General features: G+C 45.0%; 99 protein-coding genes (2 of these 99 cut by a window edge). 42 read left to right on the top strand and 57 right to left on the bottom strand.

The features are described 5' to 3' along the window. The 5 genes from Q0307_RS11050 to Q0307_RS11030 all read right to left on the bottom strand — a co-directional run. Positions 1–2,148: the 5' portion of a DUF1156 domain-containing protein gene (locus Q0307_RS11050; protein ID WP_298660496.1), read on the bottom strand. Its footprint begins 1,041 nt before the window's first position; the window shows 2,148 of its 3,189 coding nt (coding positions 1–2,148); its start codon is at positions 2,146–2,148; the stop codon falls past the left edge of the window. Positions 2,149–2,282: 134 nt separating this feature from the next. Beyond that, the gene (locus Q0307_RS11045) at positions 2,283–2,438 is read right to left on the bottom strand and encodes a hypothetical protein (protein ID WP_298660494.1); all 156 of its coding nucleotides are present in this window, start codon (positions 2,436–2,438) and stop codon (positions 2,283–2,285) included. Further along, positions 2,414–2,713: a hypothetical protein gene (locus tag Q0307_RS11040; protein ID WP_298660492.1), complete on the bottom strand. Its 300-nt coding sequence runs from the start codon at positions 2,711–2,713 to the stop codon at positions 2,414–2,416. The genes Q0307_RS11045 and Q0307_RS11040 overlap by 25 nt, the downstream gene beginning before the upstream one ends. A gap of 221 nt (positions 2,714–2,934) precedes the next feature. Next, positions 2,935–3,540 carry a hypothetical protein gene (locus Q0307_RS11035; RefSeq protein WP_298660490.1) on the bottom strand — a complete coding sequence of 202 codons (606 nt, stop codon included), beginning with the start codon at positions 3,538–3,540 and terminating at the stop codon, positions 2,935–2,937. Beyond that, positions 3,537–6,770 (bottom strand): DUF499 domain-containing protein, encoded by a 3,234-nt coding sequence (locus Q0307_RS11030; protein ID WP_298660488.1) that lies wholly within the window; start codon positions 6,768–6,770, stop codon positions 3,537–3,539. The genes Q0307_RS11035 and Q0307_RS11030 overlap by 4 nt, the downstream gene beginning before the upstream one ends. Positions 6,771–6,879: 109 nt before the next feature. Between Q0307_RS11030 and Q0307_RS11025 the strand changes: the two genes are divergently transcribed. Both Q0307_RS11025 and Q0307_RS11020 read left to right on the top strand, forming a co-directional pair. Then, positions 6,880–7,074 (top strand): LUD domain-containing protein, encoded by a 195-nt coding sequence (locus tag Q0307_RS11025; RefSeq protein ID WP_366936777.1) that lies wholly within the window; start codon positions 6,880–6,882, stop codon positions 7,072–7,074. A 10-nt stretch (positions 7,075–7,084) separates the two neighbouring features. Continuing rightward, complete coding sequence (locus Q0307_RS11020; RefSeq protein ID WP_298660486.1) at positions 7,085–7,402, top strand: hypothetical protein; 318 nt, start codon at positions 7,085–7,087, stop codon at positions 7,400–7,402. Here Q0307_RS11020 and Q0307_RS11015 read toward each other — a convergent pair. The 3 genes from Q0307_RS11015 to Q0307_RS11005 all read right to left on the bottom strand — a co-directional run bounded on the left by Q0307_RS11015 (position 7,399) and on the right by Q0307_RS11005 (position 12,359). Beyond that, the gene (locus Q0307_RS11015) at positions 7,399–10,548 is read right to left on the bottom strand and encodes a DUF3427 domain-containing protein (protein WP_298660484.1); all 3,150 of its coding nucleotides are present in this window, start codon (positions 10,546–10,548) and stop codon (positions 7,399–7,401) included. The genes Q0307_RS11020 and Q0307_RS11015 overlap by 4 nt on opposite strands. A gap of 216 nt (positions 10,549–10,764) precedes the next feature. Beyond that, a complete protein-coding gene (locus Q0307_RS11010; protein ID WP_298660482.1) occupies positions 10,765–11,469 on the bottom strand; it encodes a DUF6174 domain-containing protein in 705 nt (234 codons plus the stop codon). A gap of 71 nt (positions 11,470–11,540) precedes the next feature. Further along, complete coding sequence (locus Q0307_RS11005; protein WP_298660480.1) at positions 11,541–12,359, bottom strand: DUF6174 domain-containing protein; 819 nt, start codon at positions 12,357–12,359, stop codon at positions 11,541–11,543. A 240-nt stretch (positions 12,360–12,599) separates the two neighbouring features. Here Q0307_RS11005 and Q0307_RS11000 point away from each other — a divergent pair, with 240 nt between their 5' ends. Beyond that, on the top strand, positions 12,600–18,536 hold the full coding sequence (locus Q0307_RS11000; RefSeq protein WP_298660478.1) for a CHAT domain-containing protein: 5,937 nt from the start codon (positions 12,600–12,602) through the stop codon (positions 18,534–18,536). Here Q0307_RS11000 and Q0307_RS10995 read toward each other — a convergent pair. Beyond that, a complete protein-coding gene (locus Q0307_RS10995; RefSeq protein ID WP_298660475.1) occupies positions 18,533–19,309 on the bottom strand; it encodes a methyltransferase in 777 nt (258 codons plus the stop codon). The two genes, Q0307_RS11000 and Q0307_RS10995, sit on opposite strands and share 4 nt — an antisense overlap. 61 nt (positions 19,310–19,370) lie before the next feature. On the opposite strand from Q0307_RS10995, the gene Q0307_RS10990 reads away from it, so the two are divergent. Then, a complete protein-coding gene (locus Q0307_RS10990; RefSeq protein WP_298660474.1) occupies positions 19,371–21,131 on the top strand; it encodes a hypothetical protein in 1,761 nt (586 codons plus the stop codon). Here the strand turns inward: Q0307_RS10990 and Q0307_RS10985 are convergent. Continuing rightward, a complete protein-coding gene (locus Q0307_RS10985) occupies positions 21,079–22,401 on the bottom strand; it encodes an AI-2E family transporter (protein WP_298660472.1) in 1,323 nt (440 codons plus the stop codon). The two genes, Q0307_RS10990 and Q0307_RS10985, sit on opposite strands and share 53 nt — an antisense overlap. Positions 22,402–22,691: 290 nt before the next feature. Between Q0307_RS10985 and Q0307_RS10980 the strand changes: the two genes are divergently transcribed. The 5 genes from Q0307_RS10980 to Q0307_RS10960 all read left to right on the top strand — a co-directional run bounded on the left by Q0307_RS10980 (position 22,692) and on the right by Q0307_RS10960 (position 28,653). Then, positions 22,692–23,360 (top strand): hypothetical protein, encoded by a 669-nt coding sequence (locus tag Q0307_RS10980; protein ID WP_298660470.1) that lies wholly within the window; start codon positions 22,692–22,694, stop codon positions 23,358–23,360. A 13-nt stretch (positions 23,361–23,373) separates the two neighbouring features. Beyond that, entirely contained in the window at positions 23,374–24,534 is a 1,161-nt protein-coding gene (locus Q0307_RS10975; RefSeq protein WP_298660468.1) for a hypothetical protein, read from the top strand. Between the two features lie 42 nt (positions 24,535–24,576). Next, positions 24,577–26,919, top strand: coding sequence for a hypothetical protein (locus tag Q0307_RS10970; protein WP_298660466.1), 2,343 nt, complete (start codon positions 24,577–24,579; stop codon positions 26,917–26,919). A gap of 67 nt (positions 26,920–26,986) precedes the next feature. Beyond that, the gene (locus Q0307_RS10965; protein ID WP_298660464.1) at positions 26,987–27,463 is read left to right on the top strand and encodes a FixH family protein; all 477 of its coding nucleotides are present in this window, start codon (positions 26,987–26,989) and stop codon (positions 27,461–27,463) included. Further along, entirely contained in the window at positions 27,430–28,653 is a 1,224-nt protein-coding gene (locus tag Q0307_RS10960; RefSeq protein WP_298660462.1) for a cytochrome c peroxidase, read from the top strand. Before Q0307_RS10965 ends, Q0307_RS10960 begins: the two co-directional genes overlap by 34 nt. Positions 28,654–28,749: 96 nt before the next feature. On the opposite strand, the gene Q0307_RS10955 is transcribed toward Q0307_RS10960, so the two are convergent. Further along, the gene (locus tag Q0307_RS10955) at positions 28,750–29,505 is read right to left on the bottom strand and encodes a tyrosinase family protein (RefSeq protein WP_298660460.1); all 756 of its coding nucleotides are present in this window, start codon (positions 29,503–29,505) and stop codon (positions 28,750–28,752) included. 333 nt (positions 29,506–29,838) lie between these two features. On the opposite strand from Q0307_RS10955, the gene rssA reads away from it, so the two are divergent. Together rssA and Q0307_RS10945 are read left to right on the top strand one after the other, a co-directional pair. Further along, complete coding sequence (gene rssA / locus Q0307_RS10950) at positions 29,839–30,792, top strand: patatin-like phospholipase RssA (protein WP_298660458.1); 954 nt, start codon at positions 29,839–29,841, stop codon at positions 30,790–30,792. 51 nt (positions 30,793–30,843) lie between these two features. Further along, the gene (locus Q0307_RS10945; protein ID WP_298660456.1) at positions 30,844–31,167 is read left to right on the top strand and encodes a VanZ family protein; all 324 of its coding nucleotides are present in this window, start codon (positions 30,844–30,846) and stop codon (positions 31,165–31,167) included. A 1-nt stretch (position 31,168) separates the two neighbouring features. Here the strand turns inward: Q0307_RS10945 and Q0307_RS10940 are convergent, their stop codons facing one another. The 3 genes from Q0307_RS10940 to Q0307_RS10930 form a co-directional block, all read right to left on the bottom strand. Next, entirely contained in the window at positions 31,169–31,801 is a 633-nt protein-coding gene (locus Q0307_RS10940; RefSeq protein WP_298660453.1) for a DUF3299 domain-containing protein, read from the bottom strand. A gap of 189 nt (positions 31,802–31,990) precedes the next feature. After that, a complete protein-coding gene (locus tag Q0307_RS10935; protein ID WP_298660450.1) occupies positions 31,991–32,950 on the bottom strand; it encodes an aldose epimerase family protein in 960 nt (319 codons plus the stop codon). Between the two features lie 25 nt (positions 32,951–32,975). Next, complete coding sequence (locus tag Q0307_RS10930) at positions 32,976–34,418, bottom strand: cobyric acid synthase (RefSeq protein ID WP_298660448.1); 1,443 nt, start codon at positions 34,416–34,418, stop codon at positions 32,976–32,978. Between the two features lie 135 nt (positions 34,419–34,553). Between Q0307_RS10930 and cobT the strand changes: the two genes are divergently transcribed. The 3 genes from cobT to Q0307_RS10915 are packed head-to-tail and all read left to right on the top strand — an operon-like array spanning position 34,554 to position 36,930. Next, positions 34,554–35,600, top strand: coding sequence for a nicotinate-nucleotide--dimethylbenzimidazole phosphoribosyltransferase (gene cobT, locus Q0307_RS10925; RefSeq protein ID WP_298660446.1), 1,047 nt, complete (start codon positions 34,554–34,556; stop codon positions 35,598–35,600). Beyond that, positions 35,600–36,199 (top strand): histidine phosphatase family protein, encoded by a 600-nt coding sequence (locus Q0307_RS10920; protein ID WP_298660445.1) that lies wholly within the window; start codon positions 35,600–35,602, stop codon positions 36,197–36,199. Before cobT ends, Q0307_RS10920 begins: the two co-directional genes overlap by 1 nt. Next, positions 36,196–36,930: an adenosylcobinamide-GDP ribazoletransferase gene (locus Q0307_RS10915; RefSeq protein ID WP_298660444.1), complete on the top strand. Its 735-nt coding sequence runs from the start codon at positions 36,196–36,198 to the stop codon at positions 36,928–36,930. The genes Q0307_RS10920 and Q0307_RS10915 overlap by 4 nt, the downstream gene beginning before the upstream one ends. Here Q0307_RS10915 and cobO read toward each other — a convergent pair. Next, positions 36,925–37,530: a cob(I)yrinic acid a,c-diamide adenosyltransferase gene (gene cobO / locus Q0307_RS10910; RefSeq protein WP_298660442.1), complete on the bottom strand. Its 606-nt coding sequence runs from the start codon at positions 37,528–37,530 to the stop codon at positions 36,925–36,927. The genes Q0307_RS10915 and cobO overlap by 6 nt on opposite strands. A gap of 320 nt (positions 37,531–37,850) precedes the next feature. Here cobO and Q0307_RS10905 point away from each other — a divergent pair, with 320 nt between their 5' ends. From Q0307_RS10905 to Q0307_RS10895, 3 genes are read left to right on the top strand one after another with little or no spacing between them, the layout of a single operon-like run. After that, positions 37,851–38,624 (top strand): DUF815 domain-containing protein, encoded by a 774-nt coding sequence (locus tag Q0307_RS10905; protein ID WP_298660440.1) that lies wholly within the window; start codon positions 37,851–37,853, stop codon positions 38,622–38,624. Between the two features lie 7 nt (positions 38,625–38,631). After that, positions 38,632–39,369 (top strand): ankyrin repeat domain-containing protein, encoded by a 738-nt coding sequence (locus tag Q0307_RS10900; protein ID WP_298660438.1) that lies wholly within the window; start codon positions 38,632–38,634, stop codon positions 39,367–39,369. Between the two features lie 44 nt (positions 39,370–39,413). After that, on the top strand, positions 39,414–39,779 hold the full coding sequence (locus tag Q0307_RS10895; RefSeq protein ID WP_298660436.1) for a hypothetical protein: 366 nt from the start codon (positions 39,414–39,416) through the stop codon (positions 39,777–39,779). A gap of 11 nt (positions 39,780–39,790) precedes the next feature. Here the strand turns inward: Q0307_RS10895 and xerC are convergent, their stop codons facing one another. Genes xerC through dapF form a run of 3 tightly spaced genes read right to left on the bottom strand, consistent with a single transcriptional unit; the run spans position 39,791 to position 42,249 of the window. Continuing rightward, a complete protein-coding gene (gene xerC / locus Q0307_RS10890) occupies positions 39,791–40,687 on the bottom strand; it encodes a tyrosine recombinase XerC (RefSeq protein ID WP_298660434.1) in 897 nt (298 codons plus the stop codon). A 3-nt stretch (positions 40,688–40,690) separates the two neighbouring features. Then, positions 40,691–41,413, bottom strand: coding sequence for a DUF484 family protein (locus Q0307_RS10885; protein ID WP_298660432.1), 723 nt, complete (start codon positions 41,411–41,413; stop codon positions 40,691–40,693). Further along, positions 41,410–42,249, bottom strand: coding sequence for a diaminopimelate epimerase (dapF, locus tag Q0307_RS10880; RefSeq protein WP_366936776.1), 840 nt, complete (start codon positions 42,247–42,249; stop codon positions 41,410–41,412). The genes Q0307_RS10885 and dapF overlap by 4 nt, the downstream gene beginning before the upstream one ends. Before the next feature lie 127 nt (positions 42,250–42,376). Here dapF and Q0307_RS10875 point away from each other — a divergent pair, with 127 nt between their 5' ends. From Q0307_RS10875 to Q0307_RS10865, 3 genes are all read left to right on the top strand, one after another. Further along, on the top strand, positions 42,377–42,607 hold the full coding sequence (locus Q0307_RS10875) for a sulfurtransferase TusA family protein (RefSeq protein ID WP_298613515.1): 231 nt from the start codon (positions 42,377–42,379) through the stop codon (positions 42,605–42,607). A gap of 72 nt (positions 42,608–42,679) precedes the next feature. Next, positions 42,680–43,837 (top strand): 8-amino-7-oxononanoate synthase, encoded by a 1,158-nt coding sequence (gene bioF, locus Q0307_RS10870; protein WP_298660430.1) that lies wholly within the window; start codon positions 42,680–42,682, stop codon positions 43,835–43,837. Positions 43,838–43,959: 122 nt separating this feature from the next. After that, positions 43,960–44,562 carry a DUF1269 domain-containing protein gene (locus tag Q0307_RS10865; RefSeq protein ID WP_298660428.1) on the top strand — a complete coding sequence of 201 codons (603 nt, stop codon included), beginning with the start codon at positions 43,960–43,962 and terminating at the stop codon, positions 44,560–44,562. 125 nt (positions 44,563–44,687) lie between these two features. On the opposite strand, the gene truD is transcribed toward Q0307_RS10865, so the two are convergent. Together truD and Q0307_RS10855 are read right to left on the bottom strand one after the other, a co-directional pair. After that, positions 44,688–45,731, bottom strand: a complete 1,044-nt coding sequence (gene truD / locus Q0307_RS10860) for a tRNA pseudouridine(13) synthase TruD (RefSeq protein ID WP_298660426.1) — start codon at positions 45,729–45,731, stop codon at positions 44,688–44,690. Positions 45,732–45,738: 7 nt separating this feature from the next. After that, positions 45,739–46,677 carry a prenyltransferase gene (locus tag Q0307_RS10855; RefSeq protein ID WP_298660424.1) on the bottom strand — a complete coding sequence of 313 codons (939 nt, stop codon included), beginning with the start codon at positions 46,675–46,677 and terminating at the stop codon, positions 45,739–45,741. 62 nt (positions 46,678–46,739) lie between these two features. On the opposite strand from Q0307_RS10855, the gene ubiD reads away from it, so the two are divergent. Then, positions 46,740–48,203: a 4-hydroxy-3-polyprenylbenzoate decarboxylase gene (ubiD, locus tag Q0307_RS10850; protein WP_298660423.1), complete on the top strand. Its 1,464-nt coding sequence runs from the start codon at positions 46,740–46,742 to the stop codon at positions 48,201–48,203. A gap of 13 nt (positions 48,204–48,216) precedes the next feature. On the opposite strand, the gene Q0307_RS10845 is transcribed toward ubiD, so the two are convergent. Together Q0307_RS10845 and Q0307_RS10840 are read right to left on the bottom strand one after the other, a co-directional pair. Then, positions 48,217–49,008 carry a hypothetical protein gene (locus Q0307_RS10845; RefSeq protein ID WP_298660421.1) on the bottom strand — a complete coding sequence of 264 codons (792 nt, stop codon included), beginning with the start codon at positions 49,006–49,008 and terminating at the stop codon, positions 48,217–48,219. A gap of 21 nt (positions 49,009–49,029) precedes the next feature. After that, complete coding sequence (locus tag Q0307_RS10840) at positions 49,030–49,494, bottom strand: hypothetical protein (protein WP_298660419.1); 465 nt, start codon at positions 49,492–49,494, stop codon at positions 49,030–49,032. Between the two features lie 187 nt (positions 49,495–49,681). Between Q0307_RS10840 and Q0307_RS10835 the strand changes: the two genes are divergently transcribed. After that, on the top strand, positions 49,682–50,308 hold the full coding sequence (locus tag Q0307_RS10835) for a hypothetical protein (protein WP_298660417.1): 627 nt from the start codon (positions 49,682–49,684) through the stop codon (positions 50,306–50,308). Between the two features lie 3 nt (positions 50,309–50,311). Here Q0307_RS10835 and recQ read toward each other — a convergent pair whose 3' ends face one another. Then, positions 50,312–52,123, bottom strand: coding sequence for a DNA helicase RecQ (gene recQ / locus Q0307_RS10830; protein ID WP_298660415.1), 1,812 nt, complete (start codon positions 52,121–52,123; stop codon positions 50,312–50,314). A gap of 174 nt (positions 52,124–52,297) precedes the next feature. Here recQ and Q0307_RS10825 point away from each other — a divergent pair, with 174 nt between their 5' ends. From Q0307_RS10825 to glyS, 3 genes are all read left to right on the top strand, one after another. Further along, complete coding sequence (locus Q0307_RS10825) at positions 52,298–53,245, top strand: TerC family protein (RefSeq protein WP_298660413.1); 948 nt, start codon at positions 52,298–52,300, stop codon at positions 53,243–53,245. A 140-nt stretch (positions 53,246–53,385) separates the two neighbouring features. Then, positions 53,386–54,300 carry a glycine--tRNA ligase subunit alpha gene (gene glyQ / locus Q0307_RS10820; RefSeq protein ID WP_298660411.1) on the top strand — a complete coding sequence of 305 codons (915 nt, stop codon included), beginning with the start codon at positions 53,386–53,388 and terminating at the stop codon, positions 54,298–54,300. A gap of 1 nt (position 54,301) precedes the next feature. Beyond that, positions 54,302–56,368 (top strand): glycine--tRNA ligase subunit beta, encoded by a 2,067-nt coding sequence (gene glyS, locus Q0307_RS10815; RefSeq protein WP_298660410.1) that lies wholly within the window; start codon positions 54,302–54,304, stop codon positions 56,366–56,368. 47 nt (positions 56,369–56,415) lie between these two features. On the opposite strand, the gene Q0307_RS10810 is transcribed toward glyS, so the two are convergent. The 8 genes from Q0307_RS10810 to Q0307_RS10775 form a co-directional block, all read right to left on the bottom strand. Continuing rightward, the gene (locus Q0307_RS10810) at positions 56,416–57,327 is read right to left on the bottom strand and encodes a type II secretion system protein N (protein WP_298660408.1); all 912 of its coding nucleotides are present in this window, start codon (positions 57,325–57,327) and stop codon (positions 56,416–56,418) included. Further along, positions 57,324–57,812 carry a type II secretion system protein GspM gene (gene gspM / locus Q0307_RS10805; RefSeq protein ID WP_298660406.1) on the bottom strand — a complete coding sequence of 163 codons (489 nt, stop codon included), beginning with the start codon at positions 57,810–57,812 and terminating at the stop codon, positions 57,324–57,326. Before gspM ends, Q0307_RS10810 begins: the two co-directional genes overlap by 4 nt. After that, positions 57,809–59,011 (bottom strand): type II secretion system protein GspL, encoded by a 1,203-nt coding sequence (gene gspL / locus Q0307_RS10800; RefSeq protein ID WP_298660404.1) that lies wholly within the window; start codon positions 59,009–59,011, stop codon positions 57,809–57,811. Before gspL ends, gspM begins: the two co-directional genes overlap by 4 nt. Positions 59,012–59,053: 42 nt before the next feature. Then, on the bottom strand, positions 59,054–60,058 hold the full coding sequence (gspK, locus tag Q0307_RS10795) for a type II secretion system minor pseudopilin GspK (RefSeq protein WP_298660402.1): 1,005 nt from the start codon (positions 60,056–60,058) through the stop codon (positions 59,054–59,056). Positions 60,059–60,091: 33 nt separating this feature from the next. After that, positions 60,092–61,918 (bottom strand): lytic transglycosylase domain-containing protein, encoded by a 1,827-nt coding sequence (locus tag Q0307_RS10790; RefSeq protein ID WP_298660400.1) that lies wholly within the window; start codon positions 61,916–61,918, stop codon positions 60,092–60,094. Positions 61,919–62,074: 156 nt separating this feature from the next. Then, positions 62,075–62,971 (bottom strand): ribosome small subunit-dependent GTPase A, encoded by an 897-nt coding sequence (gene rsgA / locus Q0307_RS10785; RefSeq protein WP_298660397.1) that lies wholly within the window; start codon positions 62,969–62,971, stop codon positions 62,075–62,077. Between the two features lie 45 nt (positions 62,972–63,016). Then, on the bottom strand, positions 63,017–63,322 hold the full coding sequence (locus tag Q0307_RS10780; protein WP_298660395.1) for a hypothetical protein: 306 nt from the start codon (positions 63,320–63,322) through the stop codon (positions 63,017–63,019). A 12-nt stretch (positions 63,323–63,334) separates the two neighbouring features. Then, positions 63,335–64,576, bottom strand: a complete 1,242-nt coding sequence (locus Q0307_RS10775; RefSeq protein ID WP_298660393.1) for a M48 family metallopeptidase — start codon at positions 64,574–64,576, stop codon at positions 63,335–63,337. A gap of 96 nt (positions 64,577–64,672) precedes the next feature. Here Q0307_RS10775 and orn point away from each other — a divergent pair, with 96 nt between their 5' ends. Beyond that, positions 64,673–65,218 (top strand): oligoribonuclease, encoded by a 546-nt coding sequence (orn, locus tag Q0307_RS10770; RefSeq protein ID WP_298660391.1) that lies wholly within the window; start codon positions 64,673–64,675, stop codon positions 65,216–65,218. A gap of 20 nt (positions 65,219–65,238) precedes the next feature. Here orn and gloB read toward each other — a convergent pair whose 3' ends face one another. After that, positions 65,239–66,024 carry a hydroxyacylglutathione hydrolase gene (gene gloB / locus Q0307_RS10765; RefSeq protein ID WP_298660388.1) on the bottom strand — a complete coding sequence of 262 codons (786 nt, stop codon included), beginning with the start codon at positions 66,022–66,024 and terminating at the stop codon, positions 65,239–65,241. Between the two features lie 160 nt (positions 66,025–66,184). On the opposite strand from gloB, the gene gmk reads away from it, so the two are divergent. Next, positions 66,185–66,799 carry a guanylate kinase gene (gene gmk, locus Q0307_RS10760; protein ID WP_298660385.1) on the top strand — a complete coding sequence of 205 codons (615 nt, stop codon included), beginning with the start codon at positions 66,185–66,187 and terminating at the stop codon, positions 66,797–66,799. On the opposite strand, the gene Q0307_RS10755 is transcribed toward gmk, so the two are convergent. Together Q0307_RS10755 and rluB are read right to left on the bottom strand one after the other, a co-directional pair. Continuing rightward, on the bottom strand, positions 66,800–67,174 hold the full coding sequence (locus tag Q0307_RS10755; RefSeq protein ID WP_298660383.1) for a hypothetical protein: 375 nt from the start codon (positions 67,172–67,174) through the stop codon (positions 66,800–66,802). A gap of 104 nt (positions 67,175–67,278) precedes the next feature. Next, positions 67,279–68,193 (bottom strand): 23S rRNA pseudouridine(2605) synthase RluB, encoded by a 915-nt coding sequence (gene rluB, locus Q0307_RS10750; RefSeq protein ID WP_298660381.1) that lies wholly within the window; start codon positions 68,191–68,193, stop codon positions 67,279–67,281. Positions 68,194–68,496: 303 nt separating this feature from the next. On the opposite strand from rluB, the gene Q0307_RS10745 reads away from it, so the two are divergent. Continuing rightward, positions 68,497–70,323 carry an ABC transporter ATP-binding protein/permease gene (locus Q0307_RS10745; RefSeq protein WP_298660379.1) on the top strand — a complete coding sequence of 609 codons (1,827 nt, stop codon included), beginning with the start codon at positions 68,497–68,499 and terminating at the stop codon, positions 70,321–70,323. 168 nt (positions 70,324–70,491) lie between these two features. Here Q0307_RS10745 and Q0307_RS10740 read toward each other — a convergent pair whose 3' ends face one another. Continuing rightward, positions 70,492–71,577, bottom strand: a complete 1,086-nt coding sequence (locus tag Q0307_RS10740) for a hypothetical protein (RefSeq protein ID WP_298660377.1) — start codon at positions 71,575–71,577, stop codon at positions 70,492–70,494. Between the two features lie 93 nt (positions 71,578–71,670). Continuing rightward, positions 71,671–72,945: an MltA domain-containing protein gene (locus Q0307_RS10735; RefSeq protein ID WP_298660375.1), complete on the bottom strand. Its 1,275-nt coding sequence runs from the start codon at positions 72,943–72,945 to the stop codon at positions 71,671–71,673. A 241-nt stretch (positions 72,946–73,186) separates the two neighbouring features. Here Q0307_RS10735 and Q0307_RS10730 point away from each other — a divergent pair, with 241 nt between their 5' ends. The 4 genes from Q0307_RS10730 (at position 73,187) to gatC (ending at position 80,503) form a co-directional block, all read left to right on the top strand. Continuing rightward, on the top strand, positions 73,187–77,158 hold the full coding sequence (locus Q0307_RS10730) for a choice-of-anchor L domain-containing protein (protein ID WP_298660373.1): 3,972 nt from the start codon (positions 73,187–73,189) through the stop codon (positions 77,156–77,158). Between the two features lie 150 nt (positions 77,159–77,308). Next, the gene (gene gatA, locus Q0307_RS10725; protein ID WP_298660522.1) at positions 77,309–78,769 is read left to right on the top strand and encodes an Asp-tRNA(Asn)/Glu-tRNA(Gln) amidotransferase subunit GatA; all 1,461 of its coding nucleotides are present in this window, start codon (positions 77,309–77,311) and stop codon (positions 78,767–78,769) included. Positions 78,770–78,779: 10 nt separating this feature from the next. Then, positions 78,780–80,210 (top strand): Asp-tRNA(Asn)/Glu-tRNA(Gln) amidotransferase subunit GatB, encoded by a 1,431-nt coding sequence (gatB, locus tag Q0307_RS10720; RefSeq protein ID WP_298660372.1) that lies wholly within the window; start codon positions 78,780–78,782, stop codon positions 80,208–80,210. A gap of 2 nt (positions 80,211–80,212) precedes the next feature. After that, positions 80,213–80,503 (top strand): Asp-tRNA(Asn)/Glu-tRNA(Gln) amidotransferase subunit GatC, encoded by a 291-nt coding sequence (gene gatC / locus Q0307_RS10715; RefSeq protein WP_298660371.1) that lies wholly within the window; start codon positions 80,213–80,215, stop codon positions 80,501–80,503. A gap of 75 nt (positions 80,504–80,578) precedes the next feature. Here the strand turns inward: gatC and Q0307_RS10710 are convergent, their stop codons facing one another. The 4 genes from Q0307_RS10710 to Q0307_RS10695 form a co-directional block, all read right to left on the bottom strand. Further along, entirely contained in the window at positions 80,579–81,148 is a 570-nt protein-coding gene (locus Q0307_RS10710) for a hypothetical protein (RefSeq protein WP_298660369.1), read from the bottom strand. 353 nt (positions 81,149–81,501) lie between these two features. Then, complete coding sequence (locus Q0307_RS10705; protein WP_298660369.1) at positions 81,502–82,071, bottom strand: hypothetical protein; 570 nt, start codon at positions 82,069–82,071, stop codon at positions 81,502–81,504. 10 nt (positions 82,072–82,081) lie between these two features. Beyond that, positions 82,082–82,780 carry a hypothetical protein gene (locus tag Q0307_RS10700; RefSeq protein WP_298660368.1) on the bottom strand — a complete coding sequence of 233 codons (699 nt, stop codon included), beginning with the start codon at positions 82,778–82,780 and terminating at the stop codon, positions 82,082–82,084. Positions 82,781–82,888: 108 nt separating this feature from the next. Further along, positions 82,889–83,827, bottom strand: a complete 939-nt coding sequence (locus tag Q0307_RS10695) for a LysR substrate-binding domain-containing protein (protein WP_298660367.1) — start codon at positions 83,825–83,827, stop codon at positions 82,889–82,891. A gap of 83 nt (positions 83,828–83,910) precedes the next feature. Here Q0307_RS10695 and Q0307_RS10690 point away from each other — a divergent pair, with 83 nt between their 5' ends. The 4 genes from Q0307_RS10690 to Q0307_RS10675 all read left to right on the top strand — a co-directional run bounded on the left by Q0307_RS10690 (position 83,911) and on the right by Q0307_RS10675 (position 90,505). After that, positions 83,911–85,452, top strand: a complete 1,542-nt coding sequence (locus Q0307_RS10690) for a trimethylamine methyltransferase family protein (RefSeq protein WP_298660366.1) — start codon at positions 83,911–83,913, stop codon at positions 85,450–85,452. Positions 85,453–85,470: 18 nt separating this feature from the next. Next, positions 85,471–87,507 (top strand): NADH:flavin oxidoreductase, encoded by a 2,037-nt coding sequence (locus Q0307_RS10685; RefSeq protein WP_298660365.1) that lies wholly within the window; start codon positions 85,471–85,473, stop codon positions 87,505–87,507. 104 nt (positions 87,508–87,611) lie between these two features. After that, positions 87,612–88,679, top strand: a complete 1,068-nt coding sequence (locus Q0307_RS10680; RefSeq protein WP_298660364.1) for an EndoU domain-containing protein — start codon at positions 87,612–87,614, stop codon at positions 88,677–88,679. A gap of 152 nt (positions 88,680–88,831) precedes the next feature. After that, positions 88,832–90,505, top strand: coding sequence for a sulfatase-like hydrolase/transferase (locus Q0307_RS10675; protein ID WP_298660362.1), 1,674 nt, complete (start codon positions 88,832–88,834; stop codon positions 90,503–90,505). Between the two features lie 24 nt (positions 90,506–90,529). Here the strand turns inward: Q0307_RS10675 and Q0307_RS10670 are convergent, their stop codons facing one another. From Q0307_RS10670 to Q0307_RS10640, 7 genes are all read right to left on the bottom strand, one after another. Further along, complete coding sequence (locus Q0307_RS10670; protein ID WP_298660360.1) at positions 90,530–91,654, bottom strand: trypsin-like peptidase domain-containing protein; 1,125 nt, start codon at positions 91,652–91,654, stop codon at positions 90,530–90,532. Positions 91,655–91,677: 23 nt separating this feature from the next. Next, positions 91,678–92,583 carry an esterase-like activity of phytase family protein gene (locus tag Q0307_RS10665; RefSeq protein WP_298660358.1) on the bottom strand — a complete coding sequence of 302 codons (906 nt, stop codon included), beginning with the start codon at positions 92,581–92,583 and terminating at the stop codon, positions 91,678–91,680. 43 nt (positions 92,584–92,626) lie between these two features. Further along, positions 92,627–93,397, bottom strand: a complete 771-nt coding sequence (locus Q0307_RS10660; RefSeq protein ID WP_298660355.1) for a TerC family protein — start codon at positions 93,395–93,397, stop codon at positions 92,627–92,629. A gap of 108 nt (positions 93,398–93,505) precedes the next feature. Further along, entirely contained in the window at positions 93,506–95,002 is a 1,497-nt protein-coding gene (locus Q0307_RS10655; RefSeq protein WP_298660353.1) for a NuoM family protein, read from the bottom strand. After that, positions 94,995–96,524: a NuoM family protein gene (locus Q0307_RS10650; RefSeq protein WP_298660350.1), complete on the bottom strand. Its 1,530-nt coding sequence runs from the start codon at positions 96,522–96,524 to the stop codon at positions 94,995–94,997. The genes Q0307_RS10655 and Q0307_RS10650 overlap by 8 nt, the downstream gene beginning before the upstream one ends. A gap of 10 nt (positions 96,525–96,534) precedes the next feature. Next, entirely contained in the window at positions 96,535–98,097 is a 1,563-nt protein-coding gene (locus Q0307_RS10645; RefSeq protein WP_298660348.1) for a proton-conducting transporter membrane subunit, read from the bottom strand. A 3-nt stretch (positions 98,098–98,100) separates the two neighbouring features. After that, the gene (locus tag Q0307_RS10640) at positions 98,101–99,564 is read right to left on the bottom strand and encodes a NuoM family protein (RefSeq protein ID WP_298660346.1); all 1,464 of its coding nucleotides are present in this window, start codon (positions 99,562–99,564) and stop codon (positions 98,101–98,103) included. A gap of 182 nt (positions 99,565–99,746) precedes the next feature. On the opposite strand from Q0307_RS10640, the gene Q0307_RS10635 reads away from it, so the two are divergent. Both Q0307_RS10635 and Q0307_RS10630 read left to right on the top strand, forming a co-directional pair. Then, the gene (locus tag Q0307_RS10635) at positions 99,747–99,947 is read left to right on the top strand and encodes a dodecin family protein (RefSeq protein WP_298660344.1); all 201 of its coding nucleotides are present in this window, start codon (positions 99,747–99,749) and stop codon (positions 99,945–99,947) included. 63 nt (positions 99,948–100,010) lie between these two features. Continuing rightward, complete coding sequence (locus tag Q0307_RS10630; protein ID WP_298660342.1) at positions 100,011–100,997, top strand: acryloyl-CoA reductase; 987 nt, start codon at positions 100,011–100,013, stop codon at positions 100,995–100,997. Here Q0307_RS10630 and Q0307_RS10625 read toward each other — a convergent pair whose 3' ends face one another. Beyond that, entirely contained in the window at positions 100,998–103,016 is a 2,019-nt protein-coding gene (locus Q0307_RS10625; RefSeq protein ID WP_298660339.1) for a M1 family aminopeptidase, read from the bottom strand. It lies immediately after the preceding gene. Positions 103,017–103,158: 142 nt separating this feature from the next. On the opposite strand from Q0307_RS10625, the gene Q0307_RS10620 reads away from it, so the two are divergent. Further along, on the top strand, positions 103,159–104,334 hold the full coding sequence (locus Q0307_RS10620; RefSeq protein ID WP_298660337.1) for a ChaN family lipoprotein: 1,176 nt from the start codon (positions 103,159–103,161) through the stop codon (positions 104,332–104,334). Here Q0307_RS10620 and Q0307_RS10615 read toward each other — a convergent pair. Further along, positions 104,328–104,882, bottom strand: a complete 555-nt coding sequence (locus Q0307_RS10615; protein WP_298660335.1) for a CAP domain-containing protein — start codon at positions 104,880–104,882, stop codon at positions 104,328–104,330. The genes Q0307_RS10620 and Q0307_RS10615 overlap by 7 nt on opposite strands. A 3-nt stretch (positions 104,883–104,885) precedes the next feature. Then, complete coding sequence (locus Q0307_RS10610; RefSeq protein WP_298660332.1) at positions 104,886–105,515, bottom strand: MBL fold metallo-hydrolase; 630 nt, start codon at positions 105,513–105,515, stop codon at positions 104,886–104,888. Positions 105,516–105,612: 97 nt separating this feature from the next. Between Q0307_RS10610 and Q0307_RS10605 the strand changes: the two genes are divergently transcribed. After that, positions 105,613–105,819 (top strand): type II toxin-antitoxin system VapB family antitoxin, encoded by a 207-nt coding sequence (locus Q0307_RS10605; RefSeq protein ID WP_298660329.1) that lies wholly within the window; start codon positions 105,613–105,615, stop codon positions 105,817–105,819. Further along, complete coding sequence (locus tag Q0307_RS10600; RefSeq protein ID WP_298660327.1) at positions 105,816–106,196, top strand: PIN domain-containing protein; 381 nt, start codon at positions 105,816–105,818, stop codon at positions 106,194–106,196. Before Q0307_RS10605 ends, Q0307_RS10600 begins: the two co-directional genes overlap by 4 nt. 133 nt (positions 106,197–106,329) lie before the next feature. Here the strand turns inward: Q0307_RS10600 and Q0307_RS10595 are convergent, their stop codons facing one another. Next, on the bottom strand, positions 106,330–107,337 hold the full coding sequence (locus Q0307_RS10595) for a toll/interleukin-1 receptor domain-containing protein (RefSeq protein WP_298660325.1): 1,008 nt from the start codon (positions 107,335–107,337) through the stop codon (positions 106,330–106,332). A gap of 117 nt (positions 107,338–107,454) precedes the next feature. Here Q0307_RS10595 and Q0307_RS10590 point away from each other — a divergent pair, with 117 nt between their 5' ends. Then, positions 107,455–108,690, top strand: coding sequence for a DUF1615 family protein (locus Q0307_RS10590; protein WP_298660323.1), 1,236 nt, complete (start codon positions 107,455–107,457; stop codon positions 108,688–108,690). A 51-nt stretch (positions 108,691–108,741) separates the two neighbouring features. On the opposite strand, the gene Q0307_RS10585 is transcribed toward Q0307_RS10590, so the two are convergent. The 6 genes from Q0307_RS10585 to Q0307_RS10560 all read right to left on the bottom strand — a co-directional run. Then, positions 108,742–110,916 (bottom strand): malate synthase G, encoded by a 2,175-nt coding sequence (locus Q0307_RS10585; protein ID WP_298660321.1) that lies wholly within the window; start codon positions 110,914–110,916, stop codon positions 108,742–108,744. A 144-nt stretch (positions 110,917–111,060) separates the two neighbouring features. Beyond that, complete coding sequence (locus Q0307_RS10580) at positions 111,061–111,315, bottom strand: YkgJ family cysteine cluster protein (RefSeq protein ID WP_298660319.1); 255 nt, start codon at positions 111,313–111,315, stop codon at positions 111,061–111,063. Then, entirely contained in the window at positions 111,315–112,679 is a 1,365-nt protein-coding gene (locus Q0307_RS10575) for a cytochrome P450 (RefSeq protein ID WP_298660317.1), read from the bottom strand. The genes Q0307_RS10580 and Q0307_RS10575 overlap by 1 nt, the downstream gene beginning before the upstream one ends. 166 nt (positions 112,680–112,845) lie before the next feature. Then, positions 112,846–113,679, bottom strand: a complete 834-nt coding sequence (locus Q0307_RS10570) for a DUF2189 domain-containing protein (RefSeq protein WP_298660315.1) — start codon at positions 113,677–113,679, stop codon at positions 112,846–112,848. 171 nt (positions 113,680–113,850) lie between these two features. Next, positions 113,851–114,555 (bottom strand): pseudouridine synthase, encoded by a 705-nt coding sequence (locus Q0307_RS10565; protein WP_298660313.1) that lies wholly within the window; start codon positions 114,553–114,555, stop codon positions 113,851–113,853. 3 nt (positions 114,556–114,558) lie between these two features. Then, positions 114,559–115,343, bottom strand: the end of a protein-coding gene (locus tag Q0307_RS10560; RefSeq protein ID WP_298660311.1) for a patatin-like phospholipase family protein. The gene runs 1,447 nt beyond the window's last position; 785 of the gene's 2,232 nt are visible here — the last part of the coding sequence; the start codon falls outside the window, past its right edge; its stop codon occupies positions 114,559–114,561.

Here is a 115,343-nt window from a genome sequence, read left to right as displayed (position 1 = left end):
TTTGGCAGCTTTGGCAGAACCATCGCGGGTGGGGTTGGCAACCGCCTCTTCACGCTTGTTGGTCAGGCGCGGCCATTGAATTTCAGGGTATAAATCACTGAGGGAACGTTTTTGCCAAACGTAGTAATAGTCTGATAGTTCGGCGTATTGCACATTGTCGTAATAAGGCGGGTCCATGCACACCAGATCAACGCTTTGTGCGCTCACTTCGCCCATGTAAGCGGCCGTACCATTGATGATTTTGACGGGGGGCTTACCTTGGTAAAGGCTGTGTACGGGTTCAAGCAGCCCAGTGAGTTCCTTGTAGGCTTTGCTGGCTTGCTCCATGCCCCAACGTGCGCCGGAATTGATGCCGCTGTAAACCAGTTCGCCGTATGTCCATTTTAGCGAAAAATCATGACGACCAAATGTGCCAATAATGACACCGCGCCCAAAATGCCAACGAGTTTGCTTACTGTTGTAGTCGATAATTTTATCCATACCAAACTGCAAGTAAGTGATGACCGCCCGCCCTTTTTCCGCGCCTAACGCCGCTAGAATCTGCGGTTTGAGGGTTTGCAAGGCTTCCATCATGTGCAGATGCCCCAATAGCTGGCGGTCATTGAACATTTGGTAGAAGTGGGTCATGCCGTAATGAATCGGGCGCATGTCATTGCCCTCCGGGAATTTTTCGGTGGGAATCAATCCCAACTGGTCAAAATGATCCCATTGGGCTTTGAGCGCGGCGGATGCGTGTTCCAGTGCCGTCAAATCGGCTGGATTCGGTGGGCGGAAGAAGCGGATTTTTTCGGTTTTCAGGTTGCCCTTGCTGTCGTATTGCGGCTTGCCGTGTTTATCGAGCTTGGGTTGGAAGCGCACGGCGACGACGGCGTAGAGTTCATCTTGCCATGTGCCGTGCTGCGATTCGCCCCGCGCTTGCGCCTTGATTTCATCGCCATCCACGGCTTGCTTGCAATGCACACATTGCCCAATGCCCCGGCTGACAGTGGCATGTTCGGGGTCTTCACCGTTGGGGCCTTTGCCTTTTTTCGCCTGATAGGTTTCAAAGTGATAGCGAGCATCCGCGCCTTTGCCTTGGGTGACGATCCGCACGCCCCACGGGTCGCCCGCTTCTTTGGAAAGCCAACTGGTGTTCAATAGCGGTGTCTTCGCTCCGCAACTGGGGCAGGTGACTTGGCGGCAGTAGAGGTAAGTCATAACACTTTCCTGATTGAAATCAGTTATCAAGTGTTGATCATGCTCAAGACACCGTTGTAATTTATTCAACTCTGCATCGTTCAATGTGCCGTGATCATTGAAAAATTGGGCTAAATTCGGCTCTGTATCCTCAAGCAGTTTTGTGCTCCATTTTCTGATTTCAGGCAACAAAGCTTCGCCATAACGAGCAGGATAATCGAGCGTGGCATATAGAATCGTAGTTGCAACAGGATTTAGTTCATTAGCAATCACTTTGTGACCAAGACGCAGAGCCTCAAACGGAATTGAGCCACCACCAGAGGTTGGGTCTAAAACGACAAACTCACTAGGAACGGGTCTATGATCATTTTGATAGGCACGATCATAACCATATAAGTTCGGAACACGAACGCCCAGTTCTTTACCTAACACCATGAGTTGACTGAACCATGCAGGATTCGCCATGCGCCGTAAAACGGATAGCCTTGACCCAATAGCTAATTCGTTTACAGCAAAGCTGACACAAAGTGCCTCCCACTCCTTGATAACTGCATGATTAGCTAAATCAGGTGATAGTCGTTTGACCTCAGCAATACTGGCTAAGTCATCTAAACGCCGTTGAATTTCCTTTTTGAAAAGGTTATTTACTTTTGATGTAACGTTGATGAACTCTGTAGAGCCTGCTTTTTCAACCAGATCAAGCAGCTCACCGGATAATATCCAAATAACACCCTTTACTTCTGTGTATTTCTGCTCAATACCCAAATCACGTACAAAAGTACTCACATCCGTATCCGCAGGCAACAACGAAGCTGCTACCGCTGCCCGACTTGGGGTCAAGGGGCGACGCGCCCACCACACATGCAGGTAATAAATCGGCGGTAACATATTACTCGCGCCACGTTCGCGCTGGGTTTCAGCACCGACTTGATGGCAGGGAAAACCGGCTTCGATCAGGCGTGTATCCGTCATGGGAATCCTTTGGGAGGTCAACAATGGGGCAAGTCTATACAGACTTGGTTAAACATTTTCAAGGTGAATTTGTGCAAGGATTTCAGGAGAAATCCCTCCGAGCCTCCCTTGTCAGGGGAGGAGCAAGAACAAGGCTACAGCCAATTTTTTTGTTGCAAGGTATTCAGGGCAATACCAATCTGGCGCGGGGTAAATTGTTTTTTGTGGTCATTCCAGTTGTGGACGTAACGCACCACCGCATCCGGTGACTGCACACCCTCATGTTTCACCACCCAATGGACGGTTGCCAATAACTCCAAGCCAAAGGGAGATTCAAACCCCCATCGGCATAACCTGAAATCAGATGCCCTTCAATCTCATTCAGGACATGGCGCAAGTTTTCTGCATAAGGTCCGTAAGGTGCTTTCTTGTAACGCAAACGCAGCGGCTCACCCACTTCCTGCATAAAATACATGAGCTTGTGGACCTCCAGCAGCGTCACAAACGGGTCAAGCAGGCCGTCAAGATAGCGATTCATTAACCCTACAAGGGCGGCACGTCCGGGGGTCATGTGGATATTAGTCATCGGAATCCTTACAAGAAGGCAAACAATACACTAAGCCTATACAGACTTGGTTAAACATTTTCAAGGTGATTTTGTGCAATCATAGCTACACTATGCTGGCGGACAAGCGTGAGGTTAGTAGAGGCTACTGTACTAGTGGACAGCCCGAATGGGTGGGATACTCGAACTCAGAGTCTGCACCTGTTTCAATGCCCGCGCACTATGCGGGCATTTTTATTTGATCACCGCAGTTTTTCCAACATACGCTCAATGCCTGCGTCCTGATTGCCATGCCCCGCTAGCATAATGCGCAAGCCGGTAATCGCCCAACGATTGGCATCGGCACTGAAGCTGGTGGTACGCGAAAGCCAGTACGCTGCTTCTTCACGACTAAAGCGCATAATCCGCCGTGCCATCAGTTCCACCCGATCCGGGTTTGTCACCCGCTCTTGCAGGCGAAACAATAAAGCCAGTTTCGCACCAGACTCTTCATCCAGCGGCAGGTTATCGCGCAGTTGCAAGCCTTCTTGGGTGAAGAAACGTTGCAAATCCAAGGGAATACCTGCTTCATCACACACGGGTTCTAACATGCGCCGCAACACAGGGGTCAGACGCTTCAGGTTTTCACCGTAGATATAGCCACGATCTTTCAAGCTGCGGCTTTTGCGGGTGCTGTCATCTTCAGCAGTTTGTTCGCGTTCCAGCCGTTCCTTGATAACAACCACAGTGCCGGGGTAATCCGCCCACTCGGTCAAGCGCAACACAAACGGGGCTTTGCGCCAACGGTTTTTCAGGCGTTGCTCGAACAATTCGGCAACTGCCAGTTTTTCAGATTTCTTCTTGCTCATTTCGCCTGCTTAATCAAATCCATAAAAGCGCAAGTCTCCGGTGGTTCGTGAATGTCCACTTGTGCTTGGGTGTCTTGCCCCAGCCGGGTGACATTAGCTAATACTTCAAATAATTCCGTCAGCTCTTTCATCTCCTTGGGCGACACATTCACCAAGTCGATATTCAAACTGCCACCTTGAGAGAGCTTGAGGTTAAACAAGCGTAGTATATCCACTTTGGTGCTAGCACCTCGGCTATAAAGTGACCCAAGGCGACCAAGGTTCTGATGCAAAGTTTGAGCGAGTGCGGTACTGGTCAGCGTGAAGCAGCGGCTTTCTGCTTCCACCCAACCTTTTTCAGAGGCGGCGGCAGGCGTAATGAGGTGGTCTTCTGGATGTACTTTATGGAAGTAAGTTTGCGCCCCCGTCAGCAATTCCGGCTTTTCCTCACCAATACCGCCCCCCTCAAAGTCACGGTAGGTGTAAGCTTTGCCTTTCTGAATCACGTGATCGACCGCATCCAGTACCGTCTTATCCTGCATCGCGCCATGTTGTTGTTTGACGGCTGCCACCAGTGCGGCCACCGTCGTGTGTTGCTGTTGTCTGATGGCATCACTCACCCATGTTTCTACCTGTTGCGGGTCTGGTTCGGCCTCTGGATTCCAGCCACGCTGCAATGCACCCGGCATGGATACCAGCTTCCAGCCAGTTTGCTGCCAATCCACATCCATCGGCAGTGTGCCGGTATCACGACTATGGAAATGTTCCGGCTTGGAGGCTTCGCTACTCTCAAAACGGAACAGACACCAATGCCCCTTTTCCACCCCAGCCCGCAAGATGCTTCCCAACACATTGCGATTTTCGAGGATAGGCCAGCGACGGTTTTGCGCAAACTGCTCACGGATTTGTTGCACGGAGGGGGTTTGCCCCAGATTAAAGAAAAACTGTGCCAGTTGCAGGAGAATCTCATGGGTAGCGGATTTCTCTTGGGTAATCAGCTCACCCTCATCGGACAAGACCCGCAGTATCTCCGCATCAACAGCAGCCCCCCCTTCACCCCCGGCCTGTTTGATAGTTTTCTTGGTCATTGCACCAGATGCACCGGGAAAATAAATGGCATCGTAGGCTTGCGAAACAGCGATTTGCATATCCATTTCACGCTTGCGCAAGGAATCCTTGAAACCACTCTCGAGTAACTTAGCGGCGGTCATGCCGTAATTTTCCGGGCGTTGTTCCAGTTTACGCATGGCAATCACGGTGCGGGCGATGTCTTCCAAGCGCTCCATACGGCGGCGTGCATTCTGATTGCGGTCAATACCCCAGACCTCGCCTTCCACTTGCACACAGTCTGGCACGAGCAGAAAAACATAATTTTGCTGGATGCGTGGTTTGCCATCACCGCAAGAAATAATCATTTGTTCGGCATCAATACGCTTGGCATCTAACCGAATCAGTGCCAAAACAGGAATGTCTTGTTTGTCGGCAATATCCTGTGGTGTTGCCACATCCTGAGCCACTTTGAAGGTTTGGCTGTGATGGCTGACCACTTTGCGGCTGACGGTATTGAGATGTTCACTGATGTCCTCAGCATTCAAACCTTGTTTGATGGTGCTGACAATTCGCGCTTCTGTTGGGTCAGTGTGGGCAAAATAACGCCCCTCTTTATCCCGCAGATAATACGCTTCAGTAGTAATCGCTTTTAACGCCGTTTCGACTTGCGGCGGTGTCATGTTCGGCATCGCAGTTTCAAACAGGGCTTCCGATAGCGTAACCCCGAACACATTAGAAGCCAAACCATCGGTGCGCCCCACCAAGCTATGCAGGAATACCACTTTCCATGCCCATTCATAGAGGGGCAAACCATCAGGATGCGGATTACGCCGATCCAGCATCTGCGCTACAGCCACCCCCAAATCCAGATTGCCACTGTCTGCCCCACCCACATCAGCATTCAAAACCGCCATCAGATCACTTGCACCTGTGCGACCGATCAATTCATCCGCCACTTGTGGGTTGGCTAATGCCAAATGGCTAGTGTGGATCAAAGGCAATGCGCGTTTCGTTTGCCACAAACTGCGGATAGCCATCGCCAAGACACGCAATACGCCACGAGTGCCGTGAAAGTTAGGTGCAGTCGCTAGCTTGTCAGTCAAAAAGCGGATAAAGCTGGGGTGGAAGGGGTAGTTATTGACAATCACCTGTGCAAAATCGGCACGGTTGGCTTGCTCAGGCAATTGCGCACCACTTTTCTGGTACATCGCCATGTAACTTTGCGCGGTTTGTGTTGCCGCTTGCGTGTCAATGTGGGTAAACAAACGTCGTGCTAACACCCGTGAAATTTCGGCGGCACGGACAGGAACTGTTGAGGTGGCATCACGGGAGACGACACTGAGGATGGTATTACCTGCTTTTTGGGCTAACGCTTCGGCCTCATCTTGATCGACTTTTCTGCCTAATGTTTGGCTCAAGATGCCCGCTAGCATTCCTGTTTGCTGCCGGAATGCGTCCTGTTGGCTGGCGAGCGTGACAACTACTGCAATATCGGCATGAGTGCGGGCATAACCTAACAACGCCATCAGGAACGCGCCAAGCTGCTCACCACCGCCTAAATGGGCTGCTTCGTAACGGGTCGCGTATTGGGCAAGTTCGTCCAGCATGATCAGGACTCTACGCCCCACAAACAGCCGCTCCAGAAAATACTTGCCGGGAAATGCCGTCGAGGTGACTTCTTTGAGGTTATGGCGGTAGAAACCTTCGCCCGCGAGCCGTAAAGCGATCTCGCCCCACAGGGTATACGGCAGGATTTGCTCACCGCTGGGTTCAATCACCGGCATTTCATCGCAAGCAATGCCTACCACCGCAATTGCCCCTTCGGGTTGCAACAAGTCGCTACTAATCACCTCCCGCGTGGCATCCGCAATGCTTCGCCCCCTGTACGCCAAATGCACAAGGGAAATCAGCGTATGGGTTTTGCCACCCCCAAAGCCTGTTTCCAGACGGTGGATAGCGGGTAAGCTGTTGTCGCCCGCTAAGCGCCCGAATACATCGCCGATGACTCGACGCAAGCCTTCCGTGGGGAAAGTAGCTTCTCGAAAAAAGAGTTCCGCATCGGTATAAAGCGTGTCAGTGCTACTGTGTCTCCATTGATAGGCTTCCATGACCTGACTAAGTGATGCGGTGAAAATTTCCGGGTTAAATGACCCTGCAATAATGTCTGGACGTGGGGTGCAGGTAGCCAGAATGGACTGCATGGGGAAAACTCCTTATCGTTGATAGCCACAGTTTTGCGAAGCAGTTCGCCAAAATTCTTATACTTTATCAGTTTCACTTAGATATATTCTAACTTGATTAGCACTATCTATTCATATTGCGATTTTGGACACGGACAAGCTATATACAACGTTTGCCGAAGCGGTAAAAACCCAAGCTTGGTTGGAGCAAGGTTTGCCTACCAATGCGCTGTTAATTTCGGGGCCTTCACGCTCGGCGGATATTGCGCAAGTATTAGCGCATGGGGTGCATGGTCCTAGGGAGTTGGTCGTCGTTTTAGTATGAGTCGTGCATTATGGAAGAGGCCAATATTCAACTTTTACTTAAGCAGCAGTTGGATCAATTATTAACCACGCTTGGTTTCACGCCTGAGGCTAAGCAAGCGGGCAATGCAGCTTATTATTTAGAGCGCTTAGCCCAATATGTCAGCAACTTGGGCGCTGATGAACCAATGGTTGCCAGTATCTGGTTACAAGAAGACTTAGAAGCTATTGTTAAACAAAGTTTGGAGCGTGATAAATCACGCCAAATTTTCAACCAAATTGATCATGCTCACGATGCCAATATCGGGATTAATTGGGAGGTTTTAAGTTACGCCTTAGATCAGAACTAGCTCGCTCCCAACACACTAAACTCTCTAAATAGCCTAAGAGATAAAGGCGTTTGTAATCGGCTGCGAATGTTCATCGGTTTTTCGCCTGTAATTTCCTCTAAAATTACCGCGCCACAAGCTCGGTAGGCACTGAACTTATTGCGGCGAACAAACAATTGAAACGACCAGCCGTTTTCTGGGCTTTCCAGATAGCGCCGACCCGTTTTAGTATTAATGCCAACACTATTTTGGGTTTGCCAATGAAATAATTCACGGCTAATTGCGTAATCGTGATAAGCAATACTGGCATGATAACCGCTAGACTTATCCAGGGTTACAAAGTGCAGTTCTGTTTTACGCTCAGGTAGAGCTAATACACCTGCTTGAAATGGTGGACGTTTCTCAGCCGTTAACCAGCCGACTGCAGTCAAAATCTCGCGCACACTATAGGCTGCATGTAGACAAAGCGGTAAATCACCCAAGCCTCCAATAGTTTGGTACTGCACAACACTTTTTGCTTGTAGTAGCTCAGCCAACTCGGCTAACTCAAAACAGCTACTAGGATTCACTTGTAAACGTGCCAAGAATTGCTCATAACTACCAATTCGCGTTTGCTGTCCATCCACTTGATAAGCCAGCATTTGTAGACGTAATCTTTCCTCTGTTGAGTTAATCTGGTAAATCCCTTGCTCTTTTGCTACACGCTGCAATAAAGCTAATTGCACTGGATCATCAATATGTAGCAAATACCGGAAATTCTGGCTGAAATACGCTTCTTCTGTAATTTCAGCGTCGGTTAGAAAACCCGCATCACGTTTTAAGCTTACCCAACCACTTGGTTTAATTTCCCGATAAATCTCATCAACATCAATCATTTGCTCATGTAAAAACTCAGCTAAGGCAAGCTGTTTGCAACTATGCAAAACCACAAAGGCTTGTAACTCACGAATAAGATGACGCCAACTTTGTTGGGTTAAGGCTCGTAAGCTTTGTAGAATTTGCTCGCGCGCATGTTTATGTAATTGAATATGGCAACCAGCAGGCAAACTGGCAAAACCATTTTCTACTGACTTCTTTAATTCATACCGTGTCTGCCCAGTAAGGCTACTTAGCAGCTTATCAAAGCGAAACTCTTTGCGATGCTGACCTACAAAATCTAGCACTAGGCAGGTTTCTTTACCTGGAGCCAATCGCAAACCGCGTCCAATTTGCTGTTGGAATACCACCGAACTTTGCGTAGGTCTTAATAACAGCAATGTATCAACCAAAGGTAAATCAACACCTTCGTTATATAAATCAACGGTTACTAAAGCACACAACTCACCACTAGCTAAACGTTGTGGAGCGGTACGACGCTGCTCGGACGTTGTGCTACTGACAATACACTCAGCAGGTAGACCCGCCGCATTGAATTTAGCTGTCATAAATTCGGCGTGAACAATCGACACACAAAACACTAAAGCTTTACAGGTACGAGGATTAGCGGTTAAGCGTCGCCATTCGTTGATGATCAACCGTGCCCGCACATCATTACCCGTGACTAAATTATTTAGGGCTTTAAGTTCTCCTGTTTGCTGCCAAGGCACTTGGGTAAAATCAGTTTGATCATCACAAGCAAAATATTCAAATGGGGTAAGTATTTGTAAATCAAGCGCTTGCCACAAACGCAATTCAACAGCAGGGTTACCATCGGGGCGTTTATCGAAATAACTTAAAATTGGTTGACCGTCGCTACGCTCAGGCGTGGCTGTTAAGCCTAATAAAATCGCGGGTTGAATGGATTTTACAAAATGATCAAAACGCGTAGCTACTAAATGGTGGCATTCATCAATCACCACTGTGTGCCAATAATTAGCACCCTGCTGCTTGACTAATTGACGACTTGTTAAGCTATCAATAGTCACAAATAAATGCTCAAATGAATCTGGCTCATGACCCCCTACTAATAAACCACCAAAGCTTGCATCACGTAGCACTTCTCGATAAGTACGTAAGGCTTGTTTTAAAATCTCCTCACGATGAGCAACAAATAATAAGCGCGGCCTCCCACCTTGTTGATTACAAAGCACCCGATAATCAAAGGCAGCAATTACCGTTTTACCTGTGCCTGTTGCAGCTACTACCAAATTTTTAAACCGTCCTTGAGCGCGTTCATGCTGTAACTGCTCCAGCATTTCTTGCTGATAAGGTTTGGGCTGAATATCAAAAAAAGTTCGTGTCGCAATAAGTGTTTGAGAACCAGACTCACGTGCCAAAGCAGCCTTTAAAGCCTGGCGATGCTCATCATTGTGTGGATCATAAACTTGAAACTCACCATCTTCCCATAGGGTCTCAAAATGCGCTTGAGCACGGGTAAATAATTCAGCTTGTCCATGTTCGGTAAATTTAGTCGTCCACTCTAAACCGCCTAATAAAGCAGCACCAGATAAATTAGCGCTCCCCACATAGGCGCTACCAAAGCCAGTTTTCCGTTTAAAAATCCAAGCTTTAGCATGCAAGCGAGTACGCCGCCCATCTAGGGATACCTTGACCATACAACTTGGTAAACGCGCTAATTCATCCAAGGCTTTTTGGTCAGTAGCACCTGTGTAGGTGGTTGTTAAAATACGTAGTTGCGTGCGAGCTTGTCCGTGTGCGTCAATCGCCGTAATACTTTGCAAAATATCGAATAACCGCCTTACCCCTGAAACGGTAATGAAGCTGACCAATATGTCAACCTGATCACAATTTGCGAGCTCATGACGTAACTCATGCAGTAAAGCGGGTGCATCCTTACCTGCGGTAAATAACCAAGGTTGCGATAGACCTAATTCTGGAGCTAAATACTTAGTGTTTTGTTGATAAATACCTTTAAGAAGACGAGCCGGCTCTGCTACAACATCAATTAAATCAGTAGTTTTGGAGTTAACTGTACGTAGTTCAATCAGTAAACGATTTACTAGGGTCAATTGATGAATTAACTTTTCTTCATCATTACCCTCTAAATCCTGAAGAACTAAAGTCAATTGCTGTTTGACTAAATCAGCTAAACGTTGAGGACTAGACTGAGTATCCAGTGCCTCAAGGGATACATGCTTAAACTCCAGTGTTTCTAAGCGTTTTTGCTGGGTTTCTGTTACAATTAGATCGTATAAACCCGAGATTAACTGACTAGCCCCTGACTTCAAACCTTTACACCTTAATTTTTTAACACCACCTGATTAGAGAACAACCAATGTTAAAAGGCAAATTTGCACTTTTGGTTTAGTGGTGAAAAAATCAAGCGGAGTACTTATAAAGCTTGAATGCTCTAATTTTACCTGTATGGAAAAATCTTAAAAAACCCAAACCACATCAATCAGGAAGTCTATAGATTTAATGTGGTTTGGTTAAGCAGAGACCTTTTAAGCGTTGATGCTCACGTTATTCAGAATATAACTGACATCATCCGTGCTGGTTTGTTCGTTGTGGCTGAGTAAGACAAATTCAGGGAAGCCACGGCTGGGATTATAGAGAGCATCGGCGCGTTCATTCGCAGAGGTCGCTTGGCGAATGTTAGCGAACATCTGCTCAATTGTTGGAATCGTGCTAAACACGGCTGCACTTACTGGTGTGCCATCAGGATAACTGGCACTGCTGACTTGCCCATTAGTAACATTAACGTTAATCGGGCCAGAACGTTGACCACCACTAGTTTGTTGTAGCGTAAATGAATAATCATTACCTGCTAAATAGCTTTCCCACTTCGCTAAATTCGTATTTAAGTTATTCAAGCTGACATTGGTTGTGAGATTACTATTGTTATTTACATTCTGGCCATTAGAACTGCCATTCGTGGAAGTATTTTGATTAATCTGACTAGTTAATTGTTGAGTCAAATAATTAACGTTACTAGCAACTGGTGTATTAGCCTGTGCAGTCGTGTTATTACTAGCCTCAAATTTACTAATTAACCTATCGAAAAATCCGTTCTTAATAGCAGACGTGTTTACTATTGTAGTAGCACTAGGGTTAGTCAGGTTGGCATTATTGCTTTGCACTGCAGCTGTATTTTGGTTCGCTAATGCGGATAATGGTTGTAAAACAGGCTGCTGCGATACTACTACCATGGGCTAAGTCTCCTTTAAATCAATTAAACTTGGTGAATTCACCAAGTACTAACCCAATTAATTGTCTGTTATTAAGCGGCGATGGCTAAATCTTTAATCGTATAGCTAAGTTCTTCATCCGCCATCATGAAGCTTTGATCGACATAAACAGAGCTTGGATACCCTAAACGTGAGTCGTAACTCACATCAATCCGATCAGCACCACTCAGATAAGCTTCTTCTAATTGATCAAAACGCTCATTCATAGTTAATAAGCCATCACGAATATAACTAGGCACGGCTTCACCAGTGTCCGCATAAGTCGCATCGATGATCCTGCCATTCTGTTCAGTGATATTCATGGGGCGAGTATAATCAGGGGGGCAAAAGCAACTATTTTGTGCAGTATAAGATACACTTTGTGCATCGCTAGTGGCTGCATCCCATTTAGCACGACTATCAATCAAGTCTTGTGGGAGCTGGGTATTACCATTAAGCTGGTCAATATCTTTTTGCGTTAAAGTATGACGAGTGATTTCACCACCAGTAATCCCACCAGAAATCACCACTACATCGCCCGCACTTAATGTTTTGTCACGTTGTCGGTCTAAAACCTTGACACTAACGGCTTCAGTACTAAAACCTAACAGATTTTTTAAGCCAGCTTCTTGCTCGCTAGTAAGCTTTAAAGTAGGAGCACGATCAGGTTTAGTATTACCACCTTTTTGCAACATACTGAGCAACTGCTGCACTACACTCATAATACTATTGGTAACATCTTTGGAGTCAGTCAGCCCATTATTTAAAAATAAATGACTCTGGCTTTTATTGGTAGTGTTAGTTGTGACCGAGTTATTCGTTTGAAATGCTGAACCGGTGCTTAAACTACGGTTGTAATCATTATTAATCATTTTGGGTCTTTCCTCGAACTGGCACGCCTAAGCTATCTATTATAGTTTCTGCAGGATGCTCCTAAGCCCTAGGAGCTGCATATCATTTTCAGGATAAAAGCGACTTTTTCTGAGAATAGGGGTAGTGAGTGAGCACTTATATGGCGTTTAAGTCTTTCAAGATAGAAACCCGCTTAAGCACACCGTTATAAGGGCTATAATCAGGCTATTAAGTATAGGCAAGCCCTTAGGGAGTGGGTCATGACGACTGATAACAAACCGCTAAAGTCTACTAAACGGGCGTTTCTAATCCCTAGTAACCCAGCGACTCAACGGGGAATCACTCAAGTCAATGCCCCTACTCTACCACGTGCTTTGGCCTCTGCGACTCGCTCCCAACAGCAAGGCCGTAATCTGTTTATGAGCGAGGCAGCGGTAACGGTCACTCAAAGCTTTGACCTACGCCAAGGTACGCGCTCCATAGAGCAATCCACTGCAGCTCAGTTCAAAACCGAAGAATTGATGGTTTTAGAGGCGCAAGATGGCAGTGTAGTAATTATGCGTGCAGATAAAATGCACGCCGAATTACAAAGACTCTACCCACAAGCGCTACACACCGATGGGCAAATCGACCTTAATATTCTCAAAGACCCCTATAGCAAAAGCCGTGGTTTAGGTCAGTGGATTTGGTCAAAGCTGTCCATCCTCAATTTAAGCTCTGATAGTTTTATTAGCGCTGCTCAAGAGCAAGCTATAGATTGGCTGGAAGATAAATTAGGCGAGCGCTTTACTGATCTTGCTTATGCACAAGCTTCATGGATCGGTGCCAAAGCCTTAATGCAGGCGATTGAATCTAAACTAGAAGGTGAACCGGGTTTATATCGTTGGACTGAGAAAACGATTAAAACCACAGATCGTGTCACTGCTGAGACTCAAGAATTAGTCGATGCGGCTAAGAATAAAGAGCCACTGTTAATTTTTATTCATGGCACGGGTTCCAATACGCTCGGCAGCTTCGGGACTTTACGTAGTGAAGCTCAGGATATTCATTGGGATCAACTCACCCGTCCCTTTAGTAAACGTATCTATGCTTTTGAGCATCGTACTCTTTCCGACAGCCCGCTAGATAATGCCTTACAGCTTGCGAAAAATTTACCTAAAGGCAGTCGCTTTTCACTAATAACACATTCCCGTGGTGGTTTAGTCGGCGATTTGCTCTGCTTGAATGATTTTGACGCGAATCTGATTAAACATTATCAGCGCCGCCCCGCTGAGAATGATGGCCAGTTAGAAACCGAAGAGCAACGCAAAATCCGTGAATTAGTGGTCGCAGAAGAACAGCAACAACTCAGCGAATTACGCGCCCTACTCCTAGAAAAACAATTTCAGATTGACCGCTATGTACGTGTTGCTTGTCCAGCCGGTGGCACGACGCTGATGGCCGATAATATTGATCTGTTTTTGTCGGGTTTATTATCGCTTATGAGCTTTGGAGCCGGCTTTATTCCGGTAGCTGGTGCGGTAAGTGCTTCGGTACTTAATGCCTTCCGCCGTGTTGTCTTAGAAATCGCGGCCAAGCGTATTGACCCGCGCTTTATCCCCGGCCTAGAAGCGATGTTGCCCGACTCACCGATCACAGGTTTCTTAGCGACCGCCTCATGTTCGGATAAAATTCAGGTAGTGGCAATTACCGGAAATACCGATAGCAACGAAGCTAGTATTCTCAAGCGTATTGCTATTATTTTCACCGATTGGGTACTCTTTGGCAGAATTGATAATGATTTTGTGGTGGATACGCAATCGATGCGTGCGGGTCTGGCCAAACGAAATAATACACATGAATTCCATACTAAAGGCTCACAAGTCAGTCATTTACACTACTTCAAGCGTCCAGATACCTTACGCGCCCTCAATGATTGGCTGAATCATGAAAACCCTACACAACTAGCGGGCTTCACGCGTATTCCGACTGATTGCGATATCAAACTAGACTCTAAAAAGCTCAACCCAGCAGCTACAAGGACTGCTACTACATCAATGCGCCCAAAAAATGCGCCGATTGTCTTTTATTTGCCGGGAATGATGGGTTCGCACCTAAGTGTGCGTCCACGTGGGCAAAATACCGGCGATCGTATTTGGTTTGATCCCTTTGATTTAGCTGCAGGTGGTATTTATAGCCTGAAAATGGGGATGCCGAATATTTATGCGGATGGCCTGTTTGAATACTACTATGGCGAGTTGCAGCAATACTTAGCAACGCATTATGAAGTCATCCCCTTTGCTTACGACTGGCGTTTAAGCCTCGAGACTTTAGCTAAACAATTCGCCGAGTTTATTGAGAAACAGCTCAAGGATTTAGATACACCGCAGCAACAGCGCCCTGTAAATATTCTCGCGCATAGTATGGGTGGTTTAGTAATGCGCATGCTGATCGCCAGCCCGAAACTCAGTAAGCTATGGGAAAATATCGCAAGCCGCCCAAATAGTCATTTCATTATGCTCGGCACTCCCAATCAAGGCTCGTATGCAGCCGTGGAAAGCTTATTAGGTAAAGGCCAAGGGGTGCGCTACTTAGCCAGTTTAGACTTCCATCACAACCTGCAAGAAGTGCTAGATGTGCTCAGCGAATACGAGGGTCTGCTACAACTTTTACCTCACCGAGACTCAGAAACCATCGATTACTTTAAAGCAGACACATGGGCAGAGTTACAAAACATCAATCGAGATCGTTGGTTCGGGAGCAATCAAGCTCTAGGTGCTTTACCGACTGAAGTGAGCTTAACTAAAGCCAAAAAAGCTACTGAGCGTCTTAAAACACCGATTCCCTTTGCTGAACGTGTCGCTTATGTATTTGGTGTAGAGCAACATACACCACTCAATCTGGAGTTAGCTGATAATAAAATCACCTTAAAAGGTACGACTGAAGGTGATGGTACGGTGACTTGGGAAGCCGGACGCTTACCGGAATTAAAAGATGAGCAGTATTGGTATATGCCAGTTAGCCATGCAAATCTCACTAATACGCCCAAATATTTCGCGGCGCTTGCAGAGCTACTGCAAACTGGTACGAGTACACAACTAGAACGCAGTCCACCTCGCCAACGCGGTAGCATTAATCGCGATTATCCCTATGAAGCAGGCCCGGTGTTACATGCCAGTGCAGAAGAAGTTGCTTTGGCCTTCTTTGGCGACCGCCCCCAACGTGAACCGGTAGAAGATACTACTCAAGCTCTAAAAGTTGCGGTGCGGGCGATGGATTTGCGCTTTGTACAGCAACCAATTATTTGTGGGCATTATCAAGCTGACTCGATTGCCAGCGCTGAACGCATGATTGATAAGCATCTAGTCGATGGTGCTTTGAGCCAGCGCGAACGCTTAGGTATTTATGCGGGGCCGGTCAGTAGTAGCACGATTATTCTGCGCCCCCGCAGTCCTACCGATTTCAAGCGTAATATTTGTCGGGGGGCAATTATTGTCGGCTTAGGTGAATGGAATCTGATTACCACCCAAAAGATTACTGATACGGTGCGTGATGGCGTCCTGAATTATTTACTCACCCTACCTATAAATCCAACTATTGAACCGGATAAAACCGAAACTTTGGGGGTGAATAGCCTATTAATTGGCTATAACTCCACCACACATATCACGGTAGAAGCTTCGATTGAAGCGATTGTGCGCGGCATCTGTGCAGCGAATCAGCAGTATCGCTATAACAGTGAAACACAGCCAAAACGGGCAATTAACCGCCTTGATTTCATTGAGTTTTATTTAGATACCGCGATTACTGCCGCCTATATTGTACGTGAATTGCCGAAACGTTTAGAGACTGAATTAGAGCGACTCGAAGCGCGCTTAGAACCTGCGAATGAGTTAATCGTGCCACGCTATCAAGGTATGCGCCATCGCTTAAGTGAACGCACGATTGGCGGCGGCTATTGGCCGCGCTTAATGGTCACCAATGCTAAGGAAAAAGAGCAGCAAGATCAGGGTGGAAACCAACCGGCTGAGTTGCTCAAATATATTTATCTCTCAGAACGTGCGCGTGCCGAGACAGTGATTCAACAGCGTCAACCAGGTTTAATTGAGTCATTAATTCGTGATGCGATTATTAATTGTAATTACAAGCCAGATATTAGCCGCACTTTATTTCAACTAATGATACCTTTTGACTTCAAATCAGCCGCCCGCCAAACCAACCGCTTATTACTAATTCTGGATGAATATACCGCTAACTTGCCTTGGGAAATGCTGCAAGCCGATGAAGAGCCTTTAGCCCTACAAGTGCAAATGGTCAGACAATTTAGCTCCACCACGTTCCGTCGACGGGTAACGACCACTATCAGTAAAACTGCTTGTGTGATTGCTAATCCTTTGACTAGTCAGTTTTACCGCCACTATTCCAGCTATGACCCCACACCGGAAGACAAAGACAGTGATAAAAGCCTAATTAGCTTAGAAGGTGCGACCCGCGAAGGTTTAGCTGTTGCCGACTTATTAACAAAAAACGGCTATAGCGTCGAGCGCTGCCTGCCTACTGTGCCTGATGAACTACCAAGCCACACTGCTCTCGATGTGTTCAACATATTATTTAAAAAACCCTACCGGATTTTAATGATCGCTGCGCATGGTGAGGTGGGTTTAATAGGCAAAGATAATAAAGAGCGCACTGGGGTAATTCTTTCCGATGGCAGCTTACTAACATCTGCGGAAATTAGCCAAATGGAGGAAATTCCCGATCTAGTGTTTTTAAATTGCTGTCATCTAGGCGATGTATCGGCCTCCAAACAGCCTAGACCTAAGCACGCGCCGAGTTTTAATAAACTAGCTTATAGCCTAGCGCGTGAGTTGATTGAAATGGGGGTACGTTGTGTGATTGCTGCCGGTTGGGCGGTGGACGATGCCGCAGCTTGTACTTTTTCGACCCTATTCTTTGAAAGCTTTATTGAAAAGAATCAGACCTTTGGTCAAGCAGTATATGAAGCACGTCGGCAAACTCGCTTGCTGCATGAAGACTTAAATACTTGGGGTGCTTATCAAGCTTATGGTGACCCCAGTTTTGTATTAGAGCCTTTGAAGGAGAAAAAACATGCACTCTCTTGCCAGCAACAAGTCTCCGCTTATGAATTGCAAGATTATCTCACCAGCATTGAGGTGGATATGCATCAAAAAGTGGGCAAATATGAGTTTGCTAGCCTCCACAGAGAGCTAGAGCAAGTCGCTGACAACCTAAGTAACCCAGAGTGGCTGAAAACACCTGATATCCAATATCAATTAGCTAGCCTATATCGGAATGTCTTACCCGAGGGTTTTGAAGCAGCCCGCAGCGCTTATCAAATTGCGATTGCCGAAGAAGATCGCAATGGAAAAGTGCCCATTCTTGCTCTTGAATCATTAGCCAACCTAGAATCACGCCAAGCTGAAACCTTGGCTTTCCAAGCGGTTGAGTTAAAAAAGGATAATCCTGAACGGAGTAATCTATTTACTAGAGCCAAAGATCTGGCTAACTCGGCGATTGAACGCTTAGATGGTTTATTAAAAATCACTAAGTATGTTCAAACCGCAGCCGCCGTCGATAGTCTCATCAGTTTAAATAGCAACGCTGAGCGTTTTGCTTTATTGGGCAGTGCGTATAAACGTTTGGCGATTATTTTGCTGCAAGAAGATTCAAAAGCTTGGGACAAGGTTGAGGCAGCACTAAAACACAGCCTTGAAGCCTATAAATGCGGCGAAGCGCGCGAATTAGGGGCTAGACTTAAAGCGTATCCGCTGATTAATCGTTTACAACTCACCGCTATCTTACAGGGCTTCATTCAACAAGTTGAAGACGAAAACTACTTAGAGCTTTTGGATCAAGCCCATAACATCGTGAGTTTACAATTTGCTGAATCGAATGAGTTTTTCGATACAGTCATGAGTGCAGATATTGATATAGCACGCTTTTTATTAGATCAGGATAAAGCAAATGTTGACTCTAAAACTGCAACTGAATTTGTACAGTTGTATAAAGAAGTCACCCAAGAAATCCCTAGTACGTTACGCGTGTTTAACTCAGTGGTGCAGCAATTGAAAAACTTAGCCCAATTATTGAAAGCGGCCGGTCAGCAGCTACAAGCGAGCAATCTTGATCTCGCGGCGTTATGTGACACGAAGGCTAACATTCTATCCAAAATTGCCGATGGCTTAGAAAAACTCTAAGCCTGCTTACGGCAGAAGAAATGTTGATAGCGCGCCAAAGATCGCCACGGTTCGCGCTGTGAATAGCTACGCTCTAGGGCTAAAAGATCATCTAAGGGCATCCGCTTACGAATATCCACGTAAGCGTAATCATAAAAGCAGCGCACACCTGACCAAGTAATAAGTTCCAAATCTAATTCGGGCAGCCATGCCAACACTGTTTCGGGGGGTAAAGGTGAAATCGGTGCTAGACCTTCATTGCCATCGCTAGCCATGCGCTGTTCACGCAGAGCTTTAAAGTTCCCTCCCAGCAGATAACGCATTTCGCGTGCATACTGATTGAAGAACATTAAAGATAACCAACCTTGCGGTTTTAACAGGCTCAAGAGCTGCTCTAAAGTTTCACGGGGTTCGGCTAGCCACTCTAAAACTGCATGTAAAACAATACCATCGAAAAGTTCTGGCTCCTTTTCCTTAACCAGTCTTTGAATATCTACATTTTGTAATTGAATAGCTTCCGTTTGTCCGGCAGCTATAATATTTTGATGTGCGTCTACTAGCATTTCAGTTGAGGGTTCAGCTAAAAGCACGGAATGACCTTGTGTAGCCAGCCAAATTGACATTTGTCCTAAGCCCCCACCCGCGTCCAAGATAAACTGAGGCTTAGTATTTAATTGCTGCCGACACAAATCATCTTGCACAATATGAAGACGGATTTTACCCCGAGGATCGTCACCATAAATTTTCTTCTGAAAACTGCGCGTTAATCCGTCGAAGACACGATCTTTTTTCATACGTTGCAAGCTTTTGGTTGGAGTAGATGGCAATAGGAATTTAAAGTGAGCAACTCAGCCTATGGATAGGGTTACGCAACGGCGCAAACAAGGCAATCGACTGATTGGTCAACGCTATTTAATCCAAACCGAATTGGTAAATAATAGCACAGGTACCTTATATCAAGCCCGCGATATGCGCGCCAGTGATACTGCAACTACTCCCGTATTAATCCATATCTTTCCCAATAAAGCCCTCCCCTCTACACCCCTCAAGCTTATGACCGAACGGTTACAAGCACTCAGTGCCCAAACCGAGTCAGCGGTTTTAAAAGTACTGGATAGTGGTTGGATTAATGCTGAAGCTTATTTTGTACTAGAAAGTCCGCCAAGCTGGAGTTTATCGGTATTACCCACGATGCTGGGAAAAACTACCCGCCTCCATGAGCAGGCTGTGCGCTTAAATCAGCGCTTAAATGAACAAGGCGTACTGACTGGTTATTTGCCAACTTCTTTATTTTTAGTGACGGCGCATGGAGCGGTGTATTTACCTAGTACTGCTTTAGTGCCTAATTTATTGAAACTCACTGAATCACCTGAACTATTATTACATGCACATTTAGCCACCAAACCTACTTCTATGAGTACAGCCCCTTGGCTAGGTTTAGGTTTGATTAGCGTGGCTGCTGCCAGTGGTGCGGGTTTGTATTATCAGAATTATATGATGACCTCTAATGAACTGCTGCGCGCGAGTAACGCCGCTTTAAACACAGCCAATCCTTTACTCGAACCTGTGGCAGCAGCATTTGAGCTACCAGAAGCTCAGCCCTTAAATACAGCAGCTAGTATGGCAGATAAACCTATTACTAGCGTTGAAATGGCAAAAAATAAACCACCAGAGGCCAAGCTTTCTAATTCGCCACCAGCAGTAGTCAGCCCGCCAGCTACTTTAGCTATAACTCAAGCGGTAACAACTGCTAGCAGTAGCGTATCGGTTTTACCCAACCCCGAACCCAGTGATATGCATTTAGCTTTAGTTAGTGAACCCAAAACGTCTATGAACCCTAAAGCCGTGCAGCTTGAGCCAACTAATACTAAATCTATGCAGGATAAAACGCCTAAACCAAGCATCGCTCACTCAGAACCTGTTAAAACAGTAGCTAAACTTGCAAAGAAAGCTGAGCCTAAGCCTGAGAAAAAACCAGAGTTTGTGGAAGAAACCGATCCTGTAGTCAATTTACCTTCGCCCCATAACCCATTGATTAAAGCAGCGGTAGATACGCAAGTGCCTAAAGCACAGTTTGCCACTCCAAACACCAAACCAACTGCCGTTGAAGTTGTCCCTGCCCCCCAACCACAGATCATAGCAGTGGCAGCTACAGCACCCGTGTTAGGAGCAGTACACCCCAATCCCTCCGTTATTAGACCTGCCTCCGCTACTGCCGCTGTGAATCCGTTAGTGGCTGAACCCTTGGCACGTATTCAAGTCCCAGCGGCAGAACGTGATCTGGCAGCCTTAACGGCGAATGGGTGGACAAGTGATGAATTAGTGAGCAAGGCGTATCAAGCTTTACAAGCAGGTCGTCTAGACGAACAAGCCAATCATGGTGCGGTGTATTTCATTCGCTTATTAGATCGGATTGATCATGGCAATCCACAAATTCTGCGCTTAGCCCGCGAAACCAGCTATCAGCTTCATCAGCAAGTTCGCACCTCCCTGATGCTAGGTGATTCCGAACAAGCTTCACAAAAGCTGTGGCGTGCGGGGCGAATTATTAAAGAATTCAACCTTATACAATTGAATCCGGCACAGGAATTACTGGAGCATAAGTTGGCTGAGTAAGGCGTTTACGGGCATGTCGGCGGCGTAAGCGTGGCGGTAACGCATTATTATCATAGCGAATTGCATAGCCGAAAATATAAGTGCTCACAGGAACACCTAAAACCAAGCCCCAAATGTGGAACAACTTCCCGCCCACAGTGAGAATAATTAGCACAATGACTGGATTAATCCGTAGGCGTGCCCCATAAATCAGCGGATTAAGCAAGTAGCCCTCGACTAAATGAATAAAAATAATCATTAAAATCGATAGTAGAACTAGGTGTGCACCACCCGTATTCAGAGCAATTAAGCAGATAGGAATTGAGCTAATAAACACACCTGCCACTGGAATAAAGCTACATACAAAGACAATCACCGACAGGAAAGCCATCTGCTCACTCATCCCCAACACGGATAAACCAACCGCTGTGAGCACAGTATTCACGCAAGCAATAAAGAATTGGGCTTGCATCGTTTGACCCAATACCCGCCCGAATTGGCGGATGTTGTCAGCAACCTCTACATAGATAAACCGCAAACGAGTATTTTCTAGATCTCGCACACTCGCTGCCAAATGCGGCATATCGAGAACAATTAAAAAAGAAAACAGGAAAGCAAGCAGGAAAGTTGTCAGCATCGTTATCGCTTGGCGACTAATATTTGCCAATTGATCTAAAACTACGCGCGCTAATTCACGCCCATCGGCTGCATTCCCAGTACCGGCAATCATCCCTAGAATAACGCCAGACGGCGTATCTTTAAACGCTTTTGGTGGTGCTGGCGGACCTACCGTTTCAGGAAGCAATTCTTCACCCTCTATAGGTGACATTGGATGTTCTTGCTGGGCAGCCGAACCTAAAACCTCGGGCAACGCTTCTTGTAAAACAGGATAGCGCGCAGCGATATTTAAGATTTCTTTATCAATCCGTTGCATGTAAACCGAGAAGCCTTGAGCAAAACCCGCAGCTTGTTGATAAACCTTAGGGGCAATAAAGACGCCTAAAGCAATCACAATACTTAAAAACAAACTGCTGACTAAGACAACAAGCGAGGTGCGGCGCTTAGGTATATACCGCAGTAGCCAATCGACAATGCTAGATTGCAGATAAGTAAAGACAAAGGTAAGGAATAATAAAGTGAAAAAAGAACTTAATAAGGCTAATAAGCCGAAAAGCAAGCCCCAAACTGCAATCCGCGTTAAGGTGGGCAAAAAACGTTGCCAGCTAAAAACGGGTTTACGGGGGCGATAAGGAAAACGCTCTCTATACAGCTGCTCAGAGCTATTCATCATTAACCTTCATCCTCAATACCTCTAGTGCAGTGCAGTATAGCACTAGCTAAATCGTGCTGAGCTACTTAAACACAAAATCCTGTGTCTATTGGTTTGTTTATTTTTATAGCGACCGTTTATCGTTATTATTTATTCATTAATTAAATTAAATTATCACTTATCCACTCATCTTGTCCGCTGAAGCGGCTCTAGATAGCGAGTTAAGCCCCTCCCACCCTACAGTAAACCTATAGATTGAGTGCACTTCTCGCTGACTGACTCCTGTTTTTATGTAGGGCATAAGAGAAATCATGTTAAATAAATTTGCGAAAATAACGCTAACTGCGTTGTGTTGGGTCTTTTTGTCACAAAATAGTTTAGCCAAAGATTTAGATCCACTCAGCCCCACTGAGCTTGCCAAAGCGGTGAGCCTCGCTGCACCTGAGCAAACTGTACAATTAGCTACCCGTAGCGCTGCTCAAGCTCCAGCGGTCGCCCATGAACTTGAGCTGTTACTCGTTGAGCGCCGTCCAGTCGACAAAGAACAACCCGGCAAACGTTTAGCCGATGTGTATAGCTATGACTATCGGAATGATGAAACGATCCACAGCATTGTTGATTTAAATACTCAAGAACGCTTACACACTGAGCGGGTGAAAAACCTCCAATTGCCCCTGACTGAAAATGAACTAGCCCGTGCCTCCAAACTGATCTTCAACGATGCTGAGCAACTCAATCAAATCCAAACCGAATACAAACGGATTACTGGGCAAACTCTGCTAAAACCTGAGCAACTGCAAGTCAAAGCTTTTGTTTTTACTACTGATACTTTACCCGAAGGTTTAAATGCGGCTTCTCAACATTGTGGCATCCAACGTTGTGCGCAAGTGCTGCTTTATACCCATGACTCGGTGGTGTTTGAAATCAGCCCTATCGTGAATTTATCAGCGGGTTTAGTGACCCAGAACATTAGTTTCTAGTTTGGAGCCGACCATGAAAGCTTTACTTTCTAGCTTGAGTTTAATCAGTCTACTGGCATGGCAAGCTCCCGCAGTGGCAGCTCCAAGCAGTGATTGTCAAGGTGAGCAAATCAATAAAACCTTTGCCTCAGGGGCTATGTGGGATTTCTGCTGGACGATTAAAGACCAAGAAGGCTTAGTCCTCTCGCAAGTCCATTATCAAGCCCCCGGTACAGCCTATCGGCGGGTATTGGGTGAGGCGTCTTTATCTCAAATTGAAGCTGAATTTGATGATGGCGCGGTTGATCCTAAGTTTGTCACCACCCAATTAGGTTTAGGCGGCAATAAGCTACTCACTCAAACTGCACAAAATTGCCCAAGTGGTGACTTGCATGCTTGGAATGGACGCAATGTCTTATGTGCTAGCACACATAAAGCCGGCTATTTGTACAAATACAATACTCAGCGCCAAACCGAACGTTTTGAGATTAGCACTAGCTCACAAATTGGCCCACGTAATTACACCTTACGCTGGTCGTTTTATGAGAATGGCACGATTGAACCGGCCATTGGTTTGAGCGGCATTTTACCTGCTGTGGGTGAAAGTACCGCTCAATATGGTTGGCCGGTTGGAGCTAATGGCGAAATTGGTAGTAGCTTTATGGATCATTATTTATGGCGCTTAGATTTCGACTTAGACGATATTGCTAATGATGATGTGGTGGAAGAAATCAGCAGCGTACCTACCCCTGACCGCTTACGTAAAACTAAAACGCTCGAAGTACTGAATACCGAAACGGCACGCAGCTTAAACCCTGAAACCAAACGTTTTTGGCGGATTCGCGATAGTGCTGCGCGCAATGCAGCAGGTTATTTCATTTCTTATGAATTAGTACCTTCCAACTATGACCAAAGCCGCACAAATAGTCGCAATGAGGCTTGGCTACAAAATGATGTGTACTTCACCGCTTACAATGCTTGTGAGCGCTTCGCGGCCAATAACCCAACCACTAACTGTGGCGAAAATATGGCGCAATTTGTCTCTGGGCAAAATATCAATCGCCAAGATGTCGTGCTTTGGTACAAGCAAAATAATCACTACTTACCGCGTAGTGAAGATAGCAATCGCATGGGCACGCGCTGGTCTAGCTTCAAGCTCTTACCTCGTGACTGGAATGCCCAAAACCCTTTCTAAGCTTTCTATCTAAATACCTAAAACAAACAATAGGAATCAGCGATGCGAACTGTACAACTTGGTGTATTCGGTCTGTTATGTTTTGCAGTGTTAATGAGCTGGCAGCGGCACGCCCAAGCTGCCGAATTTTGCTCAGACCCTTATTACATTGATGTAAAGCTCCCCAATCAAGCTCGGTGGGATCTGTGTTGGGAACATCGCACCCGTGAAGGTATCGTGCTCTCCAAGATTCATTATACCCCCCGTAATGGCCAACGGCGCTTGGTCTTAAATCAAGCTGGCTTAGCACAAATTCATGTGCCCTATGATGACAATGGTGCGCGCTATCACGATATCTCCGACTATGGTTTAGGTGGCAATTATATGGCTGCCTTAAACTCCACTGATTGCCCCGGTGGTAAATTACTTAATTTCGGCTCGAAATCAGTGATTTGCCAACAAAATGAAGCACGGGGTGCTGCCTTTAGTACCCAAACTGACAGCTTACCAGGGAATAGTTTCAGCTTGTTTAGCGTGTCCAAAATCGGCGCTTATAATTACATCCCCATTTGGCGTTTTCTAGATGATGGCTCGATTGAGCCGGGGGTGGGGGCTACCGGCGCATTACAACGCTTTGGTGATCGCAGTGTAGAACCACAAGGCTGGTTAGTGGCTGAAAACAAAGTAGGTATTGCGCATTTACATAATTTCTTCTGGCGACTCGATTTTGATCTCAATAGCAGCAGCACTGATGATTATGTGGAAGAGTTAAACTTTAGCACCACGGCTGGCAAAACCAGCTTAGCTAAAACTCGCTTTACCAGTGAAGTCGCCCGTTCCGTTGACCCCAGTAGCTCACGCTTGTGGCGTGTGGTAGATGGAACTGCCAAAAATGCTAAAGGCTTACCGATCTCGTATGAAATTCGCCTGCCACAATCAGAACAGCAAGATGTAGGACCAGCGAGTGAAACCTTCACCCAAAATGATTTGTATGTGACCCGCCATAATAGCTGTGAGTTATTTGCCTCCCATAATCCAACTTTAAATAACTGTGCAAATAATTTAGCTGACTTTGTAAATGGCGAAAACTTGACTGGGGCAGACATAGTTATTTGGCCGAGTACCACTTTCTATCATATGCCACGCGCAGAAGACGCGCCGCACATGGATGCGCACTGGTCTTATATCCAGCTAACGCCTCGTGATTGGCACGCGAATAATCCGTTAAGCATGGCAGCAGATACTTCTGGCTCAACAGATGGAAATGGCAATACCGGCAGTGGTAGCAATCCTAGTGCACCAGATATGCTATTCGCTGATGATTTTGAAGGCACAAATCAATGGACACGTAATGCCTACCATACCGATACAGCCAGTGCTGGTTTATGGGAAATCGGACGGATTGAGACCACCGATTATCAAGGAATTGCAACGCAACGTATGACTAGTAGTGGTAATGCTGCATTAGCAACCGGTGTGCAAGCCGGTTCCATGATTGGTGCTTATGATTTAGATGGAGGCTTAAGCTCGATGCGCTCCCCAGAAATCAACTTGCCTAGTAGTGCGACTTATAAACTGGAGCTGAGCTATTATTTTGGACATCTGTGGAATGCAAATGCGAGTGACTTTTTTCGTGTCAGTGTAGTTGAAGGCAGTCAACGCCATATACTGCTGCAACAAAATGGTAATTTGAATAATCGCTCAGCACAATGGACGAATTTTAGTGTGAGCTTAGCGGCTTATGCAGGGAAAAAAATCTATCTACTCGTGGAAGCAGCCGATGCTGATGCAGGGAGCATTGTGGAAGCGGGAATTGATAATCTGAAAATCAGCAAACAAACGAGCACTGATAGTACAGGGAACTTGATCTATAGCGAAAACTTTGAAACTACCCTGACATGGAGTTTAAATGCAAACGGCCGTGACACTGCGACTGCAGGCCAATGGCAAGTAGGTAAACCTCAAGGGACTTATTATCAAACCTTGCCTTTGCAATTGAATGCAGCCTCTAACGGCCAACAAGCTTTAGTGACGGGCTATGCAGCGGGTACTAATATCGGTGCTTATGATCTGGATGGTGGCTTAACTTCCGTGCGCTCACCTGTAATCAATTTAGCGGCTAATGCACAGTATCGCTTGCAGCTCGACTATTATTTTGCTCACCTTTGGAATACCAGCAATGCTGACTTTCTACGCATTAGCGCGGAGAATGGCCAAGGTCAAAAGCAAGTATTATTAGAGCAACGCGGCACTGCCGCTAATCGTGCTGCTGCTTGGACGAGTCTAACAATGGATCTGAGTAGTTTTGCGGGTAGCTCGGTTCGCCTGTTGATCGAAGCCGCTGATGGTGGCACTGGTAGCATGATTGAAGCGGCTATCGATAATCTAAGCATTACTCAATATTAAAAAAGCTGCTAGTGCTTTGCGTTCGCGCAAAGCACTAGCGCGTAGTAAGGGCATTATGAACCGACTTATGCTAAAAACGATTTTGATTCTAAGCTGTTTAGGGAGTTTAGTTGCTTGTCAAAAAGACCAAGCTCCTCTCGCCCCCAAACAAAATGAAGCCGCTTGGGAACTCACTCAAACCAGTAGCCAAGGCTTATTTAAAGTTCAACTAATGTGTAAACATGAGCCTTCGGTGGGGCCCTTTCAAGATTGCCAATTAGCTTTAGAAAATGGGCAAGGCCAAGCGATTATAGATGCCAAAATTAGCATCGATGGGGGCATGCCCAGTCATGGACATGGCTTACCTACCGCACCGGTGGTCAGTGCCTTAGATGGTCAGGGTCATTACCGAATTGATGGTTTACAATATAATATGCCCGGAGCTTGGCTACTCGGCTTGATGATTCAGACCACAGCAGGTCAAGATAAAGTAGTTTTCAGTTTTGAGATTTCGACTATAGAAAAAGCCGCATGCGCCCAGCCGTCGCACTTACCTGCATCCTAATCTTGGTTTGCCTCAGCAGTTGTGCAAAACAAGATAAGCCTATTACTAATCCTTGGACTCCTCATGAATGGAGTCTGATTCAGTCCCTATCCCTAGACAATTTACCAGCTCTGGTTGATCCAAGTAATCGCTATGTGGGCAATCCACAGGCGATTCAATTAGGCTCAGAACTGTTTTTCGACAAGCGCTTAAGTGCAAATGGGCGGGTGAGTTGTGCCAGTTGCCATCAGCCTGAAAAGTTTTTTAGTGATGGCCTAACGACAGCGCAAGCCTTGGGTACGGGTACGCGCAATACTCCTTCGATTTTAGGAGTAGCGTGGAATCAATGGTTCTTTTGGGATGGGCGTAAAGATAGTTTATGGTCGCAAGCCTTAGCACCTATCGAGGATCCTAAAGAACATAATTTTGCCCGCACCGATCTCGCTAAATTAGTGCTCACCGACCCGAACTATCAGCAGCAATACCAAGCCTTGTTCGGTAGTTTACCGAGTGCTAACGAGATTACAGCTTGGCCGCTCGATGCCCGTCCTTCCGGCAGCATTGAGCAAATCAAAACTTGGAAAGCGTTAAGTGATCAAGAACGCAACACCATTGATACCACCTTTGCGAATCTGGGCAAAAGCATTGCGGCTTATGTCAGTACTCTGCAACCCGTCGAAACGCGCTTTGATCAGTATGTGGCAGACTTAAAAGCGGGTAAAGCAGCTAAGCAACTGAATGCAACGGAACTTGCGGGTTTGCGCTTATTTATTGACCCTAAACAACAATGTTTAAATTGCCACTCAGGACCACTGTTCACTAATCAGTCTTTCCATAGTATTGGCACAGGCGAAATGGGTAAAGATACAGGGCGGGCTGCTATTATTGATCAAATTCGTTTTGATCGTTTTAATTGTTTAGGTAAATTTAGTGATGCCCCTAAAGAAGCCTGTACTAAACTGCAATATATGCAGCGCAATCGCCATCAATTAATCGGCACTTATAAAACACCTTCTTTACGGAATGGGGGCAATACTGCGCCTTATTTTCATAATGGCAGCAAACCAAACCTTGCTGATGTGCTTGAGCATTATATTAGCTCGAAAGAAATTCAAGCAGGGCGTGCTGATTTAAAACCGATTAGTTTAACGAATGACGAGCAAGCAGCTTTATTAGCTTTTTTGCAAACTTTGAATGCAGTTAAACCTTAGTTGTGTGACTAATGTAAAAGAGAGGTGAGTTAGGAACCCCCACCTATCAAATCACTACAGGTGTAAATAAAACCCTTTCCCTTTTAAAATAGCCGTCTAGATAGTGACTTCATCGTAGGTGTAACCAAGTATCTTAGCCTCTATTACATCGCTTACCTTAACTGATCCTGAAAAATGAGGCAAAGGATCGCTCAAGCTGACCTTTTGCTTATTTTGTGGCATTAAACCATCGAAAGCCTTGGATTTAGCCGTAGAAGATAGCTGCCATTTGAACCACAGCCTGTCGATATTGGCCATGAACAAATAGAATAGAGGATCATTTGCTGCATACATTGTTAAACAATCGCCACCAATATTGTTACGAACAATCCCAGCTGGCCTCATTTCAAGGGCCTTACGCAACTCATCATACATTCTTGCTCTAATTATTTGGGCGTGAGTGACTTCAGGGCTTTCAAAGGGGTCTATTGCATTCCCTGCACTCCAACTACGTCTCAAGTGATGTGGTGTTGGATATAATGGCTGCCAGTTCTTGAAAAAACCATCGAGTACAGCAGAGTCCTCACCAACACCATTGCCTCCGAATGCCTCTTCGCCCCAAACTGGTGCTAGTTCAGGATTATTTGCGTCAAGGCCAAATGACCAATAGGGCAATGCAAGCTTGGGTTCAACTATCTGTAATTGTTTTTCAAAAAGAAACAGAAAATAGCGATACCATGGCAAAAATAGCGGTGTGCCATGAATCAAGCCGCCCTTTTTAATGTTCTCTGCTGGAATAGCTTGGGAATTATCTCCTAGCAACTTGGCATGGAGATCATAAAATGAGGGATGGTCGTTATCAGAACGCTCCATGAGTTTGAGAACCGTATTCAGAAAAAGCGTTTGTTCAGATTTTGTGAGAGTTCGCCATTCTCTCCGTATAGTGAGTGTAATTGTCATAAAGCCTACCTAGATGAGGTGAACGTAGAAAAACATGTGATGATTGGACACAATTTCAACATTTTGCCTGTTTTTTGGGAGTTGTCTAGCTAATGTATAACAGGTGCGGCGGGAGGTAAGTTGTGCAAGTTTATGGACTACCACCGCGTTGCTTATCGAGCAGCAAGCATCACTAACAGTTTCGACATGCCTCTTGCACTACCGCTCTGCTATCATACAAACCTCAGTCAACGTTCAATTAGACTCATGACAAACAACACGACTAAACATAAACCACGGATTGGCATAGCCCTTGGCAGTGGCTCAGCACGCGGCTGGGCACATATTGGCGTATTACGCGCTCTAGGCGACTTAGGCATTCAGCCAGAGATTATCGCAGGTTGCTCGATTGGTTCAATCGTCGGTGCAGCTTATGCAGCAGGTAATTTAGATCTACTAGAAAAAGAAGTCTTAAGTTTTAATAAACTGGGTTTAGTCCGCTTTTTCGATTTGAACCCCTCCCTGCATGGCTTCGTGCATCGAGAGCGCTTACAACAATTTTTTAATGATTATGTCTGCCCTACTGAACAAACTTTTGAGCAATTACCTCGTAAATTTGCAACAGTGGCTACTTATTTAGGCTCAGGTCGGGAAATGTGGTTCACTGAAGGTAAAGTAGCGGATGGCATGATGGCATCCATTTCTTTACCCGGCTTATTTGCCCCTTTTGCTTATCAAGATCAATGGTTAGTGGATGGCGGCTTAGTCAATCCCGTACCCGTTTCTTTATGCCGTGCTTTAGGGGCTGATATTGTAATCGCGGTGAATTTGAATGGCGCTATCGCCCGCCGACATTTTCAGCCACAAGCGGATGTAGCTTCTAAAAATACTGCTTTGACCGTCGTACCGGAAAATAACTCAGCTAAGCGCTCTTTTAGCCATGTAACCGCGTCATTACGTGATTACTCAGCCTCACTGTTTAATTCGAATCGTTTAATGCCAGCACCTAATTTAATTGAAGCCATTGCCGGTTCAATTAATATTATGCAAGACAAAATTACCCGCAGCCGGATGGCGGGTGATCCTCCGGAAGTTTTACTAGCACCGAAACTCACCGATATTGGCTTATTGGAGTTTTATCGGGCGCAAGAAGCCATTAACGCTGGACGTGATGCCGTTCAGCGCCTACGTTTTGAAATCGAAACCAGCTTGAGTACTTAAATAATGTTAGCGAATTTATTTAACTTACCCGCCCCAAAGCAGCGCGTCTTGATGCAGTTATTTTTGTTACTTTTGGGGATTGGATTGATCTTTGCATTAATGCCCTCACCAGATACGGGTGTGCAAGTCAATGATAAATTTATGCACACCATGGCTTTTTTCGGTTATGCAATCTTATTAGAGATGGCAAGCCATAGAGACTTTTGGCGTTTTCAAGTACCTCTCTTATTGAGTTATGGTGCGCTTATTGAAGTCCTACAGTTTTTTATGCCTTGGCGGACATTTTCTCTGTTAGATTTTGCTGCAGATGCCTGCGGTTTAGTTTTGTATTGGCTGCTATTTAGAGTGATTTTGAAGGTTAAAGCAGTAGCCTAACTTATTCTTCATGAGCATGAGTTGCTGCATCTTCATGCTCAAGCTTAGCCTCTCGAGCCTCTGCCTGCCTAGCATCTTCCATAGTGTATAAACGTACTTGTGCATCCTCTAGTCGATAAGCTACCCGAGCAATGGAAGTTTCGTCCGGCTGTATCTTTAAACGCCCCTCTACCCATACTGATTCATACATTTGTGCTGTGGCTAAAGCCTGCTCAGGGTTTAACCGCACTAAAAGCATTTGATTCGCTGGTGGTGCTGGTTGATGCACACCAGCCCCCGAATAAGGCACTAACAAAAACTCTGTAATTTTTCCTTCAAACTCGTCCAACACTATCATATAGCCTGCTAAACGCAGTTTCACACCAGCCAAACTAGGATTCACCGGTGCTTGTTTCAGCTCTGTGATGATTTGTTCTTGTAAACTTAGGTCATCAGGTGGATCTAAGCGTTGAATGATTAAATCAGCATAATGCTCCATCAAAGCCTTGCGGTTGATATCAGTGGGCAATAAATCAATCCAATCGATAGTGCGGATTTCCTCTTTAGGATCTACTAATTTTTCCTCAACCGTTTTAGATTGTGTAGTTTGATCAAGCACTGAATCAGCTTCTGCTAAGTGAATGCTACTCAGCATACAGCTTAAAACTAGAAGGATTAGTAATTTAGAAAAACTAGATTGATTGCCTAAATTTAATACTAAGCTAGCTAACTGCATATTTATTTGAATTTAAAAAATCATAGAAACAAAATTTATTTAATTTTCAAGTTAATCATTCCATTGCTAAACGTGGTGCACATTCTATAGGTTCTGGTGGCTTCATACTCAACTAAAATAATAGCGAGTCACCTGCCGATAAACCTGCTCCGGCCAAAGTTCAGCACTAGGGAAATGTGCATGATTGGGCGCATCAGGCCAAGCTTGTGGCTCTAAAGCTAGCCCCGTATAAGCTGCATGACTAGCATCTAAATACTTACCATCATAGACCTGTAAACCCGGCTCTGTCGTTGCTAAGCACAGCCCGATACCCTTTTGCCCTTGGAGATAAGCGACTGGGCGTAGGGTTTGCTGGGAATCAGCAATACAAAAATTATGATCATATCGCGCACCTCGCCAATTAATCGGCTTCAACTCACGAAAATCAAAAACCGTACCCGCCACAGAGGCAATTTCACCACTTGGAATCGCCTCAGCATCTACTGGCAAATAGTGCTCCGCTTGAATTTGCAACTGATGGTTTTGAATACTATCTGCACCATCTAAATTGAAATAACTATGATGGGCAAAATTACATAGAGTGGGTGCAGTCGTCGTCGCCAAAAACTCTAGCTCTAAACAAGCTGAGGCTAATAAACGATAATGCAGAGTCACAGTTAGTTCCCCCGGAAAACCCATATGACCGTCTGCTAAAACCAGCTCTAAACTCAAACTACTTTCTGTATAAGCACTAACAGCCCAGACTTGGCGATCAGCACCAACACTTCCACCATGCAGCAGATGCTTGCCTAAAAAATTGGTGTCCAGTTGATAACTTTGTCCGGCAATGGATGCACGTCCATGAGCAATCCGATTCGCAAAGCGCCCAACATTGCCGCCAATATAAGCTTTAGAATTTATATAACCCGCTAAATCTGGAAAATTCAGCACTAAAGAATAAGGCACACCCTCTAAACGCAAATCTTGCAAAACGCCACCCCAAGTCAATACGCGTGCAGTTAAGCCTCCACCGGCTAATGCAAAGCTATGGATGACTTGGCCTTCAGGTGTGGTTCCAAATACTTGCATGACTCCCTCCACGCTAATACATCACTTACTGCATTAAAGCGAGAATGCGCTCAATCTGCAAATCTTGCTCTAGGGTATCGGCTAAGCGTTCTAATTGCTGCTCACGAATCGCCTTAATATCCACTACTTGCTCGACACGTAAACCCGCCCAAGTTAATAGCGCCGTTAGCGCAGCGGGGGGATCAAATAGTCCATGTAAATAGCTTGCGAAGATTTGCCCATCCTTAGAAAGAGCGCCGTCAGGCTCACCGTCTAAGTAAGTAGCAGGTTGATCTAAAGCCTTGCCCACACTCATGCCGCAGTGAATTTCATAGCCTTGCAACTTAATGTTTGGGTCAAAAGCCAAAGCCCCTTGATGATTGATCAATTGCTTTTGTGGATGCAAAACGGTTTCAAGTTCCAATAAACCTAAGGCTTGATGATAGGGCTCAGCGCCCTCAATCCCATGTGGGTCATAAATCCCTGTGCCTAGCATTTGTAAGCCACCACAAATCCCAATGAGCTTACCGCCATAACGCAGATGTTTTTGAATAGCGGCTTCCCAGCCTTGGGATTTCAGCCATTTCAAATCAAAACCGGTGTTTTTACTCCCCGGAAGAATCATTAAATCAGCGGCTGGAATGGTCTCATGATGTCTGATATAGCGAAAATCAATTTGTGGGTGTAAGCGTAGCGGCTCGAAATCAGTATGATTACTAATATGCGGCAAAACCGGCACAATAACACAAAAGCGTGCTTTAGAGCTGTGTTGCTCGGGTAAAGCATCCTCAGCATCTAAATGCAAACCGTGTAAATAGGGCAAAACGCCTAAAACTGGTTTACCAGTATGCTGTTCTAGCCAATCTAAGCCGCCTTTTAGTAAGCCAATATCGCCTCGAAACCGATTGATTACAAAACCTTTAATGCGTGCTTGTTCGGTTGCAGACAATAAATTCAGAGTGCCTACTAAGTGGGCAAACACACCGCCACGATCAATATCGGCAATTAAGAGGACAGGGCAATCCGCCTCTTCCGCAAAGCCCATGTTAGCAATATCACCTTCACGTAAATTAATCTCGGCCGGACTACCTGCACCTTCAACTAAAATGTATGGATATTCATCTACTAAACGTTGATAGGAATCGAACACCACCTCAGCCGCTTTAGGCTTATATAAGTGGTAAGCCAAAGCCTCTAAATTCACGAGTGCTTTACCTTGCAAAATGACTTGCGCACCAGTATCAGTATTGGGCTTGAGTAAAATGGGATTCATATGCACGGTCGGAGCAATACCCGCCGCTTGGGCTTGCAAGGCTTGGGCACGGCCAATTTCGCCGCCATCTGCTGTGACTGCGCTATTTAAAGCCATATTCTGCGGTTTAAAAGGAGCGACCTTCAGTCCACGCCGTTTAAAGGCTCGACATAAACCAGCCACTAAGGTGCTTTTCCCAGCATCCGAGGTACAACCCTGAATCATCAGCGTTGGCATTCCCACTCCTCAATCCCAAAAATTAACAGGCAACTATAACAAAACTTTTTGCACTAAAACGCAGATTCAACAGGGCATTGCTTTCACCGCAGCAAGCATGCCAACATGCCGGATTTACTCCCACTAGGATAGCTTATGGACTGGCTGAGCGCACCGTGTGTTACCCCAAATCAAGCAATAGCTGAATTGGCAAGCCTTCGCCAAACCCAACTCACCAAACCACCGCAAGCTTTAGGGGACTTAGAAACACTCGCTATTCGCTTAGCAGGTTTGCAAGCCCGTGAGCAGCCTAGTATTGAACACGTGCATATCAGTATTTTTGCCAGTGATCATGGCGTCGTCGCAGAGGGTGTGTCTGCCTTCCCACCAGCAGTCACTCAGCAAATGGTCACGAACTTTTTGCAGGGTGGTGCAGCGATTAGCGTGCTCGCAAAGTCCTTGCAGGCTCACTTAGAAATTATCGATACGGGTATTCTTAAACCCTTGCCTGCTCGAAAGGGATTAGTGATTCAACGGGCTGGTGCAGGTACAGCGAATAGCGCCCAAACTGAAGCGATGACTCCAGCGCAACTACAATTAGCGTTACAAGCAGGTTATGAGGCTACCGAACGCGCGTATGCCAGCGGTGCAGATTTATTCATCGGTGGCGAAATGGGCATTGGTAATACAACGCCCGCTACAGTCCTTTACTGTGCTTTACTGAAGCTTAGCCCAAATACCATGACGGGTGCTGGTACAGGTTTGGATTCAGCAGGGATTGCACATAAAACTCAAGTGATTGCACGCATTCTACAACGCCATGCGGCTTGCGCAGATGATGCCTTGGCTTGGTTGCGCTGTGCGGGTGGCTTTGAAATTGCTGCGTTAACCGGCGCTTACCTCCGTGCGGGGCAATTGGGCTTACCCATTTTATTGGATGGCTTCATTACGACCGCCGCCGCAGTAGTTGCCTTGCAAGTACAACCCGCGCTGAAAGACTGGCTGTTGCTCTCGCATGCCTCCGCAGAACGCGGACACAAACAAGCCATTGCCAACTTAGGTTTGCAGCCTTTATTGGATTTGAATTTACGCTTAGGTGAAGGCAGTGGGGCCGCGATTGCAGTACCTCTTTTACAACAAGCGTGCCTACTGCATAATCAAATGGCGACTTTTGCGGAAGCTGCCGTGGCTGGCAAATTGTAATGACTGTAACGCAAATTGATATACTTCGGCATGGGCGAGTCTTAACCCCAAATTTGTTTTGTGCACCGTCTACTGAACCTTTAAGCGCAGAAGGTTGGCAACAACTCTCGACTGCTACTGAGAGGTATAGGCCGGATCAAATCCTCAGTTCACCCAGCCTACGTTGTGCGCAATTTGCTGAGCACTTTAGTAGTCAGTCAGCTATCCCCTTACAAATAGAACCTCGTATTCAAGAAATGAACTTTGGGACTTGGATCGGTAAAACTAGCCAAACTATCTGGGAAACAGATCAAGTCGGTCTACAACAACTCTGGTCTGACCCGCTAAGTTTTACCTCACCACAAGGGGAAAGTATGCCCGCTTTTATTCAGCGCGTTACTGCGGTTTGGGATGAGCTCATTCAGCGTTATGCAGGTAAACAGATATTACTGATGACCCATGGTGGAGTCATTCGTGTCTTGTTGGCTCAGAGTTTGGGGATTAATTATGCCCAAACTTTGCGCTTTGAATTAGGCTATGGGCAAGCGGTAAGATTTCGAGTGTATGCAGATGGCCGCAGCAGCGTGTGTGGATTAGGTTTGGAGCGCTTACTATCTTGAAGCCATTTACCACCGCTTTCTTTTTGGCTGTTTCACTGCTGACACGTATTCCCATACCCACTGTACCTAAGTTAGCAGACCCTGATTTTGGGCGCTCGACTTTATTTTACCCCTTAGTCGGTTTAATCATCGGACTGATCTTATGCTTGCCTATTTGGTTGTTCCCTCAAGCGGATGCTTTAGTTTTGGCTGCGATAGTCACCGCCCTTTGGGCAGCCATCACCGGGGGTTTACATCTTGATGGCGTGGCTGATGGTGCTGATGCTTGGCTAGGTGGCTTGGGGGATGTAGAAAAAACCCACCGTATCCTGAAAGATCCTTTAGTCGGTGCAGCCGGTGCGATTGCCTTGGTTGCAGTGCTCTTACTTAAATTCGCAGCTTTGACGGTACTGATTAAGCATCAACTGAGCTGGCTGATTGTATTTACACCCGTACTAGGGCGTAATTTTGTCTTACTATTATTTCTCACGACTGACTATGTACGCGCTAGTGGCTTGGCCAGTGCTGCAGTAAAACATTTGCCGGAGAAGCCAGCTTTTTGGCTGGTACTTTTGGTGATTGGAATAGCCGGTCTACTCGCTTGGCAAGGTTTGATCCTAGTCTTGATTAGCTTTTGGTTACTACGCCGTTTAATGCTACAGCGTTTAGGCGGCTGTACAGGAGATACAGCCGGTGCTTGTGTTGAGTTCGGGGAAGCGGCTTGGCTAATCGGAATTGCGCTGAGCTTATAAATCCACACCCTTTTGGGCTTGCACCCCCGCGCGATATGCATGTTTTTCATCGTTGATTTCAGACACCGTATCCGCTAAATCACGTAATTCAGCGGAAGCAGCACGCCCTGTTACCACCACATGTTGCATGAACGGGCGATGTTCTAAAGCATCGTATACCCGCTCTGCATCCAGATATTTATAGTTTATTAAATAGGTGATCTCATCTAAGACCACTAAATTATAGCTTGGGTCAGCTAGCATTTTTTCTGCAATCCGCCAGCCCCGCTCGGAGGTGGCAATGTCTTGAGCACGATCTTGGGTATCCCAAGTAAAGCCATCCCCTAAAACATGCCATTCCACATTATTTTGTTTACTGAAAAAGGCCTCCTCACCCGTATCCGTTCTACTTTTAATAAATTGAGCGACACCTACTTTCATACCATGCCCAAGTGCGCGAGCTACCATTCCAAAAGCTGAGCTAGATTTACCTTTACCGTTGCCTGTAAGCAACACTAACACACCTTTTTCTTGGTTAGCTTGAGCAATGCTCGCATCAATTGCAGCTTTCTTACGTTGCATACGCTCTTTATGCCGCTGATTTTTCTCTAGTTCGTCCAAGACTTTCCTCCTATTTGCTCAATGTCAACGTTTATACAGATTCATTCGTTCATATAAATACAGGTAATATAAACTTTTGCGGAAAAGCTACAAAATTGTTAATGTGCGAACAAATTAAGCGTAGATTCATTCAATCATGTCGTAAGCAGGTTCTACAACTTGAAACATTGAGTGTTCTGTACCCTAAGTTGCCCCAATTTTAGTATGAATTAAGATGCCCCCTCTCATTTTAAAAATACTAAAAACCTTTTAACGGCAAGTTTTTACATTAACGACTAAACTTTGGAATGATGGGGTGGTGTTCCTGTTAAGGAGAAGGTATGGCATTTGGTAAAACAGGCATAGATTGGCGCTCGACGATTGCGGCTGTGTGGCGATCAAATCGGCATTTTCTCAAGCCAATTACTCAGGTCGAGCTAATCGCACCGGATAGCCTGCTGGGCATTGATGAGCAAAAAGCCTTGCTATACAAAAATACCGAGAATTTTATGCGCGGCAAGCCTTCAAGTCATACGCTGCTATGGGGAGCACAAGGAGTCGGTAAAACAGCCTTAATCAAAACTTTACTGACTCGCTACCACAGCTATGGTTTGAGGATTATTGAGATACCCAAAACAGACCTACATTTACTTCCAGATATTATTGATGACCTGCGTGAGCATCATCATCATTTTATCCTTTATTGTGATGATTTGACGTTTGAAAGAGGCCAATCCGATTACCGTTTACTGAAAATTGCTATGGAGGGAGCACTCGAAACACCGCCACCCAATGTATTGATTTATGCTACTTCAAGTCACCGTGGTTTATTGCCCGCACAGATGGCTGCTAATTTTAATCGGGATTTACACTCCAGTTTAATTCACCGCGAGGCAGAGGATGATTACTCCTTAGCAGGTTGGTTTGGTTTATCACTTTCTTTTGAGGCGATGGATAAAGAGATTTATCTAGCAATTATTGACCAACTCTTTAAAGGCAAGCCCATTGATCGCAGTGCTTTGCACGAGGAAGCTTTAAGTTTTGCAAACGATCGGGGGGGATACAGTGGACGTACCGCACGTCATTTCCTAACCCATTATCAAATATACATGTAAGAAAACTATGAAAACTACACATCTGCGCTTTTCGGTAACAGCGCTCTTAGTTACCGCCTCAGTGGGCACCGCTTTTGCTGAGCCTGCTGATGTTTGGTCATCCAATGCACCCACAGTAGCGTCAGCGGCTAAAGCAGTGGCGGCTGCCCCTACACCAGCTCCTGCACCTATTACTATATCCCCAGCTCCATCTGCCCCTGTGATTGTTAAGCCCGCTGTAGCTACTGCTCCTGCCACAGTAATGCGCTCTAGTTATAGCTATAACGCTAGTCCAAATGCTAACGCCAGCTCAACCTTACCGAATGCAGCTAGCTCAACCCCTACCGTTGCAGTCGATAAAACGCCAGTGCCGCAAATGAGTCAACGTGATTTAGATGAGAAGTTATGGCTATCAGCTTTAGCTGGCAATTTAGGTATGGTCATGGATCTCATCAGCCAAGGAGCTAATCCGCGAATTACTACGCGCTATGGTGAGACAGCCATTCATGCTGCAGCAGCCCGTGGTCATATGCAAATTATTGATTTCCTAGCAAAGCGTGGAGTTAGCATCAACGCTCGCACTAGTAACGGATGGACTGCTTTGCATCATGCAGTACGTTTTGGCCATGCGAATGTTGCCAATTATTTAATTCAAGCCGGTGCTAACCCCCGTGTCCAAACCAGCGATGCGGGTCAAAAGACGCCGATTGATATCGCGATGGATAAAAACGACTTAAGAATGGCGCGAATTTTGGGGTATCAATAAGAACTGCTAAACTGATACTTTCCAAATAACCCAAGAGTCTAGATATGCGAAGTATCAGTAAAGCACTGCTAACCCTGTCTGCTGCTAGCTTGTTAATGGTGGGCTGCACCCAAGAAACTCAAAACCAAATTGGGCGAGCCATTAATAACTGGACAGGCACCAATGGTGTGCTAGAAGTCTATAGTGGCGGTAAATTGATGAGACGCTTTGTTAAAATCGATAAATTAAGTACTGCCACAGGCACAAATTCTAGCGCAGATCGTCCTTACCGTTTTGGCAATGGCTATCTAGATGCTAACCTCAATGGTGTAGCGGATAATAATGAAAGTTATGTATATTTTGAAATTAGCGACTACTCAACGGATTATGTGTTCTATGAGGCGCCAAAAATGATGCCTCCTAACCCTTAGAACTCAATCAGTTAGGGCTTTTTATGCGCGCGCGGATGCGCTTTATCATATACCGCCGCCAGACGCTGAAAATCTAAATGGGTATAAATCTGGGTTGTGCCAATATTGACATGACCCAGCAACTCTTGCACAGCGCGTAAATCACTAGAAGACTCCAATAAATGACTGGCACAAGAATGCCGCAATTTATGGGGATGCAAACGCTGCGCTAGACCACGCTTTTCCTGCCAGTAAATCAATCGAGCTTGCACATTACGCATACTAATGCGTCGCCGTTGTTGGCTCACGAATAAAGCTTGCTCGTCACTATCACATAAATCAGAACGCACACTTAGCCAAGCTCTTAAAGCCTTAACAGCCTGTTGCCCAATCGGTACATCGCGTTCTTTGTCACCCTTACCACGCACACGCATCATACCTTGGTTTAAATCGAGATGATTCACATTCAAACCTACCAACTCCGCTAAGCGCACCCCTGAAGAATAAAATAGTTCCATTATCGCGCAATCACGCAACTCCAATGCACCTTCAGGGTGTGTGTCCAGCAAATACTCCAGTTGATCCGCATTTAGGATTTCGGGTAAATGGGGGGGGGGTTTTGGAACGGGAACATCAAAACAAGGATTCGAATTAACTAAGCCTTCGCGCAGGAGAAACTGGTAAAAGCGACGTAGGGAAGATAGTTTGCGTTGCAAGCTACGACCTTCGAGTCCGCGCCGCCGCAAAGCACTTATCCAATCACGAATATGAAAAGCTTTAACTTGAATGACTGCAGGTGCTTGTTTAAGCTGTTCCAGCCATTTAACAAAATCACCTAAGTCTTGCTGGTAGGCAGACAAAGTTAAGGGCGAATAGCGTTTTTCGCTCTGCAGATAATGTTGATAACGCTCGAATACCTGTAGATCCATGTACTAAGAATGACTGGATTCGAGTGATGGGTCAACCCAAGCTTCTAAATGCAAGGATAAGGCTCGCGATACCAGATCACCCAATTGGCTAATAAATAAAGTCCCCATGCCCGGATGGAAGCGATCTTCATGCTCACTACCTAAAGCTAAGACGCCAATATTGCGCGCTTCAAATAAAGGAATCAGTACGGCTGATTTAATCGCCGTATTTTCCTCTCCGAACAGGAAAATTTGCTGCTTAGGACGTAAGCGTCCACAGACCGGTTGACGCTTCTGGAATAGACCTGCCATCTGTTTTAAAGCGCGATCATCGGGATCAATAAAATGCAAACTGCTGTCACCGGATTGACCACGGCCAATGAGGCGCAAGATGACACTATCTGCCTCAAACTCAGAACACATTAAATCGCGACAGGTCGCAACGACATCATCGAGACTATCACAGCTCATTAGTTCTAAAGCCAAATGATGCAAACTTACTACCACCCGTTCACTTTCACGCGCAGCTCGCAGCATGTCTTCCATTTGACGCGAGAGTTGCGCTTGCCGATCACGTTGGCGTTGCACTAAGTGCTCTAATAAAGAGATGGCCTCACCGGTGTGGCGATGTGGGATAAACAAGCCATCTAAGAGATCGCCTTGTTCGAGAAAAAAATCAGTGTTTGCTCGGAGATAAGCAGCCACCTGCTCAGCAGTTATTTCCTGTTGTTTTAATGGAATGCTCATACTGTCACTGTACCTGTATAAACGGTCGTTGCAGGCCCGGTCATATAAACGGGCTGTCCTTCGCCTTGCCATGAAATTTGCAAACGTCCACCGGGCAACTCCACCTGTACTTGGTCAGCCAATAGGCCTTGTAAACGTCCTGCTACCACAGCCGCACAAGCACCTGTTCCACAGGCTCGAGTTTCACCAACTCCCCGCTCGAAAACGCGCAACCGAATGTGATCAGCATCTAGCACTTGCATAAATCCGACATTAACGCGCTTTGGAAACAGAGGATGGGATTCTAAAATTGCTCCTAAGGATTCGACCGGTGCTGTTTCCGTGTCTATGACTTGTAGCACAGCGTGTGGATTGCCCATTGACACTGCTGCTAACTGCACAGAATCTTGCCCTATTTCCACAGTATAGAGTATTTGGCGCTGTTGGAAAATGAATGGAATTTCAGCAGGCTCTAACCGAGGTATGCCCATATTAACGGTAACCTGCCCATCTGCGGTTAAATCTAAGACAATCCGTCCAGATTCGGTCATAACTGGAATGCTAGTCTTCTGCGTTAGACCTTGTTCGTAAACAAAACGTGCAAAACAGCGTGCTCCATTCCCACAATGCTCGACCTCACTACCATCAGCATTAAAAATCCGGTAGCGGAAATCAGCATCATTACCTGCATACGACTCCACAATCAAGAGCTGATCAAAGCCAATCCCCTCATGTCGATCAGCAAGAAACTTCACTAAAGCAGTATCAAACTCCAAGGCTTGATTGATCGCATCAAACACTGCGAAATCATTACCTAAACCATGCATTTTGGTGAAACGAATCGACTGCGCTAGCATGTATGCCCCTTGTCTCCGTAAGTATATTAGTATACAAATATATAGCGATAAAGCGATATTACTGCTATATTAGCGAGATATTATATAGTGCTTTACCGATCATCTTAATCGAAATCAGGAGAGGAAAATGACCGATTTCAACACAGAGTTGGATGCCCGTGGCTTGAATTGCCCTTTACCCATTCTGCGCACCAAAAAAGCCATGACTAGTATGGCTGCTGGTGATGTCTTAAAAATAGTCGCAACTGATCCCGGCTCTGTCAAGGATATGGAAGCTTATGCCAAACAAACTGGCAATGAACTAGTGGCTAGCTCAGAAAATAATGGCGAATATACTTTCTATATTAAGAAAAACTAAAGTTTTAGTTTTTAGCTCATGATTTAAAAGGCACACACAGTGCCTTTTTTAGGTTAAGCGCTATAATATAGCATGAATAAATATACGCGCCTCCGTCAGCTACTCGTTGAGCGTCAAACTCAGCATCTCTATCGCCGCCCCCGCATTACCGAAAGTCCTCAACAGCCAAGCATGCAAGTGAATGGTAAAAGCATGCTGACCTTTTGCAGCAATGACTATTTAGGTTTAGCTAATCACCCTGCAATCATTCGAGCCTTGCAGCAAGCGGCTGATCAATACGGAGTGGGCAGCGGTGCTGCGCATTTAGTGAACGGGCATTCGCGCTTGCATCAACAGCTTGAAGAGGCTTTAGCTGAGTTTACTCAGCGTGAACGTGCCTTACTATTTTCGACAGGCTATATGGCGAATCTGGGCCTTACTAATGCATTAGCTGAGCGCCATGATACGGTTTATCAAGATCGCCTGAATCATGCTTCGCTCTTAGATGCTGCCTTGTTATCCGGCGCAAAACTGATCCGCTACGCACACAATAATACTGAACATCTGAGTAAACGCTTAGCAGCACAAACTAGCGGTCAAAAAATCATTGTGACTGATGGTGTGTTTAGCATGGATGGTGATACGGCACCCGTTAAAGCATTAGCTACTTTAGCCCATGCTCACGATGCTTGGCTAATTGTGGATGATGCCCATGGGTTTGGAGTATTAGGACCAACAGGAGCTGGTTTACTCGAAGCAGAACACTTAGGCCAAGCAGATGCCATCCTAATGGGTACATTAGGAAAGGCCTTAGGTACTGCGGGCGCTTTTGTCGCAGGTAGCACTGAGCTGATTGAGTTTTTAATTCAAACTGCCCGCCCCTATATCTATACCACCGCACAACCACCAGCAATGGCTGCTGCTACTTTAGCTAGCCTGAAAATCGTCCAAACAGAAACTTGGCGACGTGAGCATTTGCAAGATCTTATCCAAATTTTTCGTAAAGGGGCTGCACAATTAGGCTTAGATTTAATGGCCTCACAGACTGCTATTCAGCCGATTTTAGTGGGCGAAAACGCTAAAGCACTCGCTATCAGCCAGCAGTTAGAACAGCGCGGTGTTTTAATCACAGCGATTCGCCCACCAACCGTACCTACTAATACAGCACGCTTAAGAATTACGTTATCCGCTGCGCATACCCAGCAACAAGTTGAGTTTTTATTAGAGACTTTAGGACAAATACTTAAATAGTAATTTAATTTTAAAAAACCCTGCATAGTGCTATTTACAAAATACAAAAAGCATACTAAATCACTAGTACAGCACATGTTTGCGTGTCTTTATCTATTACCCCCTATCTTCAGGAGATTTCTATGAGTAGCTTAGTAGCTGTTGCTTTTGATGACGAAAAATCAGCTTTTGCGATGCGCGAAAAGCTTGTCTCCATGCAAAAAGATTATTTAATTGAAATGGAAGATGCAGTAGTTGTCACTAAAAGTGCCGATGGCAAAATTAAATTACATCAGGCTGTCAATTTAACGGCTGCAGGTGCTGTGGGCGGTACTTTTTGGGGAATGTTGATTGGTATGCTGTTTTTAAATCCCTTATTAGGCGCTGCCGTGGGTGCGGGGACAGGAGCACTAACTGGTGCTTTGAGTGATATTGGGATTGATGACAATTTCATGAAAGACCTTGGTAATGCTATGCAATCCGGTCAAGCAATGCTATTTGTATTAGTGCGACGTGCAACCACCGATAAAGTTTTAGAAGGTCTAAAAGGTTTCCAAGGTCGGATTATTCAAACCTCCTTAGCTAAAGACCAAGAAGAGCAATTGCGTCAAGTGTTAGCTACTCCAGAAATCCAAGCACATATTGAAGCACAACAAGCAGCGTCAGCAGAAACTCCAGCAAGTTCTGTTGCTGCTGAAAACAATACACCCACTACGCCAGCTAATGTGAGATTGAACCCACAATAACTGAGAAGTGTCACTTAAAATGCAGCAAGGTTAATACTTTTCTGCATCCTTTCTAACCAGAATTTAAGAGTAATACTATTACACTTTTATTAAGTTCTTATCGTGATAAACATTAGTTGTCGAATTTAATTAATTTTATCTGCCGTGCTGAATTGACCTAATTGTTCTAGTAAAACCGTCGCATAAGCCCCCGCAGGCAAACTAAAACTAAGATGGAGGGTAGTTGCATCTAATGGCTTAAACTCCAAATTAGTTACTTTGATACGCAAAGCACGGCGCTCTTGTTTAAGCCCTTGCTTTTCTAAGCCTGTGCAGAAAATAGGAAATAGCGCGGCTTGCTCTAGCTCCAACTCACGCACAGCACCTTGACTAGCTAGTTCACCGCGTCCCCACAACACACCGGTTGGATGCAAATCTAAAGCGGCTAAACGTGTGGCTAATTCAGGACTCGTATCATCCACGAACCAAGCGCTACCACCTTCAAACATAAATACATCACCGGTTACCCGCTGATCCCAAGTCTGCTGCTGAATACGTGTGGAGAGGACATGGTTAAAAATCCATGAACGCGCAGCTGATAGGTAAAGACTGCGTTGATTGCGTAGTTTGGGCGTGAAGTTACCTTCAAACCAGCGTTGGGCTTTGGTTAAATTGCCCATATTATGTCCAAAGCGCTGTTCACCGTAATAATTCGGTAAGCCACGCTGACTGATCTCAGCACAAATCGTGGCAGCCGCTGCAAAATCACCTGAGCAATTCCGTAAGGTCAGAATAAACTCATTACTTAGCAAGGCACCACGGCGCAATTTTTTGTCATGGCGTTGCTGTTGCAGGATTTCGATCTCTGGCGGCAAATCGCCAAAACTGGGGTCGGCTTTACCGGGCAATTGCACACTAAACCACTGAGTGGTGACCGCATGTCGATCCTTTAAACCAGCATAGCCAACCTCACTAGCGGGCACCTGCGCACAACGCGCAAGCTGACCTGCCACCCAGTCGGTATTCGCACCGGTTTTGCGCACCTGTAGCCATAAATGCTCGCCTTGTCCCGACAAGTCAATGTCAATCTGTTCATTAACAATAAAGTCTTCAGGCTGCAGGCGAAACTGTCCTGTCAAAGGTGCGTCATAAGCGCGGGCAAAAACTGCCATCGTAAAATTAGGAGTCATGTGCAGACTATACCAGCGCTAAACTTAAAGTTAATAAGCTGCCATGCAAAATAACGCTCGCAATCGTCATTTTGATAGCAGGCGCTAAACACTCGGTGTGCAAAGCATCACGTTTCAATAACCAAGCAGCTCTTAAACTCAAAATTAGGGCTAAACCACTGATTAAAGCTAAACTAGGCAGCAAACCACTAATTATTAGAAACATCAAGATCAGGCCAGCTAGCAAAACACTAGCTAAGTATATCCAAGCTGCTGTGTGCGCCCCAAAACGGACAACCCAATGATGTTTACCACTGGCTGCATCAGCTTTAGCATCCGGAAATTGATTAATCAGCAAAATATTCATCGCTAGTAAACCTAAGGGCAAACCTATCCAGCAGGGATACCAAGCCAACTCACTCGTTTGCACATACCAAGCACCTAAGGGAGCTAATATCCCGATACTGATCACCACGGCAGGCTCACCTAACCCACGACTATTTAACTGTAAAGGTGGCACTGAATAACCCCAACTGAATAAACAGCCAGCGAAACCAATCCAAAGCAAATCGCTTCCAGTTTGCCACACTAGGATCAATCCCAACAGAATCGCAGCCCCTAATAAGCTCCAAGCGAAATGCAAGGTTTGTTGGGCGCTTAACACTTGATTTTGGATAAAACGGCTCCCGCCTGTAAAGGGGTAAATCCGCTCTGTATTTAGTCGATCCGTGCCATTTTGCTCATCGTAATAATCATTAATTACATTCACACCGGCATGAATAAATAGGATTGCTAGGATACTTAAAACAAACAAACCCATATGGAAAGCATAGCCTTGATAACTAGCTGTTGCTGCTCCTACACAGACCGGCATAATGCTCGCTAATAAAAATGCGGGGCGTGTAGCTAAGCTGTAACGCACTAAGGGCGATTTCTGTAATAAAGCGATGGTTGGTTCTTGTGGCATAGTCTAATCAAACTCTCTCAAGGGCATAGCGACACTGAGCTATTTTCCGCTATTATGGACTAATGAACTATCAAGACTTACGTGATTTTATCCAGCAATTGGAAAAAATGGGTGAACTTAAACGGATTAAGACCGAAGTCGACCCACATTTAGAAATGACTGAAATCGCTGACCGTGTATTACGTGCGGGTGGCCCAGCTCTCTTATTTGAGAAACCTAAAGGTCATAGTATCCCGGTCTTAGCCAATCTTTTTGGTACACCCCGTCGGGTTGCTTTAGGCATGGGGAAAGAATCGACTGAAGCTTTACGCGAAATAGGTAGTTTACTTGCAGCGCTTAAACAACCAGAACCACCGAAAAGTTTGAAAGATGCTTGGCATGCTTTGCCCGTTTTCAAAAAAGTGCTGGATATGGCACCGAAACAGGTCAGCCGTCCAGCTTGCCAAGAGGTAGTCTTAGAGGGCGAACAGGTTGATCTTAGTAAACTGCCAATTCAACATTGTTGGCCGGGCGATGTGGCGCCTTTAATCACTTGGGGCTTAGTCATTACCAAAGGCCCTGAGAAAAAGCGCCAGAATTTAGGGATTTATCGCCAGCAAGTCTTAGGCAAAAACAAAGTTATTATGCGTTGGCTGTCGCATCGTGGGGGCGCTCTAGATTTCCTAGACTGGCAACGTAAACATCCGGGTGAGCCTTTTCCTGTGGCGGTAGCTTTGGGTGCCGACCCAGCGACGATTTTGGGTGCGGTGACACCAGTGCCTGATACTTTGTCAGAATATGCCTTTGCTGGCTTATTGCGGGGGTCACGTACTGAATTAGCTAAAGCCTTGCTGTCTGATTTGCAAGTGCCAGCTTCTGCTGAATTTGTGCTCGAAGGCTTTATTTATCCGAATGATTATGCGCCGGAAGGTCCTTATGGGGATCACACGGGTTATTATAATGAAGTCGATACCTTCCCCGTGTTTACAATTGAACGTATTACGCATCGCAAAGACCCCATTTATCATAGCACCTATACAGGACGCCCACCGGATGAACCAGCTATTTTAGGAGTGGCTTTAAATGAGGTTTTTGTACCCATTCTGCAAAAGCAATTTCCAGAAATTGTCGATTTCTACTTACCGTCTGAAGGCTGTTCATATCGCATGGCCGTAGTGAGTATTAAAAAGCAATATGCCGGACATGCCAAACGCGTAATGATGGGGGTTTGGTCATTCTTACGCCAGTTTATGTACACCAAATTTATTATTGTGGTGGATGAGGATATAAACACCCGCAGTTGGCAGGATGTCATCTGGGCAATGACCACTCGTATGGATCCAGCACGCGATACCGTTTTGATTGAAAATACCCCGATTGATTACCTTGATTTTGCCTCGCCTGTGTCTGGGCTTGGTTCAAAAATGGGCTTAGATGCAACTAATAAATGGAAAGGTGAAACCACGCGCGAATGGGGTACTCCAATTATAATGGAGCAAAAGGTGAAAGAAAGAGTGGATGAGATGTGGAAGGAGCTGGGAATTTAATAGTAATTTTCGACTAAGGTGTGTTAGCTAAAGACTGCCCCTCTGCTGCAATATAGACTAACCAGCCTGAACCATCTGGTTTAGGAATCGTCATCACTTCAGTGGACTCTGGAAACACATTCTGCTCCCATAAAGCTTGCAAAGGATCAACACCTGTAGGTACTTGCCCTTGAATATCAAGCTTACAAAAACTTTGTCCACACTCGGCCCGAGTTTGTAAAAGAGTACCAAGCTGTGCTTGATTCAATGCATTTTCTGCTTTTTGCTGGAAAACACTTTGGCGTGCCACATCCGGGGTATCCGTTTGGAGCTTAAGGTCGAGCTGGGTCAGTTGAGCCTTTAAGCTAGGCTTCGCCTGCAGAGCTTGACTCTCAAAAGCTTGTTCGGCTGGAGGTGGCTCTGCAACGAGTGCCGCCATAGAGCTTTGGTCAGCGCTAGGTGTTTGAGTTGATGCGGGCGAGCTGGATTGAGTTTGTGCCAAAACTTGTGCTTGCTGTTGCTTCAACTCATCAATTTGCTTTTGTAAACTCACTAAAGTTTTAGTTTGTTGAATTTGCAGCTCTTGCAAGCGGGCTTCAAAACTAGTTTGCAAGTTCTGGAGTTGCTGACTAATTAATTGGGTATTGTCAGCAAGCTTAACATCTGAAAACCGCAACGGCTCCGGCGTGGTTTGCACAGGAGCAGTTGCCGTTGGCTGTGCCACTCGAGTTTCAGTGAATTTTTGTTGGCTGCCGTTCCACCAGTAATAGCCATACAAAGCTGCTAGCCCATATAACACTACGACTAAAGCCACTACAATACGCATCGACTGAAACCCTAAAACTGCTTAATTATCTTCCCAGCTCACACCACGTATCGTTGTACCTTGAGCTACATTACAGCTCACACTGTAGGTATCATAAGCAGCCATAGTTCCTAAGGCTGTAATATTAATATTAAAGCCAGCGACAACATTACCTGTGCCTTGTGCGGTAGCAGACGAGGAGTTCGCAGCACCTGTTAAATAATTACTACGCATGATCTTACACAGAGTCCCGCGTGCACTTGGATGATTTAAATTTACATAAACCAACTTACGCACAAACATGGTGCGATGCAAAGGGCAGGAAACCCAAGCACTACCTGCACCAATACGCGCATAACCAGTATCACCAACTTTATTAAACTGAGTAGTTTGATTACCCAAGAGCGGACTACACGCCGCTCCGGGAATGGATTGCCATGCTGCTTGAGCACTCGTTGATAAAACGGCTAATAAAGCTGTAGAAGTTAAAACGGAACCTAAACGCATTGCTCACTCCTTTTCAATTTAATTAGAATCTACACCGATTAGACTGTTTGCTTATACTGCAAGTTTCATAGTTTTACTAGTACACCGCTTAAGCATCTGCCCTTCGCCGAACATCTGCCAGCTCAGGCTAATGAACTTAATTTCTGGCATGATTTTGAGAATTAATAAAAAAATGGAATGAGGCATCATGCAAGAAATCTCTCTATTTGATTGGCGCGATCATAAAGACGCTTGGATCAAAAAATATATTGCTCCGGGCATTCGTACCGGTGATGTTGATTTGATGATTGATGAGCTTGGGCCTGATATTTATTGTTTCCCGTTATTCACTGACACCTTCTGTTATGAAGTGGTCGAGCAAGCTGAACGTTTGGGAAAATGGACAACTGCCCGTCATGAATACTATCCAACCACCGATGTTTTATTGCAAGACTTAGGTTTAGCGGAAATGTATCACCAAGTGATGCACACTTTTTGCCATCCCATCGCGCGCAAGATTTGGCGTTTAGAAGGCCGGCATTGGGAGGATATGGTCGAAGAAAGCTTTATGGCGCGCTATCGGGCGAATGAACAAGTGTTGCTTTCAATCCATCAAGATTATGCCGATTATACTTTCACCGTAGGTTTGAACCGTGGGTTTGAAGGAGGGGGTACTTGGTTTGTCCGCCAAAAGATTTTAGGTAACCCCAAAAGTGGTTATTGCACCCTGTTCCCTTGTATTACACACCCTCACGGCGGACGCCCTACGACTAAAGGGACACGTTATATTGTGGTATCGTTCTGCCGGCGGCGACATTTATATGAGCATGGCTAAGACTCATTCATGCTGCAAAAGCTCATCCAAGAATGTTTGTCCGTAACTGGCTAATTTACGCTGGCCGATGCCACTGAGTAGGGCCAGCTCTGCTAAAGTTCGTGGGCGTAGTTTAAGCATTTCGCGCAAAGTCGCATCGTGGAAAATCACATAAGGTGGTACGGCATGCTGTTTGGCTAATTGTGCACGCACACGACGTAAGCCATCCCAAAGCGGCTGATCAGTCCAGCGAATGGGCTGTTCGGCACTAGCTTTAATGCGAGCTTTTTTCTTTTCAGTTTTGCGCTCGCGGCGTAAGGACAACTTGCTTTCTCCACGCAATAGCGGACGGGCTTTCTCGTTAAGATACAGTCCGCCATGGCCTTCTAAATCAACATTCAAATAGCCGAGTGCAATCAATTGGCGAAATAAGGTGCGCCATTCATTGCTAGACAACTCTTGCCCAATCCCAAAAGTGGATAATCGAGTGTGCCCATTGGATTTGATGCGCTCTTCATCTTTGCCAAGCAGCACATCAATCACATAAGTGACACCAAAACGCTGGCCGGTGCGATACACACAAGACAACGCTTTTTGTGCCGCTAAGGAAGCGTCCCAGCTTTCTGGAGCTTGTAAACAATTGTCACAATTACCACAAGGTTTAGAACCCATTTCACCGAAATAATCTAAGAGCGCTTGGCGGCGACAGGTAATCAGTTCACATAAGCCTAACATCGCTTCGAGTTTGTGATACTCAATGCGCTTTTGCTGCTCAGGCAAATTAGAGGTTTCCATCATTTGCCGTAAACTGATTACATCCTGTAAGCCATAGGCCATCCATGCATTCGCTGGTTCGCCATCGCGCCCGGCTCGTCCGGTTTCTTGGTAATAAGCCTCAATACTTTTCGGTAGACTCAAATGCGCCACAAAACGTACATCCGGCTTATCGATCCCCATCCCAAAGGCAATGGTTGCAACAATAATCACACCCTCTTCACGCAAGAAACGCCCTTGATTTACCCGGCGCATTTCCGCGCTTAACCCTGCATGATAAGGCAGGGCAATCCGTCCCTGTTGGGCTAACCAAGTAGCGGTATCCTCCACTTTTTTGCGCGATAGACAATACACAATTCCGGCATCCTCAGGATGATTGGCCTCCAGAAAATCCCAAAGCTGCTGGCGTGCATTTTGCCCATCTTGAATCAGGTAACGAATATTCGGGCGGTCAAAGCTATTAATGAAAACCGCTGCTTGATCGAGCTTAAGCTGGCTAATAATTTCTTGGCGAGTACGCAGATCAGCCGTCGCGGTTAAAGCCATGCGCGGCACTTGTGGGAAACGCTCTGCAAGGATATAGAGTTGTTGATATTCAGGACGGAAATCATGCCCCCATTGTGAGACACAATGGGCTTCATCAATGGCAAATAAAGCAAGCCCTACCCGTTCTTGAACCATTCCCAACAGATTCAACATACGATCGGTGACTAAACGCTCCGGTGCAACATAGAGCAAGTCTAATTCCCCTGCTAACAGGGCTGTTTCAATACGTTGAACCTCATTGAATCCAAGGGTGGAATTTAAAAACTCTGCTCGAATCCCGAGCTGCTGCAAAGCCACGACTTGATCTTGCATCAGTGCAATTAGGGGAGAGACTACAATCCCAACTCCTTCCCGCACTAAAGCCGGAATTTGATAGCAAAGTGATTTGCCACCCCCCGTAGGCATTAGAGCCAAAACATCTTGACCCTCCAGCAAAGCAGCGATAATCGCCTGCTGGTTGAGGCGAAAATCGGTGTAGCCATAAATAGTTTTGAGGATTTGTTGGGCGCGTTGCATGAGAAGGGATTATGCCATGCTTCTAGTTTTGACTCAGCTTAGATTCATAAAACGCACAATCCCAATTGTGTTTATTCGCTATCACTATTGTGCTTGTTTTACAGTCAATAGCTGAATTCCTACTAATTTACTAGGAATTTAATAAATTTTAATAACTGTTAGGAGAAACTCGCCGTGGAGACCATTGGCACCCCGTGGATGTGGGCGGGATTTTTTATCTTTGTGATTGCCATGATTTTGGCAGACTTATTTTTACTTGGAGGCCGGAAAGCACATAAGGTGTCTTTCAAAGAAGCGGCCATTTGGTCGCTAGTTTGGATCGCAATTGCTCTGCTATTTGCACTGGGTTTGTGGTGGTATCTATCTGAAACCCAAAGTCGAGCGCTGGCTGATACCAAAGCACTTGAATTCATTACCGGCTATCTAGTAGAGAAATCTTTAGCAGTCGATAATATTTTCGTGTGGCTAATGATCTTTAGCTATTTTGCTGTACCCATCGAATACCAACGCCGGATTTTACTCTATGGGGTGCTAGGTGCTTTGGTTATGCGCACGATTATGATTCTAATGGGTGCTTGGTTACTCACACATTTCCATTGGATACTTTATATATTTGGGGCTTTTCTTATGTTCACAGGGATTAAAATGCTCTGGGCATCTGAACATCAACCTGATCTTGAAAACAATAAACTAGTACGCTGGATTCGCGGACATATGCGTATGACCACCAGCCTACACGAAGAACGCTTCTTTGTGATGCAAGATGGCTTGCGCTATGCCACCCCCTTATTTTTAGTCCTGGTTTTGGTAGAAATTACCGACTTAATTTTTGCTGTGGATTCGATTCCAGCGATTTTCGCGATTACCTCTGATCCCTTCATTGTTTTAACCTCGAATGTATTCGCGATTCTAGGTTTACGCGCTATGTACTTCTTATTGGCTGATGTGGCTGATCGCTTTGTCTATTTGAAATATGGCTTAGCCTTAGTGCTGCTATTTATCGGCGCGAAAATGCTGTTATTAGACGTGTATAAAATTCCGATTACTTGGTCTTTGGGTATCGTAGCTAGCTTAATTGCAGGCTCCGTGATTCTTAGCCTCTTGCGCACACGTCAAGCCTAATCAAACTTGAAAGCAAGGGTAGAAATTCTATCCTTCTTTCTATTCCCACCACTCATCCCGTTTTCATCGGTTGGCTGCTGCTAGCTTAAGCAATGTGCAGTATACTCGACGCTTTCTTGGCAAAAATTACAGAATCAACAATGGCTAACTACGACTTATCCACCTTTCAGGGCATGATTCAAGCACTGCAAGCGTATTGGGCTGAGCAAGGTTGTGTGTTAATGCAGCCTTATGATATGGAAATGGGTGCAGGTACTTTCCATCCAGCAACCTTTTTACGTGCCATTGGCCCAGAACCTTGGCGGGCGGCCTATGTGCAACCTTCACGCCGCCCCACTGATGGTCGCTATGGTGAAAATCCGAATCGCTTACAGCACTACTATCAATTCCAAGTATTACTCAAGCCCTCCCCCCCCAATTTCCAAGAGCTGTATTTAGGTTCACTCAAAGCTTTAGGTTTTGATCCTTTAGTGAATGATATTCGCTTCGTGGAGGATAACTGGGAGTCACCCACCTTAGGCGCTTGGGGTTTAGGTTGGGAGATTTGGCTGAATGGGATGGAAGTGACTCAGTTTACCTATTTCCAACAAGTCGGCGGTTTGGATTGTCGACCCGTCAGTGGTGAAATCACTTACGGTCTGGAACGGTTAGCCATGTATATGCAAAATGTCACCAGCGTTTATGATTTAGTCTGGGCACGCGGGCCACAAGGCATTGTCACTTATGGCGATGTTTACCATCAAAACGAAGTTGAACAATCGACTTATAACTTCGAGTATGCCGATACTGAGGCACTGTTCCATCAATTCAATGTGGCTGAACGTGAAAGTCAGCGCATGAGTGAGTTAGGTTTACCACTACCTGCTTATGAACAAATGCTCAAAGCTTCGCATACCTTTAATCTGCTAGATGCACGCAAGGCTATCTCGGTTACTGAACGTCAACGCTATATTTTGCGCGTGCGTACTTTAGCCCGAGCCGTTGCCGAGGGTTATTACGCCACCCGTGAAAAACTCGGTTTCCCGATGCTGCAATCAGAACCCAAGGTAGCCTAAGATGACTGACACAATAGATTTACTGGTAGAAATCGGCACTGAAGAACTACCACCCAAGGCTTTAAAGAAACTGTCCGATGCCTTCACCGACGGCATTGTATCCGGCTATCAAACAGCCGGTTTAACCGCCGATAAAGTCATCGCTTATGCAGCACCGCGCCGTTTAGCGGTTTGGCTGAAAGGCATTCCAGCCCAACAAGCCGATCAACTGGTTGAGAAACGTGGCCCCGCTATCCAAGCAGCTTTTGACAAAGAAGGTAATCCTTCTAAAGCAGCACTGGGTTTTGCAGCTTCCTGTGGGGTTGAGTTTGCCGCTTTACAACGCTTGGAAACTGATAAAGGTGCATGGTTAGTCTTCCGCCAACAACAAGCGGGGCAGAAAACGGCTGAACTGTTTCCGAAAATAGTGGATCAATCTTTAGCGAACTTACCGATTCCTAAACGTATGCGCTGGGGCGAGGGTGAAGCTGAATTTGTGCGCCCAGTGCATTGGATTGTGATGCTAGCGGATGAGCAAGTGATTGATGCTGAAATCCTTAGCATTAAAACCGGCCGTGAAAGCCGTGGTCATCGCTTTCATGCACCTGCACCCATTAGCATTCGCAATCCTGCTGATTATGCCGTGCAATTAGGCGAAGCTTATGTGATCGCACGCTTTGAAGCGCGTAGCGAAATGATCAGCCAGCGCGTCCAAGAACTAGCAACCGAACTCGGTGGCAAGGCCATTATGCCAGACTCCTTATTAGATGAAGTAGCGGCTTTAGTCGAATGGCCCGTCCCCATTGCTGGGCGCTTTGAAGAAAAGTTCCTCGATGTGCCGCAAGAAGCATTGATTCACACCATGCAAGGCGACCAAAAATACTTTGGCTTAACGGATGCCCATGGCAAGTTGATGCCGAATTTCATCACCATCAGCAATATTGAAAGCAAAGACCCGAGTAAAGTCAGCGAAGGCAATGAACGTGTGATTCGCCCCCGCTTTAGTGATGCAGCCTTCTTCTGGGAACAAGATAAGAAACAGCCTCTAGCCGGCCGGCGTGACAAATTGAAAACTGTGGTTTTCCAACAGCAACTCGGTACCTTACATGACAAATCGGCACGCGTCGCTAAGCTTGCAAAATACATGGCTCAGCAACTTAAAGTGGATGAAAACTTGGCGGTACGGGCTGCTGAACTAGGCAAATGCGATTTAGTCACCAATATGGTGTTTGAATTCACTGATCTCCAGGGCACGATGGGGCGCTACTATGCCCAACATGATGGCGAACCGACAGAAGTCGCTCAAGCTTTGGAAGAACAGTATTTGCCACGCTTTGCAGGCGATCAACTACCTAGCACCGCCACTGGACGGATTCTGGCTTTAGCTGAAAGAATTGATACCCTAGCGGGTATTTTCGCAATCGGCCAAAAGCCTACAGGCACGAAAGACCCCTTTGGTTTACGCCGCTTAGCAGTAGGTGTTTTGCGCATTCTGATTGAGCAGAAGTTGCCTTTAGATTTGGCTGATCTACTCGATCAAGCCGCGCATAATCTAACAACGCAATTAGGCAAAAAGCCGGATATGCAAGAGGCACTAGATTATATTTTGGAGCGCTTGCGGGCTTACTACCAAGAGCAAGGCATTAATGCTGAACTGGTTGAAGCTGTCGCCGTTTTGAAACCCACGCAACCCTTAGACTTTGAGCAGCGCTTGAAAGCGGTGGTGTCCTTCCGGCAATTAACAGCGTCAGAAAGCTTAGCAGCTGCAAATAAACGCATCAGCAATATTCTGAAGAAAGTCGAAACGGCTATTCCTGCTGAAGTGAATCCGAGCCTTTTAAGAGAACCCGCTGAGCATGCTTTAGCAGCAAGCTTAGAAGCCCAACAAGCTCAGGTATTACCTTTATTTGCGACAGGTGATTATGAACAGGCTTTATTGTCTTTAGCTCATCTGCGCGAATCAGTGGATAACTTCTTTAATGAGGTGATGGTGATGGCGGAGGATGAAGCTTTACGCAATAATCGCTTAGCTTTATTAAACCAACTGCGTGGTCTGTTCTTACGCGTCGCAGATTTATCAGTGCTTTAATCAACTAAACTAGGCAGATTCATGAGATCTGCCTAGTTTGCGGTTCGTTAGTCCTCTTCTACAGCAGGAGCAGATTGTGCAGCCGGTGCTGCTGGTTGAGGTGTAGCTGCTGGAGCTGGAGCTGGAGCTGGCATAGTTTGCGCCGTTGGATCAGCCGCTGTTACTGCTGCGGGCGCAGCACCCAAGTTCAAACTAATCTGCCCACTGCTTTTAAGCTGCACACTACCATCAGTCTGCACGGAACCTAATAAACTCAAACCTTGGGCAATACTGGGATCTGCCTCTGCTGAAGGCTTAAGAAAAACCTCTGCTGTATACAAACCATCTTTTTCAAGATCCACTTTACCGTCTAGCACAATACTGGCTTGATCGGATTGCAAAGCAATGTTTAAGGCCTGCTTGCCGCTACCCTCTCGAACACGCGCCCGATATTGACCACCTAGATTGACTGCAATAGGCGTTTGTACACTGCCATCTACCCAAATCAACGAGCCATTCATAATCGGCATCGTTTCCCGATCCCAGTGAATATCATCGATAATAGCGCGAAAAGTACCACCTAAAGCAACCGGTAAGTTTTGCAAAGCTGGATTCACTTGCCCTAAAGAAGCCGCAGGTAATTCTAAATTCAGGGGTGAGCAAGCTAAATTAGTATTCCAAACCAAGCCACATTGACCTTTTAGATGTACTGCTTGGACAGTACCCTCCATATCTGCGGCGAGCATACCATTGAGTAATTTAGTCGGCGCAAACCTCCAAGTTAAATCGGCAATTTGTGCTTGGGATATAATAGCCTTAGCAATCTTACCATCCCATAAAGTTCCACTCACACCACCAAAGCTTAGCTCTGGCCTCGCTTTAGTCGCTTGTTGCGTGAAGAAACTCAAAGGTGCTAGCACTGCCAAAGACACTGTGAAGCTAGTAAAGCCAGCTAAGATCCAAAATACTTGTTTTTTCATCGTTCTAAAGTCAGTTGCAAGCCTGCTAAACCCGGAGCAGCCCCCGGAATAAGCCCAATGGTTGTCGCATAAATTGCATATTGGGTTTCAAGCTCAGCCAGAAACGCAATCACCTGATCAAAAGGTGCATTATCTAAGCGAATATTGACACCATCTTTACCTTTGGCTTCAGAACGCACCAAAATCTCAGGCTTATCTAGTTGATATTTCTGTAAGGCAGGCGTAATCGCGATTTGCACACTAGTTGTGGTATCAATAGGCTGTCTGACACTAGCAGCAGCTTGTTCAGCGACTAATTGTGCTTTCGCACTTTTTAGCAAAGTGGCATCTTCTGCAGCGGTTACTAAATCAGCAGCCACTTGGTTTTTATATTTTACTAGAGGCTTCCAAGCATAAAACCATAGCACAGTAGCCAGAATAGCTGTTACGCCAATAAGTAACAAATAACGTTCGCGTTCGGAGAGCGCTGCAAACCAAGCTTTCACGTATTTTCTCCTCCAGCACCTAAAGTCACTTCGCCACGGACAATATTATTAGCTTGCGTCGATTTCACATTGACTTCACGTCCCAATAAAGTGGTTAGCCCCTGCCCAATGCGTTCGGTCGCTTTTAAGTCGGGTGTTTCGAACACTACACTTAAACGCCCATCCCGGGCACGAATTTCAGTAATTTTCAAGCCTTGCTCTTGTTGGAAAACTTTGCCAACCATCGTTAAATAAGGCAAGAGGCTAATCTTATCAGTCGCTGCTGGATTCAGAGCTTCAATCTTGGCCATTTCTGAGGTAGCCCGTGAGCGCAGAGCACTAACTTCAATCTCTTTGACTTCAGGAAAGATTTCGCGAAATAAGCTGAGATTGTGCTGTTCTGCCAGTTTCAACTGCTCGGCACTGCGCCAAATATCCATACCCTGAATACCTGTCCAAACAGCGCCACAAAATATTGCGAGCCCAGCTACTAGCTTCCAACGCCGCCAATTACGATTGAAGCTAGACATGCTGTCATCTTGATAACCCGCGAGCAGATTCAATCCCATCCCTGCTTGCAAGCTTTTCTGTAATAAATGATTAGGCTGCGGTTCTGGGAAAATAGTAAAAGCTTGCTGCCAATCCGCAGGCTGATCGGTATATAGTTGCAGTTTGCGTTCCTGTGCTTCTGGAGCAAACAAACTATTGACTAATAAAGGCAGAGAGATCGCTGGGCAACTAAACCCACTCACTGCATCGGTGCGTACCCAAGCTTGTCCTTCGCGTTGCCACAAGGTGGGCATGGCTTCATTCACTGGCAAAGCAAACACGTCAGGCAAGATAGCCTTGGCACGCAGTTTCTGTTGCTTTAAAAGCTGAATCCAAACTTTTAGACGCGCACGTTCAATCACTGCAACAGCTAGTGTGTTATCGTTTTCAGCTTGCCAAACAAAATGCTGATCTTCGACTTCGCCGACTAAGTTTTCCTCTAAGGTATAAGGTAACGCTTGTTTTAATTGGCGATTATTTGTGGTAACCAAGATCGTGCGTGTCAATAAAACATCAGCACTTGGAATCAACAAAATAACAGGCTGATTACCATTTAGTTTATTAACTTGCGCCCAAGTACCAGAATGCCATTCTCCTGAAGTAGCATTGCCCTCCAGTCTTGCATAAGCAAACTCAGCATCTTGAGGTGTTTGTAAACGCAGGATCAACATAAGTCATCATCAACTAGTTATTTATACTAAAAGTAGCAGGCTTTAGGCTGCTTCTGGTTCAGGTGGTGGGTTCACCCGCTTAAACTGGCGCATTATGACATGAACCTTCCCCTCTGCTGAACGAAATAACACACTGTTTAAAAACAAACGGCTTTTCCCTAAACGTACTTGCCCACTTAAGCGAAAATAATTCGAACTTACCCCTAATAAAATTTTTTGCTCTTTAGTTAAGTTCTGTACTAATTTCTGTAAAGCTTCCACGGATTTAATTGGGTTATTATTTCGCTCTTGCACAATCCCTTGTAATTGCGGATCCGTTAAACCGATGGCAGTCAATACTTTATTAGGCGCTGTATTTACATTTACCGAGGTCGGCGTTGGCAAAGCTGTCACTAAGGGCATTAACTCTGCAAGTAATGCCTGCTTTGATTCTTCATCACTAACACTACCTAGTTTAATTAGTCTTAACTCGCTAGGATCTAATAGCAATGCATTACTTGCCTGATAGGGCTGCTCTTGCATTAAATAATAATCAGATTCTGCACTATCCCGGTCAACTAATTCATCATCAGGATCAATCCAGTCCACAATATTATTCGCAAACCCTAAAGGTAAAGCACCTGCTGTTTGCAGCATCTGTTGGAAAACCTTTATCATTGAGCCACGTGGCTTTTTAGCCTGCACATCATAAAGATTATTCACATTAAAATAGGCTTGCAGATCGTCAATTTTTACTTGGAGCTCGCCAATCGGCTGTCCATTATCATCATCAATCGGCTTCGGCTCGATTTTTCCCGCCCACTTATCTTGAAGAGCATCATAAGTACCGTCTTTGGTATCTTTTATATCTTGCTCTAACCAGAAACCTGCCATTTTTTCTGCTGCATAGGCATATTGATAAGCCTGTTCCATGTCCTGCAAATTAGAACTCAAGCGGATACTATAGCGCTGCTGCACAAAAATAGAGGTGACGACAATTACTGCTAAGGCCACAATCAGCAGCGCAGTGAGCATAGCGACACCTTGTTGTCGCTGCTGCGACTTCATGCCGAAACTTTCTCCTATTCAACTCCAACTCGTTTATTTGGCTGGAATCGGTTGTAAGCGCATTGATAAACGCAAGTGTTGATCCTTATTAAGCTTATGATCATAGATCGTGGTATAGGCCATCACTGCTCGTACATATTTACGCGTTTCATCAAAGGGAATACTTTCAACCCATTGATCGGCTGCGAGCATTTGTGGAGGTGCCCATTTAGGAATCCGCCCTGGCCCTGCATTATACGCCGCTGTTGCTTGTGCATAATTTCCAGAGAAGCGCTTTAACATATCACGCAGATAGGCACTTCCTAGCTTAACATTCAGATCGGGCTGCAAAATATCTTCTTTTGCGACCAACTCCATCCCCATCTGCCGACCAATATCACGCGCGGTTCCGGGCATTAATTGCATTAAACCTAAAGCTTTCGCACTGGACTCTGCACTGGCATCAAACGCACTTTCTCGACGCATAATACCCAGAATCCATTCAGGGCGTATACCCTGCAAACGTGCTTGATCCATTACAATTTGTTCATACATCAAAGGAAAACGTACATCGATACTATTCCAATCCTTGACTTTAGACACCGTCCAAATAGCTAAATTTGCGTCATTTTGCCGTAAAGCTAGTTCAGCAGCCGCTAGCACACCTTCTTTATCCATCGCTTGCAGCAAACGAAACCACTCTTTACGTGCTTGGCTGCGCTCACCCAATGCATTCCATTCCCGCCAGCGCTGATACGCTGCTAATTTTTGCAAACCTTGAATGCGCTGACTACGATCTGGTGGAGTTTGCTCTAAATACACATAGTCTTGGCCAATTCGATCTGCAGCTAAGAAGCCGTAGTAGGTTGAGTTTTTTGCCAAGCGTTCATAAACTGTTTGTGCTTCTGCGGGCTTTTTTAATTTTTCTAAAGAACGAGCTTGCCAATAAAACCATGTGTCCCATTCATCATCAGTACCTTCAGTCGCCTCTAGCGCAGTAGAGGCTTCCAATAAAGCCGGCCAATCCTGTGAACGCATGGCCAAGCGTGCCAGCCAAGCATTCCCTTCTTTAGTTCGATCTACAAGCGGAATGCGTTTTAAGCGTTGTAAACCTTCTTCATTATGTCGCCACGCTTCCCACATACCTAAGCGACTTTCCACTTCGCCCTTTTCAGCACTAGTAAACTTAAAGATCGCTTGAGCCTGCGTCCAAAGCGACAAAGCCGTTTCTAACTTATTATCAGAGACTTCTTTAATGGCATCGACAGTGATAGTACGTAGCTGTGAACTATCAGCTTGGATAAATAACTCAGGTAATTTTTTTGCGGGTTCAGCACGGGTAGCTAACCACAACTCAAAGAATTTTTTATCTTCTTCGGTTAAATAAGGCGTTAAATCACGCGCTGCACTCAGACGATTATTGCTGATTAACACTTTAATACGCTGCCAATAATCGCTATAGCTTAAAACTTTATGGGTTTGCAGCTGCAGGAGTAGACTTGCGCAATCATTGGGGAAATCTTTTTTCGTGGTATCCCAAATAGTTTTGGCTTGCTCTAAACCTTGATTGATAAGTCCAGTATTTAATAAAGCTTCAGCTCGATAACATTGTGTGGTGAGCTGATCGCGATTATCGGGAATAGTATTTAAAAGCTCTGTCCATTTTCCTTGAGCAGCTAAGCGTTCTGCTAAGCGTGCACTGAGACTATCGCCCATTAAAGAATATGGATTATTCTGGATAAATTTAGCTAAGGTAGCATCCGCCACTTGTGCTAGATCAGCCGTTAGCAGTTGTGCTTCCAGCCAAGGCGCTAAAGGATAGCCTTTCAATTGTGGCATTAACAGGCGAGCCTCTTCGACCTTACCAGATTGGAGTGCCATTCTTGCCGTTTGGAAACTAAGACGCTGCTCTTCGATAGTATTGGCCTTGAGATTTTGTATTAAGCACAAGCAGCTGATCAAGCAGCACACAGACCAGTTGAGCTTGAAACGATCCTTCATCACTCTAGTAAACTCTTGGGATTAGCCAGTTTTAAATTAGTTATTACTTTGGCTTCTTAATAGGGTCAAATAACGCTGATAACGTCGCGGTGGAATTTCTCCAACCGTGAGCGCCGTCTTTATAGCACAGCCCGGCTCATGTTGATGAGTGCAATTATTAAATCGACACTCCCCAGCAAAACGAGAAAATTCTGGATAACCGGCTTGCACTTGGCTTACAGTTAATTGTGGCAGTGGAAAATCTCGCACACCCGGCGAATCTATCAAACTCGACTGTCCGGGCAAATGATAAAGACTAGATACAGTGGTAGTGTGCCGTCCTTCACCCGTCTCCGCAATTTCCCCTACTCGAATTTCTTCGGCAGGCACTAATTGGCTAATCAGTGACGACTTCCCGACTCCGGACTGTCCTGCAAAAATAGCTGTTTTTCCCTGAATGGCCTCTTCAATCTCTGCTAAGCCTTGTGCTTGATTAGCTTGCGTATGCACAACACGATAACCAATTTCTAAATATTCTTTTAGGCAGGCCTCATGCTCAGAGTGACGGTAACTATCGCGCAAATCGGCTTTATTAAACACAATCAGCACTTCAGCGGGTAATAAATGTGCCGCCACTAAATAGCGATCCAGCATTTCCCAATTGGGTTCAGGACGCCAACTACTCACGACTAGCAGGATATCAATATTGGCAGCAACCGCACGTAACTTGCCACGAAAATCCGGGCGCTCTAAAACATTTTGACGGGGTAAAATCGCCAGCACACTGGCATTGCCCTGTTGCTCGACTTGCCAACGAACATAATCGCCACAAGCAATATGCTCTAATTTACGCCGAGTGGTACAGCGTAAGCGCTCACCACTCGCGGTTTCTAAAATGAGTTCAGCCCCATAACGGGTGATCACTCGGCCAATATCCTGTGCAGTTTTCATCATAGAGCCTATTGTGAAGCAAAACTGCCAGAAAGCGAACTGAAACTATTATGGTTTTGGGGTAGCAGCGGCAGGGGCTGGAAATTTGTAATACATTTGATTCAAATACGAAACCACATCTAGGATTTGGTCATCGAACCAATTGGTACTGAGATTAGCATCACAACGCCGCACTTGGCTCTCGAGTGCAGCGTAGCTTTTCACTTTTCGCGTTGGACTGGTGAATACTTCAGTGGTATGGCAACTCAAACAGCGCGATTGTTCAAATAAACGCTTACCGTTAATCGGATCAGGCGCAGCATGAGCGGACATACTAAGCACTAGACTAGCAGTGCAAAACGCGATGGATTTCATGGTTATCCTCGTTTAGATCTGTTTCTGTAGATGAGCAATGCGGATCGCAGCCGGAGGATGCGAATCGTAAAATGCCGAGTGCAACGGATCAGGTGTTAAAGTACTGGCATTTTCCTTGTACAGACCTACCAAAGCAGCGATCAGTTCCGTAGCACTGGATTGTTGGGCTGCAAATTCATCAGCCTCAAACTCATGTTTACGTGAGAACATTGCCATCAGCGGGGTGATAAAGAAAGTAAATACCGGACTAACGACCATAAAGAGGATAAGAGCCATATAAGTCGAGGGTTGTGAAATCCCTAAACTCGTATAAAACCAAGACTGTTGCATCAGCCAAGCTAACACACCAAAACCAATTAAGGTCATCAATACTGATAAAATCATGCCCTTCACAATATGCTTACGCTTAAAGTGCCCTAGCTCATGCGCTAACACTGCTTCAATTTGTGAAGGCGTCAGATGCTTAAGCAAAGTATCGAAAAACACGATGCGCTTATTTTTACCAAAGCCCGTAAAATAGGCATTGCCATGCGCTGAACGCCGTGAGCCATCCATCACAAACACACCTTTGCTATTGAACCCCGTACGCTCTAATAAAGCATTAATACGGCTGGCAACTTCGCCCTCTTCTAGTGGCTGGAATTTATTAAATAAGGGCGCAATAAACTTCGGATAAGCCCAAGTCATGAGTAATGAGAATCCTGTTAGCCCTACCCATGCATAAATCCACCATGCACTCCCCGCCGACTCCATCAGCCACAACACAAAGAGAATCAGTGGTACACCAATCACTAAACCTAAAGCAGTCCCTTTGAGCATATCGACTACAAAAGTTTTTAAAGTAGTTTTATTAAAACCGAAGCGCTCTTCTAAAACAAAGGTACTGTAAAGCGAAGAGGGCAGATCAATCAGGCTGGAAATGAAGGTCATACTTAGAATCACTGCAGTACCTGTGAGCAGTACCCCCCAACCAGCGCTGCGCCAAACCTGGTCTAACCACTCTAAGCCACCACCTAAAGTCCAAGCCAAGAGTACGATCACACCAAGCATGATTTGAATGCGCCCGAACTGACCTTTAGCCAAGGTATAATCTGCTGCTTTTTGATGCTCTGCTAAAGTGACTTTACCAACAAAAGCGTCTGGCACGGCAGCACGATGCGTTTGTACCGCTTGTTTTTGGCGTAAAGACAACCAGATTTGCACGATAGTAGAGGCAAATAGAAAAGTTAAAAAAATCAATGTAAAAGTTTGCATCAAGTAGTTTCCTAATTAGCACTTGAACTCACTAGCGAGATTCAGGTAAATATCTGCGTTTTAGTTCATTTTTCAAGTAACCGAGTATAACAAGCCATGGCTGCCCATCAGGATAATTTGATTTGGATCGACTTAGAAATGACTGGTCTAGATACGCTCAATGATCTGATTATTGAAATTGCCACCGTTGTCACCGATAAAGACCTGAACGTTTTGGCTGAAGGGCCCGTGATGGCGATTCATCAAACAGATGCAAGAATGGCACACATGGATGAATGGAATCAAAAGCAGCATGGTGGTTCGGGGTTAATCCAACGGGTTCGTGAAAGCACTTGGACGGCTGAACAGGCTGAGCAAGCAACCTTAGCGTTTCTCAAAGAACATGTTCCAGCAGGGTCTTCACCGATGTGTGGGAATAGTATTTGCCAAGATCGGCGCTTTTTAGCACGCTTAATGCCGGAACTAGAAAAGTTCTTCCATTATCGCAATTTGGATGTGAGTACCGTTAAAGAATTAGCCAAACGCTGGAAACCTAGCATTTTAGAGCTATACAGCAAAGAATCACGCCATCTAGCGCTGGACGATATTTATGATTCGATTAATGAATTGAAATTTTATCGCCAGCACTTTATGGACTCATAAAGATTTAACCCGCAAATGGCTTAGTCGTACTCCGTATCCTTCCAAATGCGCAAAGTCGCGAAAATCTCGGCTTGCGTTTGTAATTCACGCCCTGCGACCTTTTCAGCACGCGCAATCACTTCAGGAACATGCGTGCGTAAGAAAGGATTGGTGAGAAATTCATTACCTAAAATAAATGGCACGGTAGCTCGTTTAGGGCTGCCCTCTTGCAACTGCCAGCACTCTTCTAAACGTGCATCTAAGTCTTTATTGTCAGGCTCAACCCACTTTGCAAAGCCAATATTGTCAATCGTGTACTCATGCGCGCAGTAAACTAGGGTTGCTGCTGGCAATTTTGCAATTCGCTGCAAAGCCGTATGTAAAGCATCTAAACTGCCGTCAAACACGCGCCCACAACCATTACCAAACAAAGTATCCCCACAGAACAGACTACCATCACCGTAATAAGCTATATGCCCGGCCGTATGACCTGCTACGTCTAGTACTTGAAAACTCACCTTTAATTCAGGTAAATCCACCACATCCCCCTCTTGTAGGGGATGAGTTATCTGGGGAATAGTTTCGCGCGCAGGACCGTAAACATTGAGCTGGGGGTAGACCTCCAATAGCCTAGCAATACCACCCACATGATCACGATGATGATGAGTGATCAACAAAGCTAGCGGTTCAATCCCGCGCTGTTCTAACTCAGCTAACACGGGCTGGGCGTCGCCCGGATCTACAATCACCCCAAACTTACGTTCCTCATGTGTAATCAACCAAATATAATTATCCGAAAAGGCTGGAATATTTATGACTTGAATCATCGTTCTATGACCTCGTTTGCTTTTGCATTCTATGGGTTTTAATTAGAATGACGCTCCCTCAGTTTCTATACTCGCATCTTTATCATTTTACTAGTAGTAACTATTTCAAGCGTACATTTTCAAGCGAATGCTTGGTGCTTAATTAGAGGAATTCAAAACGATGAAACCTGGTCAACTGTATATTGTTTCTGCCCCCTCTGGGGCTGGCAAAACTAGCCTGTTGAACGCACTTTGCCAACAACTCAAGCATTTGACGATTTCAGTTTCGCATACTACGCGCGCGCCTCGCCCCGGCGAAGTTGATGGTGAGCACTATCATTTTGTGAGCGTGGAAACCTTCCAACGGGAAATTGAGCAAGGTTTATTTTTAGAATATGCACAAGTATTCGATAACTATTATGGCACCTCTAGAACGGCGGTCGACTCTCTGTTAACTGCACATAAAGACGTAATTCTAGAGATTGACTGGCAAGGTGCTCGTCAAGTGCGTGAGAGCGCTAAGAGTGTGATTAGCATTTTCATCCTGCCACCTAGCCAAGCCTCTTTAGAAGAACGGTTGCGCAATCGTAAACAAGACAGCGAAGACATTATTCAGCGCCGCATGCGTGATGCGCGTAATGAAATATCCCATTATGCTGAATACGATTATGTGATCATTAACGATAATTTTGATGATGCACTGGCAGACTTAATCGCTATCTTCCGTAGCGAGCGCTTACGCTTAAAACGTCAGCAACTGCATCATGCGGATTTACTAGCTGAATTAGTGAAGTAACTACAGCACCTGTACCGTGTAATACAAACTTATCGATTCATTAACCTCCAACTGATCGATTTCAGTTTGTAGTGGTGACTTATTATTTACTACTGCTTGGTTTAGCCCATTGCTCACTGAACCTTGCTTCAAAATAGTATGTGTAGGTATTGGCAACTCCAGTTTTATAGCTTGAGCCACACTGCTTCCACTATTCTTGATTTGTACTTGATAGCGAATACATTGGCTGGGCTCAGCACGAGTTGCTTCAACTAAGCCTATCCCTTGGCAATTTGGATCAAGCCATTGGGTGAGTGTTAACTCCACTTGTGGTTGCGCTACCACTTGGTAGCTGAGTAAAAACAATCCCAGACAGCAATATTTGCGGTTCAACATCGCCAGCCCTCCCTAAAAGCTTGAGGGCTAGCATGATCGGAAATGAATAGAACTTATAGCGATGCGTGGATTAAGTGCTGGAAATAGCCGCTGAACTTAGGCGCTTATTTAGGTCGATTAAAATCTCTAAGGGATGGACGTTTGGGCTTATTGGCCTCAGTAGTCTTCTTAGTCGAAGTGCGTGCTGCATTATAGAGACTAGGCGAACGTGGCTTACTTGGTTCTTTTGACGCGGGTCGATAGGCTGAAGGCTTGGCAGTTTCGATAGGAACAAGCTCTTCAAAGCTCATACCGACTGACTCATACAAGCGCCGCAGGGTTTTAATATCCAATTCTTCATACTGCCCCCCGCGTAAAGAGCGTGGCAAACTTAAAAAGCCATAACGTACCCGAATCAAGCGACTCACTTTTAAACCTTGTGATTCCCATAAGCGCCGTACTTCGCGATTCCGTCCCTCCGCTAACACGACATGATACCAATGATTAGCGCCTTCACCACCACCTGCTAGTATACGCAGGAAGTGTGCTGGTCCATCTTCGAGCTGCACACCCGATTGTAAGCGTTGCAACATTTCATCGGTCACTTCGCCCAAAATACGGGTTGCATATTCGCGCTCCACCTCGGAGGAAGGATGCATCAGTTTATTGGCAAGCTCACCATCCGTTGTGAACAGCAATAAGCCATCCGTGTTCACGTCTAGGCGACCAATCATAATCCAGCGGCCTTGACGTAGGTGCGGCAAGTTGTCGAAGACGGTAGGACGACCTTCTGGATCATGGCGGGTACACATTTCTCCCGCTTTTTTGTGATACATGATGACTTTAGGCGTCGCACGCAGCTTAGATTCTAGATGCAGGGTTTTACCGCGCAGGATCACTTTATCACTTTCACTAATCGGTTGACCGAGTGCTGCGACTTTGCCATTGACTAGAATCTCGCCCGCTTCAATCCAACGCTCGATCTCACGGCGCGAGCCATAACCTGCACGGGACAGCAGCTTCTGAATACGTTCTTTCATCTCTACTACCTTTAGACGCCAGCCGTGCTGGTCAGAAAACCCTATTATGACACAAGCACCGGCTTAAACATCTGCTTAAAGATTAAACAATATTCAGAGTATATTCACTTTGTCTTGTGTAAATTTCGCGCAAATTAATAAATCTAATTAACTCAATAGATAAACCGCTAGAGGTACAGCCCTGCTCTTACTTAGAACGGGGCTGTTTTTAACTATCAATTAAATACCCTGCAAAACTTTATCGTTTGTGACAGCCCTAACGAAGCGGCGTACCATTAGCAACCTTGTAATACAGAGTTCGATATGCACTCCATGATGATGCCGGCTGCACGCACCGAACGTGCCCACACTGATCGCCGCGATTGGCATAATTTAAAATCAATGTTGCCATTTTTAATTGATTTTCGCGGTCGAGTTTTCTTTGCTTTAGCTTGCTTAGTAGCCGCTAAACTAGCGAATGTCGGGATTCCCGTTGTATTAAAACTGATTGTGGATAGTCTCGAAAATAAATCACAACAGATTTTAATTCTACCCCTCAGCTTGCTGTTTGCTTATGGTGCTTTACGCTTAGCAAGCGCTTTATTCAATGAGTTACGCGATACGGTGTTTGCACGGGTACGGTATCATGCCATTCGACAAGTATCGGTGCGTGTCCTCGAACATCTACATAAATTATCACTACGTTATCATTTAGAACGTAAAACGGGTGGGATTGCACGGGATATTGAGCGAGGCACTAGTTCGATTAGTACTTTGCTGAATTATCTAGTATTTAGCATTGTGCCAATTGCGATTGAATTTACCTTAGTCGCAGTGATTCTGCTGCATAACTATGCACCTATCTTTGCTGTCGTCACCTTCTCTACAGTTTTAGTCTATGTGATTTTCACAGTGAAAATCACTGAGTGGCGCATGGATCATCGGCATGCGATGAATCGCCTAGACTCCCAAGGTAGTAACCAATCAATTGATAGTCTAATCAATTATGAAACGGTCAAGTACTTCAATAATGAGCAACTCGAACTAGAACGCTATAACCGAACCTTAGCGGAATGGGAAGATGTAGCCGTCAAAAGCCAAACTTCCATGTCTATTCTCAATTTTGGACAAGGCACAATTATTGCGGTGGGTGTCACTCTCATTATGTTTTTGGCGACCCATGGTGTGGTAAGAGGCACTATGTCTTTAGGCGATTTGGTGATGGTGAATGCTTTTATGTTGCAGTTATTCATCCCATTGGGTGCACTTGGGGTGATGTATCGCCAACTAAAATATACTTTGGCCGATATGGACATGCTCTTCCAATTATTAGAAATGCCACCTGAAATTACTGATCAAACGAATGCGCCTGAACTAAAAGTTCAATGGGGTGAAATTCGCTTTGAGCAAGTTGATTTTGGCTATACCCCTGAGCGACAAATTTTAAATAAAGTTTCGTTTACAGTGCCTGCTGGCAAAAAGGTAGCTGTGGTAGGTCATAGCGGAGCGGGTAAATCGACTTTATCGCGGCTACTCTATCGTTTCTATGATGTCAATAGTGGGCAAATTTTGATTGATGGCCAAGATATTCGCACAGTGACGCAACACAGCTTACGCAAAGCTATTGGGATTGTACCGCAGGATACCGTGCTATTTAACGATAGCATTCGCTATAACCTGCAATATGGCAATCCTCAAGCTACGCAAACTGATTTAGAACAAGCCGCAGAAATGGCTCAAATTCGTAGCTTTATTGAAAGTTTACCTGAAGCCTGGAATACCATAGTAGGGGAACGTGGTTTGAAACTATCAGGGGGCGAAAAGCAACGAGTGGCCATCGCGCGGGCAATTTTAAAGCGCCCTCCGATTCTGATCTTTGATGAAGCCACATCTTCCCTTGATAGCGCCACCGAACAAGCGATTCAGAAAACCTTAAATGCAGTCGCAGGCCATCACACAACGCTAATGATTGCGCATCGTCTTTCGACGATCGTGGATGCTGATCAAATTTTAGTGATGGAAAAAGGCCAAATCGTCGAACAAGGAACACATACGGAATTGCTGAATCAGGCAGGGCTTTATAAACAAATGTGGGACTTACAACTGCATGAGCAAGCTGAAAACTTTAGCCTGAGTAGAGCTGATAAATAAACTTGGTAATAATTCATACATTTTTATCAGCGGAATCAGAAAAAGCGTCTACACTCAATATCGCAGCCCAAACATTCAAAACATATTTGAGCTGCAGTCTCTACAATACAAGGTCAAGGTCACATGCATGGATAGCTACCTTCGGGACGCCACGGATGGCTTTTCTCCCTACCGATAAGCACTCAAAGAAAACAAATTATCATTACGCTTCGTGGCGTCAACAGACGCCTGCGGCTTTGCTGGCTCCCCATCAACTTCATTCAAAACTTGCTTAGTTTTCTCCTCAAGCAGTTTAAGTAAATTACGTGCATTTTCTAGACCTGTTTGCAAATCGATACACATTTCGTCCGTCAAATCGACAGCCTTTGCTAGGCGATCTACTTGCAATTTATCAACCTTATCAAATTGCTGGCGAATACGCTGCCCCATTAAGCTGCCTTGCTCATCTTGTTCACGTAGTCTAGCTATTTTTTCGCGGGTTTCATTCAAACCTTGTAGCAGCTCTTGACGCGCTACATCAGTCGTTTGGAACGTATTAGTAAAGTACTCTTGCGCTTGATGCTCTAAACCTTGAAGCTCATTTATAAAATGCGCAAACGAACTATGCGCTTGTTTTTGCTGCTCTTGCATACCTTGCAAAGTTTTCCCAGACTCACGCAGCATGGATTCAAGCTGTGCGTTGATGTCCGTGGCTAAACGTGCATTTTCTTGCTGAGCCGCAAACTGCATTTTCTGATTTTCAATCAGCTTTTGAGTGAAACCTTGTGCCATTTTTTCTTGTTCACGCAAACGCCCTAAGCCTTCATCAACTTGATTGAGCCCTTGAGTCAGTTTGGTATGCACATTACGCACTGCCTCTACGGTATCGGTCAATTGCCCATCCCAATAAGTTTGTACATATTGGATGCGCTCACCGAGCTGAGTAGAAATACTACGCAACTCACCTTCCGCCTCTTTGACGCGATTGATAGTGCGTTCGGCTTCCTCGGCTAAGGTACGGCTGGCTTGGCCTTCACGATTAACCTCCTCAACCCGGCTTTTAAGTTGTGAAGTCAGGTAATCAGCATCCTGTGCACCATGCTGGATAGTATCTAGAATTTCAGCAATACGTTGCTGATCTAATTCGGCGCCCAAGCGAATTTTGCGCACTTCCTGTGCGTCCTGTTGGTGTGCTTGTGGTCGCAATAAAATAAATGCGCCCAACAAAGCCATCAATGAGATGGCGATAATGACAACATCAATCAGGTTTACCATGCATTTTTTATCCTATTAACCAACCAAGCCTAGCGAGAATAAAACTCGCCCACACTATTACCATAAGCTTAGTTAGATGAATAGACGCTTAGTTCAAAGCCCCACGAAGCTATTCTTAAAAAACTCAGGTTTTAGTACCACTAAATAGGACTTACGGAAACCTGTCATTTGATAAGTGGCTTTTTCTGCCTGTGAACCAACACCGGTATAAAAATCTAAACGCCCCAGACCCTTAATGGCTTTACCACGATCTTGCGCAAATAATAAACGCCAATCGACTCCAACAATTTCGCCTTTCTGATCGACGCGTGGAATCTCAGCCAAAAGTATCGAGCCTAGCGGAATGAAATTGTCGTCTACCGCTACAGTATGCCAAGGAATAACTTCTGATCCAATCGAAGTTTTTGGTCGACTTTCAGTTGTTTTAAAAAAAACATAGCGTGGATTCTGGTGCAAAACTTCGTTAATCTGCTCCGGGTGTCGATGTAACCATTGGCGAATACTTTCATTGCTTAAGCTACCTTGATACCCCTGATCCTGTAAATACTGACCAATACTGACATGTGGTTTATGATTAGTGCCCGCATAATCTAAAAACATCTCTTGACCATCACGAAAACGTGCAATCGCAGAACCTTGAATATGCGAGAAATACAGATTCACTACATCATTCGTCCAACCGATCTCCAGCCCCCGTCCCCGTAAAGCACCTGCATCAATCTCCGCACGGGTAAAATTACAATCCTCACCCGATGGTAAGGAGTAAATCGGATAACGATAGTGCTCATCTGGCCAATTTTGTACATCGACTACCGGTGTAAAATAACCTGTATATTGCGCTTGCCCTGAGTGTTTAGCCGATGGAACTTCCAATAAGTTAAAACGCTCTTGTAGCCTATAAGGGGTCTGTCCATGTAGCCAACGCGTTAGTTCTAAGGCCGTTTGGAGCAAAGCACTGTTAGGTAAATTCGCCCAACCAGCACCCTCACGCATTTGTGGATTTTTAGAACGTAGGTAAGTGACTTGTTGATGCAAGCCCTCTTGACTACCTGCCGTTTTAACAATGCACGCATCCAAGGAAAATCTAGTTGGGTCACAGGAGCGATGGGGTGGGAACACAGATGTCTTAGGTTCGACTAGGTGTGAAAAACTGGTTTGCCGCATCAAGGGCGGGTTTAGCTGATGAATAGGTGCAACTAATTCTTCATTATAATCATTGACGCCAAGATTCTGCGGATATTGGGGTAAAGCAGGAGCATGATAATTAGGCCAAGGCAAAACACCGGCTTGTAACACACTGCTATACCACGAACACGAGCAAAGCATAGCCGTAGCCGTAGCTACTGGTATCACTAGTTTGGTTTTCACTTAGACACCCTAAGTTTTTTTATAGATATGGGTTTTACGGTATTATCTCTTGCACGCCTTAGCACTGGAAGAGATGAATGGTTGAATCAGATTAGCGGCGTAAATCGGTCATTTGACATGAATAAATTTATCTTATAGTCTAAGCTTGTCATAAAGGATTCTTAGCATCGGGTATACGCAGGGTATAGCTGCTATTTATCTATCTATTTGGGCTTGATAATAAAAATAATAGGACTTGCTTATGTCTCAGCGTACTCTCGGGCGTGTACGGCCTTTGCTTTTAAGCAGTTTATTGCTTAGTAGCTTACCAGTTTCGGCGGCACTGACCTTAAATGCAGCACCGACTTTGAGTGATATGAGTCTGATTCTTAATGGCCCCGGCTTGGCGATTGAGAATCTGCAAATTACTAAAGGTATTAAAAACCAATATGGTATTTTTACAGGCGGTATTGATCCTTCAGGCTCTGACCCTGTTTTAGGCATCAATGAAGGCTTGTTTATGAGTACTGGCAACCTAAGCAGTATCCTTGGTCCCAATAACAATCAGAAATATACTTTTAACACCACGATCAAATATGCTGACCCTGACCTGACTAAGCTTGCAGCTACGGCCATTAATGATCCAGCCATTATTGAATTCGATATTCTTCCCGAAGGAGATCGGATTAACTTCCTTTTGGTGTTTGGCTCCGATGAATATCCTGAATATGTCTGTAGTAAGTTTAATGACGTGTTTGGCTTATTTGTTTCTGGCCCTGGCTTAATCGGTACTCAAAATGCAGCTTTTTTACCGCAGACTAAACAAGCGATTGCCGTTAATAATGTGAATGCTGGGGTAGCCGGTAGCTTTAAAGATGGTACTGCTTGCCAATTAACCAACTCAGCTTATTTCGTCGATAACGGCAACGGTAGTGGTAAAACGGGCACTCAACTGGATGGTTTTACTACTCCAATCACTGCATCCTTAGGCGGCTTACAAGCCAAGCAACGTTATCATATCAAGTTAGCTTTAGCCGATACGGGCGATCAGGCTTATGATTCGGCAGCTTTTTTTAAATGGTTAACTAGTACCTCTTCGACTGAAGTTGATCTAGAGTTAACCGCTACGGCCAGTCCCTTGAAACCAGACCGGAATGGTGTCGTCGATCTCACTTACACTCTAAGCAATAAATCTGCGACAGCCTCACGCTTAGTCACTGCGAATATCGAATTACCCAGCGGAATGAGTTACCTAAGTGATACCTCCGCTGGTTTGTTTAACGCTCAGACCGGTCAGTGGTCAGTTGGTAAAGTCTTAGCTAACAGTAAACGCACCTTCACGATTCGCGTCCAAGTAGGTACAGATATCAGCTACCAGATTCCATCTGAAATTACTTACTCGTTTAATGAAGATCCGGACTCTACTCCGTATAACCGATTGGCTAAGCCCAATGAAGATGATACGGCAACTTTAGTTTTAAATACGATCAGTAACACCGCGCCTACTATTAGTAATGCGGAGAGTACAGCGACGGCCTCGATCACCATTGTTGAAAATAATAGTGCTGCAATTGTCGATTATGCAGCTACTGATGCCGAAGGCGAAACAGAGGGCAAAGGCCTAGTATGGAGTTTAGGAGGTGGTGTAGATGACGCCCTCTTCAGCATCGATAAGGCAGGGCTGTTACGTTTTAAACTCTCACCTGATTTCGAGAAGCCACAAGATCAAGGTTTGGACAATATTTATAATGTCATCATCAAACTGTGTGATAGTTACCAAGCCTGTGACCAACAAGCTTTAGCCATCAAAGTGACCGATGTAGCGGAGGATCGTGATAATGATGGTTTAAACGATAATGTCGAAACTAGTTTGGGTAGTAACCTAGACAATGCTGATAGCGATGGTGATGGCATTGATGACAAAACTGAAGTAGGCAGTGATCCTCTTAAGCCTCGCGATACTGACAATGATGGGATTCTCGATATTCTCGATACAGATGATGATGGCGATGAAATTCCTAGCAAAGAAGAAGGTACCACAGATACCGATAATGATGGAACTCCTGATTATCTAGACAAAGATGATGATGGGGACGGACTCAATACTGATTCTGAAAACTATAATGGCGGTACACCTAAAGATGATGATAGCGATAAAGATAGGATCGCCGATTATCTAGATCCGGATGATGATGGAGATAATATTCCGACCCAAACGGAAGGCATCAAAGACACCGATCAAGATGGAGTGTATGACTATCGCGATACTGATGATGATAATGATGGTATCGCTACCAAAGATGAAGGTACTAAAGATGTCGATGCGGATGGTCTTCCTAATTACCTAGATCTGGATGATGATGGCGACAATATCCTGACCAAGGATGAAGGCAGTAAAGATACGGACACCGATGGGAATCCAAACTATCTAGATGCTGATGATGATAATGATGGTCTTTACACCAAATACGAAAACTATAATGCTGGTCTGCCAATTGATGATGACACCGATAAAGATGGCATCGCGGATTATTTGGATGCCGATGATGATGGGGACGGCAAACCCTCTGCTACGGAGAATAATGATCCCAATGGCAACCATCAACCTGAAGATGCTAAGGACACTGATGGGGATAAAGTCCCTGATTATTTGGATAAGTATGACCAGCATAGCCCAGACAAGGATGATGATGGGGATGGCTTAACCAATGGTCAAGAAGCTATCCTAGGCTCTAATCCAGATAGTATTGATAGTGATCAAGATGGTTTGCCTGATAAATTGGAACTGGGTTCTTCTGTAACTACACCTTTAGATCAGGATGGTGATGGAATACCCAATCTGATTGATCCTGATGATGACAATGATAGTATTCCTACACTTACGGAGAATGCCGGTAAAAATACCCCTACAGTTGATTCGGACAAAGATGGGAGCTTTGATTATCTCGATACCGACGATGATAATGATGGTGTACCTACCAAGCTCGAAAACTATAACGGGGGTACACCCTTAGATGATGATACCGATAAGGATAGCTTAGCTGATTATCTTGATAAGGACGACGATGGCGATTTGATCAACACTTGGTATGAAAACTACAATGGAAATACACCCACTGATGATGATACCGATAAAGATGGGGCTCCAGACTACCTCGATAAAGATGACGACAATGATAGTATTTTGACCCAGTACGAGCAGCCTGACCCTAACCGTAATGGTAATCCTGATGATGGGCTAGATTCGGATAAAGATCTGTTGCACAACTATCTGGATGCTGATGATGATAATGATGGCCTACTTACGCGTGATGAGCAGCCAGATCCAAATAAGGATGGCAACCCGATAGATGCAGCGGATGCTGATTTAGATGAAATTCTGGATTACCTTGATCCGGTGATTAACCCTTATATTCGTTTGAGTATCCGTGCTCTATTACAAGGCGCTTATAATTCAAATACTGGCCTGATGGTGGATGATTTACGCGATCTCGGCTATTTGCCCAAACAACAACCTTACGGCTCGCTCAGTGATTCATTCGGTTATACCAACTCGCCGAATGCAGTTTCGCCTTTTGGACATATGGGGAAAGAGATCATGACTGATGCTGTCTACACAGTAGCTGGCAATGAGGCAGTCGTGGATTGGATCTTAATTGAATTACGTGATCCTATAAACCCAGCCAAGCGGATAATGACACATGCTAGCGTGTTGCAACGCAACGGTAACCTAGTAAACAGTAAAACTGGATCGAAAGAAATTTTGATTCATGATGTGAAGCCGGGTAATTATTACGTTGCTATTGACCATCGTAACCACATGGGTGTGATGACAGCAGCACCGATTGCCTTGTCTGCTGTGCCGACCTTGGTTGATTTCACCACACCTAAAACCGCCACTTATGGCAAAAATGCACAATTAACCAGTAGCACTCTCGCTATGTTGTGGGCAGGTGATGTGAATAACAGTAATACGATTATTACTAATGGCCCGGGTAGTGATTTGAACGTAATGCTGGGCGCTTTATTAATTGCCCCCGGCAACTCAGGTGTGAATACTGCCTATTTAATGCCTGGCTATTTCGCCACTGACATCAACCTTGATGGTGTGACCTTATATGCAGGCCCTAAAAATGATTCTAATTTGATGTTAGGTAATGTGTTATTACATCCTGAAAATACCACATTTAACGCTAACTTTATTATTAGCGGAGCAGTTCCTGCCTTTAAATAAGTTTAGGGTTGCTTGCGGCTCACTGAGTGCTTGAACTATAGTTACCTGCTTAATTCACTGGCTAAACCTGCCCACTCACCAAGTGGGCAGTTCTATTACCAGCACTCTCACACGCTTATAAAATTCGGAGACAGCATGTCCCAAGATGCTATTAGCGCTTTATCACTCAAAGAACTGCATGATGGTATTCATAGCGGTCAGTTCTCAGTGATGGAAGCCACTGACACTTATCTAGATCGTATTGAGCGTTTAGATGGGAAATTGAACACCTATATTACGGTACTACGCGAACAAGCTCAGCAACAAGCCCAAGCCATTGATCAGCAAATTCGTAAAGGTGAATTGACCGGCCCTTTGGCGGGTGTGCCTTATGCACTGAAAGATTTATTCTGTACCGAAGGTATCTTGACCACTTGCGGCTCCAAGATGCTGTCTAATTTTATTTCGCCTTATGATGCACATGTCGCTACTCAATTAAAGCAAGCCGGTGGCGTGTTGTTAGGCAAAAATAATATGGATGAATTCGCAATGGGTTCATCCAATGAAAACTCAGCCTATGGAGTGGTACGGAATCCTTGGAATACCAATTGTGTTCCAGGTGGCAGTTCAGGTGGTGGTGCGGCGGCGATTGCTGCACGCTTAGCACCGATGGTTTTAGGTACTGATACCGGCGGCTCGATTCGCCAACCCGGTTCATTCTGTGGTATCACGGGGATTAAACCCACCTACGGACGTATTTCCCGCTATGGCATGATTGCCTTCGCCTCTAGCCTTGATCAATGTGGCCCCATGGCCGTCTCTGCGGAAGACTGCGCTTTAACTTTAAATGTGATTGCAGGCTTCGACGAACGCGACTCCACCTGTGCGAATGAGCCAGTACCTGATTATACCGCTACTTTAAATGATTCCGTTCAAGGCTTACGCATTGGCTTGCCGAAGGAATTCTTTGCGACTGGCTTAGATTCACAAGTGGCAGCCGTGATTGAACGCGCAGTAAAAGAGTTTGAAAAGCTCGGTGCTAGCGTCAAAGAAGTCTCCCTACCGAATTCGCATTTAGCAGTTCCTGTTTATTATGTGGTAGCACCAGCGGAAGCTTCTTCTAACTTATCACGTTTCGATGGAGTGCGTTTTGGGCATCGCTGTGAAAATCCGAAAGATTTGATGGATTTATACAAGCGCAGCCGTTGGGAAGGCTTTGGCGAGGAAGTCAAACGGCGGATTATGGTGGGTACTTATGCGTTGTCTGCTGGCTATTACGATGCTTACTACTTAAAAGCCCAAAAAGTTCGGCGCTTGATTAAGCAAGACTTTGTGGATGCTTTTAAAGAAGTTGATGTGATTATGGGGCCGTCTGCTCCGACTACACCATTTAAAATCGGTGAAAAGGCTGATGATCCAGTAGCGATGTATTTAGCAGACATTTACACCATTCCTACGAGTTTAGCAGGACTACCGGGGATGACTTTCCCAATTGGTTTTGCGGCGGATGGTTTGCCGGTCGGTATGCAGTTAATTGGAAATTACTTCCAAGAAGCTCGGATGTTGAATATCGCACATCAGTACCAATTAAATAGTGATTGGCACCAACAAGTACCTGCCCAATTTGCATAAGGAGACCGTCATGGAATGGGAAACCGTTATTGGGCTGGAAATCCATGCTCAGCTTTCGACCAATAGTAAAATTTTCTCCGGCTCTTCTACCGCGTATGGCGCTGAACCGAATACACAGGCGAGTCTAGTGGATTTAGGGATGCCGGGCGTGCTGCCAGTATTAAACAAAAAAGCTGTCGAAATGGCGATTCGCTTAGGCTTAGCGATTAATGCGACCATTACGCCGCGCTCCGTTTTTGCACGGAAAAACTATTTCTATCCAGACTTGCCGAAAGGCTATCAAATCAGTCAGTTTGAATTGCCAGTGGTCGCTAAAGGCCATTTAGACATTGAGCTAGACGATGGCAGCAGCAAGCGCATTGGTATTACCCGTGCACATTTAGAAGAGGATGCGGGTAAATCCTTGCATGAAGATTTTCATGGCAAAACGGGTATCGACCTAAACCGTGCGGGTACACCATTGTTAGAAATTGTGTCCGAACCCGATATGCGCTCAGCGAAAGAGGCGGTCGCTTATATGAAAAAGCTGCATGCCTTGGTGCGTTATTTAGGCGTATGTGATGGCAATATGCAAGAAGGCTCCTTCCGCTGTGATGCGAACGTGTCGGTAAGAAAACCCGGTCAACCGTTTGGCACACGTGCCGAAATCAAAAACCTGAACTCCTTCCGCTTTATTGAGCGTGCGATTAATTATGAAGTCGAACGCCAAATTGAACTGATCGAATCAGGTGGAAAGGTCGTGCAGGAAACCCGACTCTATGATCCAGATAAAGGCGAAACGCGTTCGATGCGCGGCAAGGAAGATGCGAACGACTACCGTTATTTCCCTGACCCTGATTTATTACCTGTGGAAATTACCCCAGCAGACATTGAAGCAGTACGCGCTAGTTTGCCCGAACTACCGGATGCTAAAAAGCAGCGCTTTATTCAAACCTATCAATTAGGTAGCTATGAAGCGGAGGCTTTAACAGCTAGCAGCGAATTAGGTGATTATTTCGAGGCCGTTGCTAAAGGCACACAGGATGCAAAGCTAGCTGCAAACTGGCTCATGGGTGGCTTAGCGGCCTTGCTGAATAAACATGAATTGGAAATTAGTGCCTCACCTGTGGGTACGGATGCCTTAACTCAGCTTCTAAACCGGATTAAGGACAACACCATTTCCTCAACTGCAGCCAAAGATGTGCTGGAAGCGATGTGGCATGGCGAAGGAACAGTTGATGCGATTATCGACCAAAAAGGCTTAAAGCAAATCAGCGATACCGGCGCGATTGAAGCGATGATTGATGAAATTATTGCTAAAAATCCGTCGCAAGTCGCAGATTATCGTAGCGGTAAAGACAAGTTATTTGCCTTCTTCGTTGGGCAAGCGATGCGTGCTTCTAAAGGCAAAGCCAATCCGAATACCGTGAATGACATTCTGAAACAGAAGCTGGAGGGCTAAATATGTCAACGATTAGTGAAGCCGAAGTGCAAAAAGTCGCTCACTTAGCGCGCTTAGCGATTCCAGAGGATCAAACGACCGCTTATGTAAGCAAAATCAGTAGCATTATTGATTTAGTCGCACAGATGAGCGCGGTGAACACTGAAGGTGTTGAGCCTATGGCGCATCCTTTGGACTCGGTACAGCGCTTACGTGAAGATGTGGCGACTGAAACCAATCATCGGGAAGCTTATCAAGCAGTCGCGCCCGAAGTGGAAGATGGCCTGTATTTAGTACCGAAGGTGCTTGAGTAAGGCTTACCAAGCTATTACCTCACCAGAATAAACGGATTCACTTCACTTAGTGTTAGGTGAATCCATTTTGATGATTTAAAAATCAACCACAAAGCTAATCCAATCAAACATGGCATGCTCCAAGAACAATAAGTACAAACCAAATAAAGCGATGCTAGGTAATAAAAGCTGAAGCCTATGCCAACTGATATAAGCAAAATAGCCCAAAAAGATGAGCAAACAGGCTGCACCATAGATGGAAAAAAACATTAACTCAATTAATGCTAAAATACTAGTTTCTATAATTTCTTGAGTATTCCCAGCACACAAATCCTGAATCATCCAGCCTCCCAAACTTAAGGGGAAAGCGACCAAACCTAAATAACCAATAGTCCACCAACGCGAATACTGCTGTAACAATAGAACAGCTAGCAAAAACAACCCCAAATAAGCCAGTAAACCTACAACAGGCCAATGATAATGCGCCAAACCTGCACAATAATCCCCAGCTTGACGCGGGCTAAAATAAAACGCAATCGCTAAAAAAATCTCACTCATCAACAAGACATAACTGATTTGCATCTGTTGTTTTTCACTGATGGGTATAAAGCGAAAAACTGCAATCAAGCTACTGAGAACTAAGAATAGTGTAAGGACATAAATCATTAGTTATCTCTTAAATACTCGAATCTGACCAAACACTAGTCTGCTACCCCATCTATTTGTTCAGTTATCGAAATCAACTCTGACTAGCAGCTATTAATGACCGATGAAGCTAACGAGTATCCGAGATTTTCACGTTACTGACTGTCTGCTGCATTTCCAATAATAACCACTCTAATAAAGCCTTAGCTTAGGTACTCAACAGTTTATCTTCACGGGCAATCACATAAAACGGTGTGAGGGTTTGAATGCGCTCTTTCAAGGGAGCGACTAATTTACCCTGCTCAATTTAGTCATTCTTCCATCAAAATAAACGGATCACCTCACAAGCTGTTAGGTGAATCTGTTTTGATGATTTAAAAATCAACCACAAAGCTAATCCAATCAAACATGGCATGCTCCAAGAACAATAAGTACAAACCAAATAAAGCGATGCTAGGTAATAAAAGCTGAAGCCTATGCCAACTGATATAAGCAAAATAGCCCAAAAAGATGAGCAAACAGGCTGCACCATAGATGGAAAAAAACATTAACTCAATTAATGCTAAAATACTAGTTTCTATAATTTCTTGAGTATTCCCAGCACACAAATCCTGAATCATCCAGCCTCCCAAACTTAAGGGGAAAGCGACCAAACCTAAATAACCAATAGTCCACCAACGCGAATACTGCTGTAACAATAGAACAGCTAGCAAAAACAACCCCAAATAAGCCAGTAAACCTACAACAGGCCAATGATAATGCGCCAAACCTGCACAATAATCCCCAGCTTGACGCGGGCTAAAATAAAACGCAATCGCTAAAAAAATCTCACTCATCAACAAGACATAACTGATTTGCATCTGTTGTTTTTCACTGATGGGTATAAAGCGAAAAACTGCAATCAAGCTACTGAGAACTAAGAATAGTGTAAGGACATAAATCATTAGTTATCTCTTAAATACTCGAATCTAGCACAGGAGGAGGTTTGATCGGTAAAGGAGCTAGACCCTGTTCATTATCAAGGCGATTTAGGTATTGTGCTGGCTCAACCGATTTCGGTGGGTTAGACCAAGGCCAAGGGGCTTTATTAACCTCATGTATTGCACCTGGTATCGGATCCAGACCAAAAGCACCTATGGCAACTCCATTTGGATTAATAGTGGTTTCGTTGGTATCTGGATCTTTACTAACAATAGCTGTGCCTGAGCGAATTTTGTACCATTTATCATTAACCGCTACAAAATCGACATCGCCCTCTGGCGGAATATTATTATTTGAACCCACACATACAATAGCCTCTTTTGCCTGACCCTCGTTAATTTTTTTACAACGTCGCTCCTGCGAGGAATCGTTATTTGGATTAAAATTTTCTGGCATATCAGCGACATATCCTTGAATTTTAGCATCACCTTCAATGATTAAATTACCATGCCCTGCTGTACCCTCCTCTCGATAAGCAGCAGGTCGGAATTCATCATTTGTATTCATTTGGTGAATCTGGCTCTGCGCTAATGAGCTTAATCCTGTTGGCATAGTCATAATAGCGGCAAATTGCTTCGAGCTTTTGTCAGTGCTAGCATCAAAATCAGTTGGTCTATTTGATGCCTTAGGCTCAACTCCCCCTCGAACTCCTAACTTATTAGTAACATCCATAGCTTATATCTTTGCTGTGAGTAAGATCCCAAATACTAGTCTGCTGCCCCATCTATTGCTCAGTTATCGAAATCAGTTCTGACTAACAGCTATTAATGACCGATGAAGCTAACGAGCATCCGAGGCTTTCACATTACTGATAGTCTGCTGCATTTCCAATAATAACCACTCTAATAAAGCCTTAGCTTCGGTACTCAACGGTTTATCTTCACGCGCAATCACATAAAACGGTGCGGGGGTTTGAATGCGCTCTTTCAAGGGAGCGACTAATTTACCCTGCTCAATTAAGGGCTGCACAATATGATGCCAACCTAGCACGATCCCCTGTCCTTCAATCGCTGCTTGCACCACTATTGAATAATCATTAAAACTGACATCTTTGCGGGTGGCATTTAATTGCAAGCCATAATATTGGAAATATTGTGGCCAATTAAAGCGGTGGCGGTAATGCTCTTCTAAATGAATTAAGGGGCGAGTTAATAAATCACTGGGTTGATTTAAAGGCTCTTGCTCGGCTAACCATGCAGGACTACACACAGGAAATAAGACTTCATCCACAAACTTCCAGCTTTGATAAGCGCCTTCAGGCACACCACCCACGGGAATACATAAATCAAACTCCAGCTTGGCAATATCTTGATAAGCATCTTGAGTAATAACGCGCAATTGCACCTCCGGATAAGCTTGCTTGAAACGCGCAATCCTTGGCATCAGCCAATGGCTAGCCAACGAAGTTGAAACCAATAACGTCAAAACCGAGATTTGTTGGCTACTAATAGCGTCCTCTAAACCCGCTTGAATTTCCGCAAATCCAAGCTGCATTCGCTTTGCTAATCTTTGTCCTATCGCTGTTAAGCGCACGCCTTGAACCTCACGCTCAAAGAGCTTCACACTTAAAACTGTTTCCAATTGGCGCACGCTATGACTCACTGCGGATTGACCTAAGCGTAATACCACAGCAGCGCGCGTGAAACTTTGCTCTTGAGCGGCAATATGAAAAGCCAATAAAGAGCGCATCGAAAGTAGGTGTACATTAATTTTTTTCATGCCTTACATGAACACAAGCCCAGTCGTGGGTCAAGCAAAACACTGCTACATTTAGCAGGAATAGCTTCAACACAGGTGGCCTTATGAATACAATTCAAGCCTCTACGGATCGTTCCTCACGCCGCCGCGCTCGCAGTACACACCGTACTGAGACTACAGCTTTTCCACCTTATTTAAAGCGTAATATTCCGCTCTATGAACTGTTGAGCGTAGATGGGGTAGAGGCGATAGAGCATCACGCTGAATTAATCTTGCAAGAATTCGGCATGCAGTTTCGTGGCGATGAGGAAAGTATTCGTCTGTTTGTGGAGGCGGGTGCAGAAGCACAAGGCGAGATTGTGCGTTTTCCAGCGGGATTAATTAAGCAACTCATCAAAACCACACCGCGCGAATTTATTCATCATGCCCGCAATCCCGCTCGCTCAATCGCTGTAGGTGGCGATAATGTAGTGTTTGTACCGGCGTATGGCTCACCGTTTGTCTCTGATTTAGAGCGCGGGCGGCGCTATGGCAGTTTAGAAGACTTCCAGAATTTTATTAAGCTTGCTTACACCTGCCCACATATCCATCATTCAGGCGGTACGATCTGCGAGCCGGTAGACATCCCAGTGAATAAGCGGCATTTGGATATGGTCTATGCGCATATACGCTATTCGGATAAAGCTTATTTGGGTTCGATTACTAGCCCAGAACGTGCGGAAGATTCGATTGAATTATCACGCATTTTGTTTGGCACAGACTTTGTCGATCAACACTGTGTGGTAATGGGCAATATCAATGCGACCTCACCGCTACTGTTTGATGGTGATGTCACACGAGTCATTCGCACTTATGCTGCCGCAGGCCAAGGTATTATTGTTTGTCCCTTTGTGTTAGGGGGTGCGATGGGGCCGGTTACACCAGCAGGTGCGATTGCGCAAGCCCATGCTGAATCATTGGTAGGGATTGCTTTAGCCCAATTAGTACGCCCTGGTGCGCCGATGATTTATGGCAATTTCCTCACCACGATGTCTTTGCGGAATGGCTCACCCACTTTTGGGCAACCAGAAGCGAGGTTGGCCTATTTTGCAATTGGCCAGTTGGCACGACGCGCAGGTGTGCCTTTGCGCTGTGGGGGCGCATTTACTTCTTCCAAAGTCAGTGATTTCCAAGCAGGTCAAGAAAGCGCCGATGCATTGACACCTGCTTTAATGTCCGGTGCGAATTGGATTTTGCATGCAGCCGGTTGGTTAGAAGGTGGTTTGACGATGGGTTATGAGAAATTTATTCTCGACACCAATCGACTGGGCATGATGGCGCGTATGTTAGAGGGCTTGGCCTTAGATGAGAATGCCTTTGCCTTAGACTCGTATCGCCAACGCCATAGCCACAATGAACATTTCTTAGGAACCGCACATACGCTCGCGAACTATAGCAATGTATTTTATGAATCGACTACGGCGGATAGTGGCTCGTTTGAGCAATGGGAGCTTGATGGCCGCAAAACGGCTGAGCAACGCGCCAATGCCATTTGGAAGCAGCAATTAGCCGAGTATGAGGCTCCACCTCTAGACCCCAGCATTGATGAAGCCCTACAAGCTTTTATCCGCGAAAAAAAATCCGCCAAACCTGATATGTGGTATTAAGCAAGGAAGACGCCTGTAATGACTCATGATCCACTCTTACAACCCTTTCAACTCAAGCATTTAACCTTGCGCAATCGGATTATGATTACCGCGCATGAGCCAGCTTATCCAGAAAATGGCATGCCCACCGCCCGCTATCGCGCCTATCATGTGGAACGCGCTAAAGCGGGTATTGCCCTCACTATGACTGCAGGCTCGGCAATTGTCTCGAAAGATAGCGCACCTGCGTTTAATAATATCTTGGCTTACAAAGATGAAGTGGTTAGCCACTTGCGCGACTTAGTTGATGCTTGCCATGAACAGGGCGCAGCAGTGATGATTCAACTCACACATTTAGGGCGGCGCACGCATTGGTCACGCGGCGATTGGCTACCGGTAGTAAGTTCATCCGCTCGGCGCGAGCCTGCACATCGCGCCTTCCCAAAAGTGATCGAAGATTGGGACATTGAACGGATTATCCAAAACTATGCAGACGCTGCCGAACGCATGCAAGCTGCGGGCATGGATGGGATTGAATTGGAGGCTTATGGGCATTTGCTGGATCAATTCTGGTCACCTTATACCAATACTTTAGATAATGCTTATGGCGGCTCTTTAGAAAACCGCCTGCGTTTTAGCATGGAAGTGCTACAGGCAATGCGTGAGCGGGTGGGAAAAGATTTTATTATTGGCGTACGCAATGTCGCGGATGAAGTCCTAGAAGGTGGCTTAACCAAAGCCGAAGGTATTGAAATCGCTTGCCGTTTACGTGATTCCGGTTTGATTGACTTCCTGAATATTATTCGCGGGCATATTGATACTGATGCTGCCTTGACCGACGTGATTCCAGTACAAGGCATGCGCAATTCACCACATTTGGATTTTGCCGGTGAGTTACGCGAACTGACCCGCTTCCCAATTTTCCATGCAGGGAAAATTCCAGATTTAGCCACCGCCCGCCATGCGATTGCGAGTGGCAAATTAGACATGGTCGGCATGACACGGGCGCATTTAGCTGATCCGCATATTGTACGCAGGCTAATAGCAGGTCAAGAACAGACGATTCGTCCTTGTGTTGGTGCGACTTATTGCTTAGATCGCATTTATCAAGGCGGTGAAGCCTATTGCATTCACAATGCCGCTTCGGGGCGTGAGTTGACTATGCCACATCAACTTCAAGCTGCTTCTGTTAAAAAACGAGTAGTCATTGTCGGTGCTGGGCCTGCTGGCTTAGAGGCAGCGCGGGTGGCGGGTGAGCGCGGACATGAAGTGATTGTGTTAGAAGCCGATAGCGAAGCGGGCGGACAAATCCGCTTAACCGCCCGCAGTCCACACCGCCGCGAAATGATCAGCATTGTGGAGTGGCGCTTAGCGCAATGTGAGCAATACGGTGTGCAATTTCGCTTTAACTGTTGGGTAGAAGCAGAGGATGTGCTTGCACTTGAACCAGATGTGGTGGTGATTGCCACTGGCGGTTTAGCAAATGCCGAGATTTTAGCTAGTGGTAATGAGTACGTAGTCTCGACTTGGGATATTTTAGCGGGTAGTACCAAACCTGCTAAAAAAGTTCTACTTTACGATGATGCGGGCGATCATGCTGCTTTACAAGCTGCGGAATTCATTGCTGCAACGGGGGCAGAGCTTGAAATTATGACACCTGACCGAAGCTTTGCACCTGAAGTGATGGGGATGAATTTAGTGCCTTATTTGCGTAATTTACAGCAGCACCAAGTCACTTTTACGGTTACCTATCGTTTATTAGCGGTGGAGAAAACGGTAAATGGTTTAACTGCGCTTATAGGCAGTGATTATGGAAATTGGCAACAGCGTAAAAATTACGACCAAATTATTGTGAATCATGGTACGCAACCCTTAGATGAACTCTACTTTGAGCTAAAACCGCGCTCGAAAAATTTAGGTGCAGTGGATTATGAACAACTGATAGCAGGCCAAGCCCAAACCTTGCTCAAGCATCCTGAAGGACAATTCTTACTTTATCGGATCGGTGATGCAGTCGCAGCCCGCAATACACATGCAGCCATTTATGAGGCTTTGCGCTTGATGAAGGATGTTTAGTAGCTGCCTTAGGCTGAACTTAACACAATAGCGAGTCCAAACTTCCGGCTCAACACAGCTCATCGGCTGTGTTAGCCTGCCTCTTTTTATAAGGACTTTGCATCTTGAAATTACTTCAAATCAGTTTAGGGCTAGGGGCTTTATTATTAGCCACGAGCGCTATGGCTCAAGTCTATTTTTCCCAAGCTAATGAATTTATGCTTGATCACGCTTGCGATGCTGTGACCTCTATTAAAAAGCATAGTAATGTGAGTCCGTTAGCCGCAGGCCAAGCTTTTCCTGCTTTAGGCACGAATCGTGAACCTAATCCCACACATGTTTATCTACAAATTGGTGCGGAGAAGAAGTGGGTCGAATTAAGCTGTGGTCATTACAGCAATGCACTCGCGCCTACGGCGACTGAGTGGCATCCTGCCACCACAGCCACTACTAACTGCCTACCTTTCTTTGATAATAGCCATAATCCCGTCAGGCTCAAAAATGGCCTAGCAGATATCACGCCGCCTGCACCGAACATTGATGCTTTTGGTCAAGCGGTGAATGCAGTCTGTGGCTCTGTAGGCACTAAAGTCAGTGCCGAAGCATTTAAGCAAATGCTACGTAATCATCCTGAGGTCTTGGCACAGATTAAAACTTTTACACAAGACAAGGTCTTTGCGAATCGCCCCGCTAAAACTAACCCCGAAGATTATTTAAACGATTTAACTGAGGCGTGGTTTGCGGTGCATGCTTTTGAGCATATTTTTTGTGGTGAGCCTGAGGCGAATGGCCCGATTGGTGGTATGCATTATGTAGGGCGTTATTTACAACTGCAGCAAACGGGGGAGGCTTGCCGCATGGATAACTTACGCCAGAATGAAGTCGTCCCGAATGTGTTGTACTCCATGGGGGTAATTATGCACTTTGGCAATTATACTGCGCGCTCATCTATCAAAGGCTATGGCTTAACCCTCAGTGCTGAAGACTTATTGAAATTAGGCACACTTGCTTTTGCCGACAATCCGACTGAAAGCCGCGACAAAACCATAGCTTGTTTATTGCCAGTTCAAGATGAGGGTCAAAAATTCACTACTGTCTTTGCACGTCGCAGTGCAGGTATTCGTACCTTGTATCCAGATGCTACACCATCGCCCACTGATCCAAACTGTAAACAAGGCTTAAGTCTTAATTAATCGTTCTCATTAGGCGAACCGAATTTAACTGGTTCGCCTAAGCTTACTGCTACTTCTGTCTACTAAACCTACCAGCTAATCTTAATATGAGTCCCAGTAAAACCCTCTTTATTTAATATAGGTCATAAATTCTGATACCAGAGATTTATGTAATGAACCTAAGGTTGCTCTTGCTGCTGCTTGGCTTACTATGCTTTGCTAGTTTAATTGCCTTCGAACAATCGATAGCTAACCCTATTAGTTTTATTACTGAAACTGACTATTTGGCTCAACCATATGACCAAAAAGGCTTTATTAAGGGTAGTTTATTTTTATTTAGCTATTTATTTAGCTTGATCGCTTTGATCTCTATTTTATATATAGCAAATAACTGGATTGCTGTGGGTCTAACAGCACTTTGCTCCATTATTTGGGGCATTGATCTTTATACACAGCTTTTAGGTAGCAGCCCTACTGGAATTACTGTTGCTATCTTAGCTACAGCTTTGACTGAAACGGGCAGGGCTGCTGATTTGCTGGTTTATAAAAAGCCCTTAACTTATGCCCTAACAGCCAGCGCCTGCTTTTTCATCTTTGCTTTACTCTTGCGCGCGCTCATTGAAAAAAATAAGCGCATTTGGTTTGGTTGGAGTGTACTAGCCCTAAGCCTATCAATTATTAGTATTGGTGCACTCAGCTACAAAATTTTTTCAATTACTACTCAGTCTTATCCAGCACCCATCAAACTAGCCCTAGTGTTCAAGCAATACTATTCAGAGCTGCCTAAGCACGAAGAACGCATCCTAAAACCTGATATTCAAGCTAGTAAAGCAGCTGAATATCAGACCATTGTCTGGGTGATTGATGAATCAATCTCGGGGAATTATTTGGGGATCAATGGTTATACCAAAAACACGACACCTTTTTTAAGCTCAATTCAACTGAGTAATGATATGCAAAATTACGGAGTGGTGAACTCAATTTCAAATTGTTCAAATACCTCCAATCTATTTTTGCGCATTGGTCTGACCTCTACTCTTAAACAAGATTTTAAAACTGCTCAACATAATCTACCCACTATTTTTCAATATGCTAAACGTGCGGGTTTTGAAACTTACTTAATGGATGGGCAGATGGCGCCGGGAGAAGTGCAAAATCATTTAACTGGTTATGATTTAAAATCCATTGATCGCTATATCGGTTATCCACGCAGTATCTACCCAAAAAATCGAGATCATGAAATTTTAAAAACCCTAGAGCCTTTAATGCAAGCAACTAATCAAAAACGTTTTATTGTGGTAGTTAAATGGGGGGCACATTGGCCTTATCCTTTAGCCTACCCTCAAGAGCAAGCAAAGTTTCAACCAGCAGCTACTGATTCACTTACAGAAATGACTGCGAACAATAAAGAAATTATTACCAATGCTTATCTGAATGCAGTGGAATACAGTGTTGATACCTTTTTAAAACAACTAGTTACCCAACTGCATCCAGCTAACTCTGTGATTTTTTATACTTCCGATCATGGGCAGAGCTTATTTGTAAATAGCGATACTGCACTCACGCATTGCCACTTTAACTCCAATGTAGCAGCTTTGCCTTTAGATGAGTTTAAAGTGCCTTTAATAGTTTTTGCTAAAAATGCTAAAGAAATTTTCCCACAATTAGAAAATCGTATGTATTCACAAGAGGAAATTTTTCCAACAACCTTGAAACTATTTGGCTATGCATCAAGTATCTACAGTAGCTACGGCTCTACGCTATGGCAAGGCCAGAAATCTAATTTAGTTGAATCTTACATATTGGACTCTGGCCTGAAAGTCCAGATCCCTAAACATGCACTCTAGGCCGATACTTATTCACAGCACAAACTAACGTTGTAGGGTGAGCTGAATGTCTAGCTCTTGTTCAGAGCTACCATCGCGCAAGATCTGCACTTTAATAACATCATTGAGATTGTATTTATCCATAGTTGCTGAAAGCTCGCTAGCACCAGTCACTGGTTTGCCATCGATGGCTTGAATAATATCACCTAGCACCAGCTCATCATTCGCCCGTGCAACCGTACCACGTAAGCCAGCTTTAGCTGCAGGTGAATTCGGAGCCACTTCTAAAACCAACACCCCTTTGACACCTAAACGCTCGCCCACACTCTCATTTACTTGATCATTCATGGTAATCCCTAAGACGGGACGAATATAGCGACCATTCTTTACCAGTTGAGGCACCACACGATTCACTGTGTCTACCGGAATCGCAAAGCCAATCCCTGCTGAAGCACCTGAGGGACTATAAATCGCTACATTAACCCCAATCACGCGACCGGATGAATCCAACAAAGGGCCACCAGAGTTGCCGGGATTAATCGCTGCATCAGTCTGAATTAAATCTTCCATAGTATTGCCTTGGCCTTCTCCATCAATACTGCGACCTAAGGCAGAGACTACACCCGTAGTTAGGGTATGATCTAGGCCAAACGGATTACCAATTGCTAAAACCGTTTGACCCACTTTTAAATCATGGCTACTACCAATTTTTACCGCAGGTGGAAGATCTTTAGTATTGCGCAATTTCAAAACCGCTAAATCATGACGCGGACTCACACCAACTACATCTGCTTCAAAATTACGTTGGTCGGATAAGCGTACTTTGGCAGTTTTATAACCTTCAACAACGTGATAATTGGTAACAATATGTCCTTGCTGATCCCAGATAAACCCAGTACCAGTGCCACTCGGGCGTTCACTGACATTGCGTGTCCAGTAATCAACCACTTTATCAGTGGTAGTAATATAAACAACCGAAGCACTAGTCGTTTCAAATACACTAATGGTACGGTCTTCTTGATTGGTGAAGGCAGCCGCTGGTGTAACTTTAAGTGGCTCAGCCACTGGATTAATGCCCGGTAAGCGTTGAAAAAATGGTAAGATTAACCACGCTAGCAATACACCCAGCAATAACCAAAAAATATTTTTCCAAGTTTGTTTAATTGGCATGGTTCGACACCCTGAACCTGAAGTTATTCAACCTTAAATAAGCTTAGCTGAGTCCGCAATAACTCACGTTCCCCATCATCGCTCACCATTAAATACAGATTATCGCGAATTTGGGTCAGACCTTCAAAATTGTCTACTTGTATTAGGCTTGAATACACCCCTAAATCTTGCACCTCACAGACTTTAGCTTTACCACAAGCCTCCAAATCGACGCGCCGCAAACTAATTACCATAGGGTGTAAAATACCTGCCCAAGCACGTTCTAAAACCAATAGGCTTTTATCCGGCAAAATTTCCAAACCTGTCACTGAGCTATTTTCAGCAGGATACGCCAAAAATGACCATTTTTGCTTAGTCGAATAAATAGTCTGTAAATTATCCGGTTCGCCCTTGAGGCTACGTTCGGGAGCAGTCAGGAACCCATATTTAGGATGATAAGCTACTGACTCCAACATGGAGTTTTGCGAGCGATAAGCTTTAGGATTTTGCAAATCTTGGTGTAGGGGCACGACACCCACTTGACGGCCTTGCGGACTCATTCGATAAATTCGCGGCCCATGCTCGAAAGAAACAATTAACTGAGTATCGCCCTTCTTCCGATTATTGGCATTGAGCGCAAACAAACCTTCTGAATCACGCAGTTTGATAGGTTTGCCTTTATTATCCACTAAAGTGGCGGCAAATACTGGCTCGACCGCCGTGATTTGCTCATGATCAAGCTTCAGTTTGAAATGAAAAATACGACCTTGATCAGAAACAGCATAGAGTAATTGCTCATCTTGATCCCAAGCAAGACCAGAGAGTTCGCTAATAGTTAGATCCTTAAAGTTAGTACGCGGTATTGTAAATTGGCTTAAGAGTTTAACTGCAGCATAAGTCCTTTTAGGAGCAGCCGTTACAGGCGGTGCGCTGCAGGCAACCAAAATCAAGCAGCATATGCATAAACTCCAGTAACGGCTAAGCAGTTGCATCTTATTTTTCTAAGCCTTGTTCTTTTTGCGGCATAGTGTCATGCAAATCCACGACTTTTTTAGAGTTTTTGCGCATTTTCATGTTCAACATTTCCACCCCAAACGAGAAGGCCATCGCGAAGTAGAGGTAACCTTTTGGTACTTCATGACCAGTACCTTCAGCCACGAGTACTACCCCTACTAAGACAAGGAAAGTAAGCGCCAACATTTTGACTGTCGGATGAGCTTCAACGAAATCCCCAATCGGGCCTGCTGCAAACATCATGACTAAAATCGCGACAACAATCGCTGCCACCATCACAACTACTTGATCAGCTAAACCGATAGCAGTAATCACTGAATCAAGTGAGAACACAATATCAATCACCGCGATTTGCGCAATTACACCGATGAAGGTTGAAGCACCTTTTTTAATAGCCCCTTGGCCCTCTTCGACCCCACCTTCTAGGCTACCATGAATCTCCGTAACTGCTTTATAAATCAGGAATAAACCACCAAATAATAAAACTAAATCTCGACCTGAAACCGCATGTCCCATAATCACAAATAAAGGCTCAACCAACTTGGCAACCCAAGCAATTGAGAGCAGTAACAAAATCCGTGAGAACATCGCCCCGAACAAGCCTAGCTTACGCGCTAAAGCACGCTGTTCTGGCGGCAAGCGATTCACCATCAGGGTTAAAAAAATTATATTGTCGATACCTAACACTATTTCCAATATGGTTAATGTTAAGAAGGCGCTCCATACATTGATGTCTAGCAGCAGTTCCATAAGTTCAATTCTTTGGTCATTTTCGGGGGCATTATTCTAGGCAGAAACCAGTAAGCAAGGCGATTATACGCACTAGTCGTTAGGGGTATCTAGCGCAAAGAAGGAACTTTATTCGACTAATAAGGTCATGCGTTCGAGCCAATCGACGCTACCGATAGAAATGAAGTCTAGTAACCCTTGTGGATAAAAGCCAAACAGCAGCACAAGTGTCGTGAACAACAGCATAATAGCTAACTCACGCGGCTTGAGATCGGGTGATTCACTAATCGATGCATGCCGCGTTTTGCCTAAGAAAGCTTGGCGATAAGCGGACAAAAAATAAGCTGCCGCTAAAATAATGCTAAACAATGCTAGCAAACCTGCACCTAGATAAGTCTCTAAGACACCCACAGTCAGCAAAAATTCAGCCGGAAATCCACTCGTGCCCGGAATACCCAAATTGGCCGCACCTAAGATAAAAAAGAAACTTGTTAATAAAGGCATACTCTTCGCAATCCCACCCAGACTTGGAATTTCGCTAGAGCCTACCCGCTGATAGATGAATCCAATCAGGATAAATAAGCCACCTGCAATCACCGTGAAATTCAATAATTGAAAAATTGCCCCTTGCAAACCTTGCTGCGTCATACTCACTACACCGAGAAAGACCATCGCGACATGACTTAAGCTGGAGAAAGCTAACATACGGCGTAAATTAGTTTGCCCTAAAGCGGCCAAGGCCCCATACAGCACACCTAGCATGCCCAAGCCGATCAAAATATATTGAAAATCCTGAGCAGCACTCGGTGCTAACGGAAAAGCGAAGCGAATCATTCCATACACCCCTACTTTTAAGCCCACCAATAAAGCCACTACTTGTGTAGGTGCTTCTTGAGCGACGACTGGCAGCCATGAATGCAAAGGAAATAGCGGTAACTTCACTGCAAACGCCAAGGCTAACAGAATGAAAATAGCCGTTTGATAATCATGTGTATGCGCAATATGCAGGAGACGAGTGTAATCAAAACTAATGCCATTAGGATGCTGCAAAGCTAAGACCACAAATCCCAACAATAACGGTACGCCGCTACTCAACATAAACAAAGTATATTTTACGCCTGCATAACGCCGATTTGGCCCAATCCCCCAAAGACTAATCAGAAAATAAAGCGGTAAAACACTCAACTCCCAAAAGAGGAAGAACAGAATTGTATCTAAAGCGGAGAAAATGCCCATCATCGCCATTTCTAAGAGAAGAAGTAGCGCAAAAAATAAACGCGGTAGGTTTTGAATCGCATTCCACGAGGCTAGAATGACTCCAATAAATAGCAGAGCAGTAAAGGGTAAGAACAGTACTGATAAACCATCCACACCTAGCAAATAATTAATATCTAAGGACGGAATCCACAGGCTACGTTCGACAAATTGAAAGCCTGATTGTGCTGGATTAAATCCACTTACAATAACTAAGGAAATCAGTAAAGCTCCTACCGAAGTTGCCAAAGCAGCCCAACGGGCTTCTCGCGGTGCTAAACTTGCCGCAATCAACCCACCTAACGGCAGGAGTAAAATTAGTAGGCTTAACCAAGGAAATGCAGCACTAGTCATTGGAATGGCTTCAGTCATGATTCACAATCCCAGACAGTGCGCGTAATTCATTGAACAGCTCCCCTACTCCACCGACAGGCTCAGCAATAAGAGCCAGCCACGGCACATCATAAAAACCGACCACCACAATCACACAAATTACTGTTCCTGCTAATATTTTTTCAGTGAGCTGTGAAGGCTCCGTATTCCAATGACTAGTGTTACCACTCGGTTTGGTTAAAAAGGCCCGTTGGAAAGCGCGTAATAAAAAACCGGCTGCGATTAAGTTGCCAATTGCAGCACCAATGGTGACAGGTGCACCAAACGTTTTAATCGCCCCTTCTAAAACAAAATGCACCGCATTGAAACCGGGTGTGCCGGGCATCCCGACAATCGCTAAACCTGCAATCAAGAAAGCAATACCGACTAAAGGAATATAATCAAACATACCGCCTAAACGATGCAAATTAGTGGTGCGGGTACGTTGCCAAACCAAGCCCGTCATTAGTAACAATCCAGAGATGGCTAAACCAAAATTCACCGCTAATAGGACACTGCCTTGTAAAGCTAGGGGATCAAGGCTAAACAGGCCAATGGTGAGAATACTGGTATGGCTGACAACGGCAAAACCTAAGAGACTGCGCAAATTCTGCTGTTTTAGAGCGAGTAAAGCGGCATAAAATACCCCCACCATCGCAAAGGCCACTGCCACATAATGCCATTGCCAGACAGCATTGGGCATGAGTGGAAACACAAAACGCAACAAGCCATAAACACCCAGCTTTAAGCCTAAAAGATAAATTGGTGCAATTGCCACATTTCCAAAGCGCAGAAAATCTGGCAGCCAACCATGAAAAGGAAAGAGGGGAATGCGCACTGCTAGCCCATAAAAGAGTAGGAAGAACAAAATGCCTTCCATTTCTTCCGGTACAGTCACCGTCACAAGCTCAGCTAAATCAAACGACCATATTCCCTTGAGCGTGGCGTAATTCCAAGCAAGCAATAAACTACCTGCCAATAATAAGATCAAGCCCACTGCCATAAATTGCAGAAAGCGCACTAGAGCGGGCATCACATCATCAGATGCAGGCCAACGCTTAGTCAAATAAGCAATCAACAGCATTTCCAGCATGGAAACAAGGTTAAACCACAGCAAATCCACGGTGACGAGTTGGCTGACTAGAGTGGCTTGCACCAACATCATCACGGCGAGAACTGAGCTACCATGTAAGCGCCGGAACAGAATAAACACTACACATAAAAAGCCGAGTAAAGTGGTAAGCAGGATAAATAGCACGCTCATACCATCGACAGCAGCATGATACTGAAAAGCCGCCCAGATCGGTAACTGTTCAGCAAACTGCATAACCCCTGCAGGCTGGGTATTGTCAAAACTTAGATACAGAACGAGTGCTAAGGCGATTTCTAGCAAAGAGGCCGATAGCGCTAAGATCATCGCATTGCGTTGACGAATCCGAAGCAACAGTAAGCTAGCCACTAAAGGCACTAGCTGCAATAGACTTAACAGAGGCCAAGCAGCACTAATTATTTGATATTGCACTAGCGCGTCCTCATAAGACCACTACCAAGGTAGCAGCGATCAAAACCAGCATATAACGAGGTTGCCGTAAATAGGTTTCTACCAACTCAGCACGCTCGCCTAATACGGTCGCTAAACCAGCTAAGCCATCACTACTGCTTTTTAGGACTAAGCGCTCTTCAAACCACTCCATAATTTCAGCAATGCGTTGTAAGAGCTTGCCAAAAACACCTGAGCCAACACCGACTTGATTATTCAATTGTAAACTACCTGTTTGGAGAGCCTGCATTTGTACTAAAGTCGACAAAACATTGGTATGAGAAGGTGTACCGGTTAAGCGATCTATCACTTGCTGATCAAACAATTGAGCTTCGTGCGCTAATAAGCGCGTCGGTTTTACTAAAAAAGTATCTGCTAAACGATCCAACCAAAAACGTTGGAGACATGCATTATGTAGCCATAAATTCTTCTGGAACCAAGCGGGTGCTGCAGGTGCGGGACTAGAAGTTTGTTGTAGAAAAGAAGGTGACCAGAGAAACTGATAAATCCGCCAGACAGCATGCAGGATTAGGTGAATTAAAGCTAAAGTCGTCCAGCCTGCAGCTATCGCCACGACCATCATACCCACTTGCATTAGCGTTGAGAAAATCAGCGAGCTTTTAATATCCGTCTGCATTTGCGCCAAAAACCAAGCATACACAATCGTTGCTAACCCCATTGCAGCTAAGAGCCAAGCAATAATTGGCATTTGCTCAAGCATGGGTGACAAGCGTAATAAGAGATAGATACCCGCATGCACCATCACCGAGCCATAAAACACTCCACTAGAAGGGGTTGGTCCCTCTAAGGCATGACTAATCCAAGCTGAAAATGGAAACTGCGCCGATTTAATACAAGCCGCCAGAATCAGACCTAGTACAATCATATTGGCGACTAAGCCCGGTTCGGCTTGGCTTTGAACTAAGAGCGCTTCCCAATCACAGTTGCCCCAGTAAATCAGTGCCATGAAAATAGCGAGCAAAAAGCCTGCATCACCCACCCGATTAGTGACAAAGGCACGTGTAGCATTGGTACTAGCGTATTCACGTTGCCATGAATAACTGATTAAAAGATAGGAGCTAATCCCTGCCAACTCCCAGCCAACAAAAGCCAACATTAAATTGCCACCCAGCACAATCAACAGCATGGCCGTATGAAACAAACACATAATCAGGAAAAAGCGTTGGAAACTAGCTTCACGATGCAAATAATTCACTGAAAAACGTAAAGTCAGCAAAATAATGAAACTGAAAACGGTTGCTAAACTTAGACTCAAACCATCGAATAATAAACTGACACTCGCTTGAATATTGCCACTCTCCAGCCAACGCGAGATGACAATAGTGCCTAATGAACCATACAAAGTGCTATAAACGGTTAAACCCAGCAAAACTAGAAAGGCTATTAAGGCCGAGCCAACCGCAATCAAGGCCGTTTCACGCTCCCCTTGCTCGCCGCGATTCCACTTAAAAACTACGCCTAAGCCAATCCAGAAGCTAGCCAGTAATGGAAGGAGAGGAGTCAATAATAGCAATTGATGCAGCCATTCACTCATCGCTTAAGCTCCAAAAGGTGCAGCAATCGCTTGTAAACTGCTGAGGAGTACATCTAATAAGGGTAAAGGATAGAAACCTAGCAAGAGCGTGCCCGTCACTAATACACCCCCTGCAACTAGCTCTAAAGGCTTTAGATCCTCCACTTGTTGCATACTTAGATTTATCGGTCCGGTGTAAAGCTGTTTAACCGTGCGCAGGCTATAGGTTGCAGTGATTAACATCCCCAAAGATAAAGCAGCCACTAACCACCCCCAACGCTCAAAACCACCAATTAAAGCATGTAATTCACCAATGAAACCCGCCGTTCCCGGCAAACCGACTCCACCGACTAAGGCTAAAATAATTAAGACTGCAAAGCGGGGCGTAGCTCTTAACAGCGAGCCATAATCATTAATATCGCGGGTATGGGTGCGCTCATACAATAGTCCAATCAGCATAAACAAAGCGCCCGCTACTAAACCATGTGCCACCATTTGATAAGCAGCGCCCATTAAACCATTTTCATTCAAGGCAGCAATCCCAATCATCACTACTCCCATATGGCTGACTGAGGAATACGCGATCATTTTCTTCAAATCACTCTGCCGCCACGCTAATAAGCCCCCATACAACATGCCGATCATACCGAGTGCCATCATCAAGTCTTGCAGATTAAGCGCCGCAGCAGGCAACATCTCAGCACTACGAATCAGCCCGTAAGCACCCATTTTTAATAGAATACCTGAGAGCAAAATACTAACGGGGCTAGGGGCTTCTACATGCGCCAAAGGCAACCAACCGTGCAAAGGAAATAGTGGCATTTTTACGCCTAAGCCAATCATTAAACCTAGAAAAATCACCGTTTGGGTTTCAGGCGGAATAACTTCAGAAGCACGCTTAATCGAGGCGAATAAAAAGCGGTGCTCAGGGTTGGCATCAAAGAGCATTAATAAGCCTAACAGCATAAACACTGAGCCACCCATGGTGTATAGCACGAAATTTAACGCTGCTCGTTGGCGATTTGCTCCACCCCAACGGTCAATCAGGAAAAAGAGTGGGATTAAGACTAACTCCCAAAACACATAAAATAGCGCCCAGCCTTGAGTTAGAAATACCCCCATAGTCGCTGCTTCTAACAACAAGAGTAAAATATAATAGCCTTTAATCCGCTCATTAATTTGCGTAGAAACAGCAATCGCTACCAGCATTAATAGATTGGTTAAAGCCACTAAAGGATAAGATAAACCGTCCACGCCAAAGGAAAAATAAGTGCCTAAGCGCTCATTCCATTGATATTCAGCGACTAATTGCACGGCTGGATTGCTGAAATCCATCTGCGTAGCTAAATAGAGGGTATAGATTAAAGTCAGGACAGCAGTGCTCAAAGCGGCTGGGCGAATCCATGTTTGCCGGTGATTAGGCAAAAATAGAATAAATAGCGCACCTGTTACTGGCATTAGTAACAAGAAAATCAGGAAATCGATCATTAATGTTCAGCCAATCCGACTGCATGGCAAGGAGCGTCGATGATAACTCAGGATCACTAGTACTGAATAGCGTCTATCCCTTGTGAAACCTACGTTTATCCGCTCAAACCTGACCGCACTTAAAGATTGTCTATACTAGTAGTCTGATTGATTGTATAGGCGCAAAGCCTAGTGAGGCAGCTATGACTGTAGCAAAAATAATTGAAATCACTTGTTCCTCCTCCACTAGTTTCGAGGACGCGATTCAAAAAGGTATCGCTAAAGCTAACGAAACCTTAAAAAATGTTAAAAGTGCTTGGGTCGCTGACCAAAACCTTAATGTAGAAAATGGCCGCGTCACGGATTATCACGTGCGCCTAAAAGTCACCTTCGTACTAGACTAAATGAACTAGCCACCGCTAGACTCAAGCGCACTAACCTTTTTAATTGCAAGGAGAGGGTGTGCGATGAATTCATTTAAAGCCTTACGCATTCGCCAGCATGAGCATAAAGTCAGTGCTGATTTTGAAACGATGCAGCTAGACGAGTTAACTGCGGGCGAAGTAGTTATTAAAGTTAGCTGGTCTGGAATTAATTACAAGGATGCGCTAGCTGCAACCGGCAGCGCAAAGATTGTGCGTAAGTTTCCTTTAAATGGCGGGATTGATTTAGCGGGTAAAGTGCATAGCTCTACAGATGCGCGCTTTACAGCAGGCGACTCAGTGTTAGTTGTGGGTGGTGGTATTTCTGAAACGCTTGATGGAGGTTATGCTGAATACGCACGCGTGCCAGCCGCTTGTGTGGTTCCTGTACCACACGGCCTCACTGAACGCGAAGCCATGGCGATTGGTACGGCAGGGTTTACCGCCGCTTTAGCGGTGATGCGCTTAGAACGTATGGGGCAAACACCTGCCCATGGCCCGATGATAGTCACCGGAGCAACCGGTGGCGTAGGCAGTTTCGCGATAGATTTATTATCCTCACGTGGCTATGAGGTAGTCGCTTATACCGGTAAAACCGAGCATCACGACTATTTAAGCGCGTTAGGTGCGAGTCGCTTTGTGGATCGCAATAGTTTAGACATGGGTAAACGTCCGCTTGAAACAGCTCTTTGGGGTGGCGCAGTGGATAATGTGGGTGGCGAGACCCTAGCTTGGCTGACTCGTACACTTAAACCCTTCGGTAGTATCGCTAGTATTGGCTTAACAGGTGGTTTTGAATTATCTACGACTGTCATGCCCTTTATTCTACGGGGAGTTTCCCTGATTGGAATTAATATTGAAGCACCACGGGCAATGCGTGATGAAGCTTGGCAACGGCTTGGCTCTGATCTCAAACCGCAGCATTTAGATAAAATCATCCAGCGCGAAATTCAATTCGACGCACTATTAAGCGCTTTCCCCGACTATTTAAAGAATAAAGTAGTCGGGCGCACGGTGGTTAAAATCGCTTAGCTAATCAAAATGCAGGGTTAAAGGCGAATCATTCACTGTCCATTGACCTTTCGCTACATTTTCGCCGCTTGCGCTATTAAACAGTACATAACTATATTTCCCATAATGTGGCAGCTTATTAATTAGCTGCTGCAAAGCCTCTGGTGTGCTTGCATCTAAGAGCACTACTTGCTGTTTACCTGCAGTTAAACTCAGTGCTAAGGAATGCAAGCCACAGGTGTAATTCACACTATTTAAAGTATAAGCAGTTTCGCTAAGTTTAAACGGCTGCTGAGCGCGCTCTAATAAACCCGTCAGTGCGGTATTATCACCGCCCAATAAAATCACGATACCTTCATCCGGCAAAGGTGCATCATCATATTGCTGCTTCGGCTTATCACCACGACTGAACGCGGTAATCGCCTCCTCCCAAGCTAACTCCATACCGGCAGGAACTTGGCGCGCGATGACAAAGGTTTTCGGCTCAGCGTTATATAAAACATTTAAAGCCGCAGGCAGTTCACCGAGTTCGGGAATACGCAAAACTTCAAATTCAGAATCAATCCCTATTGCGACCGGCTTTTGTGCATAGCTCAAATTAAAACTTTGCTGTGCTGTATTAAAATCTAACCATTGTGTTTCCGTCTTCCCACCTTTAAAGCTTGCGGTAACCGGCAGTTTTAGTTGATAAGGTTCGCTGGTTTGCGTTTGCTTTAAGGTCAGACTGAGTTGAGTTATACCCTCTTGCTCTGTGAGCTGGTGCTCACCTAAAACCAATTGCGGTGCACCAAGACGCTCCAGCCATTGCTTAAAAAAAGCCTGCAAATTCTGCCCACTGACTCTTTCAAAGACCGCTTGCAAATCAACAAAGCTTGCAGTCTTGAAGGCATAATCTTGATATAAAGTCTGTAAACCTTTTTCAAAAGCTGCTGTACCAAGCTGCTGCTTTAACATATGAAACAGCATTAAAGACTTGCCATAGCCAATCGCTTGAGTGGTTTGATCATGACGGCTTTGAAAATCTTTGAGTGGGAAGTCCTGAAAATTGCTGGTGAAGTTAGCATATTTCTGCACGGTATCGCGGCGATAATTCATTGCTTCGCCTGTGCCTGCACTCATTTGATAATCTGCTAAATACGCGGTTAAACCCTCACTCCAATTACCTTGGGAGTTATCCACATACACACTATTACCCCACCAGTTATGCACAATTTCATGGGGGAAAGAACTGCTTAAAATAAACGGCAGACGCATTACTTTAGAGCCTAAGAGGGTAAAGGAAGGCATCCCCCAGCCGGTTTCCCAGAAACTTTCTACGGTCGCAAATTTACGATAGGGATAAGCGCCTAACTGCTTGGAATAAACTTCGAGATATTGATGCGTAGCCGCTAGGTATTTTTTAGCCAGCTCATCATCTGCAGATTGTAAGTAGACTTGAGCAGTTGCATATTTGCCCGGCTCACTATATACCTTAAATGCCCCTGCTACGAAGTAGATGGCTTGCTGCGGCTGAGTTTCTTGCCAAGTGGTTTGAACCTGCTCGCCTTGGCTTAAACTTACCCAATTTTCTGGCAATGCTGCGGTTAATTCAAAGGTATGCAAGGCTCGTGGTGCATTGGGATACCACTGGCTATTGGCATCTAAATACACACCTTTCGCATCAAACTGGATACAAGCTTGCGTCAACCAAGCACAGTCTGGCGTGGACTTAAGCTGACCACTATAACTTAAGCTGAGATCTGCCTGTTTAGCTCGATAATAATTGAGACCCTTTTCATGCTTCAGCAACTCTAGAGCGGGATTAAGCTCTAAATTAAACTGGTCACTTAAGCTAAATTGCCAAGTTTCTGCTGTGCTCGTACTGAACTTTAGATGATCAACCACCGACAAACGAGTAGCTGCGAGATCAATCTTTAATTTAAGCTGATGTTGTAACAGGATCGTTGGGTTTGCCTGACTGGTCGCAGCGCTAGCTTGACTAGACCAAACCCAACCTACTATCAGTACAGCAAAAATCGCGAAAACTCTGATTAAGACCATGGGATTATCCGATTATCCAAGGGAAATGCGCACTTTTCCGGCAGGGTGCTAACATAATAGCGATGGCACGGAGGCATCTGTTAGCACGCCGAGTTAAACTCTACCTGACACTAAGAATCGCTCAAGGATACAAAATACAGCTATGACACTGCGATATCGAATAACTTCACTTTTAGCACTCTGTTTCCTCATTAGTGTTACTTCCCCGCCCGTGCAAGCCACAACGCTTGAGCATCGCAACTTAGCTGAGGTGAATACCTTTTTAGATGGTTGGAAACCCGTCGCTATTGATGGCAATAAGCAAATCAGCTTTTTAGAGCTGATGCAAAGGCTACAAAGCAAACGTGTGGTCTTCGTGGGCGAAACCCATGACCGCTACGATCACCACATGAATCAACTGTTGATCCTCCGCGCGATGCACCGCCAAAATCCCAATATCGGTATTGGGGTAGAATGGTTTCAGCAGAGCTTTCAACCAGTCATTAATAATTACTTAGCAGATAAAATTAGCGAAGATCAGCTCCTAGAGCAAACTAATTACTACAATCGTTGGCGCTATGATTTTCGGATGCTACGCCCGATTTTGGAATATGCGAAAGCCAATAAGCTGCCAGTGATTGCTTTAAACGCACCCGCTGAACTGACCAGTAAAGTCGGAATGCAAGGCTTAGATAGTTTAACCAAGGCGGAACGCGCACAGTTACCTGCAGAAATTACCCCAGCGGTGGGTTCTTATCTGAATAAACTGCGCCAAGTTTTTGCCGATCATGCACATGGACATGGGCAGTTTGAAAACTTTGCCATGGTGCAGCGAATTTGGGATGAAACCATGGCTGCTAATATTGTGAACTTCCTACAAGCTAATGAAAAATCGCGCATGGTGGTGTTTGCAGGCTCTGGGCATGTCAGTGCTAAAGCAGCCATTCCCAATGATGTGGGGCGGCGTTTACCGAAAATTTCCAAAGCCACTCTGCATAGTGTGGATGTACGCGAGCGCTTAAATGATGAAGTGGATTATCAGCTACTGACGCAATTTCTGAGTTTGCCACCGACTGGAAAACTAGGTGCTTGGTTAGTACCCGCTAACAATGGTGTAACGATTGGTAAGCTCGTCCCAAATAGTGCCGCTGATAAAGCTGGCTTACATGAAGGCGACAAAATTATTAGTGTTAATGGCAAAGACATTGAGAGTGTAGGCGATTTATATACTTGCCTCGCTAAATATAAGCCGGGCGAGAAAATTAAATTAGGTGTTAAACAACCTAACCTTAAGGGGCAACCGCCCCGCAAGGTATTTTATACCATTAAGCTTCAATAAGGCCTTTGCCCTAGCCAATTGCCTGCAGGGCTATAATTACACACCCAAATCTGCCCTAAATCTCCACATAGGGCTGCTGCACAACCCAATTCTTGAGTATCACGCCAGACGATTTGTGTGTAATGCCCACATTGTGCACCAAGGCGACATTGATTAGCGGCATAGTCATAATCACTGACTTCCCCCGCCCATAAAGCGACCACCCGTCTTGGACTAATCGGCTCTAGTTCTCTGCGCCCATCTGTCCAACGTCGTGCACCTGCCCAAAACAAATTTTCACCGACTTGCCACTCCTCCCTGCCAACCTCGCTACGATGTTGCATACTGCAGTCATAATGTGTTGCTAAAGTACTTGCCCATACTTGCGCATAATCCGCCAAACGAGCTGACCATGTGAAACTCGGCAAACCTAACGGTGCACGTACTTCATTATGAGCAGCCAAGATCATGCGCTGATTAATCGTTAAGGAGCGAATTGGTGCACTTGGTGCTACTGCACAGGCTGAACAACTTAAGCTTAAAGTGAAAAACACCAGAGAACGCTGCATGACTCAATGCACAAAGGGATTAGTACGCCGCTCATCCCCGATAGTAGTATTCGGCCCATGTCCTGGCACGACCGTCACTTGATCGCCCAAAGGCCACAACTGCTGCTTGATCGAATTCATCAACTGCTGATGATTGCCACCGGGAAAATCGGTACGACCAATACCCCCATCGAATAGCACATCACCGACAAAGACAATATCGGCTTGACGATTGAATAACACCACATGCCCAGGGGTATGACCGGGGGTGTGGTAAACCTCGAAATTTTCCTTCCCCACTGTCAAAGTATCGCCATGTTTTAACCATTGAGTGGGGCGAAAGGCTTCGTGTGGTGGAAAGCCAAATTGACGGGATTGAATCGGCAAGCCATCTAGCCAATAAGCATCGGCTTCATGTGGGCCAATCACCGGTACTTGATAATGCTCAGCAATCGGCATCGTTCCCCCCACATGATCTAAATGCCCATGCGTGAGCCAGACAGCGATAGGTTTTAAGCCTTCTTTTTCAATGGCTGCCATCAGCTTAGGCACATCACCACCAGGATCAACTAACACACACTCGTTAGTTTCCTCACACCAGATGAGGCTACAGTTCTGTTGGAAGGGGGTGACGGGAATTTTTAGGTATTTCATGGAGAGCCTAAGCGCTAATTTGAATAAGCTAGCATTTTATCACTGTAGAACCAGTACATCTATGCTAAACTAAATTTGATGTAAAAATCAGGATAAAATGATGCGAACAACACTTACACTTGATGATCAATTGATTGAATCTTTGATGAAAATTACGGGTGAAAATAGTCATACCGCTGCAATTAAACGAGCTTTACACGATTATCTACAATATATTCGTAAACAACGACTGCTAGCACTACGTGGAACGGTGGAGCTAGAAGATACTTGGCGTGAACTGCGGCAATTGGATACTCAAGTATGAGTAGCAAAATCTTGATTGATACTTGTGGTTGGATTGATTTTTTGCGCTCGCGTGAAGGCCAATTAGGTAATCAAGTCGAGCAAGCTTTAATGTCTGATCGTGCTGTTTTATGTAGCGTCAGTATTGCTGAATTGCTACAAGGTGCAAAAGGCCAAAAAGAAAAGCAGCAGTTAAGCTTTTTGTTTGAGCAAGTGGAATGCTTGGCTGTGCTATCTGAAGATTGGTTCGCCGCAGGTAATACGTTGCAAAACTTACGTAGTCAGGGTATTACTTTACCTTTAACAGATGCTTTGATTGCAGCAGTAGCGAATCGGCATCAGTTGCCTGTGCTAACCATTGATGGGCATTTTCAGCATTTGAGTGTTAAAAGACTTTAGATACTCAAAACCTGTATGGCAAAGAATTACTAGCTTAAAGCCATCAGAAAACCATGAATATTAGGATGAATATTGTTATGACTAACTCCATTATGCTTTGTTAGAAAAAACAGCCAATCTAGTTTGCAGACTACTAGTCACTTAATGTTAAACTCCATTGAAATGAGATAGATTTTTTATCATTTTTTCCGATAGAAAAACCACTTCCATCTACATAAATATACTGATCAACTTTCCAAACATTTTTAATAAAAAAATGACCATCTTCAGTAGGCTCAATAACCCATAGCGCGCTAAGCCAACCTGATTGTATTTGAGTTGAAGCTAATTTTTTAAACTCTGCATGTAAACAATAGTTGGGTCTCATACGTTCACAGATCTTATATGCATCCCTAGCATAAATTCTATCCTTTGAAAAAATCCATGTATTGTTATCATTTAATGATAATAGCTTTTTGTTATACTGGTTAATTAACTTTATTACGTGATTACGTCCTTGTTCAATTTGCTTAACGGTTGTTTCTGAACCTATTAAAGATATAGATAACTCATCGTCTTGTTGCCCTAAATAATCTTGTCCAATAACAATAGATTTATCAGGAGAAATGTTTATTTTTTTCTCCTGATGAATAAAAATCATATATATCACTACCACCACTATGCTTAATACTCCTATACCTCCGTAAAGTAACCATTTTAATTTAACTTTAGACGAAGATATAGGCGCATCAACTGGCAATAATTGCTTAGTCTGTACAAGCACATGGATTTCCGAAGCAAACCTAATAAAAGTAGGATGATCGGATTTTTGGTTCCACCGACTAAAGTCCATGGCTTGGCGCAAAGTAAATCCAAAAGGTGGTTCAACTTTATCTAGGCAAATTGGTAGTAACACACCCCGACGTTTAGCAAAACTAGCTTCTTCACGCACATATTCGGACTGTATAGAATTTTGTGACCATGTAACCACCACGCAACGGCTGTCATTAATCGCATGCTCAAGCTTCAAGCTCCAATTTTCACCTGTACCAATGGACAAATGATCCCAAAACACTGACCAGCCCTGTTTAGTCAAAGCATCAAATAAAGGACGTACCCGCTCAAGATCTTTACTAGAATAACTGAGAAAAATGTCATACATGCCGCTGAACGCTCATTAATCACCGACCAGTGGATATTAAAACAAATCTCAAGAATTTGTCCTGTTATTCACAGCTTGCTAGAGTGCATCGATAACTTAAACATAAAAAGCTGACCCATGATCGACTGGTTCTTAGAAAAACTCCAAACCCTCCTGCTCTGGCTAGGTGGCTTAGGGATTATTGGTTTAGGACTTTGGTTTTATCCAGTGATCAAAGCACAACTGAGTGAAACTAAAACAGCTGCGGAAACCAAGCTTGCTGTCCCTGCCATGAGCCTAGAGCAAACCACCCAACTGATCAAAACGGCAGAACCCAATGCCCGAGAACCTCGAGCTTGGGCTATTGATTTGTTAGCGGTGCTCAAAGAGCATGGATTGGAGCAAAGCCGTGAAAATATCTGTGCAGTGATAGCCATTGCTGATCAGGAATCGGGGTTCGTAGCTAACCCAACTATACCAAATTTAGGCAAGATTTCTGAGCAGGCTGTGATTATGAAGCTAAAAAAGTTTTCTCTACTCGGTGATGGGGCTGTGCTATTCCTAAATAAATTCCCGACTACGAATGATAGTTTTATGCAGAGAATTCGGAAGGCGAAAACAGAACGCGATTTAGATTTAGCATATAGAGACCTGATTGGCGGTCTTAAGCAATATGCACAGCAATATAAACTCAATTGGCTCGTGGATAATCGCTTCGCCAATAGTTTTATTGAAAGCAATAATGAAATAAATACGATTGGGTCTATGCAAGTGGCAGTAAGTTTTGCGGTGCAATTTGAGCGTGAAAAGCGCAATGGTAAAGCTTTAAGTTTGGAAGAAATCTACCAAATCCGCGATAAACTTTATACCCGCAAAGGCGGACTCTATTACGGAACTTTACTATTATTAGGCTACGATAGTGGTTATGACAAAAAAATCTATCGCTTTGCAGATTTTAATGCTGGGCGTTATAGTAGTCGTAACGCAGCCTTCCAAACAATGATTAGCAAACTCGCAGGTAAGCAAATTGCCACTGATGGTGATTTATTAATTTATCAAGCGGATGGCGATGTAGAAATGACCGTCAGTGGCACTGAGCAAGTTACGCGCAATGTGGTACAGAAATACAACTTAGGCTTTAAAGATTATCAAGTGCGGCGTGACCTATTGAAAGAAAAACAGCTTGCGTTTAACAACACACCAATTTATCAAGCAATCTTAAAAACTTACCAGCAAGTAACCGGCAAAAAACCACTCTATGCCCAGCTTCCGGGGATTGAATTACATAGCGAAAAATCGTCACGGATTCTGACTACCGCTAAGTTTGCAACTACTGTGAATACACGCTATCAGCACTGTGTTAGTTCAAACTGAATAAAAAAGCCACTCTGAAGGCGGCTTTCATATAAATCCTGAGTCAGTTAATTAAAAGAACAAAGCGACTTTTGCTTCCTGACGATACTTGTGCAGCAAAGGCTCGGTATAACCATTCGGTTGCTCACGGCCTTTGAACACTAAATCACAAGCTGCTTTAAACGCGACACTTTGCTCAAAGTTGCCAGACATTTGGGTATAAGTTGGATCATTGGCATTCTGTGCATCAACTTTAACAGCCATCTGTTTGAAAGCATCCATGATTTGTGCTTCAGTACAAATGCCGTGATATAGCCAGTTGCACATATGTTGGCTGGAGATACGCAAAGTCGCACGATCCTCCATCAAGCCGACATCGTTAATATCAGGCACTTTTGAGCAGCCAACACCTTGATTTACCCAACGCACCACATAACCCAAAATACCTTGAGCATTATTTTCCAACTCTTGCTGAATTTCAGCGGCACTCCAGCTTGGCTGAGTAGCGACAGGCACGGTTAAAATATCATCTACATTCGCACGCTGGCGGCTCTTTAGTTCATCTTGCCGCTTGAACACATCGACTTGGTGATAATGCAAAGCGTGTAACGTGGCTGCTGTGGGCGAAGGAACCCACGCGGTATTCGCACCCGCCATCGGATGACCGATTTTAGTGCTCAGCATATTCGCCATTTGATCAGGAATGGCCCACATCCCTTTACCAATTTGTGCACGACCTTGTAACCCACAAGCTAAACCAATATCGACGTTGGAGTCTTCATAAGCCTTGATCCATGCTGCGGCTTTCATATCGCCCTTACGAATCATCGCGCCTGCTTCCATCGAGGTGTGGATTTCATCGCCGGTTCTATCTAAGAAGCCAGTGTTAATGAACACCACTCGCTCTTTTGCCGCACGAATACACTCTTTCAAATTAATCGTCGTGCGACGCTCCTCGTCCATGATGCCCACCTTTAACGTATTGCGCGTCAAGCCCAAGGCATCCTCAATCCGACCAAATAATTCATTAGTGAACGCCACCTCTTCAGGGCCATGCATTTTCGGCTTTACAATATACACTGAGCCAGTACGAGTGTTTTTCGCGCTGGTATTACCCTTAAGATTGTGCATTGCAATCATCGAGGTCAAATAGCCATCCAGAATACCTTCAGGGATTTCTTGACCCTCTTGATCGAGAATGGCTGGGTTCGTCATCAAATGACCGACGTTACGCACGAATAATAAGCTACGCCCATGTAGACTGAGTTTTCCACCCTTAGCAGCAGTATATTCACGGTCTGGATGCATCGCACGGGTGAAAGTTTTGCCACCTTTGCTGACCTCTTCTTTCAAATCACCCTTCATCAAACCGAGCCAATTGCTATAAATCAGCACTTTATCTACAGCATCCACTGCAGCCACCGAGTCTTCACAGTCCATAATGGTGGTGAGTGCCGCTTCCATCAGAATATCATTCACACCGGCTGCATCGCTGCTACCTATCGTACCCGCACGATTAATTTGCAACTCGAAATGTAAGCCATTGTTCTTCAATAACACCGCATTAGGGCTAGTGGCATCGCCATTGTAACCCACGAACTTTTCCGGTTGTTTTAAGCCTGTCGTTGAGCCATTCTTTAGGTTTACTTGTAACACGCCATTCGCGACCACATAGCTCATTGCATCTGTATGTGAACCGCTTACTAGTGCTGCAGCTTCATCTAAAAAGTTACGGGCAAATTCAATAACTTTTGCACCACGCACCGGGTTATAAGCCTTGCCTGCTTCAGCACCCTCCGTAGAAGGGATCGCATCCGTGCCATACAGCGCATCATATAAACTGCCCCAACGTGCATTCGCCGCATTCAATGCGAAACGCGCGTTCATCACCGGCACCACCAATTGCGGGCCAGCCATCGTAGCAATTTCGCTGTCGACGTTTTCAGTGCTAATAGAAAAATCCGTACCTTCTGGCAATAAATAACCGATTTCTTGTAAGAAAGCTTTGTATTTAGCAAAGTCAAATTGCTCTTTATTCGCCACATGCCAAGCATCAATTTTCGCTTGCAGAGCATCACGTTTTGCTAGCAACTCACGATTACGTGGCGCTAAATTATTAACGATCTGTTCCAACCCAGCCCAGAATACTGTCGGTTCCACTCCCGTTCCGGGCAGCGCTTGCTGATTGACGAAATGATGCAACAGTGTGGAAACCTGCAAACTACCGAGCTGGATTCTGTCCGTCATGATTAGCTAATTCCTTAAAAACTTGGATAAAGATGTCGACATTCGGTTATAACTTAAATTAAGGAATGGCTAAAATTGGAATTCTCAATAATGAATATTGGATTAATAAAACCGATCTATTAATCTGATTTTTAAGTAGTTTATCTAGGGAGAGCTGACTTGCTCTAGCCAAAAAAGATAGGCTAAAGCTTGTTGTTGATTTTCGCCACACATTTCAGATGTCGGCATTAGGCTCGAACACACCTTGGGACGGACTGGATTTCCGAACAATTCACAACGCAAATCCGGGTTTAAATGCAAGCAAGCGGCTCCACTCGTTTTACCCTGAGGATGTTTTGGAGTGGGCGAACTAATCGAGGGTGCGATACAGCAAGCTGCACAACCTGCACGACAGTCCATTAACGACGCTCCACATTCATTTCCAGAGCACCACGCGGACGTAAAGTCAGACGGCATTCATGCGTGATAGCGGTGCCTTTTGGCAAAGTCAGGCGGAATTGCTGAGCTAAAGTTGAAATCGCTAATACCGCTTCCACCAGACCAAACATTTTGCCAATACAGACCCGTGGTCCTACGCTAAACGGCAAATACACGAATTTATCAGGGCGCTTATTCACATCCATAAAGCGTTCAGGAATAAAAGCATCCGGCTGCTCCCAATAATCTTTATGCCGATGTAACAGCCAAGGGACAACCAGCATAATCGAGCCTGCGGGAATCTTGCGGCGGCGAATCATATCTTCGCCTTTGGCTTGGCGAGACAAAATCGGCACTGGCGGATAAAGCCGCATCGTTTCTTCAAACACCGCCCGCACATAAGGCAAGTTTGGTACATCTTCATAAGTTGGCAAACGTCCTGCCAGCACCCTATCAACCTCTGCATGCATTTTTGCTTCTACTTCAGGGTCTTGCGAGAGTAAATACCAAACCCATGACAAAGCATTCGCAGTAGTTTCATGCCCTGCCATAAATAGCACAATTAACTCATTACGAATCCCTTCACGGGAAATCGCTTCACCTTTGCTACGTTGATTGGCAGCCAGTAATTCATTCAATAAAGTATGCTCATAACCGCCTTGTTCACCTTTAGCAATCACATGATCCACAATTGCATGGATACGCTTAGCGGAACTTTTCGCCGCTGCCATTTTTAAGCTACCAATGGGAAGCCATTCAGGCAAGCCTAAGAAGTTAGTGACATGAATCTGCTCAATGGCTGCTTGATATTCAGCAAAAGCATTGATAACGGCGGCAGCATCAGCCCCTAAACGAGCACCAAACAAGGTGCGGGCAATAATTTCTGAAGTCAGCTGTCCCATCGCGGACAGCACACCCACTTTAGAGCCGACGGGTAAACTAGCCCATTGTTCGCGTATCTCGACTGAGGTATCAATCATCACTTGGCTATAGGCTTGGATATGCGCCGTATCGAATAAGCCGTTTTGTAGCAAACGCCGATTTTTCCACAGCTCACCATCGCTAATAAATAAGCCATCACCCAACAAAGGTTCAAGCGCTTTACGCATCTGCGGGCTTTTGCTTTCATAATTATCTTTTTGAGTGACGAACACATATTTGACCAGCTCAGGCGTATTCGCAATAAAAATCGAGCGATTTAAAATACGCCGACTCATGAACTGATAACGGAAAGAATCTTCACTCCAGAAAGACAATAAATCACGCTTAGCACTCAACAGAGTGGCAATCCCACCAAGAGCAGAGGCATGACGTTTAGGATAAGGAGGAACAAAAGCAGTGCTCATTTTTATTAGCAGAGTAGCTCAAAACAGGCTCGCACTATAGCACAGCTCATAAAGAGGACTGGTAACCTTTATCAGATTACCAGTAAATAACAGTAAGTAAGGAAATGCAACGAGATCGGTAATGAGTGTTACTACTTATGTCGTAGCAACATAAGTTTTGGTTCAATTAACGAATACTAGCGTCTTTGGCAATTAAATCACGATACGCATGCCAGCTCGCATGGGCTACCAAAGGCATGGCAATAATCAAACCTAAATTGAAGGTCGCAAGTCCTAAACCAACGATCACAGTAATGGTAAGCGCCCAAAGGAACATGGTTTTAGGATTAGTCGTACAAACGCGCAAACTAGTCGCAATTGCCGTCATTAAGTCTGCTTTACGCTCAAGCAAAGTCGGTACAGTTACCACACCGGTCACAAAAGCGACTAAGGCAAATAAGAAGCCAACCCCCATGAAGCTTAAGCCAAATAAAAAGCTATTATTCATATGCATTAAGCCATCCCAAAAGGCTGCATAGCCGGTCATATCACTGATAGAGCCAATATTATTGAAAAATAAAGCAATCACCATCGCAGAGGCAGGTACCCAGAGTACCATTAAGAAGCTAAGCGTTAAGGCGTATAGCCCTAAACCTAAGGCATTATGGCGAATCGCGATTAAAGACGCGCTGAAGTCTATCGTTTTACCTTGATCACGTTGCCAACTGAGCACATATAAGCCCAAAGCTAAGAAAGGACCAACTAAGAAGAAGCCACTAGTAAATGCCACTGCAAAGGCTGGATTAGCCGCAGAAAACATACTGAGAATAATGCCAACAATGGCAAAGACAGCACCATAAAACAGACTAGCCGCAGGATTGGCTTGAATATCGTCCCAGCCACGTTTTAACCAGCGCGGAATTGCCGAGGCATCGACCTGTTGCACAGGATAGCTTTTGAACAAATCGCCGATGTGTGGCGCAGGTGAGGCGGTGGTTGGTCTACTGATAAATTGCTCCATGTTTACTCTCCTTAAACAAAGCCCAAACAAGCAGTCTTAACTAATCAATTTACAACATTGAATTTTAATAATACCTGATGCTTTTAGTCGGGTATTGGCTGAGTATAGTCAAGCTTATGAACGTCACTCAACTAACCCTATAAAACACATGGTACTTCATAAACTTGAAGGCTAGCTTTGGAAAGCGAACACTAAGTCTATTTCTGAAGGAGTTAAGAAGCGCCATGCACCGGCTGGTAGTTTAGGATCTAAGCTTAAAGCACCGATCTGCTCACGATGCAAAGTTTCAACACGATTTCCCACCGCAGCCAGCATGCGTTTGACCTGATGGTATTTACCCTCATGAATCGTTAAACGCACTTGTTGTTTGGGAATAATTTCGACTTTAGAGGCAGTGACTACGTGAGCCTCACCATGTAAGAGTACGCCCTGCAAGAGTTGTTGAGCTGCCAAATCACTTAAAGGCTCAGCCAATTGGGCTAGATAAACTTTGGGCACGTGCTGACGCGGCGCAGTAATCCGATGTGACCACTGCCCGTCATTAGTCAGTAAGAGTAGACCAGTCGTATCTTTGTCCAAGCGCCCCACCGGATGCAACAAACGCCTATGGGGATGCTTGATTAAATCTAAGACCGTGCGCTGACTTGTATCTTCTGTCGCACTAATCACCCCCAAGGGTTTATGTAGCATGAGATACAACAAACCCGGTAACCTAAGTAGCTCTTCTGCATAATAAACTTGGGCATTATCAGATATATTCGTAGGTGCTTTGGTCACTATCTCATGGTTGATGCTAATCACTCCGGCACTAATTAGCTTTTGGGCTTCATTACGCGAAATCTGCAGAGCTTGGCCAACGAATTGATCCAGACGCATGATTTAGAAACTACGCCCTACATGCATATAAATATTTGATTCATAACCCTCTGTGTGCCCAAAGCCAATGAAAGCAGGGCCAATCGGACTATCCATACCTACAAATAAACTACCCGATAACAATAAGCTCCCCCAATTAACATCTTTAGCTTTTTCCCAAGTATTGCCTAATTCCAAAGAGCCACCCGCATAGATCTTCGCGACCCTTGGGTAATCTGCAAGCTCATACATATAAGTCCCACGCCCTAGCGCCGCATGATTCCCGCGTAGTTGATTGGGGGATAAACCAGAAAGGCTATTATAACCCCCTAAAGTAATTTGTTCGGTGATAAAAGTATCATCGCGGAAAGTACTAGCCAGTTGGCCCTTTAAAGTAAAGCGATGTTTATCTTTTGTCCAAATTTTACCACCTGCTAGTTTAAGACGGTCAAACTCCACATCGGCGCCGATGGCTTTAAAACCATGCATATACTCGGCTTGTAGCCACTTACCACGATTTGGAAAATCAGCATCATTTAAAGTGTCGGCGTTGTAAGCTAGCTCAAGGCCAGCAATTTGCAAGGATTCACCCGGGAAAGTGAGCTTACCGGTTTTAATGTCAGGGGTGAGATTTTTATAAATCGCACCTGCACTCACTTCACTGGCTGCGCCAATATCGGCTCGCCAATTCACTTCGAGGCCAGTTTCACCTAAACGCACCTCTGCTGAACGCTCTTTATCTACATACTCATAAAAATCTTGGCGATCATGCCAAGCCCGCGCATCAATAAAAGCACCTTGACGATCAT

It is taken from the genome of uncultured Thiothrix sp., from assembly GCF_937873765.1.
GTDB lineage: Bacteria > Pseudomonadota > Gammaproteobacteria > Thiotrichales > Thiotrichaceae > Thiolinea.
The sequence above is the reverse complement of the archived record's forward strand: the minus strand, read 5'-3'. Positions and strand labels throughout refer to the sequence as shown.

Coding starts and splice junctions, on each gene's coding strand:
- Q0307_RS11040 (WP_298660492.1), bottom strand. CDS start 2,713: ATGACTAATATCCACATGACCCCCGGACGTGCCGCCCTTGTAGGGTTA.
- Q0307_RS11035 (WP_298660490.1), bottom strand. CDS start 3,540: ATGAGCAAGAAGAAATCTGAAAAACTGGCAGTTGCCGAATTGTTCGAG.
- Q0307_RS11030 (WP_298660488.1), bottom strand. CDS start 6,770: ATGCAGTCCATTCTGGCTACCTGCACCCCACGTCCAGACATTATTGCA.
- Q0307_RS11020 (WP_298660486.1), top strand. CDS start 7,085: ATGGAAGAGGCCAATATTCAACTTTTACTTAAGCAGCAGTTGGATCAA.
- Q0307_RS11010 (WP_298660482.1), bottom strand. CDS start 11,469: ATGGTAGTAGTATCGCAGCAGCCTGTTTTACAACCATTATCCGCATTA.
- Q0307_RS11005 (WP_298660480.1), bottom strand. CDS start 12,359: ATGATTAATAATGATTACAACCGTAGTTTAAGCACCGGTTCAGCATTT.
- Q0307_RS11000 (WP_298660478.1), top strand. CDS start 12,600: ATGACGACTGATAACAAACCGCTAAAGTCTACTAAACGGGCGTTTCTA.
- Q0307_RS10995 (WP_298660475.1), bottom strand. CDS start 19,309: ATGAAAAAAGATCGTGTCTTCGACGGATTAACGCGCAGTTTTCAGAAG.
- Q0307_RS10990 (WP_298660474.1), top strand. CDS start 19,371: ATGGATAGGGTTACGCAACGGCGCAAACAAGGCAATCGACTGATTGGT.
- Q0307_RS10985 (WP_298660472.1), bottom strand. CDS start 22,401: ATGATGAATAGCTCTGAGCAGCTGTATAGAGAGCGTTTTCCTTATCGC.
- Q0307_RS10980 (WP_298660470.1), top strand. CDS start 22,692: ATGTTAAATAAATTTGCGAAAATAACGCTAACTGCGTTGTGTTGGGTC.
- Q0307_RS10975 (WP_298660468.1), top strand. CDS start 23,374: ATGAAAGCTTTACTTTCTAGCTTGAGTTTAATCAGTCTACTGGCATGG.
- Q0307_RS10970 (WP_298660466.1), top strand. CDS start 24,577: ATGCGAACTGTACAACTTGGTGTATTCGGTCTGTTATGTTTTGCAGTG.
- Q0307_RS10965 (WP_298660464.1), top strand. CDS start 26,987: ATGCTAAAAACGATTTTGATTCTAAGCTGTTTAGGGAGTTTAGTTGCT.
- Q0307_RS10960 (WP_298660462.1), top strand. CDS start 27,430: ATGCGCCCAGCCGTCGCACTTACCTGCATCCTAATCTTGGTTTGCCTC.
- Q0307_RS10955 (WP_298660460.1), bottom strand. CDS start 29,505: ATGGAGCGTTCTGATAACGACCATCCCTCATTTTATGATCTCCATGCC.
- rssA (WP_298660458.1), top strand. CDS start 29,839: ATGACAAACAACACGACTAAACATAAACCACGGATTGGCATAGCCCTT.
- Q0307_RS10945 (WP_298660456.1), top strand. CDS start 30,844: ATGCAGTTATTTTTGTTACTTTTGGGGATTGGATTGATCTTTGCATTA.
- Q0307_RS10940 (WP_298660453.1), bottom strand. CDS start 31,801: ATGCTGAGTAGCATTCACTTAGCAGAAGCTGATTCAGTGCTTGATCAA.
- Q0307_RS10935 (WP_298660450.1), bottom strand. CDS start 32,950: ATGCAAGTATTTGGAACCACACCTGAAGGCCAAGTCATCCATAGCTTT.
- Q0307_RS10930 (WP_298660448.1), bottom strand. CDS start 34,418: ATGCCAACGCTGATGATTCAGGGTTGTACCTCGGATGCTGGGAAAAGC.
- cobT (WP_298660446.1), top strand. CDS start 34,554: ATGGACTGGCTGAGCGCACCGTGTGTTACCCCAAATCAAGCAATAGCT.
- Q0307_RS10920 (WP_298660445.1), top strand. CDS start 35,600: ATGACTGTAACGCAAATTGATATACTTCGGCATGGGCGAGTCTTAACC.
- Q0307_RS10905 (WP_298660440.1), top strand. CDS start 37,851: ATGGCATTTGGTAAAACAGGCATAGATTGGCGCTCGACGATTGCGGCT.
- Q0307_RS10900 (WP_298660438.1), top strand. CDS start 38,632: ATGAAAACTACACATCTGCGCTTTTCGGTAACAGCGCTCTTAGTTACC.
- Q0307_RS10895 (WP_298660436.1), top strand. CDS start 39,414: ATGCGAAGTATCAGTAAAGCACTGCTAACCCTGTCTGCTGCTAGCTTG.
- xerC (WP_298660434.1), bottom strand. CDS start 40,687: ATGGATCTACAGGTATTCGAGCGTTATCAACATTATCTGCAGAGCGAA.
- Q0307_RS10885 (WP_298660432.1), bottom strand. CDS start 41,413: ATGAGCATTCCATTAAAACAACAGGAAATAACTGCTGAGCAGGTGGCT.
- dapF (WP_366936776.1), bottom strand. CDS start 42,249: ATGCTAGCGCAGTCGATTCGTTTCACCAAAATGCATGGTTTAGGTAAT.
- Q0307_RS10875 (WP_298613515.1), top strand. CDS start 42,377: ATGACCGATTTCAACACAGAGTTGGATGCCCGTGGCTTGAATTGCCCT.
- bioF (WP_298660430.1), top strand. CDS start 42,680: ATGAATAAATATACGCGCCTCCGTCAGCTACTCGTTGAGCGTCAAACT.
- Q0307_RS10865 (WP_298660428.1), top strand. CDS start 43,960: ATGAGTAGCTTAGTAGCTGTTGCTTTTGATGACGAAAAATCAGCTTTT.
- truD (WP_298660426.1), bottom strand. CDS start 45,731: ATGACTCCTAATTTTACGATGGCAGTTTTTGCCCGCGCTTATGACGCA.
- Q0307_RS10855 (WP_298660424.1), bottom strand. CDS start 46,677: ATGCCACAAGAACCAACCATCGCTTTATTACAGAAATCGCCCTTAGTG.
- ubiD (WP_298660423.1), top strand. CDS start 46,740: ATGAACTATCAAGACTTACGTGATTTTATCCAGCAATTGGAAAAAATG.
- Q0307_RS10845 (WP_298660421.1), bottom strand. CDS start 49,008: ATGCGTATTGTAGTGGCTTTAGTCGTAGTGTTATATGGGCTAGCAGCT.
- Q0307_RS10840 (WP_298660419.1), bottom strand. CDS start 49,494: ATGCGTTTAGGTTCCGTTTTAACTTCTACAGCTTTATTAGCCGTTTTA.
- Q0307_RS10835 (WP_298660417.1), top strand. CDS start 49,682: ATGCAAGAAATCTCTCTATTTGATTGGCGCGATCATAAAGACGCTTGG.
- recQ (WP_298660415.1), bottom strand. CDS start 52,123: ATGCAACGCGCCCAACAAATCCTCAAAACTATTTATGGCTACACCGAT.
- glyQ (WP_298660411.1), top strand. CDS start 53,386: ATGGCTAACTACGACTTATCCACCTTTCAGGGCATGATTCAAGCACTG.
- glyS (WP_298660410.1), top strand. CDS start 54,302: ATGACTGACACAATAGATTTACTGGTAGAAATCGGCACTGAAGAACTA.
- Q0307_RS10810 (WP_298660408.1), bottom strand. CDS start 57,327: ATGAAAAAACAAGTATTTTGGATCTTAGCTGGCTTTACTAGCTTCACA.
- gspL (WP_298660404.1), bottom strand. CDS start 59,011: ATGTTGATCCTGCGTTTACAAACACCTCAAGATGCTGAGTTTGCTTAT.
- gspK (WP_298660402.1), bottom strand. CDS start 60,058: ATGAAGTCGCAGCAGCGACAACAAGGTGTCGCTATGCTCACTGCGCTG.
- Q0307_RS10790 (WP_298660400.1), bottom strand. CDS start 61,918: ATGGCACTCCAATCTGGTAAGGTCGAAGAGGCTCGCCTGTTAATGCCA.
- rsgA (WP_298660397.1), bottom strand. CDS start 62,971: ATGATGAAAACTGCACAGGATATTGGCCGAGTGATCACCCGTTATGGG.
- Q0307_RS10780 (WP_298660395.1), bottom strand. CDS start 63,322: ATGAAATCCATCGCGTTTTGCACTGCTAGTCTAGTGCTTAGTATGTCC.
- Q0307_RS10775 (WP_298660393.1), bottom strand. CDS start 64,576: ATGCAAACTTTTACATTGATTTTTTTAACTTTTCTATTTGCCTCTACT.
- orn (WP_298660391.1), top strand. CDS start 64,673: ATGGCTGCCCATCAGGATAATTTGATTTGGATCGACTTAGAAATGACT.
- gloB (WP_298660388.1), bottom strand. CDS start 66,024: ATGATTCAAGTCATAAATATTCCAGCCTTTTCGGATAATTATATTTGG.
- gmk (WP_298660385.1), top strand. CDS start 66,185: ATGAAACCTGGTCAACTGTATATTGTTTCTGCCCCCTCTGGGGCTGGC.
- Q0307_RS10755 (WP_298660383.1), bottom strand. CDS start 67,174: ATGTTGAACCGCAAATATTGCTGTCTGGGATTGTTTTTACTCAGCTAC.
- rluB (WP_298660381.1), bottom strand. CDS start 68,193: ATGAAAGAACGTATTCAGAAGCTGCTGTCCCGTGCAGGTTATGGCTCG.
- Q0307_RS10745 (WP_298660379.1), top strand. CDS start 68,497: ATGCACTCCATGATGATGCCGGCTGCACGCACCGAACGTGCCCACACT.
- Q0307_RS10740 (WP_298660377.1), bottom strand. CDS start 71,577: ATGGTAAACCTGATTGATGTTGTCATTATCGCCATCTCATTGATGGCT.
- Q0307_RS10730 (WP_298660373.1), top strand. CDS start 73,187: ATGTCTCAGCGTACTCTCGGGCGTGTACGGCCTTTGCTTTTAAGCAGT.
- gatB (WP_298660372.1), top strand. CDS start 78,780: ATGGAATGGGAAACCGTTATTGGGCTGGAAATCCATGCTCAGCTTTCG.
- gatC (WP_298660371.1), top strand. CDS start 80,213: ATGTCAACGATTAGTGAAGCCGAAGTGCAAAAAGTCGCTCACTTAGCG.
- Q0307_RS10710 (WP_298660369.1), bottom strand. CDS start 81,148: ATGATTTATGTCCTTACACTATTCTTAGTTCTCAGTAGCTTGATTGCA.
- Q0307_RS10705 (WP_298660369.1), bottom strand. CDS start 82,071: ATGATTTATGTCCTTACACTATTCTTAGTTCTCAGTAGCTTGATTGCA.
- Q0307_RS10700 (WP_298660368.1), bottom strand. CDS start 82,780: ATGGATGTTACTAATAAGTTAGGAGTTCGAGGGGGAGTTGAGCCTAAG.
- Q0307_RS10695 (WP_298660367.1), bottom strand. CDS start 83,827: ATGAAAAAAATTAATGTACACCTACTTTCGATGCGCTCTTTATTGGCT.
- Q0307_RS10690 (WP_298660366.1), top strand. CDS start 83,911: ATGAATACAATTCAAGCCTCTACGGATCGTTCCTCACGCCGCCGCGCT.
- Q0307_RS10685 (WP_298660365.1), top strand. CDS start 85,471: ATGACTCATGATCCACTCTTACAACCCTTTCAACTCAAGCATTTAACC.
- Q0307_RS10675 (WP_298660362.1), top strand. CDS start 88,832: ATGAACCTAAGGTTGCTCTTGCTGCTGCTTGGCTTACTATGCTTTGCT.
- Q0307_RS10670 (WP_298660360.1), bottom strand. CDS start 91,654: ATGCCAATTAAACAAACTTGGAAAAATATTTTTTGGTTATTGCTGGGT.
- Q0307_RS10660 (WP_298660355.1), bottom strand. CDS start 93,397: ATGGAACTGCTGCTAGACATCAATGTATGGAGCGCCTTCTTAACATTA.
- Q0307_RS10655 (WP_298660353.1), bottom strand. CDS start 95,002: ATGACTGAAGCCATTCCAATGACTAGTGCTGCATTTCCTTGGTTAAGC.
- Q0307_RS10645 (WP_298660348.1), bottom strand. CDS start 98,097: ATGAGTGAATGGCTGCATCAATTGCTATTATTGACTCCTCTCCTTCCA.
- Q0307_RS10640 (WP_298660346.1), bottom strand. CDS start 99,564: ATGATCGATTTCCTGATTTTCTTGTTACTAATGCCAGTAACAGGTGCG.
- Q0307_RS10635 (WP_298660344.1), top strand. CDS start 99,747: ATGACTGTAGCAAAAATAATTGAAATCACTTGTTCCTCCTCCACTAGT.
- Q0307_RS10630 (WP_298660342.1), top strand. CDS start 100,011: ATGAATTCATTTAAAGCCTTACGCATTCGCCAGCATGAGCATAAAGTC.
- Q0307_RS10625 (WP_298660339.1), bottom strand. CDS start 103,016: ATGGTCTTAATCAGAGTTTTCGCGATTTTTGCTGTACTGATAGTAGGT.
- Q0307_RS10620 (WP_298660337.1), top strand. CDS start 103,159: ATGACACTGCGATATCGAATAACTTCACTTTTAGCACTCTGTTTCCTC.
- Q0307_RS10615 (WP_298660335.1), bottom strand. CDS start 104,882: ATGCAGCGTTCTCTGGTGTTTTTCACTTTAAGCTTAAGTTGTTCAGCC.
- Q0307_RS10610 (WP_298660332.1), bottom strand. CDS start 105,515: ATGAAATACCTAAAAATTCCCGTCACCCCCTTCCAACAGAACTGTAGC.
- Q0307_RS10605 (WP_298660329.1), top strand. CDS start 105,613: ATGATGCGAACAACACTTACACTTGATGATCAATTGATTGAATCTTTG.
- Q0307_RS10600 (WP_298660327.1), top strand. CDS start 105,816: ATGAGTAGCAAAATCTTGATTGATACTTGTGGTTGGATTGATTTTTTG.
- Q0307_RS10595 (WP_298660325.1), bottom strand. CDS start 107,337: ATGTATGACATTTTTCTCAGTTATTCTAGTAAAGATCTTGAGCGGGTA.
- Q0307_RS10590 (WP_298660323.1), top strand. CDS start 107,455: ATGATCGACTGGTTCTTAGAAAAACTCCAAACCCTCCTGCTCTGGCTA.
- Q0307_RS10585 (WP_298660321.1), bottom strand. CDS start 110,916: ATGACGGACAGAATCCAGCTCGGTAGTTTGCAGGTTTCCACACTGTTG.
- Q0307_RS10580 (WP_298660319.1), bottom strand. CDS start 111,315: ATGGACTGTCGTGCAGGTTGTGCAGCTTGCTGTATCGCACCCTCGATT.
- Q0307_RS10575 (WP_298660317.1), bottom strand. CDS start 112,679: ATGAGCACTGCTTTTGTTCCTCCTTATCCTAAACGTCATGCCTCTGCT.
- Q0307_RS10570 (WP_298660315.1), bottom strand. CDS start 113,679: ATGGAGCAATTTATCAGTAGACCAACCACCGCCTCACCTGCGCCACAC.
- Q0307_RS10565 (WP_298660313.1), bottom strand. CDS start 114,555: ATGCGTCTGGATCAATTCGTTGGCCAAGCTCTGCAGATTTCGCGTAAT.